The organism is Myxococcus sp. NMCA1 (assembly GCF_026810205.1).
GTDB lineage: Bacteria > Myxococcota > Myxococcia > Myxococcales > Myxococcaceae > Myxococcus > Myxococcus xanthus_A.
Map to the genome: position 1 here is coordinate 5,977,501 of NZ_CP113950.1, position 112,891 is coordinate 6,090,391.

The 112,891-nt window shown below is 69.0% G+C and carries 111 protein-coding genes and 1 tRNA gene (1 of these 112 cut by a window edge); 38 read left to right on the forward strand and 74 right to left on the reverse strand.

The annotated features are described in order from the left end of the window. Positions 1-279: 279 nt before the first annotated feature. Both gmk and OZ403_RS24330 read right to left on the reverse strand, forming a co-directional pair. The gene (gene gmk / locus OZ403_RS24325; protein WP_140793497.1) at positions 280-909 is read right to left on the reverse strand and encodes a guanylate kinase; all 630 of its coding nucleotides are present in this window, start codon (positions 907-909) and stop codon (positions 280-282) included. After that, positions 906-1,784 (reverse strand): YicC/YloC family endoribonuclease, encoded by an 879-nt coding sequence (locus tag OZ403_RS24330; protein ID WP_140793499.1) that lies wholly within the window; start codon positions 1,782-1,784, stop codon positions 906-908. The genes gmk and OZ403_RS24330 overlap by 4 nt, the downstream gene beginning before the upstream one ends. An 84-nt stretch (positions 1,785-1,868) precedes the next feature. Between OZ403_RS24330 and OZ403_RS24335 the strand changes: the two genes are divergently transcribed. Further along, positions 1,869-2,963, forward strand: coding sequence for a glycosyltransferase family 9 protein (locus OZ403_RS24335; protein WP_140799132.1), 1,095 nt, complete (start codon positions 1,869-1,871; stop codon positions 2,961-2,963). Between the two features lie 196 nt (positions 2,964-3,159). Here OZ403_RS24335 and OZ403_RS24340 read toward each other — a convergent pair whose 3' ends face one another. The 9 genes from OZ403_RS24340 to OZ403_RS24380 are packed head-to-tail and all read right to left on the reverse strand — an operon-like array spanning position 3,160 to position 14,037. Next, on the reverse strand, positions 3,160-3,648 hold the full coding sequence (locus tag OZ403_RS24340) for an adenylyltransferase/cytidyltransferase family protein (protein ID WP_140793505.1): 489 nt from the start codon (positions 3,646-3,648) through the stop codon (positions 3,160-3,162). After that, the gene (locus OZ403_RS24345; RefSeq protein WP_237077377.1) at positions 3,645-4,658 is read right to left on the reverse strand and encodes a bifunctional heptose 7-phosphate kinase/heptose 1-phosphate adenyltransferase; all 1,014 of its coding nucleotides are present in this window, start codon (positions 4,656-4,658) and stop codon (positions 3,645-3,647) included. The genes OZ403_RS24340 and OZ403_RS24345 overlap by 4 nt, the downstream gene beginning before the upstream one ends. A gap of 31 nt (positions 4,659-4,689) precedes the next feature. After that, the gene (gene lpxK / locus OZ403_RS24350) at positions 4,690-5,853 is read right to left on the reverse strand and encodes a tetraacyldisaccharide 4'-kinase (protein WP_268781847.1); all 1,164 of its coding nucleotides are present in this window, start codon (positions 5,851-5,853) and stop codon (positions 4,690-4,692) included. Beyond that, entirely contained in the window at positions 5,850-6,878 is a 1,029-nt protein-coding gene (locus tag OZ403_RS24355; protein WP_268781848.1) for a glycosyltransferase, read from the reverse strand. Before OZ403_RS24355 ends, lpxK begins: the two co-directional genes overlap by 4 nt. Positions 6,879-6,882: 4 nt before the next feature. Continuing rightward, a complete protein-coding gene (locus tag OZ403_RS24360; protein ID WP_140793510.1) occupies positions 6,883-7,890 on the reverse strand; it encodes a glycosyltransferase family 4 protein in 1,008 nt (335 codons plus the stop codon). After that, a complete protein-coding gene (locus OZ403_RS24365; RefSeq protein ID WP_140855859.1) occupies positions 7,887-9,170 on the reverse strand; it encodes a 3-deoxy-D-manno-octulosonic acid transferase in 1,284 nt (427 codons plus the stop codon). The genes OZ403_RS24360 and OZ403_RS24365 overlap by 4 nt, the downstream gene beginning before the upstream one ends. A 21-nt stretch (positions 9,171-9,191) precedes the next feature. Continuing rightward, entirely contained in the window at positions 9,192-10,340 is a 1,149-nt protein-coding gene (locus tag OZ403_RS24370; protein WP_268784902.1) for a PHP domain-containing protein, read from the reverse strand. Positions 10,341-10,357: 17 nt separating this feature from the next. Continuing rightward, positions 10,358-12,142, reverse strand: coding sequence for an ABC transporter ATP-binding protein (locus OZ403_RS24375; protein WP_140799144.1), 1,785 nt, complete (start codon positions 12,140-12,142; stop codon positions 10,358-10,360). Positions 12,143-12,144: 2 nt separating this feature from the next. After that, the gene (locus OZ403_RS24380; protein ID WP_174258876.1) at positions 12,145-14,037 is read right to left on the reverse strand and encodes a DUF4388 domain-containing protein; all 1,893 of its coding nucleotides are present in this window, start codon (positions 14,035-14,037) and stop codon (positions 12,145-12,147) included. 50 nt (positions 14,038-14,087) lie between these two features. On the opposite strand from OZ403_RS24380, the gene lpxB reads away from it, so the two are divergent. From lpxB to OZ403_RS24395, 3 genes are read left to right on the forward strand one after another with little or no spacing between them, the layout of a single operon-like run. Continuing rightward, complete coding sequence (lpxB, locus tag OZ403_RS24385) at positions 14,088-15,239, forward strand: lipid-A-disaccharide synthase (protein ID WP_140799146.1); 1,152 nt, start codon at positions 14,088-14,090, stop codon at positions 15,237-15,239. A 17-nt stretch (positions 15,240-15,256) separates the two neighbouring features. Next, positions 15,257-15,961: a polyprenol monophosphomannose synthase gene (locus tag OZ403_RS24390; protein ID WP_140793520.1), complete on the forward strand. Its 705-nt coding sequence runs from the start codon at positions 15,257-15,259 to the stop codon at positions 15,959-15,961. A gap of 12 nt (positions 15,962-15,973) precedes the next feature. Beyond that, positions 15,974-16,600, forward strand: coding sequence for a MarC family protein (locus OZ403_RS24395; RefSeq protein ID WP_140793522.1), 627 nt, complete (start codon positions 15,974-15,976; stop codon positions 16,598-16,600). Here the strand turns inward: OZ403_RS24395 and OZ403_RS24400 are convergent. The 21 genes from OZ403_RS24400 to OZ403_RS24500 form a co-directional block, all read right to left on the reverse strand. Then, the gene (locus OZ403_RS24400; RefSeq protein WP_140876189.1) at positions 16,593-17,060 is read right to left on the reverse strand and encodes a hypothetical protein; all 468 of its coding nucleotides are present in this window, start codon (positions 17,058-17,060) and stop codon (positions 16,593-16,595) included. The two genes, OZ403_RS24395 and OZ403_RS24400, sit on opposite strands and share 8 nt — an antisense overlap. Before the next feature lie 29 nt (positions 17,061-17,089). Beyond that, complete coding sequence (locus OZ403_RS24405; RefSeq protein ID WP_268781849.1) at positions 17,090-18,112, reverse strand: OmpA family protein; 1,023 nt, start codon at positions 18,110-18,112, stop codon at positions 17,090-17,092. A gap of 256 nt (positions 18,113-18,368) precedes the next feature. After that, entirely contained in the window at positions 18,369-19,175 is an 807-nt protein-coding gene (locus OZ403_RS24410; RefSeq protein WP_140796572.1) for an LpxI family protein, read from the reverse strand. A 28-nt stretch (positions 19,176-19,203) separates the two neighbouring features. Further along, the gene (gene lpxA / locus OZ403_RS24415) at positions 19,204-19,980 is read right to left on the reverse strand and encodes an acyl-ACP--UDP-N-acetylglucosamine O-acyltransferase (RefSeq protein ID WP_011554711.1); all 777 of its coding nucleotides are present in this window, start codon (positions 19,978-19,980) and stop codon (positions 19,204-19,206) included. A gap of 29 nt (positions 19,981-20,009) precedes the next feature. Continuing rightward, complete coding sequence (fabZ, locus tag OZ403_RS24420) at positions 20,010-20,471, reverse strand: 3-hydroxyacyl-ACP dehydratase FabZ (RefSeq protein WP_140796573.1); 462 nt, start codon at positions 20,469-20,471, stop codon at positions 20,010-20,012. After that, positions 20,471-21,520 (reverse strand): UDP-3-O-(3-hydroxymyristoyl)glucosamine N-acyltransferase, encoded by a 1,050-nt coding sequence (gene lpxD, locus OZ403_RS24425; RefSeq protein WP_174258877.1) that lies wholly within the window; start codon positions 21,518-21,520, stop codon positions 20,471-20,473. The genes fabZ and lpxD overlap by 1 nt, the downstream gene beginning before the upstream one ends. A gap of 31 nt (positions 21,521-21,551) precedes the next feature. Further along, positions 21,552-22,106: an OmpH family outer membrane protein gene (locus OZ403_RS24430; protein ID WP_140793530.1), complete on the reverse strand. Its 555-nt coding sequence runs from the start codon at positions 22,104-22,106 to the stop codon at positions 21,552-21,554. Positions 22,107-22,213: 107 nt separating this feature from the next. After that, positions 22,214-24,616, reverse strand: a complete 2,403-nt coding sequence (gene bamA / locus OZ403_RS24435) for an outer membrane protein assembly factor BamA (RefSeq protein WP_237078449.1) — start codon at positions 24,614-24,616, stop codon at positions 22,214-22,216. A 130-nt stretch (positions 24,617-24,746) separates the two neighbouring features. Beyond that, the gene (locus tag OZ403_RS24440; RefSeq protein ID WP_268781851.1) at positions 24,747-25,421 is read right to left on the reverse strand and encodes an ABC transporter ATP-binding protein; all 675 of its coding nucleotides are present in this window, start codon (positions 25,419-25,421) and stop codon (positions 24,747-24,749) included. Positions 25,422-25,423: 2 nt separating this feature from the next. Beyond that, positions 25,424-27,793, reverse strand: coding sequence for an ABC transporter permease (locus OZ403_RS24445; protein WP_268781852.1), 2,370 nt, complete (start codon positions 27,791-27,793; stop codon positions 25,424-25,426). A gap of 12 nt (positions 27,794-27,805) precedes the next feature. Next, a complete protein-coding gene (gene lysS, locus OZ403_RS24450) occupies positions 27,806-29,359 on the reverse strand; it encodes a lysine--tRNA ligase (protein WP_268781853.1) in 1,554 nt (517 codons plus the stop codon). Between the two features lie 74 nt (positions 29,360-29,433). Beyond that, positions 29,434-29,775: an anti-sigma factor family protein gene (locus OZ403_RS24455; protein WP_140793541.1), complete on the reverse strand. Its 342-nt coding sequence runs from the start codon at positions 29,773-29,775 to the stop codon at positions 29,434-29,436. 38 nt (positions 29,776-29,813) lie between these two features. After that, entirely contained in the window at positions 29,814-30,443 is a 630-nt protein-coding gene (locus OZ403_RS24460) for an RNA polymerase sigma factor (RefSeq protein WP_140793543.1), read from the reverse strand. Between the two features lie 139 nt (positions 30,444-30,582). After that, positions 30,583-31,699 (reverse strand): peptide chain release factor 2 gene (gene prfB, locus OZ403_RS24465; RefSeq protein WP_268781854.1). Its coding sequence is split into 2 segments (ribosomal slippage): positions 30,583-31,629 and positions 31,631-31,699, totalling 1,116 coding nucleotides; the frame shifts between segments, so codons are not numbered across the junction. A gap of 18 nt (positions 31,700-31,717) precedes the next feature. Further along, complete coding sequence (locus OZ403_RS24470) at positions 31,718-33,040, reverse strand: Lnb N-terminal periplasmic domain-containing protein (protein WP_268781855.1); 1,323 nt, start codon at positions 33,038-33,040, stop codon at positions 31,718-31,720. 99 nt (positions 33,041-33,139) lie between these two features. Continuing rightward, positions 33,140-34,024, reverse strand: coding sequence for an rRNA maturation RNase YbeY (gene ybeY, locus OZ403_RS24475; RefSeq protein ID WP_268781856.1), 885 nt, complete (start codon positions 34,022-34,024; stop codon positions 33,140-33,142). Next, positions 34,021-36,522: an HD family phosphohydrolase gene (locus OZ403_RS24480; protein ID WP_174258880.1), complete on the reverse strand. Its 2,502-nt coding sequence runs from the start codon at positions 36,520-36,522 to the stop codon at positions 34,021-34,023. Before OZ403_RS24480 ends, ybeY begins: the two co-directional genes overlap by 4 nt. Positions 36,523-36,655: 133 nt before the next feature. Further along, positions 36,656-37,741 (reverse strand): PhoH family protein, encoded by a 1,086-nt coding sequence (locus OZ403_RS24485; RefSeq protein ID WP_140793553.1) that lies wholly within the window; start codon positions 37,739-37,741, stop codon positions 36,656-36,658. A gap of 87 nt (positions 37,742-37,828) precedes the next feature. Further along, positions 37,829-38,944, reverse strand: a complete 1,116-nt coding sequence (locus tag OZ403_RS24490; protein WP_140793555.1) for a DUF4388 domain-containing protein — start codon at positions 38,942-38,944, stop codon at positions 37,829-37,831. A gap of 6 nt (positions 38,945-38,950) precedes the next feature. Continuing rightward, a complete protein-coding gene (locus OZ403_RS24495) occupies positions 38,951-40,234 on the reverse strand; it encodes a hypothetical protein (RefSeq protein ID WP_268781857.1) in 1,284 nt (427 codons plus the stop codon). Next, positions 40,231-41,157 carry a hypothetical protein gene (locus tag OZ403_RS24500; protein WP_268781858.1) on the reverse strand — a complete coding sequence of 309 codons (927 nt, stop codon included), beginning with the start codon at positions 41,155-41,157 and terminating at the stop codon, positions 40,231-40,233. The genes OZ403_RS24495 and OZ403_RS24500 overlap by 4 nt, the downstream gene beginning before the upstream one ends. 116 nt (positions 41,158-41,273) lie before the next feature. Here OZ403_RS24500 and mazG point away from each other — a divergent pair, with 116 nt between their 5' ends. After that, positions 41,274-42,464: a nucleoside triphosphate pyrophosphohydrolase gene (gene mazG / locus OZ403_RS24505; RefSeq protein WP_268781859.1), complete on the forward strand. Its 1,191-nt coding sequence runs from the start codon at positions 41,274-41,276 to the stop codon at positions 42,462-42,464. Between the two features lie 139 nt (positions 42,465-42,603). Continuing rightward, entirely contained in the window at positions 42,604-42,879 is a 276-nt protein-coding gene (gene rpsT / locus OZ403_RS24510) for a 30S ribosomal protein S20 (protein WP_140793561.1), read from the forward strand. A gap of 72 nt (positions 42,880-42,951) precedes the next feature. On the opposite strand, the gene lptE is transcribed toward rpsT, so the two are convergent. From lptE to leuS, 3 genes are all read right to left on the reverse strand, one after another. After that, positions 42,952-43,425: an LPS assembly lipoprotein LptE gene (lptE, locus tag OZ403_RS24515; RefSeq protein ID WP_237078450.1), complete on the reverse strand. Its 474-nt coding sequence runs from the start codon at positions 43,423-43,425 to the stop codon at positions 42,952-42,954. A gap of 88 nt (positions 43,426-43,513) precedes the next feature. After that, positions 43,514-43,951 carry a hypothetical protein gene (locus OZ403_RS24520; RefSeq protein WP_237077382.1) on the reverse strand — a complete coding sequence of 146 codons (438 nt, stop codon included), beginning with the start codon at positions 43,949-43,951 and terminating at the stop codon, positions 43,514-43,516. Between the two features lie 174 nt (positions 43,952-44,125). After that, positions 44,126-46,627 (reverse strand): leucine--tRNA ligase, encoded by a 2,502-nt coding sequence (leuS, locus tag OZ403_RS24525; RefSeq protein ID WP_140799158.1) that lies wholly within the window; start codon positions 46,625-46,627, stop codon positions 44,126-44,128. A gap of 366 nt (positions 46,628-46,993) precedes the next feature. Here leuS and OZ403_RS24530 point away from each other — a divergent pair, with 366 nt between their 5' ends. Together OZ403_RS24530 and OZ403_RS24535 are read left to right on the forward strand one after the other, a co-directional pair. Next, positions 46,994-50,041: a SusC/RagA family TonB-linked outer membrane protein gene (locus OZ403_RS24530; RefSeq protein WP_328285462.1), complete on the forward strand. Its 3,048-nt coding sequence runs from the start codon at positions 46,994-46,996 to the stop codon at positions 50,039-50,041. Positions 50,042-50,044: 3 nt separating this feature from the next. Then, positions 50,045-51,388, forward strand: a complete 1,344-nt coding sequence (locus OZ403_RS24535; protein WP_140793568.1) for a RagB/SusD family nutrient uptake outer membrane protein — start codon at positions 50,045-50,047, stop codon at positions 51,386-51,388. Positions 51,389-51,454: 66 nt separating this feature from the next. Here OZ403_RS24535 and OZ403_RS24540 read toward each other — a convergent pair whose 3' ends face one another. From OZ403_RS24540 to plsX, 25 genes are all read right to left on the reverse strand, one after another. Continuing rightward, positions 51,455-52,345 carry an NAD(P)-dependent oxidoreductase gene (locus tag OZ403_RS24540; RefSeq protein ID WP_140793570.1) on the reverse strand — a complete coding sequence of 297 codons (891 nt, stop codon included), beginning with the start codon at positions 52,343-52,345 and terminating at the stop codon, positions 51,455-51,457. Positions 52,346-52,439: 94 nt separating this feature from the next. Beyond that, positions 52,440-54,170 carry a putative ABC exporter domain-containing protein gene (locus tag OZ403_RS24545; protein WP_268781860.1) on the reverse strand — a complete coding sequence of 577 codons (1,731 nt, stop codon included), beginning with the start codon at positions 54,168-54,170 and terminating at the stop codon, positions 52,440-52,442. Beyond that, positions 54,167-54,916 (reverse strand): ABC transporter ATP-binding protein, encoded by a 750-nt coding sequence (locus OZ403_RS24550; protein WP_140876203.1) that lies wholly within the window; start codon positions 54,914-54,916, stop codon positions 54,167-54,169. Before OZ403_RS24550 ends, OZ403_RS24545 begins: the two co-directional genes overlap by 4 nt. Positions 54,917-54,932: 16 nt before the next feature. Beyond that, positions 54,933-55,313 (reverse strand): response regulator, encoded by a 381-nt coding sequence (locus OZ403_RS24555; protein WP_011554738.1) that lies wholly within the window; start codon positions 55,311-55,313, stop codon positions 54,933-54,935. 41 nt (positions 55,314-55,354) lie between these two features. Further along, positions 55,355-56,392: a protein-glutamate methylesterase/protein-glutamine glutaminase gene (locus OZ403_RS24560; protein ID WP_268781861.1), complete on the reverse strand. Its 1,038-nt coding sequence runs from the start codon at positions 56,390-56,392 to the stop codon at positions 55,355-55,357. After that, positions 56,389-57,261, reverse strand: coding sequence for a CheR family methyltransferase (locus OZ403_RS24565; RefSeq protein ID WP_268781862.1), 873 nt, complete (start codon positions 57,259-57,261; stop codon positions 56,389-56,391). Before OZ403_RS24565 ends, OZ403_RS24560 begins: the two co-directional genes overlap by 4 nt. Positions 57,262-57,270: 9 nt before the next feature. Then, complete coding sequence (locus OZ403_RS24570; RefSeq protein WP_268781864.1) at positions 57,271-59,250, reverse strand: HEAT repeat domain-containing protein; 1,980 nt, start codon at positions 59,248-59,250, stop codon at positions 57,271-57,273. Further along, complete coding sequence (locus OZ403_RS24575; protein WP_140793581.1) at positions 59,247-59,624, reverse strand: hypothetical protein; 378 nt, start codon at positions 59,622-59,624, stop codon at positions 59,247-59,249. Before OZ403_RS24575 ends, OZ403_RS24570 begins: the two co-directional genes overlap by 4 nt. Positions 59,625-59,645: 21 nt before the next feature. Next, positions 59,646-60,170 carry a chemotaxis protein CheW gene (locus OZ403_RS24580; protein ID WP_140799170.1) on the reverse strand — a complete coding sequence of 175 codons (525 nt, stop codon included), beginning with the start codon at positions 60,168-60,170 and terminating at the stop codon, positions 59,646-59,648. Then, complete coding sequence (locus OZ403_RS24585; RefSeq protein WP_140793585.1) at positions 60,167-60,733, reverse strand: chemotaxis protein CheW; 567 nt, start codon at positions 60,731-60,733, stop codon at positions 60,167-60,169. Before OZ403_RS24585 ends, OZ403_RS24580 begins: the two co-directional genes overlap by 4 nt. A gap of 43 nt (positions 60,734-60,776) precedes the next feature. Beyond that, positions 60,777-63,365 carry a chemotaxis protein CheA gene (locus OZ403_RS24590; protein WP_268781865.1) on the reverse strand — a complete coding sequence of 863 codons (2,589 nt, stop codon included), beginning with the start codon at positions 63,363-63,365 and terminating at the stop codon, positions 60,777-60,779. Then, positions 63,362-63,736: a response regulator gene (locus OZ403_RS24595; protein WP_140793589.1), complete on the reverse strand. Its 375-nt coding sequence runs from the start codon at positions 63,734-63,736 to the stop codon at positions 63,362-63,364. Before OZ403_RS24595 ends, OZ403_RS24590 begins: the two co-directional genes overlap by 4 nt. 51 nt (positions 63,737-63,787) lie before the next feature. Beyond that, positions 63,788-64,279, reverse strand: a complete 492-nt coding sequence (locus OZ403_RS24600) for a M17 family peptidase N-terminal domain-containing protein (protein ID WP_140793591.1) — start codon at positions 64,277-64,279, stop codon at positions 63,788-63,790. Between the two features lie 30 nt (positions 64,280-64,309). Beyond that, positions 64,310-64,732 (reverse strand): transcription antitermination factor NusB, encoded by a 423-nt coding sequence (gene nusB / locus OZ403_RS24605; protein ID WP_011554748.1) that lies wholly within the window; start codon positions 64,730-64,732, stop codon positions 64,310-64,312. A 3-nt stretch (positions 64,733-64,735) separates the two neighbouring features. Beyond that, positions 64,736-65,239 carry a 6,7-dimethyl-8-ribityllumazine synthase gene (gene ribH, locus OZ403_RS24610; RefSeq protein WP_020478482.1) on the reverse strand — a complete coding sequence of 168 codons (504 nt, stop codon included), beginning with the start codon at positions 65,237-65,239 and terminating at the stop codon, positions 64,736-64,738. Between the two features lie 40 nt (positions 65,240-65,279). After that, positions 65,280-65,942 carry a riboflavin synthase gene (locus tag OZ403_RS24615; RefSeq protein WP_268781866.1) on the reverse strand — a complete coding sequence of 221 codons (663 nt, stop codon included), beginning with the start codon at positions 65,940-65,942 and terminating at the stop codon, positions 65,280-65,282. A 51-nt stretch (positions 65,943-65,993) separates the two neighbouring features. Next, the gene (gene ribD, locus OZ403_RS24620) at positions 65,994-67,157 is read right to left on the reverse strand and encodes a bifunctional diaminohydroxyphosphoribosylaminopyrimidine deaminase/5-amino-6-(5-phosphoribosylamino)uracil reductase RibD (RefSeq protein WP_140799176.1); all 1,164 of its coding nucleotides are present in this window, start codon (positions 67,155-67,157) and stop codon (positions 65,994-65,996) included. A gap of 9 nt (positions 67,158-67,166) precedes the next feature. Further along, a complete protein-coding gene (gene nrdR / locus OZ403_RS24625; RefSeq protein ID WP_140793595.1) occupies positions 67,167-67,673 on the reverse strand; it encodes a transcriptional regulator NrdR in 507 nt (168 codons plus the stop codon). Between the two features lie 21 nt (positions 67,674-67,694). Beyond that, entirely contained in the window at positions 67,695-68,951 is a 1,257-nt protein-coding gene (glyA, locus tag OZ403_RS24630; RefSeq protein WP_268781867.1) for a serine hydroxymethyltransferase, read from the reverse strand. A 36-nt stretch (positions 68,952-68,987) separates the two neighbouring features. Continuing rightward, positions 68,988-69,431 (reverse strand): ribose 5-phosphate isomerase B, encoded by a 444-nt coding sequence (rpiB, locus tag OZ403_RS24635; RefSeq protein WP_090495521.1) that lies wholly within the window; start codon positions 69,429-69,431, stop codon positions 68,988-68,990. Between the two features lie 20 nt (positions 69,432-69,451). Continuing rightward, positions 69,452-70,705 carry a beta-ketoacyl-ACP synthase II gene (fabF, locus tag OZ403_RS24640; RefSeq protein ID WP_140793597.1) on the reverse strand — a complete coding sequence of 418 codons (1,254 nt, stop codon included), beginning with the start codon at positions 70,703-70,705 and terminating at the stop codon, positions 69,452-69,454. Positions 70,706-70,789: 84 nt separating this feature from the next. Next, positions 70,790-71,032 (reverse strand): acyl carrier protein, encoded by a 243-nt coding sequence (gene acpP, locus OZ403_RS24645; RefSeq protein ID WP_090495523.1) that lies wholly within the window; start codon positions 71,030-71,032, stop codon positions 70,790-70,792. Positions 71,033-71,136: 104 nt separating this feature from the next. Continuing rightward, positions 71,137-71,886 carry a 3-oxoacyl-[acyl-carrier-protein] reductase gene (gene fabG / locus OZ403_RS24650; RefSeq protein WP_140799184.1) on the reverse strand — a complete coding sequence of 250 codons (750 nt, stop codon included), beginning with the start codon at positions 71,884-71,886 and terminating at the stop codon, positions 71,137-71,139. Continuing rightward, entirely contained in the window at positions 71,883-72,824 is a 942-nt protein-coding gene (gene fabD / locus OZ403_RS24655) for an ACP S-malonyltransferase (protein WP_140793600.1), read from the reverse strand. The genes fabG and fabD overlap by 4 nt, the downstream gene beginning before the upstream one ends. A 138-nt stretch (positions 72,825-72,962) precedes the next feature. Next, complete coding sequence (gene plsX, locus OZ403_RS24660) at positions 72,963-74,024, reverse strand: phosphate acyltransferase PlsX (protein ID WP_140793602.1); 1,062 nt, start codon at positions 74,022-74,024, stop codon at positions 72,963-72,965. A gap of 443 nt (positions 74,025-74,467) precedes the next feature. On the opposite strand from plsX, the gene rpmF reads away from it, so the two are divergent. After that, positions 74,468-74,656, forward strand: a complete 189-nt coding sequence (rpmF, locus tag OZ403_RS24665; RefSeq protein ID WP_011554760.1) for a 50S ribosomal protein L32 — start codon at positions 74,468-74,470, stop codon at positions 74,654-74,656. A 131-nt stretch (positions 74,657-74,787) separates the two neighbouring features. Here rpmF and OZ403_RS24670 read toward each other — a convergent pair whose 3' ends face one another. Then, complete coding sequence (locus tag OZ403_RS24670) at positions 74,788-75,390, reverse strand: YceD family protein (protein WP_268781868.1); 603 nt, start codon at positions 75,388-75,390, stop codon at positions 74,788-74,790. A 163-nt stretch (positions 75,391-75,553) separates the two neighbouring features. Between OZ403_RS24670 and OZ403_RS24675 the strand changes: the two genes are divergently transcribed. From OZ403_RS24675 to OZ403_RS24700, 6 genes are read left to right on the forward strand one after another with little or no spacing between them, the layout of a single operon-like run. Then, positions 75,554-76,489, forward strand: coding sequence for a tetratricopeptide repeat protein (locus tag OZ403_RS24675; protein WP_140793606.1), 936 nt, complete (start codon positions 75,554-75,556; stop codon positions 76,487-76,489). Further along, entirely contained in the window at positions 76,486-76,989 is a 504-nt protein-coding gene (locus tag OZ403_RS24680; protein WP_140793608.1) for a hypothetical protein, read from the forward strand. Before OZ403_RS24675 ends, OZ403_RS24680 begins: the two co-directional genes overlap by 4 nt. A 25-nt stretch (positions 76,990-77,014) precedes the next feature. Beyond that, positions 77,015-77,695, forward strand: coding sequence for a response regulator (locus OZ403_RS24685; RefSeq protein ID WP_140793610.1), 681 nt, complete (start codon positions 77,015-77,017; stop codon positions 77,693-77,695). A 13-nt stretch (positions 77,696-77,708) separates the two neighbouring features. Then, positions 77,709-79,073: a sensor histidine kinase gene (locus OZ403_RS24690; RefSeq protein ID WP_268781869.1), complete on the forward strand. Its 1,365-nt coding sequence runs from the start codon at positions 77,709-77,711 to the stop codon at positions 79,071-79,073. A gap of 12 nt (positions 79,074-79,085) precedes the next feature. After that, a complete protein-coding gene (locus tag OZ403_RS24695; protein ID WP_268781870.1) occupies positions 79,086-80,030 on the forward strand; it encodes a metallophosphoesterase family protein in 945 nt (314 codons plus the stop codon). Between the two features lie 59 nt (positions 80,031-80,089). After that, the gene (locus tag OZ403_RS24700; protein ID WP_140793616.1) at positions 80,090-80,584 is read left to right on the forward strand and encodes a SixA phosphatase family protein; all 495 of its coding nucleotides are present in this window, start codon (positions 80,090-80,092) and stop codon (positions 80,582-80,584) included. A 6-nt stretch (positions 80,585-80,590) separates the two neighbouring features. Here OZ403_RS24700 and OZ403_RS24705 read toward each other — a convergent pair whose 3' ends face one another. The 6 genes from OZ403_RS24705 to OZ403_RS24730 all read right to left on the reverse strand — a co-directional run bounded on the left by OZ403_RS24705 (position 80,591) and on the right by OZ403_RS24730 (position 87,458). After that, the gene (locus OZ403_RS24705; RefSeq protein ID WP_268781871.1) at positions 80,591-81,043 is read right to left on the reverse strand and encodes a DUF1634 domain-containing protein; all 453 of its coding nucleotides are present in this window, start codon (positions 81,041-81,043) and stop codon (positions 80,591-80,593) included. Beyond that, complete coding sequence (locus tag OZ403_RS24710) at positions 81,040-81,882, reverse strand: sulfite exporter TauE/SafE family protein (RefSeq protein WP_140793620.1); 843 nt, start codon at positions 81,880-81,882, stop codon at positions 81,040-81,042. Before OZ403_RS24710 ends, OZ403_RS24705 begins: the two co-directional genes overlap by 4 nt. 96 nt (positions 81,883-81,978) lie before the next feature. Beyond that, positions 81,979-82,719, reverse strand: a complete 741-nt coding sequence (locus OZ403_RS24715) for a carbonic anhydrase (RefSeq protein ID WP_140793622.1) — start codon at positions 82,717-82,719, stop codon at positions 81,979-81,981. Beyond that, positions 82,716-84,263 carry a SulP family inorganic anion transporter gene (locus OZ403_RS24720; protein WP_140799192.1) on the reverse strand — a complete coding sequence of 516 codons (1,548 nt, stop codon included), beginning with the start codon at positions 84,261-84,263 and terminating at the stop codon, positions 82,716-82,718. Before OZ403_RS24720 ends, OZ403_RS24715 begins: the two co-directional genes overlap by 4 nt. A gap of 205 nt (positions 84,264-84,468) precedes the next feature. Further along, a complete protein-coding gene (locus tag OZ403_RS24725) occupies positions 84,469-85,812 on the reverse strand; it encodes a sigma-54-dependent transcriptional regulator (protein WP_140793626.1) in 1,344 nt (447 codons plus the stop codon). Beyond that, the gene (locus OZ403_RS24730; protein ID WP_140793628.1) at positions 85,809-87,458 is read right to left on the reverse strand and encodes a sensor histidine kinase; all 1,650 of its coding nucleotides are present in this window, start codon (positions 87,456-87,458) and stop codon (positions 85,809-85,811) included. Before OZ403_RS24730 ends, OZ403_RS24725 begins: the two co-directional genes overlap by 4 nt. 195 nt (positions 87,459-87,653) lie before the next feature. Between OZ403_RS24730 and OZ403_RS24735 the strand changes: the two genes are divergently transcribed. From OZ403_RS24735 to OZ403_RS24775, 9 genes are all read left to right on the forward strand, one after another. Further along, positions 87,654-88,343 (forward strand): response regulator, encoded by a 690-nt coding sequence (locus tag OZ403_RS24735; protein WP_140793630.1) that lies wholly within the window; start codon positions 87,654-87,656, stop codon positions 88,341-88,343. A 132-nt stretch (positions 88,344-88,475) separates the two neighbouring features. Next, complete coding sequence (locus OZ403_RS24740; protein WP_140793632.1) at positions 88,476-89,297, forward strand: phosphate ABC transporter substrate-binding protein; 822 nt, start codon at positions 88,476-88,478, stop codon at positions 89,295-89,297. A 61-nt stretch (positions 89,298-89,358) separates the two neighbouring features. Continuing rightward, complete coding sequence (gene pstC, locus OZ403_RS24745) at positions 89,359-90,339, forward strand: phosphate ABC transporter permease subunit PstC (RefSeq protein WP_237077384.1); 981 nt, start codon at positions 89,359-89,361, stop codon at positions 90,337-90,339. Further along, positions 90,336-91,247, forward strand: a complete 912-nt coding sequence (gene pstA / locus OZ403_RS24750) for a phosphate ABC transporter permease PstA (RefSeq protein WP_140864480.1) — start codon at positions 90,336-90,338, stop codon at positions 91,245-91,247. The genes pstC and pstA overlap by 4 nt, the downstream gene beginning before the upstream one ends. A gap of 46 nt (positions 91,248-91,293) precedes the next feature. Beyond that, a complete protein-coding gene (gene pstB, locus OZ403_RS24755) occupies positions 91,294-92,037 on the forward strand; it encodes a phosphate ABC transporter ATP-binding protein PstB (RefSeq protein WP_216619774.1) in 744 nt (247 codons plus the stop codon). Positions 92,038-92,062: 25 nt separating this feature from the next. Further along, complete coding sequence (gene phoU, locus OZ403_RS24760) at positions 92,063-92,749, forward strand: phosphate signaling complex protein PhoU (RefSeq protein ID WP_141253097.1); 687 nt, start codon at positions 92,063-92,065, stop codon at positions 92,747-92,749. A 143-nt stretch (positions 92,750-92,892) separates the two neighbouring features. Continuing rightward, complete coding sequence (locus OZ403_RS24765) at positions 92,893-94,101, forward strand: ceramide glucosyltransferase (RefSeq protein ID WP_268781873.1); 1,209 nt, start codon at positions 92,893-92,895, stop codon at positions 94,099-94,101. 158 nt (positions 94,102-94,259) lie between these two features. Further along, positions 94,260-94,601: a response regulator gene (locus tag OZ403_RS24770; protein WP_370527156.1), complete on the forward strand. Its 342-nt coding sequence runs from the start codon at positions 94,260-94,262 to the stop codon at positions 94,599-94,601. Positions 94,602-94,679: 78 nt separating this feature from the next. After that, positions 94,680-95,963 (forward strand): hemolysin family protein, encoded by a 1,284-nt coding sequence (locus tag OZ403_RS24775; protein WP_140793646.1) that lies wholly within the window; start codon positions 94,680-94,682, stop codon positions 95,961-95,963. Between the two features lie 61 nt (positions 95,964-96,024). Here OZ403_RS24775 and OZ403_RS24780 read toward each other — a convergent pair whose 3' ends face one another. Continuing rightward, entirely contained in the window at positions 96,025-97,251 is a 1,227-nt protein-coding gene (locus tag OZ403_RS24780; RefSeq protein ID WP_268781876.1) for a fibronectin type III domain-containing protein, read from the reverse strand. Positions 97,252-97,801: 550 nt separating this feature from the next. On the opposite strand from OZ403_RS24780, the gene OZ403_RS24785 reads away from it, so the two are divergent. Together OZ403_RS24785 and OZ403_RS39805 are read left to right on the forward strand one after the other, a co-directional pair. Next, on the forward strand, positions 97,802-98,260 hold the full coding sequence (locus OZ403_RS24785) for a hypothetical protein (protein WP_268781877.1): 459 nt from the start codon (positions 97,802-97,804) through the stop codon (positions 98,258-98,260). Positions 98,261-98,631: 371 nt separating this feature from the next. Next, complete coding sequence (locus tag OZ403_RS39805) at positions 98,632-99,159, forward strand: hypothetical protein (RefSeq protein ID WP_442929823.1); 528 nt, start codon at positions 98,632-98,634, stop codon at positions 99,157-99,159. On the opposite strand, the gene OZ403_RS24795 is transcribed toward OZ403_RS39805, so the two are convergent. From OZ403_RS24795 to OZ403_RS24820, 6 genes are all read right to left on the reverse strand, one after another. Further along, positions 99,078-100,445: a fibronectin type III domain-containing protein gene (locus OZ403_RS24795; protein ID WP_268781878.1), complete on the reverse strand. Its 1,368-nt coding sequence runs from the start codon at positions 100,443-100,445 to the stop codon at positions 99,078-99,080. The two genes, OZ403_RS39805 and OZ403_RS24795, sit on opposite strands and share 82 nt — an antisense overlap. Positions 100,446-100,791: 346 nt before the next feature. After that, positions 100,792-100,852: transfer RNA gene (locus OZ403_RS24800), tRNA-Arg, on the reverse strand. 136 nt (positions 100,853-100,988) lie between these two features. Continuing rightward, positions 100,989-102,143 (reverse strand): tyrosine-type recombinase/integrase, encoded by a 1,155-nt coding sequence (locus OZ403_RS24805; RefSeq protein ID WP_268781879.1) that lies wholly within the window; start codon positions 102,141-102,143, stop codon positions 100,989-100,991. Positions 102,144-102,193: 50 nt separating this feature from the next. After that, entirely contained in the window at positions 102,194-102,487 is a 294-nt protein-coding gene (locus OZ403_RS24810) for a helix-turn-helix domain-containing protein (protein WP_268781880.1), read from the reverse strand. A 638-nt stretch (positions 102,488-103,125) separates the two neighbouring features. Beyond that, positions 103,126-104,019 carry a hypothetical protein gene (locus OZ403_RS24815; protein WP_268781881.1) on the reverse strand — a complete coding sequence of 298 codons (894 nt, stop codon included), beginning with the start codon at positions 104,017-104,019 and terminating at the stop codon, positions 103,126-103,128. A gap of 70 nt (positions 104,020-104,089) precedes the next feature. Continuing rightward, positions 104,090-104,401 (reverse strand): hypothetical protein, encoded by a 312-nt coding sequence (locus OZ403_RS24820; RefSeq protein ID WP_268781882.1) that lies wholly within the window; start codon positions 104,399-104,401, stop codon positions 104,090-104,092. 232 nt (positions 104,402-104,633) lie between these two features. Here OZ403_RS24820 and OZ403_RS24825 point away from each other — a divergent pair, with 232 nt between their 5' ends. From OZ403_RS24825 to OZ403_RS24880, 12 genes are all read left to right on the forward strand, one after another. Then, positions 104,634-104,840 carry a hypothetical protein gene (locus tag OZ403_RS24825; RefSeq protein WP_268781883.1) on the forward strand — a complete coding sequence of 69 codons (207 nt, stop codon included), beginning with the start codon at positions 104,634-104,636 and terminating at the stop codon, positions 104,838-104,840. Between the two features lie 85 nt (positions 104,841-104,925). Further along, positions 104,926-105,438: a hypothetical protein gene (locus OZ403_RS24830; protein WP_268781884.1), complete on the forward strand. Its 513-nt coding sequence runs from the start codon at positions 104,926-104,928 to the stop codon at positions 105,436-105,438. Further along, positions 105,435-105,626: a hypothetical protein gene (locus OZ403_RS24835; protein WP_268781885.1), complete on the forward strand. Its 192-nt coding sequence runs from the start codon at positions 105,435-105,437 to the stop codon at positions 105,624-105,626. The genes OZ403_RS24830 and OZ403_RS24835 overlap by 4 nt, the downstream gene beginning before the upstream one ends. Continuing rightward, on the forward strand, positions 105,623-106,006 hold the full coding sequence (locus OZ403_RS24840) for a hypothetical protein (protein ID WP_268781886.1): 384 nt from the start codon (positions 105,623-105,625) through the stop codon (positions 106,004-106,006). The genes OZ403_RS24835 and OZ403_RS24840 overlap by 4 nt, the downstream gene beginning before the upstream one ends. Before the next feature lie 48 nt (positions 106,007-106,054). Further along, positions 106,055-106,252, forward strand: coding sequence for a hypothetical protein (locus tag OZ403_RS24845; RefSeq protein WP_268781887.1), 198 nt, complete (start codon positions 106,055-106,057; stop codon positions 106,250-106,252). Positions 106,253-106,352: 100 nt separating this feature from the next. Next, on the forward strand, positions 106,353-107,483 hold the full coding sequence (locus OZ403_RS24850) for an ERF family protein (protein WP_268784903.1): 1,131 nt from the start codon (positions 106,353-106,355) through the stop codon (positions 107,481-107,483). Positions 107,484-107,769: 286 nt separating this feature from the next. Next, entirely contained in the window at positions 107,770-108,132 is a 363-nt protein-coding gene (locus OZ403_RS24855; RefSeq protein ID WP_268781888.1) for a hypothetical protein, read from the forward strand. A 315-nt stretch (positions 108,133-108,447) separates the two neighbouring features. Then, positions 108,448-108,717, forward strand: a complete 270-nt coding sequence (locus OZ403_RS24860) for a hypothetical protein (protein WP_268781889.1) — start codon at positions 108,448-108,450, stop codon at positions 108,715-108,717. Between the two features lie 158 nt (positions 108,718-108,875). Beyond that, positions 108,876-110,576, forward strand: coding sequence for an amidohydrolase (locus OZ403_RS24865; protein WP_268781890.1), 1,701 nt, complete (start codon positions 108,876-108,878; stop codon positions 110,574-110,576). Between the two features lie 91 nt (positions 110,577-110,667). Continuing rightward, entirely contained in the window at positions 110,668-111,006 is a 339-nt protein-coding gene (locus OZ403_RS24870; RefSeq protein WP_268781891.1) for a hypothetical protein, read from the forward strand. A gap of 181 nt (positions 111,007-111,187) precedes the next feature. Continuing rightward, on the forward strand, positions 111,188-111,640 hold the full coding sequence (locus tag OZ403_RS24875; protein ID WP_268781892.1) for a hypothetical protein: 453 nt from the start codon (positions 111,188-111,190) through the stop codon (positions 111,638-111,640). Beyond that, positions 111,637-112,891 carry the beginning of a hypothetical protein gene (locus OZ403_RS24880; protein WP_268781893.1) on the forward strand. 1,994 nt of this gene lie beyond the right edge of the window, so 1,255 of the gene's 3,249 nt are visible here — the first part of the coding sequence; the start codon lies at positions 111,637-111,639; its stop codon lies off the right edge, out of view. Before OZ403_RS24875 ends, OZ403_RS24880 begins: the two co-directional genes overlap by 4 nt.

A 112,891-nucleotide genomic window follows, 5' to 3' on the forward strand; every position in this document is an offset into this window, starting at 1 on the left:
GTCGACCTATCATGGAGCTTTTCCAAACGCTCCGGACCTGGCGAGCTTCCTCATTCAGGAGGGACTCGGACCAGGTCCGCGGTCTTATCTGAATGCCATTCAGAGAACCAAAACACCCACGCGCCTGATTCCGCTCCCGATGGAGACGGGACATGTGAGTGAGCGCCACCCGACGGACGCCTGTGTGACGCCCGCGCAACGCGGCGAGGTGTGGCCGCTTATCCACCAAGAGATCGGACTGCGCAAGAAGTTTGATTTCGAACACTTCCGCCGCGGTGGTCAGCCGCCGATTCCCAGGCCCAGCTTGGACACATCCACACGTCCGCGCCGGCAACGCTCCGCCACCACCACCGAGCGCAGCTCACTATAGGCACGCTCGAAGTCGTCATTCACGACGACGTAGTCGTAGGACGCGATGCCCCGCTCGATCTCCGAGCGAGCCGCCAGCATCCGGCGCCGGATGGTTTCGTCCGAATCCGTCTGACGATCCCTCAGGCGCCGCTCCAGCTCCTCCATAGAGGGGGGCAGCACGAAGATGGTCACCGCATCCGCGTGCTTGCGCTTTATGGCCTGCCCGCCCTGCACGTCGATGTCGAAGATGGCCGCGCTCTTGCGAGCACGCGCCTCATCCACCACCGACTGGGGGCTTCCATAGAAGTGGCCATGGACCTCCGCCCACTCCACGAACTCACCGCGCTCGATCTTCGACTGGAAGGTCGCGACGTCGACGAAGTTGTAGTCCACCCCCTCGCGCTCCTTCCCCCGAGGCCTCCGGGTGGTGACGCTGATGGAGAACACCGCATCCGGCGTCTCCTTGAGGAGCCGGTGCGCAAGGGTGGTCTTTCCCGCCCCGGAAGGAGCGGAGAGCACGAGCAACAAGCCAGGCGGGAGTACGGTATTCGCGTTCATTCGACGTTCTGCACCTGTTCGCGGATGCGCTCGACCTCGGCCTTCATCGCCACCACACGCACGGAAATCTCGGCGTGCTGGCTCTTGGAGCCGGTCGTGTTCACCTCGCGGTGCATCTCCTGCACGAGGAAATCCATTCGGCGGCCAGCGGGCTCGTTGCTGGCCATGAGGGCACGGAACTGCTCCAGGTGGCTCGCCAGGCGGGTGACCTCCTCGGCGATGTCCGTGCGCTCGGCGAAGAGCGCCACTTCCTGGGCCAGCCGCTGCGGGTCCACCGCGACGCCACTGGCGAGCTCGGCAATCCGGTCGGTCAGCCGCTGCTGGTATTCCTGCACGGCCTTCGGAGCGAGTTGAGCCACCTCCTTACTCCACCCTTCCAGCAGCTTCACCCGGGCATCCAGGTCCGCGTAGATGGCCTCACCTTCGACCTGGCGCATCTTCTCCAGCGCCGTGAGCGCCTGGTCCAGGGCCGCCTGGAGCGCCTGGGTGGCGGAGTCCAGCTCCACGCCCTTCTCTTCCAGGCGCACCACGCCGGGCTGGTTCGCCACCTGCGACCAGGCGACGTCTCCCGGGAGTCCCAGCTCGCTGGCCAGCTCCCGGAACGCGCGCACGTACTCCCGCGCCAGACCGAGGTCCACGGTGGGGACCGTCCCCGACGAGGTGGGGGCCTGCCGCTTCACCAGCAGTTCCACCGAGCCTCGGGCAAGCCGGTCCTTCACCTGCTTGGACACCAGCGGTTCCTGGGACGACAGCTCCCGGGGAAGGCGAACCTTCACTTCACAGAACTTGTGGTTGAGCGAGCGCAGTTCCACGGAGACTTCTTCGTCCCCCACGCGCGCGCGGCCCGCGCCAAACCCCGTCATGCTCTTCAACATTGGGCGGTTGCTAGGGGCTTTCGGGGCCGAGGTCAAGCCGCGCGCTTGCACCGCCCCCAGTTCTGTGTAGGGTCCCGCCGCGAGATGTCCTGGCACAAGCGGCTCGAATTATGGGCGAAGCTGGCACTGGCGCTCGTGGCGTCCGCCCTCCTGTGGCGCCCGGGCCGCCGGCGGCGTCCTGGCACCCCACTTCCTGGTCCTCGCAAGGTGCTGCTCGTGCGGCCCGACAACCGCGTGGGCGAGGCGCTCCTCACCACCCCGCTGATGAGGACCCTCAAGGCGCACCTCCCTTCCGCGCCAGAGGTCCACGTCCTAGTGCACGCGAAGGTCGCTCGAGTCCTGAACGGCCACCCGGACGCGGACGTCATCATTCCCTTCGACCGGCGCAGAATCTGGATGGGCCCCCTGGCCCCCGGCATCGCCGCGCTGCGACGTGCCCGGTACGACGTCGTGGTCGACTGCGCCAACTGGGAGTCGCCCTCGGTCACGAGCGCGCTCGTGTCCCGGCTCGCGGGCCCCGAGGCCGTCGTCATCGGGCCCGACCTCTGGCCTGTGTCCCGTCTACACTCGCTGCCTGTCCCCGCTCGCACGGACACGCGGAACGAAGCCGTTCAACGGACGCACCTGCTGACCCCGCTCACGAACGGCGAGGTGGCGCGTGGATTGTCCTTCCGCGAGCCCTCCGTGGGCCCGGCCATCCGCGCCTATCTGGACGCCCTGGCCGGGAAGTCCTTCGCGGTCATCAATCCCGGTGGGCGGTTGGGACCTCGGCGGATTCCACCCGCGGCCTTCGCCGCCGCGGCTCGGGCACTGGTGGCGCTGGGGCGTACCCCCATCGTCACCTGGGGCCCCGGGGAAGAAGCGCTCGCGCGCGGGGTGGTGGAGGCCGCCCCTGGCGCCGAGCTCGCGCCCGCGAGCAATCTAGACGAACTGGCCGCCCTGATGCGCGCGGCCGGCTTCACCCTCTGCAACAACACCGGCCCCATGCACCTGTCCGTCGCGGTGGGTGCCCCCACACTGGCCTTCTTCCTGCGGATGGACATGGAGCGCTGGGGCCATGCGTACGCCCCCCACCGCATGGTGGACCTCACCCCCCTGGTCGATGGTGCAGGGGGTCAGGGGTTGGAGGAGCGGGCCGCCGAAGAGGTCCGGGCGTTCGCGGCGAGCCTCTCCTCCTGAGGATTCACGTCCCGGACACGGGAGGCTCAGCCACCGCCTGTTCGGGCGTCAGCCTGGGGATTCCCTCTTCCACGGGCCAGCTCAGGCGGCACGGCTCGCAGGAGACTCGAGATTGAGCCTCCTGCTCCCGAAGTGGTGCCTTGCAGTGAGGGCAGCCCAGGACGGCCCGCACCTCTGCTGCCATGAATGACACCGGCTAACCCGTGCCCTCGCGGCCCAGCCGCCGGGCCAGGTCCGTGGTGCTGTGGTCCTTCGGGTCTCCGGAGACGGCTGTCCGCCCACCATAGGCGCGGACCTCATCTGCCTCAGGGATGCTGTCCGGGGTGTAGTCCGTCCCCTTCACGTGCACGTCCGGCTTCAACGCCCGGATGATGACGCGAACGTTGGACTCGTCGAAGACGATGACCCGGTCCGTGCAGGTCAGCGCCGCGACGAGCTCCGCCCGCTCTCCCTCGGGAATGTAGGGCCGGCCGGGCCCCTTGTAGGCCCGGGTGGAAGCGTCCGAGTTCACCGCCACCACGAGGACATCCGCCAGGGCACGCGCCCCTTCCAGGTAGCGGACGTGCCCCACGTGCAGCAGGTCGAAGACGCCATTGGCCAGCGCCACCGTGCGCCCTTCGGCCCGCCAGCGCTCACGCTCCGCCGCCACCTTCGCGAGCGATTGGATTTTCTCGAGGGTGCTCATCTCGCGCTCCGAAGCTCTTCGAGCAGTTCATCGCGGGACACCGTCGCGGTGCCCGGCTTCTGCACCACCAACGAGCCCGCCACGTTCGCCAGCCGCGCCGCATCGCCGAGCGAGGCCTTCGCGGCCAGCGCCAGGGCGAACGTCGCAATCACCGTGTCTCCCGCGCCCGTCACATCCACCGCCGCCTTCGCACCATGGACGGGAATGAGGTCCACGCCCCCGTCCGCATCGAAGAGCGCCATGCCATGGCGGCCTCGCGTCACCAGGAGTGCGCGGCACGCCAGTCGCTTCAACGCGGCGTGCCCCGCTTCCAGCATGTCCTCCTGGGTCCGAACGGGCCGCCCCGCGAGCGCCTCCAGCTCCGGCTCGTTGGGCTTGCAGACCGTGAGTCCCGAGAAGGAAGACAGGGCATAGCGGCTGTCCACACACACGGGCATGCCATCCGCGGCCAGGCGACGCAGCACATCGCGCACCTCGTCCCCCAGCACACCCGCGCCGTAGTCGGACACCACCACCGCGTCCGCGTCCTGGGCAGAGGCTTCCACCTGCCGCGCCAGCGCCTTGCGCATCTTCGGGGGAAGCGTGCCTCGCTGCCCCCGGTCCAGCCGCAACATCTGCTGCCGCGTGGTGCTCACCCCACCGGCCAGGATGCGCGTCTTCGTCTCAGTCTCGATGCCGCGGCCGCTCACCGCGTCCAGTTGGATGCCGGACTCGGTGCACAGGCGGCGCAGCTCCTTGCCCATCTCGTCCTGGCCCAGCGCGCCGACCGCGGAGACCTGACCGGACAGGGCTCGCACGTTGGCCGCCACGTTGGCGCCACCTCCGAGCTTCACCTCCGCGGACTCGTAGCGGACGATGAGCACGGGTGCTTCCCGGCTCACCCGGTCCGTCTGTCCGTAGATGTAGTGGTCGGCAACGAGGTCGCCCACCAGCAACACCTTGCGGCGGGCAAACGCGTGCGGCAGGCGGGCGAGCGACGGCATCGAACGAGCGGGCGAGACTGCGGCCATGGCGGCGGTTTGTCCCACAGGCGCCCCCACCTCACAAGCCGCGCGGTGCATCCTCCAGCCCGAGCGCCCGCCGCAGATGGCTCTCGCCGTCCAGGACCTCGACCCCCAGGCGGACCATCCAGGCCTCGAAGCCCGGAGGCAGACGCACCGCGTCCTTTTCCGTCGTCACCACCCGGGCCCCCTGCCGCGCCGCTCGCGCCTGGACGTCACGCAGCTCGTCCGCGGTGAAGCGATGGTGGTCCGGGAACAACGCGGCGTCGCGCACCTCCGTCCCGAGCCCCTGCAAGGTCTTCAGGAAGGCCCCCGGCCGGGCAAGACCCGCCAGAGCGAATACCGGCTGTCCCGTGAGCGCTGTCACGGGATGAAGGTTGCCCTCCGGGTCCACCCAGGCCGTGGGTCGATAGCGTGTCCTCACCCTGGGAATCCCCGGGCTGGAGGGCAACCACCCGTCGAGCGCGTCGGAGAAGCGCTCCGACGTCTCGGCCGTCGGCACCAGTGGGTGCGTGGTGGTGAGCGGGAGCGCAGCGGAATCTGGCGCCGTGGCGGACGCCCTCAGCCAGAACAGCGTTGCGCGACGAAGCGACGCAGGGGGCTCACGCAGCGGCCCCCGGGGGAGCAGTTGGCCGTTGCCCAGCCCCACGGACTCATCCACGACCACGAAGTCCTCGTCTCGCGCGAGGCGGCGGTGCTGGAACCCATCGTCCAGCAGCACCGTGTCCAGGCCGAACTCGTCCCGCGCGCGGTAGGCACTCGCGACCCGGTCCGAGCCCACGAAGAGCCGGACCTGAGGGCAGCGACGCGCCAGCAGGAGCGGCTCATCGCCCGCGAGCTCCGAGGAAGGAAGCGGCTCCGTCCCGATGAAGGTCAGCGGCGCACGTGAGGCGCGGCCATACCCACGCGTCAGGATGCCCACCTTGCGGCCCGCTTGGACCAACTGCTCCGCCAGATGGAGCACCGCGGGCGTCTTGCCCGTGCCCCCCACGTTGACGTTGCCCACGGAGATGACCTTGAGCCCCTCCACCCGCTCCGCGCGCAGCAGTCCCGCGTCGTAGAGCGCCCCCCGCACGTGCACGGCGGCCGCATACGTCCACGACAGCAACGTGAGCGGCGACAGCAGGGCACGGCGGCCCCAGGGCTCCGGCGACGACGGGTAGAACACCCGCTCGATGGCGGTGGGGGCATCTGGAGATGTCACGCGGTGCGCCTCGCTCGCGCGTAGAGCGCGAGGACCTCCGCGGCAATCTGCTCGTTCGTCGGATGCCGCACGGGCGCTCGCTGGTCGGACAGCGCCGCGGCGACCACGGCTTCCGGCGTCGGTGTCTCCACCCGTGCGTCCGCCAGGTCTGGCAAGGCGCCTTCGTCCACCGCCACCACGCGGACGCCGCACGCACGGGCCTGGGCCGCCGCGCGGGCGCTCCAGTCATTGCCCAGGCCGAGCAGCCAGACCTCATCCAGCGCTCGCAGCCACCGCGCGAAGGCGTCCCCCTGTTGGTAGCCCGCGAACGTAACGGCATCCGCCAGTCCCAGGTCCTGGACCTGTTTGCGCGTCTGCTCCAGCAGGCCGCCGTCCCCCACCAGCACCAAACGCGCTCCGGGCCGCTGCTTCCGATACAGGGCAAAGGCGTCCACCCCCACCGCGTGCCGTCGTGAAGGCTGGAACGTGGAGACCATTCCGATGACAGGTGTGCCTTCGAGTCCGAGCTCTGCTCGCAGGGACCGCGCGTCTGGCACCGGATGGAACCGGGCGTCCACCAGGGCTGGCAGTAGCTGGGCTGTCGCGCCCTTCTCCAGCAGGCGGGGAAGCAGGGCGCTCGCGGGGACCGTGTAGGCGTCCGCGGCCGGGAGCGAGGAGCGCAATGAGCGCGGGGCGTGCAGCGAGCGCACCAGGATGGCGCCCGAAGGCCGTCCCCACCTCGCCAGCAGGTGGTCATGACTGAAGTGCGAGTGCACCACGTCCACCGTCCGCGCCTTCAAGCGGCGCAGGTCGCGCCACATCCGCCACGGCGGGGACTTCACGGACAGCTCCAAGCCCCCTTCGTCCAGAAGACCGAGTTTCGCGAAGCGCGGAGCCGCGGGTTCCTCGGCCAGCACCTCCTTGCGTCGGCGGTCCACCGCCACCGTGACGTCGTGTCCCGCGGCGCGCTGCGCCTGGGCCAGGAGCGCCACGTTCTCGGCCGGGCCGCTGAAGAAGGGACTCGCGAGCAGGTGGAGGATTCGCATCCAGTCAGCGCTCCCCGGTGACCCGGTACACGTCGGCCAGGGCTCGCGCCTCGTGCTCCACGCCACACCGCCGCCGGGCCTCCTCGGCCGCGTTACGACCTATCTCCCTGGCGCGCTCGGGCTCTCGCATCAGCATGTCCAGCAGCTCGCGCAGTCCCTGGACGTCTCCGGGTTCGAAGAAGAAGCCCGTGCGGCCGTGTTCGATGAGCGTGTCCAGGTACGGCAGCTTCGAGGCCACCACGCAGCAACCCGAGGCCATGGCCTCCACGTGCACCAGCGAATAGCCCTCCGCGTACGAGGGGTGCACCAAGATGCTCAGCCCCTGGTACCAGGGCTCGATGACGGACTGCTCGCCGGGCAATGCGATGCGGTCCTCGATGCCCGCCATCTGCTGATTCAGCCAGTCCAGGTCCGGCCCCTTCGCGAGCCCGACCAGCACGGGTTGCCAGTCGGGATGCGCGGGAAGGAGCGGCCGGATGGCCTGCACGAAGTCTCCCTGCCCCTTCTCCTTCCGGATGCGTCCGATGACACCGATGCCGTAGCGCCCGCCCAGGCCGAGCTTGCGCCATGCCGCGTCCCGGTCCTCGGGCGGGTGGAAGCGCGTGAGGTCGATGCCATGTGAGACCACCGTGGACGGCAGCGCGATGACGTCCGCGACCTGCTTCGTCAACGAGACGAGCGCATCCGCGCCCCTCGCGATGAAGCGGGTGAAGCCGCTGGGCGCTATCGAGGTGTGCCGGGTGAAGACGAGGCGGACCTCCCGGCCCAGCAGCTTCAGCAGCATGCCCACCAGGAGCTCGTTGTTCCGATGCGCATGCCACACCACGGGCTCGCGGCGCAGGCGACGGAGCAGCTCCGGCCAGGTGATTCTGGGCAGCCCCTCACTCAGGCCCGAGCCGATGACGCGCGTCTCCGAGCCCGAATCCCGGACGAGCGCGGGCACCACCGTCTCCACGTGGCGCGTCACGCCCGTGTAGCGGTGATGGAAATGCGGATGGACGATGAGCGTCATCGCGGGTCCGGCCTCCCGTGCGGAAACAACGTCGTCATCGCCTCCGCGTTCCTTTCACTGGCACCTGAAATCCGGCCCACCGTCTCCAGCGCCTGGGCGCCCAGGCTCGCGAGCCGCTCCGGTGACTCGAGCAGCGACACGAGGGCCTGCTCCAAGGCCGCGGCGTCCTGAACCTGGAGCCCGCCCTTCCCCGTCAGCAACGCCACGCTGTCCCGGAAGTTGTCCATGTGCGGCCCGTAGAGCACCGGCTTCCCCTGCCCCGCGGGCTCCAGGATGTTCTGCCCGCCGCGCATCGTGAACGAGCCGCCGACGAACACCACCGTCGCCAGCCGGTAGGCCCTCGACAGCTCGCCGATGGTGTCCAACACCACGACCTGGCCCCGCTCTGGATTGCCCTGCGAGCGCAGCCCCACGCTCAGCCCCGCCTCGCGCGCGAGCGTCACGATTCGCGCCGCCCGGTCCACGTATCTGGGGGCAATCACCAGCCGCAGGTCCGGCCACCGCTCGCGCAGCCGGGCGTAGACGGCCAGGAGCTGGGCTTCCTCGCCATCGTGCGTGCTGCCGGCAATCCACACCCGCTCGCCCGGCGTCAGGCCCAGCGCCGCGCGAAGGTTCTCGTCCTCGGGCACCGGCCCCGCGGCGAGCGCGTCGAACTTCGTGTTTCCCGTCACCTTCACCCAGTCCGGCCTGGCACCGAGCTGCCGCGCACGGACGGCCTCGTCCTCCTCGCGCATCAGGAGGAGGTCCAAATCCCGCAGTGGGTTGCCGATGAGGCGGAACAGCGTCTGGTACTTCCCGACGTTCGCGGGCGAGAAGCGCCCGTTCGTCATCACCACCCGCGCCCCACCCCGCTTCGCCGCGCGGATGAGGTTGGGCCAGATTTCGGTGTACTCCAGCACCAGTACGTCCGGGCGGATGGCCCGGACCGCTCGCCGCGTCGCGCCCCAGAGGTCGTAGGGGACGTAGACGACCCCGTCGATGTCGTTGGCCAGCCGGCCCTTCGCCATCGCATAGCCGCTGTCCGTCATGGTCGACAGCAACAGACGGCAGCCCGGGAAGCGAGCCCGCAGCGGGCCGAACATCGGCGAGAGGGCCAGCAGGTCCCCGGCGCTCGCGCCATGCAGCCAGAGGATGGGCCCGTCCCCGGGAGGCAGGTGGCTGTCCGGGCCATAGAAGCCCAGGCGCTCCATCAGCCCATGGCGCGTCTTCCGGTGCAGTGCGAGCACCGGGAACAGGACTGCGAAGAGCAGGTAGGTGGCGAGGACGTAGAGGACGCGCATGGGCGGCTTTCGCGCCGTCTATCAGATGCCCGGCCCGCGGGGCAGCACGCGCACGGGGCTGGGCACCAACCAGGGTCGCCATTCCGTCCCGAAGAAGCGCCCGGGCGCCCGCACCCACACTTCCACCTGCGCCACACCCGGCTCGGTCAGCTCGACGGACCGGCCGTCCGCCCCCAGGCGGGCGCTTCCCCACACCCGCACCTGCACCGACTCCGCGTCGGGCAGCCCCGGGAGCCGGACGGTCAGCGTGTCGCCCACATGCGCTTCACGCCGCACAGCGTCCAGGCCCTCCAACGCGAAGCCCCCAGGCTCCCCCAGGGCGCGGAAGGCACACAGGGACTGACCACCGCCCAGGGCCCGGCTGACCTGCTCCGCCGCTTCCTTCGCGTCCGGGGACAACGGGAAGGGCACCTGCTCCGGTGGCAGGTACATGGCCAGGGATTCGAATACGGCCCGGTACGGCGGCAGGCCGTGTGCGTCATGTGCGCAGAACGCCACGCGCGGCCGCTCACTCGACAACTCCAGGAAGCGGGCCGTGGGCTCCGGCTCCGGCGCGACGAGCACCATCACGCCATGCACCGGGTTGGCCAGCGAGGCCCCCACCGCGGGCACCAAGCGGCTCACCGGATTGCGCACCGCGTGCCGGAAGAAGGTGTCCGCTGAGTACAGCTCGAAGCCGGGCACCTCCTTCGCACTCGCCTCGTCCTTCCAGGGGTTGCGCTTCTGGACGGGGTGGGCCAGCACCGCCGTGCCTCCCGCCGCCGCCACGGCGCGCACCGCGTCGCCCGGCGGCATCCACGCGCGCATGCCCTCCAGCGGGCGCGACATGCCGAAGGCCACGAGGTGCCCGTCCGACGTCGAAATCTCCACGCCGGGCACCAACAGCACGCCCTGGACGTAGGCCGGCGCTCGGAGCACGAAGTCGTTGTGGTCGGTGAGCACCACGAAGTCCAGGCCCGCCGCCTTCGCCGCCGCCGCCACCTCTTCCGGCGTGCCTCGTCCGTCCGAACGCGTGGTGTGGACGTGGAAGGCCCCTCGCGCCCACCGGGGCGCATCGTCCTTCGGGAGCACCACCGGGTAGCGCGCCATGGACGCCGAGAGCGCGAAGAAGCCCGCGTAGCCCAGGACCAGCAGCACCAGTCCCAGGACGGCCCGAAGTCCCTTCCCCACCACTGCCGTCAGTCGGCTCACGCCGCGCCTCGCTCCGAGGAGCCCTCCGTCTGCATCCTCCACAGCGCCGCATACCGCCCGCCCCGCTGCAGCAGCTCCGCGTGCGAGCCACTCTCGACGACGCGGCCCGCCTCCATCACGTTGAGGACGTCCGCGTTCACCACCGTGGACAACCGGTGCGCAATCACCAGGGCCGTGCGGCCCGGAAGGACCGCCGCCAGCGCCGCCTGCACTTCACGCTCGCTCTCCGGGTCGAGGCTGCTCGTCGCCTCGTCCAGCACCAGCACGGGCGCCTGCGCCAGCACCGCGCGGGCGATGCACAACCGCTGACGCTGGCCGCCGCTAAGCGTCACGCCCCGCTCGCCGATGCGCGTGTCATAGCCTTCGGGCAGTGCCCGGATGAAGCCGTCCGCGTGCGCCACCTTCGCCGCCGCCTCCACCTCTTCCCGCGTGGCGTCCGGCCTCGCGTAGCGCAGGTTGTCCAGCACCGTGCCGTGGAACAGCAGCGGCTCCTGCGTCACCAGCGCGAACTGGGCCCGGACGCTCGTGGCCGTGTACCGGTCCGCGTCCACGCCATCCAGGAAGAGCTGGCCCTTCTGTGGCCGCTCGAAGCGCAGCAGCAGCGATGTCACCGTGCTCTTGCCTCCGCCGCTGCCACCCACCAGCGCCGTCACCTGCCCCGCCTTCAGCTCCAGCGTCAGGCCGTCCAGCGCGGGCCGGTCTCCATAGGAGAATCGCACGCCCTCGAACTGGATGCCCCGGGACAAAGGCGGCGCGGGCACCGCGTCCGGCGCGTCCTCCACCGGGTGCTTCATGTCGAGCAGCGCGAAGAGCCGCTCGCCCGCCGCGCCCGCCTGCACCGCGAACTGCGTCACCCGGCCCAGGTCCTTCACCGGCTGGTACACCAGGATGACCGCCGTCAGCAGCGAGAGCAGCGCCTCCGGCTCCATCAGCCGCGCGCTCGCCGCATACGCCAGCGCGCCCGCCAACGCCGCCGCGGCCAGCACCTCCATCAGCCCCGGCACCGCGCCGCGCGCCCACGCCGCGCTCACCACCGCCTTCTCGTGCGCCTGCGCGAAGGCGGAGAAGCGAGCCAGCTCCGCGTCCTGCCCGTTGAAGGCCTGGATGGTGCGCAGACCGCCCAGCCCTTCGTGGAGCTGTCCCGCCAGGTTGCCGAGCTGCGTCTGGCCTTCCCGCGTGCGCTTGAGCACCTTGCGCGTCAGCTTCGAGGCCGGCAGCGCCGCCAGCGGAATCACCAGCAACATGAGGCCGCCCAGCATCGGGCTCATCGCCAGCGCCACGCCCGCCAGGATGATGACCTGGAGGCTGTCACGCAGGTACGAGCCCACCGTGTACATGGCCGCCGCTTCCACGGCGCTGACGTCCGAGGAGAAGCGGCTGAGCAAGTCGCCCATCCGCTCGCGCGCGAGCTGGGCGGGCGACAGCGCGGTGAGGCGCTGGAACAGGTCGCGCCGCAGGTCCTTCACCACGCGCTGCGCGAACAGGCCCATGAAATAGAACTGAGCCAGGTACCCCACGCCCTTCGCCGCGCCGACGATGACCATCACCAGCGGGAAGCCCCACAGGGCCGCCTCGCGAGGCAGGTCCGCCAGCCAGGGCACGCGCTGCGCACTGGCGAAGCCTTCTTCACCGCCCGACAGCAGGAAGCGCAGCGCCGGGCCCGTGAGATACGCGTACGCGCCCGTCGTCAGTCCCACCGCCGCCATGCCGACGAAGGCCAGCAGGAGCACACCGAAATGCGGGCGCGCATAGCGCAACAACCGCCAGAGAACCGTCTGCATCGCTAGCGCCCTACCTTGCGCAACGCCGCCTTCGCGAGCTGGGAGTACGGGTTGTACTCCAGCACCCGCTGCAGCTTCTTCCGCGCCAGCGGCGCGTCTCCCAGGTCCATGTCGATGATGGCCGAGATGATGTGCAACCGCTCCACGTACGGGCCCAGCGACAGCGCCTTCTTCAGCACCTGCTGCGCCTTCTTGGCCCGCACCACCGGCGCCCCCGTGGGCATCCGGTACGTGGCCCACGCGAGGAAGGGGTAGTACTCCGGCTCGTCCGGATTGAGCGACACCGCTTCCTCGAAGGCCTTCGCTGCCTGGGGGAAGTCACGACGCTTCAAGGCGGACTCGCCCCGGCGCAGCGCGATTTCCGCGTCCACGACCACCGCCGTGTTCCGCCCCACGTCCATCCGGCTGAAGAGGTACTGGAGGTAGGCCTTGCGCTTCTCCTCCACGCTCAGCACCCGGTACGACGCGGACAGCCGGTCCTGCACCGACTCCAGCAGGTCCTTCAAGTCGGAGATGTCGAACTCGGCGTAGGTGTCCGGGTGAAAGCGCATCGCCGTCTCGTGGTAGGCGCGCTCCACCGCCTCCGCGTCCGCCGCGATGTCCAGGCCCAGCCCTCCGAAGTAGCTGCGGGTGATGATGCGCAGCGCTTCCTCACGCAGCGAGGCCGCCGTCTCGGGCGGCAGGGCCTTGCGCTTGCGCGGAGCAATCCGGTCCGGCAGCACCGCCGCGGACAACACATCCGTCCCCGTGGCCACGGGCGTGGAGGAGAACGTCACCCCACCCGTCAGCTTCAGGAACCACAGCAGCGAGTACGCCATGCGCAGCTCGCCGCGCCCGTGCGCCAGCAGGTCCTTCAGCGCGATGCGGCCGTTGACCTGCATGGCGATCTTCAGGTCGTCCGTGTCCAGCCCCATGGCGTGCAGGTCGCGCCCGAACTCCTGTGAGCGCACCGGGTAGTCGCCCATGTGCGCCCGCAGCGAGGCCGCCATCACCTTCATGGTGAAGCAGCGGCGCGCGCCATCCAGCACCGGCGCCAGCGGCGGAACCTCCACCGACGCGACCTCCGACGTGAAGTCGTCTCCCGCGTAGAAGGCGTAGCGGCCCTCGCGCATCCCCAGCACCCGCTCCACCCGGTCCCGGTTGTAATCGCGCAGGAGCTGCAACAGTTCCTCGCCCGCTGCTTCCACACCCGCATCCGCGAGCGCCGCGCCGATGCGCAGACCGGAGTCCAGCGCCTCCGTCACCCGCTGCGCCTGTTGCGGGTTGAGCACGTTCCGGGCGAGCAGGTAGCTGGGAAGCGAGTCCGCGTTCGCCGTGGAGTCGTAGCTCACGGGCCCGCCGCGCAAAAAGTACACGCGCCGGCTCAAGCCCCGGTGCGCCACCACGAGCACGCCATCCCGGCGCAACCGGTAGATGGAGTGGAACAGCGCGGGCAGCGGGTGGCCCTTCAGCTCGCCCGAATTGACGGCGGGCCGGGACAACGTGGCTGCCAGCCCGGTGAGTTGCACCGCCTGCGCCGCGCGCACCAACGACTCCAGCCGGGGCACCAGCTCGCCCGGTTTGAGCGGGTCCGCCACGTAGGCGTTCACCTTGAGGTCCAGCACCGAGCTCACGCCCCGCGCACGCCCCAGGTGTCCCTTGTCGATGGCGACGATAGGCACCCTGCCGCCCTGCCCGTGGCCTCGAATGAGGTGCACCACGTGCGCACCTTCCACGCGCGGAAGGTCCACCGACAGCACCACCACGTCCGGGTTGTCCGCCGCGAAGTGCTCCAACGCCGTCACCGGATCGTTCACCGCGCGAACGGTGTACCCAGCCTGGGAGAGCAGGCCTTTGAGGTGCTCGAGCGTGGGGGGATGGCTCTCGGCGAGCAGAAGCGTCTTCAAGGGGGCCACAGTCTACACCTTCACCCGCTCCCGCATCAGGTACGATGCGTGCCCCTCACATGACGAATCCACCCCGCATCCTCGTCGTCGCCGGCGAGGCGTCAGGCGATACCCACGCCGCCGAGCTCGTCGCCGCCCTCCGGGCCCGCCGTCCCGACCTCACCTTCTTTGGCATGGGCGGTGCCCGCCTGGCCGCCCAGGGAGTGGAGCTGCTCTTCGATGCCCGGGAGGTGTCCGTCATGGGCATCACCGAGGTCCTGCCCCGGATTCCCCGCATCCTTCAGATTCTGAAGGGTTTGGCCGAGGCCGCCGCAGAGCGTCGCCCGGACGTCGCCATCCTGGTGGACATCCCTGACTTCAACCTGCGCCTGGCCAAGAAGCTCAAGGCGTTGGGGATACCCGTCGCCTACTACGTGTCGCCCATGATCTGGGCCTGGCGCCGGGGCCGGGTGCGCACCATCAAACGGTTGGTGGACCGGATGCTCTGCATCCTCCCGTTCGAGGAGGACTTCTACCGGGAGGCTGGCGTCAGCGCCCGCTATGTCGGCAGCCCGGTGGTAGAGCAGGTCCCCTCGCCGGATACGGCCACGGCCTTCCGCGAGCGGCTGGGGTTGGCGAAGGACGCCCCCACGCTCGCGCTGCTGCCTGGCAGCCGGATGGGCGAAATCCGCCGTCTGCTCCCCGACATGGTGGGGGCGGCGAAACGCCTCTCCGCCGAGCGGCCCGGACTCCAGGTCGTCGTCCCCGTCGCGCCCACCATCGACCGGGAGGAGATCACGTCCCGCTTCGAAGGCAGTGGTGTGACCCCCATCCTGGTGGAGGGCCGGGCACCCGAGGTCGTGGGCGCCAGTGACGCCGCGGTGGTGGCCTCCGGTACCGCCGTCCTGGAAGCCGGACTGATGCAGCGCCCCCTGGTGGTCGTCTACCGCGTGTCCCTCATCACGTACTGGGTGGGCCGGTTGATGCTGAAGGTGGCCTTCGTGTCCCTCATCAACCTGCTGGCGGGCCGGCGCGTCGTCCCTGAGCTGCTCCAAGGGGAGATGACGCCCGAGCGCATCGCCGAGGAGGTCCGCCGCGTCTGGATACCCGGTGCTCCCCGGGAAGAGATGATCCAAGGGCTGGCGGAGATGCGCGGCCGCCTGGGCGAGACGGGCGCGGCCACCCGGGCGGCGGAGTCCGTACTGGAGCTGCTGCCCCCGGGCCGCGTTTAGGGTATGTCGGCCGGGTCATGAACCCAGCCCTGGTCTGCATCCCCACGTACAACGAGCGGGAAAACATCGAGGCCATCGTCCAGGCGGTGCTGGAGGCCGACCCCCGGGTCGACATCCTCATCGTGGACGACAATTCGCCCGATGGAACAGGGCAGCTCGCGGACGGGCTCGCCGCGCAGGATTCGCGCGTGCGCGTCCTTCACCGCGAGAAGAAGGAAGGCCTGGGCCGCGCGTACCTCGCCGCGTTCCGCTGGGCCCTGGCCGAGCAGTACACGTACATCCTGGAGATGGACGCGGACTTCAGCCACGACCCGCGCTATCTGCCCGGCATCCTGGATGCGGCAGAGGCTGGCGCGGACCTGGTGCTCGGCTCGCGCTACGTCACGGGTGGCGGCACGGTGAACTGGGGCGTGGGGCGGCAAATCATCAGCCGCGGCGGCAGCCTCTACGCCCGGTCGATTCTGGGCGTGGGCATCCAGGACCTCACTGGCGGCTTCAAGTGCTTCCACCGCCGGGTGCTGGAGGCCATCGATTTGGACTCTGTGAAGAGCACCGGCTACGCGTTTCAAATCGAGCTGACCTACCGCACGCTGCGCAAGGGCTTCACCGTGCGCGAAGTGCCCATCGTCTTCGAGGACCGGCGCGTGGGTCACTCCAAGATGAGCAAGAAAATCTTCGCCGAGGCTCTCACCATGGTGTGGAAGCTGCGGCTCACGGTGTAAGCCCAGGCTGTCATGCCGGAATACGCGTCGCTGTTCCTCGTCTCGCTGTCGGCCATCTTCTTCGTGGTGGACCCCATTGGCGTCGTCCCGCTGTTCCTGGCGATGACGGCCGGGGACACGCAGGAGAAGGTGCGCCGCACCGCCATGCGCGCCTGCCTGGTGGCCTGCGGGATGATGCTGTTCTTCGCCCTCTTCGGCGGCGTCATCTTCAAGGTGTTCGGCGTGTCGCTGGGCGCCTTCCGGGTGGCCGGCGGCATCCTGCTGCTCATCACCGCGCTGGACATGCTTCGCGCCCGCCCGTCGGAGACGCGCACCACGCCGTCCGAGGAACAGGAAGGCGTAGTGAAGGAGGACGTGGCCATCGTCCCCCTCGCCATTCCGCTGCTGGCGGGCCCGGGCGCCATCGCCACCTCCATGGTGCTGATGGCCAAGGGCGACACGCTCGTCTCCGCCATTCCCGTGCTGGCCGCCGTCGTGCTGACGTTCGTGGCCAGCTACTTCATCCTCCGCGCCTCCGGGTTCATCCAGCGCGTGCTGCGCCAGTCCGGCGTGGCCATCGTCGAGCGGGTGATGGGACTCATCCTGGCCGCCATCGCGGTGCAGTTCATCGCGGACGGCGGCAAGGAGCTGTTCAGGTAGGTCCGGGGATGGCCACCCACTCCGGGCCCTTGCGCTTCAACAAGCCCTGCGGCTTGCCCTCCAGTGACAGCTCGTCGTGGCTGGCGCGGCGCGCGTCGTACGCGTAGCCGTCCTGGATTTCCTGCAGGTACACCACCACCGCGTCGAGCACGTTCTCCTGCACCACCTTGAAGGTGGCGTCGCCGCAACTGGGCGCGTCACCGGAGAAGAAGCGCTCCAGCATCGCCTCCTCCGGACGGCGCACGTACACCACCACCGGCGCGGGCTCATCGCGACCGGCCGCGACGACTTCGCGGACGACCTGGGACGGCACCGGCTCCCGCAGCAGCCGGTGCACGAGCTCACACTTCTCCGCCTCCACGCCCTGACGCTCCGCGAGACGCGCCTGGTGCGCGCATCCCGTGCTCCCCAGCACCCCCAGCCCGAGCAACGCCCACGCCTTCTGGTGGAATCGGTCCATGCGTCCTTTCCTCTCCCTCGATGACTGCTCTACAGCTTCCGCCACCGCGGAGGGCGCGGCGCGTGCTGCAGCACCGGCTCCTCCACCGCGATGATGTATTCCGCGCGGCGGTTGCCCGCCTCCGCTGTCTCGTCGGGCGTCGCGACGGCCGGGGCCTCTTCTCCCAGCCCTTCGTAGAACACGGGCACCCGCAGCCCCTTCTTCCGGAAATAGGCCGCCAGACTCTTCGCCCGCCGCACCGACAGGTCCAGGTTCTCCGCCGCGGCCCCCACGGTGTCCGTGTGGCCCATCACGTAGAGCCGCAGCGACGCGAAGCGACCGTACTTCGTCAGCGCGTCCACGATGAGGGCGTGGCTCTTGTCCAGCTTGCCCCGCTCCGCCGCCGGAATGTCCGCGCGGCCCGAGGCGAAGTTCACCTCCTCGTGCGGAATGTCCACCTGCCACGGATACAGGTCGACGCCCGTGTAGAACTCCGCCGTGTCGAACGCACGGAGGGAGATCTTCATCACCCGCCCCTCCGCCGCCGGCCACGTCAGCTCCAGTGGCGTCCCCCCCGCCTCCCCCTTGAATGGCACCTCGCCCTCAAAGGCCTTCTTCCCGGTGTCCATCAACACCGTCAACTCCGCGCGCTTCGCGGGCCGGGACAGGACGAAGCGCAGCCGGCGCGCCGCCACGTCCACGTCCTCCTTGCGCACGTCCAGCGTCAGCGAGCCGTAGAGCTCCGTGTCGAAAGACAACGGCATCACGCCGGATTCCGCATCCGGGAAGCGCACCGTGAGCTCTCCCTCGTAGTGGAAGCGGCCTTCCGGCTGCTTCAGCTCGATGCGGCGCGTGAGGCCCGGACTCCCGCCTCCCTTCACCTCCACGTCCTGGCCATCGCTGCGCTTCAGCTTCACCTCGAAGCCCGCGATGGGCTCCTCGATGTGGACCAGCAGCGCCGGGAGCTTCTCCCCCAGCACGGCGCGCCCCTCCAGGGAGACTCGAACGGCGTCCGCGAGCACCGGCATCGGCGAAGAGAGGACAATGGTGAGGAGCAGCAGACGGGCGTGCATGGCGCGGTGTAGGCCTCTGGCGTCACGGACCGCGACCAACCGCGGCACGTGTGGATGGACTGCTCCGCGAGGGTAGGACGAGGTGGCGTGCAGGGAAACGCTCCCCGTGGGGGACGTTGGAGGTGCAACGGTATTCAATCGCCCCCTGTCCCAGGGGAGCCCGGCCAGGGGAACGAGGCCCTGCTGGTCGCAGGCCGTCCCACACCTGAACGGGTAGGCCTCGTACCGGGGCGAATCCGTCACCCGTCGCCGGGGCTCAGGGCACGCCGACGATGGTGATGCCCTTGGACTCGGCGCCCGCGAAGAGGGCCGGGGCGTCCAGCAGCACCGTGCGCCCCACCTCGAGCGCCAGCACGCGCGCGCCCACCTCCTGCATGACTTCCAGCGTGCGAGGGCCCACGGCCGGCAGGTCGAAGCGGAGGTCCTGCTGCGGCTTGCAGCGCTTCACCACCACGGCGCCTGAATTGCCACCCAGACTGCCGCCCCGGCGAATGGCCTCGTCCGTGCCCTCCACCGCTTCCAGCGCCAGGACGTGGCCGTTGTGCACGACCACCGTCTGCCCCACGTCCGCCTGGCCCAGCAGCACGGCGACCTCGCGGCCCAGGGCCACGTCCTTCTCCTGCGCCGGGTGCAGCCGGGGCCCTGCGAGGTGGCCCTCCGGGCACAGCACCTCACCCAGGAAATCCGTGGGGGCGATGATGGTGACGCCGCGCGACTCGAAGTCCGAGGCCACCGCGCGCAGCAGCGCATCATCCCGGAAGCTTCGCAGCCGGGAGATGATGCGCACCGCGCCCAGGTCCGGCCGGGCTTCCGCCAGCGCCCGCACACGGCCGATGCCACCCGCCATGGCCGCCTGCTTCACGCCCGCTTCCCGCAAGGCCTTCTGGATGCGGTCCACCTGACCGACGCGCACCCACGTCAGCCGGTCCACCTCCGCGGCCAACGCCGGGTCCGTCTCTCCACGATGGGCCACGGCCACGACTTCCAGGCCCTTCTTCCTCGCGGCGCGCGCGAAGAGAAAGGGCAACCGGCCGTTGCCCGCGATGAGGCCAATCCGCTCCACCGCCGATTCTCCTCCGTCACTCACGGCGTCAGCGCGTGAGGCCGCGCTTGCTCTGCTGGATGAACTGGATGAGGTGGTCCACCTCGGAGTGGCCCGCCAGCTCCGCGCGCAACCGCACCATGGCCTCCTGGAGCGTCAGCTTCGAGCGGAACAGGATGCGGTGCGCTTCCTTCACCCGCTCAATCTGCTCCTTGGAGAAGCCACTGCGCTCCAGGCCCACCGTGTTGAGGCCCACCAGCTCCGCCCGGTCTCCCTGAGCGGTGGCATACGGCGGGATGTCCATGGTCACCATGGCGCCGCCGGAGATGAAGGCGTGCTTGCCCAGGCGGGTGAACTGATGCACCGCCGCAAGGCCGCTGATGATGACGTGGTCCTCCATCGTCACGTGGCCCGCCAGCGCGGAGCCATTGCCGATGCGGCAGCCATTGCCCACCACGCAGTCATGCGCGACGTGACAGTTGGCCATGAAGAGGTTGCCACTGCCAACACGGGTCGCGCCGCCACCACCGGCGGTACCCTTGTGCAGCGACACGAACTCGCGAATCTGGTTGTCGTCGCCGAGCACCAGCTCCGTGTCCTCGCCCGCATACTTGAGGTCCTGCGGGTCGGCGCCAACGGAGGCGAACTGGAAGATGCGATTGCGCTCGCCCAGCGTCGTGCGGCCTTCGATGACGACGTGGGGCCCCACGCGGGAGCCCGCACCGATCGTCACTTGGGGACCGATGATGGAATAGGGGCCGACCTCGACGGTTTCGTGAAGGCGGGCGTCGGGATGAACCACCGCGGTGGGATGAACCTGAGCCATGAAGTTTCCTCGTGCTCGCGGGGCGCGAATCAGGATGCCGCGCTCTCAGCCGCGTTGGCGTCCTTGTCCACGACGGTTGCCAGGAACTCGCCTTCGGCGACACGCGCGCCGTCGACTGTTGCCAGGCCCTTCGTCTTCCAGACAGCGCCCTTGTGACGCACCACCTCGATCTCCAACTGGAGGCGATCCCCCGGCAACACCGGCTTGCGGAAGCGCGCGCCGTCCACGCCCATCAGGTACGTGAGCTTGCGCGACGGGTCCATGTTCTCGCTCTTGTAGGCGAGGATGGCCGTCGCCTGCGCCAGCGCCTCCAGGATGAGCACACCCGGCATCACCGGGTGACCGGGGAAGTGCCCATTGAAGAAGGGCTCGTTGATGGTGACGTTCTTGTAGGCCGTCAGCTTCTGGCCCGGGACGATCTCCACCACCCGGTCCACCAGCAGGAACGGGTACCGATGCGGCAGCAGATTGAGAATCTCTCCGATGTCCATCACGGCCCCTTTTCCTTCTCCAGCGTCTCCACCCGGCGCCGCAGGGCGCGCACTTCCTTGAGCAGGTCCGCCATCTGGCCGGCCGCGGCGCTGGCCCGCAGCCACTCCCGGTGGGGAACGGCGGGGCTACCGCTCACCACCTGGCCGTCCGGCACGTCGTGCGCGACGCCGGACTGCGCGCCCACCTTGGCCAGGTCACCCACGCGGATGTGCCCCACCACGCCCACCTGCCCCGCGAGCACCACGCCCGTCCCAATCTCCGCCGAGCCGGACACACCGGCCTGAGCGCAGATGAGGGACAACGGGCCCACTCGCACGTTGTGGGCAATCTGCACCAGGTTGTCGAGCTTCGCGCCGCGCCCCACCACTGTCTCGCCCACCGTCGCGCGGTCGATGCAGGTGCACGCCCCTACCTCGACGTCGTCCTCGATGCGGACGATGCCGACCTGGGGAATCTTGAAGTGCTCCGGCCCCGCCTCGCCTTCCGGGTTGAAGGCGAAGCCGAAGCCGTCCGCGCCCACCACGCTGGAGGCGTGGAGGATGACGCGCGCGCCCACGATGCAGCGCTCCCGCACCGTGACGTTGGGGTACAGGACGCAGTCCTCCCCCACCTCGGCCTGTTCACCCACGTAGGCGCCCGGATACAGCACCGTGCGCGCGCCCACCCGTCCGCCCCGGTCCACCGACGCGCCGGGCAGCAGCACGGCCTCCGGATGGACGGTGGCCTCGGGATGGACCCAGGCGCCGGGCCTCACGCCCGCGGCGGGACGCTCTGGCGTGTGGAACAGGCGCAGCAGCTTCGCGTACGCCAGATGCGGGTTGGCCACCCGGACCAGCGCCACGCCTTCGCGGGGGGGCACGTCGGCGCCCACCAGCACCGCCGAGGCACGGGTGGCCTCGAACTGGCGCCGGTAGCGCGGGTTTCCGTAGAAAGACACGTCTCCCGGGCCGGCTTCTTCAAGCCCGTTGAGTCCGTGAATGAGCTGTGAGGGATCACCGAGAAGCTCTCCACCCACGTGGGCGGCGAGCTCCCCGAGCTGGCGGGGCATGGGAGCGGTCTGCACGAGTTGGGAGTGACGGCTACTTCTTCGTCGGGGCGTCCTTCGCCGCCGTCTTCTTCGAGCTGTTGTACGCCCGGATGACTTCGTTCGAGATGTCGTGCAGCGACCGGGCGTAGACGATGCCGGAGTCGCGGCGCTCGAGGACGAAGCCCAGGTCATCGCGCTCGGCGATGGTGTTGATGATGGAGTCGATCTTGTCGATGATCGGCTTCATCTCCTGCTGCTCCTTGTTGGCGGCCTCGGCGCGGCTCTTCTCCCACTTCTGGGCGAGCAGCATCACCTTGCGCTGGAGCTCGGCCTCCTTCTGGGCCTTGATCTCCGCGCTCATGGCGCTGGCCTGCTTGTCGAGCGTCTCCTTCTCGGCGCGGAGCGCGTTCTGCTCCTTGTCGATTTCCTTCTGGCGGTCGTCGAGCCACTTCTGGAGACGGGACTTGGCGGCCTTTCCGTCATCCACCTCCAGCATGACTTTCTGGAGGTCCACGTAGGCGACCTTCAGCTCGGCGGCCGAGGCGGCCACCGGGAGGGCGAGCGACAGAGCGGCGGCCGTGGCCGCGATGGTGGTGCGAAGCGACATGTTCAGCAACTCCTCAGGAAGGGTACAAGCTCCGACGTACGCCTATCGGGCATCTTCAATTCCCTCCGCCCGTGGGGGCGGACGCCGGACGACGGGCCAAGGGCTTATCAGAAGAAGTTGCCGATAGTGAACTCGAACAGGATGTTGTCGTCCTCCGGCCGCCTGGTGAGCGGGATGCCCCACTCGAAGCGCAGGGGGCCAATGGGCGAGAACCAGCGGAATCCAAAGCCGGCGGCATGGAAGAGACCGAGCGGCAGCCGGTCCTGACGGTCCTCGAAGAAGCGCTCATTCGCCGCGAAGGCGTTACCCGCGTCGTAGAAGACGACGCCACGCAGGCCGGCCTTCTCGAAGATGGGGAACTCCAGCTCGAAGTTGAAGATGAGCTGCTTGTTACCGCCCACCCGGAAATCGGTGATGGTCGCGTCCGGACTGCCGGAGCGGGGAACCTTCACGGACGGGCTGATGCTGCGCAGGAAGTACCCGCGGACGCTGTTGATGCCGCCCACGTAGTAGAGCTCGGAGATGGGCAGCGGCTTGTTCTGGTCCAGCTGCTGGATGTAGCCAATGGTGGCGTTCGTCTTGAAGACGAAGCCCAGCGGCATGGGGAAGTACAACCGAGAGTAGGCCGTGTACCGGTTGTAGAGGAACGTGCCGCCCAGGAAGTCCGGGGCGAGCTCCACCGAGCCGTAGTGGATGAAGCCGCGCGACGGGAACAGGCGGTTGTCGCGCCGGTCGAACGACAGCGACAGGCGGGCCGCGCTGGTCGTTCCGGACAGGAACTGGTTGGCCAGCAGCACCGCGCCCAGGTTCTGCCCGGCCTCCACGTTGACCCACTCACGCGAGTAACCAATGGTGCCCAGCAGGTCGTCGATGAACTGGTAGCCGATGGACACCGTGCCACCGGTCGAATTGCGGATGAAGCCTTCGTAGTCCGCCTGGATGCGGAAGAACTCCGCCGACAGCAGGTAGCGCGTGTCCAGGAAGTACGGGTCGTAGAAGGACAGCTGCACCAGGGAGCGCAGACCGGAAATCTGAGCGGACGCGGAGATGCTCTGGCCCCAGCCCAGGAAGTTGTTCTGGGCGATCTGCGCCGTGAAGATGAAGTTCTCCACGTTGGAGAAGCCCAGACCGACCTGGAACGTACCGGTGGCCTTCTCCTTCACCTCCACCTGGAGGACGATGGTGTCGTCCGCCGAGCCGGGGCGCTGGGTGATTTCCACCGTCTCGAAGAAGCCCAGCGCGGTGACGCGCTCGCGGCTGCGGCGCACGCCGGTGCCGCTGTAGAGCTCGCCTTCGTAGACGCGCAACTCGCGGCGGATGACCTTGTCACGCGTCTTGCTGTTGCCCACCACGTCGATGCGCTCGATGGTGACCTGGGGCCCCTTCTGCACGTCGAAGGTCAGGTCCACCGTGCGGTTGTCCGCGTTGACGCTGGTGATGGGGTTGATGTTCGCGTAGGCGTAGCCGCGGTCGTAGTAGACGTCCGAGACGGAGAGGATGTCCTGCGACAACTGCGAGCGGTTGAAGCGCCCGCCGGTGGCGGACTTCATCATCGACGCCATCTGCTCCTTGGTGACGTCGTCGAGCAGGTCACCGGAGAAGTCGATCTTCCCGATGTCGTACGGCTCGCCCTCCGTCACGCGGAGGGTGATGAAGATGAAGCGCTTGTCCGCGGAGAGCTGGACGGTGGGCTTGTCCACCCGGACGTTGATGAAGCCCTTGTCGTAGTAGGCGATCTGGATGACGGCCAGGTCGCGCTGGAAAGCCTCCTCGCGGTAGGTGCCCTCACCGGTGAAGAAGGAGAGGAACCCGCCCTCGCGGGTGATCATCGTCTCCTTCAGCTCCGCGGCGGGCAGCTTCTCCGCCCCGAGGATGGTGATCTGCTTCACCATCACCTTGGCGCGCTCGTTGATGTTGAACACCACATCCACGTTGGCGCCGCCCTCGACGGGCTTGAGCTGGTGGCTGACCTCGGCGAGGAAGTAGCCCTTCTCCACGTACTTCGCCTGGATCTTCTGCACGCTGGAGCGCACCAGCTCCATGTCCAGGATGGTGGAGGGCTTGACGTCAATCTCCTCCTTCAGGTCGTCCTTGTTCAGCTCCTCGTTGCCTACGAGTTGGACGAGCCGGACGGTGGGGCGCTCCTCCACGCGCACCACATAGGCGACGCCGCGGGCCAGCCGCTGGACGAGCAGCTCCACGTCTTGGAAGTAGCCCAGCGCCCACACCGCCCGGAGGTCCTGGGCGGTGCGCGTGGGGCTCAGTTCGTCCCCCACACGGGTGCGGAGGGCGCGGCGGATGGCTTCGGCCTCGACGCGCCGGTTGCCTTCGACGCGGACCTCCACCACCCGGCGGGCGTCCTCCGGAGACACCGGGGCATCGTCGGGGAGCGCGGGCTCGGAGGCCGCGTCGGCAGGAGCAGCGGGAGCGGACACCTCGGGCACGGCTGAAGACGCGGCGGCGCCCTCATCCTCTTGCGCCAGCACGGAGCCGGGCACGAGGGACCACATGGCGACCGCCAGCAGCGGGAGCAGTGACTTGCGCGACAGAACGGGGTGCCTCAAGGGGAGACCGGCCAGGAAAAGGCGGGGCAATCTACGGGAAGGCCCCCAAGGGCCTCAATGCAAAATTGCCGGGACATCACGCCTCCGACACCTCGCCCCCGGCCAACCTGAGGCGGCGGGGCATGGAGCGGGCAAGCGTCTCGTTGTGGGTGACGACCACGGCGGTGATTCCCTGTTCGCGGTTCACTTCCCGCAGGAGCTGGTGGATGCCCTCGCCCGTCGCCGGGTCCAGGTTGCCGGTGGGCTCGTCCGCCAGCAACACCGCGGGCTTGAGCACCAGGGCGCGCGCCAGGGCCACGCGCTGGGCCTCACCACCCGACAGTTCCCCTGGACGGTGGTCCACGCGGTGTCCCAGTCCCACCCGCTCCAGCAGTTCACGGGCATAGGCGTAGGCGCCAGTGCGGTCCTGTCGCCGGATGAGGGCGGGCATGGCTACGTTCTCCAGGGCGGTGAACTCCGGCAAGAGGAAGTGGCTCTGGAAGACGAAGCCGATGGTCTGGTTCCGGAACTCGGCGATCTCCGCGTCGTTCATGGAGAACACCGAGCGGTCCTCGAACATCACCTCGCCGGCGGCCGGGGCATCCAGCGTGCCCAGGACGTGCAGGAAGGTGCTCTTCCCCGCCCCGGACGCGCCCACCAGCGAGACGAGTTCTCCCCGCTGGATGTCCAGCGACACGCCTCGAAGGATGTCGATGCGCTTGCTGTGCAGGAAGTAGCTCTTGAAGACGTTGCGGATGGACAAGAGCGCCATGGCTACTCCGCCTTGAGGCCTTCCACCGGCTCCACACTGCTGGCCTTGAGGGCCGGGTAGATGGAGGCGAGGTAGGTGACGAGCACCGCGATGACGACGGCCAGCACGGTCTGCACCGGCTCGACGCGCACCGGCACCGCCGGGATGTAATAGACGTCCGGGTCCAGCTTGATGCCGACCTTCTCGATGAAGGCGCACCAGGACAGGCCGGAAATCAGTCCGAGGAAGCCGCCCGCGACGCCAATCTGCAGACCCTCCGCGAGGAATATCTTCACGATGCCGCCATCGGGGACGCCCAGTGCCTTGAGGACGGAAATCTCCTTCCGCTTCTCCAGCACCAGCATGATGACGGTGGCGACGATGAGACCCGCGGCCACGATGATGATGATGGAGAGGATGATGCCCATCACCAGCTTCTCCAGGCGCAGCGCGGAGAAGAGGTTCTTGTTCATCTCTCCCCAGTCGCGAGCCCGGTAGGGATAGCCGCCCAGCACCTTCACCACCTGCGCGGCGATGCGCCGCGCATCATCGATGTCCGCCACCTTCAGTTCGATGCCCGTGGCCCCCTTCACGCCGAAGAAGTCCTGGGCCTCATTAAGGAGGATGTAGACGAACTTGGAGTCGTACTCGTACATGCCCGAGTAGAAGATGGCCGCCACGCGGAAGGCGCGGCTCTTCGGAATCGGGCCGGAGGGGCTCAGCTCGGTGCCCAGCGGGGAGACGACGTTCACCCGGTCTCCCACCACCACGCGCAGCGACGCCGCCAGCTCACGGCCAATGACGATGCCCGGCAGCACCGGCGCCTTCTTGGGCGTCCCGGAGCGGCGGATGATGTCGTCCTCCTCTACCCCGCTCTCCTCCGCGGGCTCCTCGTCCGGCAGGCCGCGGTGGACGATCTTCTCCGGCGTGTAGAGGATGTCGAGCGAGCCGCCACCGAGGATGTTCTTGGGCAGGTCCGTCACCTCGCCCACCGTGCCCGGGTCGATGCCCTTGATGATGACGCCGTCCACGTTGCCCTCGGACGCAATCATCACCTGGTTGATGATGAAGGGCGTCTGTCCCACGACGCCGGGCACCTTGCGGACGGACTCCATGACCTTGGCGTACTCGGGCAGGTCGCCCGCGTACTTCGACACCACGGCGTGCGCGTTGGTGCCCAGGATCTTCTGCTGCAGGTCGGCCTCGAAGCCGCTCATCACCGACAGCACGATGATGAGCGCCATCACGCCCACGCCCACGCCGCCCACGGACAGGGCGGTCATCATCATGGTGGGCGACTGCTCCCGCAGCTTGAGGCGGTTGAGGTCGGAGGCGGCCGCCAACGGGTCCTTCAGGCCCAGTTCGCGGATGCGGGTGCGCTCCACGGCCGCTTCCGCCGAGCGGATGATGAAGTAGATGAGCAGCGGGGGGATGATGCCGAGCATCAGCACCGCCAGCGTCCCCAGCAGCAGCGACGGCCGGAACACCGCCACGTGCCGGCGCGCGACGAAGAGCTCGAACCCCAGCTTCAGGTCCACCCGGCCGCTGCCGGCGGCGATGAAGCCGGTGTTGATGCCCAGCACCAGCGCCAGCACCAGGAAGGTGAAGACGAGCCAGTATCCCAGCTCCGGGCGGCCAATCAGCCCCGCGACGTACGTCACCTCGCGCAGCCGGTAGCCCAGTGAGAGCTGCAGCCCGGGCAGCCGCTCCATCAACGTGAGGATGATGGGGATGGGCAGGCCCAGGTACAGCACGCCGATGGTGGCCTCGGGCAGCGACAGCCGCTGCGCGCGCGACGCGCCGATGAAGCCGGAGATGAAGGCCACCATGCCGCCCGCGAGCAACGCGATGGCGAAGGCCCCGGTGGGCGGCAGCGACAGGCCGCCGCTGGCGCCCTTCCCCGCCGCGCCCAGCTCCGTGGCGGACACGCCGCTGGACAGCACCGTCTGCAGGAGGACGAGGACCACCTCCGCCAGCAGCATGCCGCCGCCGTAGGCGCCCAGGGTGCTCCAGTAGAAGTCCCGGTAGCGCGCCAGGCGCGGGTACAGCGTGGCGCCCGCGGCCGGGCTGGGCCCTTCGGTGGGCTCCGGCGCGCGGCGGATGCCGGCGGCGATGAGCGCCCACCCCGCGAGCCAGACGACGGAGCCCGCGACGAGGAGGCCCGTGTTGGGCACCGGCGCGACGGGCTGCTCGGACACCAGCAGCAGCGCGTTGAGGGCCTGGACCAGCCCGCCCCACCCCAGCAGGGACAGCCCCAGGGAGGAGCTGGTCTCCAGCCAGGCTTGAGAGGACGTGAGCGCCACCCCGAGCAGGCTGAAGCCCACCAGGGCGACCAGCGCCCCAATCCAGATGAAGGTCCAGCGATGGACGGTCTGCCGTTCGGCGGAGTGCACGCGGCCTCCTGGCTACTTCGCCAGTGGCTTGAGGAGGGGAAACAGGATGACGTCCCGGATGCTCTGCGAATCCGTGAACAGCATGGCGAGCCGATCAATCCCGATGCCTTCACCGGCAGTGGGCGGCATGCCGTGCTCGAGGGCTCGGATGTAGTCCTCGTCGTAGTCCATGGTCTCCTGCTGGCCCCGCTGCTTCGCATCCAGTTGGGCCTGGAAGCGGCCCTTCTGGTCCAGCGGGTCGTTCAGCTCGGAGAAGGCGTTCGCGATTTCGCGGCCCGCCACGTACAGCTCGAAACGGTCCGTCACGTCCGGGTTCTGGTCATTGCGACGGGCCAGCGGCGAGACGGCGGTGGGGAAATGGGTGATGAAGGTGGGATGGATGAGCGTGTGCTCGACGTGGTGCTCGAAGAGCGCGCCCACCAGCTCACCGTGGTTCATGGTGTCGATGGCCCGGCGCTCGGCCTCCGAGTGGCTCGTCTTGAGCAGCTCGTGGCGCAGCCGGTCCGCGTCCGCCATGTCCTTGTCGGACAGCCCGCTTACCACCTCGCGGATGGCCTCCGTCATGGAGATGCGCTTCCAGCCCTTGCCGAAGTCGAGCACGTGGTCGCCGTACTTCACCTTCGTGTCGCCGGTGACGGCCTTGGCGGCCTCCGAAATCATCTCCTCGGAGAGGTCCATCAGGTCCTCGTACGTGGCGTACGCCTGATAGAACTCCAGCATCGTGAACTCGGGGTTGTGCCGGGTGCTGATGCCTTCGTTGCGGAAGTTGCGGTTGACCTCGTAGACGCGATCCAGGCCGCCTACCACCAGGCGCTTGAGATACAGCTCCGGGGCGATGCGCATGTACAGGTCGATGTCGAGCGCGTTGTGGTGCGTGGTGAAGGGCCGCGCCGCCGCGCCGGACACGAGCGGGTGCATCATCGGCGTTTCGACTTCGACGAAGTCACGCGTGTCGAGGAAGTCGCGGATGAAACGGATGAGCTTGTTGCGCCGCAGGAAGGTCTGCTTCACGTCCGGGTTGGACACGAGGTCCAGGTACCGCTGACGGTAGCGAATCTCCACATCCGTCAGGCCGTGCCACTTCTCCGGCAGGGGCCGCAGGGACTTGGTGAGCGGAGTGAACTTTGTGGCGGACAGCGTCAGCTCGCCCGTCTTCGAACGGAACACCGGGCCGGTGGCGGCCACGAAGTCGCCCAAGTCACAGAGCTTGAAGGTCTCATAGGAGTCCCCCAAGGCGTCCTTCTTCATGTGGACCTGGATTTCGCCCGAGCGGTCGCGCAGCTTGATGAAGGCGGCCTTGCCGAAGGAGCGCATGGCCACGACGCGACCGGCGACGTCATAGGGCGGAGGCGCGGCCTGCTCGATTTCCTCGGCGGACTGAGCGGCGTGCTTCTCGTGGATTTCGGCGGCCTGGTGCTGGGGACGGTAGCCGTTGCCGTACGGATTGAAGCCGGCCTCGCGCCACTTGGCGGCCTTCTCCAGCCGCTGGTCGTAGATTTCCTGTTCCTTCGTCCCGAGGTCGCCCTCGCCCGCACTCTTCTCGCTCTTGTTTTCGGTCTCGGCCATGACGCGCTTTCCCAAAGGCGCGGCACCGTAGCCAAGCCTCCCCCGGGAAGCAACGCAACACAGCGGAAGGCCGCTCAGGGAGCGACCAGCACCAGGAAGGCGGCCACGGCGGCCGCCAGCAGCAGCGGGATGAGGACCTCCACCGGGAGGCGGTGGTTCATGTGCACCGTGTGCAGGCCCCGCAGACCGAAGCGGCGCTTGCGACGCACACGGTTCATCACCAGGGAGGCGAGCGCGGGCGGGGCCTTCTCACGCTCCACGTGCTGGAGCCGCTGCACCGTGCTGGAATAGCGCTGCCAACCCTGGCGGCAGTCGTCGCAGCCGTCCAGGTGGGTGCGAACCTCCTCCGCCTTGGGGGCGGGAAGCTCGTCGTCGGCGAGCGCGAGGAACAGGGCCCTCGCCTCGCGATGGTTCATCCGCGGTTCCACGTCCCGCAGTCTGCGATGAATGCCGTTCATGGCTCAAGCCGCCCCAGGAGTTCCGCCAGCTTTTCCCGGGCCCGGTGGAGCCGGCTCTTCACCGTGCCCTCCGGTAGCTCGGTGATGTCGATGATTTCGTCGTAGCTGAGGCCTTCGATGTCGCGCAGCGCCACCAGCATGCGCGCGTCCGGCTCCAGCTGGGAGATGGCCCACTGCACCCGGGCGCGCTCGCGCGCGGACTCCAGGGCGGCATCCGGGCCGGGCGCGGTGCCCCCGCCCTCGGAGAGCAGGGCCGCGGCCTCGTCGAACACTTCGGAGCGGCCCCGGCCCCGGCGCTTCAGGTACTTGAGCCGGTTGATGCAGTGGTTGCGGGTGATGCGGAACAGCCAGGTGGACAGCTTCGAGTCCTCACGGAAGCGGCGGACGTTCTGGTGCACGCTGACGAAGATTTCCTGCACCAGGTCGTGGGCTTCCTCACGGTCTCCCACCATGCGGACGCAGAAGTCGTAGAGCCGGTCCTGGTGGGTGCGCACCAACAGCTCGAAGGCGTCCGGCTCCCCGCGGCGCAGCCGGGCCAAGAGCGCCGCGTCCTGACGGCGCGACTCGGACGCGTCCGCGGCGGCGGCCTCTTCCTGTCCGATTTCGAGCACGCCGCCCGATGACACCCGTGTCCTCCCGCGACAGCCCCTCCGCAGGAGGTGCCGCCGTCCCTCAGCCTACCCTGTCCCCTGCCCCGCGGCCCTCCGACAGCAGGGCCGCGGAAAAGGTTCCGGGCGAAGGCGAGGAAACGGTGAGGCGCGGCGCCTAGTCCGCGCTGCGGTTGGGGTTCTTCACGCCCAGGAGCTGGGCGGTGACGAACTCCTCCAGGTCCCCATCCAGCACGGCGTCCACGTTGCCCGTCTCGATGCCGGTGCGCAGGTCCTTGACCATGCGGTACGGCGCCAGCACGTAGGAGCGGATCTGCGAGCCGAAGGAGATGTCCTTCTTCTGCGCCTCGGCGGCATCACGCGCGGCCTCGCGCTTCTTCATCTCCAGCTCGTACAGGCGGCCCCGCAGAATCTTGAAGGCCATGTCCTTGTTGGCCGACTGCGAGCGCTCCGTCTGGCAGGTGATGATGATGCCGGTGGGCAGGTGGCGCAGCTGCGCGGTGGACGACGTCTTGTTCACTTTCTGGCCGCCCGCGCCGCCGCCGCGGATGAACTTCAGATCGATGTCCTTCTCCGGGATGTCGATCTGGATGGTGTCATCCACCTCCGGATAGACGTCCACGGACGCGAAGGCCGTCTGCCGGCGCGCGTTGGCGTCGAAGGGCGAAATCCGCACCAGCCGGTGCACGCCGACTTCCGCCTTCAGGTAGCCGTAGGCGAAGTCACCTTCGATGCGCAGGGAGACGTTCTTGAAGCCCGCCTCTTCCCCCGGCACCTCGTCGTTGATTTCGACCTTCCAGCCCTTGTTCTCGCCGTAGCGGGTGTACATGCGCAGGAGCATGGCCGCCCAGTCCATGGAGTCCGTGCCACCGGCGCCGGCGTTGATGTCCATGAAGCAGCTGCTGCGGTCCTGCTCGCCGGACAGCATGCGCGCCAACTCCAGCTTGGCGACGTCGCCCTCCAGCCCCGTGAGGGAGCCTTCCGCCTCCTGGGTGGTGGCTTCGTCGTTGGCCTCGGCGGCCAGCTCGAAGAGCACCTGCGCGTCATCCAGGCCGCGCATCACCTTGTCGTAGGCGCCGACGCTGGCCTCCAGCGTGGACTTCTCCTTCAGGAGCGCCTGCGCCTTGGTGTTGTCGTCCCAGAAGGTGGGCAGCGTGGACTCGCGTTCAATCAGCGCGATGCGGGACCGCTTGCGGTCGAGGTCAAAGATGCCCCCGGAGCGCCAACACACGCTCCCTGAGGCCGTTGATCTTCTCCATCGAATCGTTCGCCATGGCTTCTTTCCGTGTCCTTTAGGGAGTCTTCAGCGATGCGACGGCATCCCGCCGTCCGGCTGATGCGCGGTCCGCCCCGGGAAGGCGCGCCAGCACCCGGTCCAAACCAAATGCGCCCGCCATGCCCAGGGAGATGGGCAGGATGAGCGCGATGAGCCGCCAGTTGTCCTGGTCAAAGGGCGGCAACACCTTGAGCACCACGCCCAGCACGCCCAGGGCGGCCAGCAGCGTCCACACCTTGAACAGGCGCGCGCGGGCCTTCTGGCTGCCCCACGTCAGGGCCACGCCGAAGGGCAGCGCCAGCAACGTCAGCGGGTTGGCCAGGAAGAGGTTCTCGTTGCGGTAGGTCACCGTGTGGTCTGTCACCAGCCCCATGATGAACAGCGCGGTGCCCGGCAACCCGAGCGCCAGCCCCACCACGGCGTTCTCCAGCCCGAGCAGCAGGCGGGCCACGCGGCTGCCCCGCTGGCGCTCCCACACCGCCAGCCCGACCGCCAGGCCGCCCAGGGCCAGGCCCAGCGCGAGAATCCACGGGCCCCACGGGGGAGGCTCCGCCGGCGGACGCTGACGTCGGGAGGATTCGTATTGGTTCCAGCTCTTCGCCGCGAGCGACGCCAGCTGCCCGTCCGCGCCCTTCACCTGGAGCGCCGCGACCTGGGCCTCCAGTTCGTCCGGGAGGAAGGCCTCCTCCCACTTCGTGATGGGACGGTCGATCTCGTCGTTCATCATGAAGTCGAGCAGCACGCTCATGGGCGCGTTCACCGCGGTATAGCGCCGGGTGTGCTCGCGCAGCGTCATCCGCCCCGGCGCCCGGTCCGCCTCACGGAGCTGGCCGCCCGTGGCCACGTCAATCATGTCCCGCAGCCGCGTGACGCAGTTGTCGTTGTAGTGGTGGTACAAATACTCGCGGTTCTCCGGGAGCACGTTGTCCGCCAGCCGCTTCGCCACGACGACGCGCTGCTCGGGCGTGAGGTTGAGCTCCTGCACGCGGACGTCGCGGTCCTCGGCCTGGTAGTAGCGGAAGGTGCCGCCCACCGACGACTGGCCCACCCAGAACTCCAGCCGGCCCATGGCGAAGCGCGCGAGCATGGCCTCGTCGAAGGAGAACATGCCGTAGTTGTAGAGGCGCGACATCTGCCGCCGCCGGTCCTCCACCACCAGCGAGCCGTGGCCCCACCAGGACGGCACGTCATCCCCGGGACTGAACGTCACCAGGAGGATGGCCAGGTCCTCGCCCTGGCTTTCGCCCGTGCCCCACGGCGGCATGGAGGCCGCGCGCGCGGGCGCCGCCAGGAGCAGCAGGCCGAGCAGGCAAGAGGCAATGAGTGATGGGCGGAGCATGGCTTGGTCCAACACGCGGGAGGCCGCCTACCTATCACGCACGCCGCCCGGCTCAACGGGATGGATACTGGATTGTCCAGCGGGGAGCCGGCGGAGGGCCTACATGAGGCTGCGGGCGCGGCGGGCCTTGGCATCCACCTGGAGCGAATCCGCCACCATGCCCCGCTCGCCCAGGAGCTGTTCCTCCAGGGCCGCCATGCGCTTGGCGTCCCGGGGGCGCTCGTGGTCGTGCCCCAGCAGGTGGAGCAGGCCGTGCGCCAGGTAGCGCGCCATCTCCGCCTCCAGCGTGCGGCCGTACTCCTTGGCCTGCCGCTTCGCCGTGTCCAGGGAGATGACCACATCCCCTAGCGGGCGCGGTCCGGGCGTGCCCTTGGGCAGGTCGCCCGCGGGGAAGCTCAGCACGTCCGTCGCCTTGTCCTTCTGGCGCCAGGTGCGGTTGAGCCTGCGGATGGCCCGGTCGTCCACCAGGGACAGGGACAACTCCACGCCGGACAGCTCGAGCTGCACCAGGTAGTCCTTGGCCCAGGTGGTCAACAGGCGCGCGAAGTCCCGGCCCTGGCCGTGCGCCACCTGGATGGTGACGTGGTTCGCCTGCACGCGGGGCTTGGGCGCCTCCATGTGCGCCAGCTCCGGGCGGAACGCGGGGGCGCACACCGACCAGTAGTCACACGCGCCCTGGCCGTCGTTGCGGTACACCACGCGCTTGCCGCGCGGCACCAGGCCGACCTCGCCCGCGGGGATGCGCTCGCGGCGGCCCTCCACCACGATGGTCAGCTCGCCCGTGAGGACGATGACGACCTCGTCGAACTCGGGGCGCTGCGCGGGTTCGGACCATCCGGGGGGCGCCAGCATCCGCGCGACGGACGCGGAGTCCGTGCTGGTGGTGGCCGCGCCCACGAACTCCTCGATGCGCTTGCCGTCGTCACGGGGAATCAGCTTCCCCTTGCGCAATCTCACGCCATTGCCCCTTCGTGCCCCGCTCATGCTCCCCCCGCGGTCCGCGCCTTGTCCTTGCCTTCCACGGGCCGAGGAACCGCGCCCGCCACCACCAACGGCGGCGCCTTGCCCCCTCCCACGGCGCCCGCCGGATAGGCCGGACGCGTGTGGTAGATGCCCTCGAGCGTGTGCAGGAAGGACTGCGAGATGAGGTTGAGGTCCTTCAGCGTCAGGTCACACTCGTCGAGCTGACCCTCGGAGAAGATGAGGTTGATGATTTTCTGCACCTGAGCGTGGAGCTTGGGCGTGGTGGGGTCCGTCATGGAGCGCGTGGAGGCCTCCACCGCGTCGGCGATCATCACCAGCGCCGCCTCGCGAAACTGAGGCTTCGGCCCCGGGTAGCGGTAGATGCTCTCGTCGATGGGCGGAGCACCTTCCTTGCCCTCCTGCTCCTTCAAGGCCTTGTGGTAGAAGTAACCCACCGTGCGCGTGCCGTGGTGCTGCGGAATCGCATCCGCCACCAGCTTGGGCAGCCGGTACTGACGGGCCATCTCCAGGCCCTCCGTCACGTGGCGCTTGATGATGACCGCGCTCATCGCCGGCGCGAGCGCGTCATGGCGGTTCTCACCCTTCTGGTTCTCCCCGAAGTAGAGCGGATTCCGGCCCTTGCCGATGTCGTGGTAGTACGCACACGAGCGCGCCAGCAGCGGGTTGGCCCCAATCGTCTCCGCCGCGTTCTCCACCAGCGAGCCGATGATGATGGAGTGGTGGTACGTGCCGGGCGCCTGGACGATGAGCTCCTTGAGCGCCGGGTGGTTCAGGTTGGCCAGCTCCAGCAGCTTGATGTCCGACGCGTAGCCGAAGGTGGCCTCGATGAGCGGCGTGAGCGCCATCACCATCACCGGCACCGCCAGCGAGGAGCCCGCGAAGGCGCTCACCGCGGTGATGAGGGTGTCGGCCGACAGGCCCTTGCCTTCCACGAGGAAGAGGAAGAGCACCGCCACCAGGTTCACCGCGCCCGTCACCAGACCCGCGCGGAAGATGCCCACGCGGTCCTTCGCCTTCACGATGCGGTCGGCCGCCACCAGCGAACCCACCAGCGTGAAGATGCCGAAGGCCAGCGAGTTGCCCAGCATCACTCCGGTGAGGCAGGCGAAGACGAGCGCGAAGAAGAGCGCCAGCTCCTGCGTGAGGATGAAGCGCACCAGCATGGCGCCGGCCGCCACCGGGAAGGCGTAATAGAAGGCCTCGATGGGCAGCGCGGTGTAGCGGTCCTGTACCGCGTCCGCGATGGACACCCAGATTTGCAGCAGGCCCAGCAGCCCCAACAGCAGCAGGCCCAGCAGCACGCCGTCCTTGCGCGTGGGGCGGAAGCGCCGGAACGCGGCGCGGCAGAAGAAGTACGTCGAGACGATGAGCAGGCCCACCAGGCCCGTGCCGCCCACCTGAAGCTGGACCAGGTCCAGCCGGTCCGTCTCCGCGCGCATGCCGCGCAGGATGACCAGGTGCGACTCATTGACCAGCTCACCGTCGCCAATGACGCGCTGGCCCTTCTTGATGGAGATGACGGCGTCCTTCACCGCCTGGGCCGCCTGGTTCCGGCGCGCGTCCGACTCCGCGATGTTGATGGTGAGGTTCGGCCGGACCAGCCGCTGGGCCAGCCGGAGGATGGCGCGGCGCTGAACGCCCGGCGCGTCCGGCATCAGGTTACCGGGCACCGAGGCGAAGCGCTCCATCTCCTGGTGCGCCTCGGGGACGTCCACCACCTGGGTGGAGCCCCCCGTCAGGGACTCCTCGGCCTTGTTCACCACGTCGCGGACGGTGAGGCCCTGATGCGCCTCCCGAGCCAGCTCCTCCCGGGAGCCCGCCACATGGACCGCGCCGCGCTCGGAGCGATACGCCCGCTCCAGCACCAGCAGCGTGGCCGTCTCCGCCTCCTGCGAGAAGCGGGTGGCATAGAGCGCCTGGAAGTCCTCGGCCTCCAGCACGGCGTCGCGCTTGCCGAAGAAGCGCTCCTGGAGCTCCGCCCGCATCTTCTCGCGGGTGCTGCGCTCCAGCTCCAGCATCTCCGGGGACGCGGCGGGCTTGCGTCGGCGGGTCGTCTCGCGCTCCTCGGGTTCCGAGTCGGACTGCGCCTCCGCGAGCTCGTCCAGATGCAGCCGCATGGACGAGAAGGCGGAGCTCACCGTCGACCGCAGCTGCCCCAGGACGGCGGGGTTCAGGTCGTATACCGGTTTGACGGCCGCGCGCGCGTCCTGGCGCCGCTGCTGCGTCATGGCGCGGTGGACGACCTCGTAGTCCCGCGCGGCCTTGAAGCCGGCGGGCGAGCTGGCTCGGAACGGCTTGCCGAGGTTCTCCTCCGCCAGCGCCGGAATCTGCTGACTGTAGAGGCCCGGCGAGATGACGAAGCCCGCGCCAATGGAGACGGCGAGCAGGAGAAGGACCTGGATGGCGCGCCGCCCCCAGACGCCGTTGTCCAGTCCGAGGCGTTCGGCGAGCGCATCCAGTGGACTGCGCCCGGGGGGCTGCGTTTCCGATTCGGCCATGGGGGTCCTCACCCTAGATAAGGCGTCGCGGATCCTTCAAGGACGCAGCGCCTGGGAATATTCGCAAGGGTGGGATGGAGTACGCCCGCCCGGCAGGGTACGCGCGGGTGGGCGCAGGTAGGTCTTGGCACCGTTACTCGACGGCAACGGGCTCGGCGGTGGTGACCCGCGTCGCGGTGGGCACCTGGGCGGCAGCGGTTGCTGCTTCCCGAGCCGCCTGGGCTTCGCGCTGGGCGACGTCCGCCCGGTCGTAGGCGCGGATGACTTCCTGGACCAGGGGGTGGCGGACGACGTCCACCTCCGAGAACTCCGCGAAGTGGATGCCGTCGATGTTCTTCAGCACCGCGCGCGCATGGTTCAACCCGGACATCTTCCCCGTGGGCAGGTCCACCTGCGTCACGTCACCGGTGATGACGGCCTTGCTGTTGTAGCCCAGGCGCGTGAGGAACATCTTCATCTGTTCCACCGTCGTGTTCTGGGCTTCGTCCAGGATGACGAACGCGTCGTTGAGCGTGCGGCCACGCATGAAGGCCAGCGGGGCCACTTCCACCACGCCCTGCTCCAGCAGGTGCGCGGCGCGCTCGGCCGCCATCATGTCGTGCAGCGCGTCGTAGAGCGGCCGCAGGTAGGGATTCACCTTCTCCTGCAGGTCTCCTGGCAGGAAGCCCAGCTTCTCACCCGCCTCCACCGCGGGGCGCGCCAGGATGATGCGCTTGACCTTGCGCTCCTGGAGGAAGGCGACCGCCATGGCCATGGCGAGGTACGTCTTGCCCGTGCCCGCGGGGCCGATGCCGAAGACGATGTCGTGGGAGCGGATGGCGTCCACGTAGCGCTTCTGGTTGATGCTCTTGGGGGAGATCTGCCGGTTGCCGGAGCTCTTGAGCACCGGGCCCAGCATGACCTCCTGCAAGGACTCCGCGCCGCGGCCGAGCACCTTGATACCCTGCTCCACGTCCTCCCGGTAGACGGGGCGGCCGGCGCGGATCATCTCCTCCAGGTTCTCCAGGAGGCGGACGGAGAAGGCGACGGCGTCGGATGGGCCGGAGAGATGGAACTCCGTGCCGCGTTGTCCCACCCGGACCCCGAGGCGCCGCTCCATCAACTTGAGGTTTTCGTTCTGGTTGCCGCAGAGGGCCAGGGCGGTCGCGTTGTCACGAACGTCCACCTTGGCGGAGGCGGTAAGCACTTCGGGCGCTTCCAACGTGGCGGGATTTCGCAATGCGGATTCTTCCTCGGTCTATGTCGCTACGGCTGACACCAACGTAACGCCGCCCCCAGGGCCGCGAAAGACGACTTTGTGTCAGGACTAGCGCAAGGGTGGCAGGAGAATGAACTGCCGAGCGGCCAACCGCCGGTAATAGTACTCTTCCCGCCACGGGTATTTCAGTTCGCCCGGTTTCAACAGTCCAGCCTGCACCAAAGAATCCAGACGCTCGGGCAGCTCACCGCGTTCCAGGCGAAACACCTCGAGCGCGGCCTCGATGCGGACGCGCTGGGCCTGGGAAACATGACGTTGGGCCGCTGAGTCCGCAAATACCGCGGCAACGCCCGCTTCGGGGCCCGGGCGCACGGCCCGGGGCACCACCAGCACCACCGCCGCCAGCACCCCCACGGTGGCGACGAGGCGTCCCACCGGCCCCGCCACGCGAGCAAGCAGGCGCTGGTCCCCAGGAACGGGGGCCGGGGCGCCCTCCGGAAGAATCGGCCGGACGTACTCGCCCTTCACCAGGTTGTAGAGCGCCTTGCAGGTCTCGAACTCGCCCAGGCAGGAGATGTCCACCAGCTTCCGCAAATCCCTCCCGGGCGAAAGTTCATCGTAGATGCGCCGCTCCGAAGGACCGATGGCGCCCAGCTCCCCACCCTCTTCTCCGCGCGGCTGAGGCAGGGCCTTGATGCGTTCGAAGATCAGGTCGTCGCGGTGGATTTTCTGCCGGATGACAGGCCACTCATCCACCATCCGGAAGCCCTCCATGAGCACCGTCTCGGCGCGCAACGGATGGATGGCTTCCGCGTCCGGCTCCACGGGCTCCTGGATGAATTCGTAGGTGCCCGACTTCCAGGTGAAGAGGCGGTAGAGGGTCTCCGTGGCCTGAAGCTGCATCATCGCCTGGAAGCGCTCGGCGGTGAGGGCCTGGCTGGAGACGAGCACGTCCCCCAGCCGCTTGAGCGTGCGGCGCTGCGTCTCCAGGGCCGCCTCGAGCTGCGTCTCGGTGATGAGCTCCGAGCGCACCAGCATGGCGCCGATGAGCTCCTTGCGCTTCCGGGTGACGCTCTCCGCCTTGATGATGTGGCCATCGTTGAAGCCGATGCGCACTTCCTGGTCCTTAGCGCGGACGTGGAGCGTGCCCGTCTTCTGCTGCTGCCCGATGAGCTGCAGGATGTCGCCAATACCAAAGTCCTTCAGGGTGCCTTGCAGGGACATCGCCGTTCACTCCCCCCGCCGCAGACGGCGCAGACCGCGCAACGACAGCAGGTGGACACCCAGCAGCAGCAACGCCGCGGGCGCGAGCTTGAGGTAGAGGGGGGCTTCACCATAGGGCCCCCTCACCAGGCCCTGGTGCAGGAGCACCGCGGCCAGCGCGAAGAGGAAGCCGAACGCATACAGCGCGCCGCGGACCGGCACACCCGAGGCCACGTGCCCCGCGCCGGACAGCACCGCGCCCAGGACGTACGCCACACGGCCCGTCCAGGCCTGATGCCGGTCCACCTGGAGCTGCTTGCGCGCCCGCAGCTGCTGCGGCACCAGCCCACGGCGGGAGAAGACGTTGACGCACTGGCCACACTGCTTGCTGCCCACACCCAGCTCCGGGTCGCAGCGCACGCACACCGCGCGGCCACAGCGCTCACATACCTTGGCCGCCTTCAAGCGGTCCCCCGCGAAGCCCCACAGGGCCAGCAGCACCGCCAGCGCCGCGGCCCCCGCGGAGGCCATGGGCCCGGGCGGAAGCCCCGGGAGCAGCCAGCGCGACAGCTGCGTCTCCACCTGGCGCCCCGCCCCCGTGCCATCCGCGAGCGGAAGCCAGTCGGACTCCCCCAGCTGCGGGGCCAGCAGCAGCAGGTTGAGGAGCAGCCGGTCCTCCGGCGGCGGGTCCCGGACCAGCAGCGCTCCATCCAGTGCCTGCGCCGAGGCCATGGCCGTGGCAGCGCGATCCAGCTCCTTGCCGACCTCCGAGTCCGGCAGCGTCTTCGCCCTGCGGCGGACCACCTGCGCCAGGTTGTAGTGCGGAGCCGCCAGGTCCGGCGCCGACTGCGAGGCCTGCACGTAGAGCAGCGCCGCACCATCCGCGTCTCCCAGCGCGACCAGGGTGTTGCCGAAGCGCGTGAGCAGGCGCGCATCCGAGTTCTTCAGCGCCGAAGCCGCCTTGAAGTGCGTCCTCGCCTCTTCCAGCAAGCCGCGCCGGGATTCGAAGTACGCCAGCGACAGCACCTCCGCGAACGTCGCCGAGCGGGACGCCATCCGCGCCAGCACGCGCGCCCGCGCCTCCTCGGCGGACAGGCCGCCCCGCTCCAGGAGGTACACGTCCTCGGCCGGCGTGCCCGCGAACGCCGTGACACGCGCGAGTTGCCCCGCCGCCAGCGGCAAGAGCCCCACGCCCGCCACCAGCACCGCCGCCACCACCCGCTCCGTGCGCGAGAGATAGAGGGACACGGTGGCCAGCATCACCAGCAGCGCGGGCAGCACACCCAGCCCCAGCACCCACGGCAGGCTCAAGAGAAGCAGCCCCAGGACCAGGGACTGCCACCGGAGACGACTCGCGGCAGCAGGTGGTGGAAGTCATGCAGCGCGTAACGGAGCTTCCGTAGGAAGAACAAGCCCATCAGCAGCACCGCGGTGGCCCCCCAGGCCAGCAGCACCAGGGCGCCCAGGTCCGCCAACACGGGCCGACGATAGCGAGCATCCTGCGCCAGTGTCGTCAGCGCCTGCCGAACCTGCCCCAACGAGCGGGACACCTCGCCCGGCTTCTCCAAGGCGTAGAGCTCCGCGAGCTCGAAGCGCGCGTAGGGCAGCCCCGGCGACAGCTCGACCGCCACCTCCGCCAGCCGCACCGCGCCGGCAATGTCCCCCGCGCGGCGGCGCACGGCCGCTTCACGGAGGAAGCCCACGCTCAGGGGCTCCAGGTCCGTGGCGGCCAGCTCGACGCGCAACGTCCGCAGTTCCTTGAGGGCCGCCGCCGCGGCGTCCCGATCATTCGTCGCGCGGGCCTGCCGCCACCGGTTCCAGATGGCTTCCAGGTCCGCATCCGTCACCCGTGGCGCCAGCACCGGACTCAGCGTCACCGGCCTGGGGGTGATGACCGTGGGTTCCTCGACCGGCGAAGGACTGGCCGCCGCGGGAGTCCGGCCATTGGCGGGGGCCGATTCAACGGCCCTGACATTGCGCGCGGGCGCCCTGGGCGCGTCGGCGGCGTCCTCGGTGGAGGCATCCTCCGCGGCGGGGACGTCTTCTTCCGGCGCGTCCTCCGCGTAGGCGGCGTCATCCACCGGATCCATGGACTCGTCCCGCAGGTCGGGCTCCATGGGGCCCGGATCCACCTCGGGAAGGCGCGTGGGGGCTTCCAGCTGCGCGGACGCCGCGACGGGCACCAGAAGCGTGAAGCCACTGAGAAGGAGGGCAAGAAGCGGCAGGCGGATCATCCAGGGGGTGGATTGTAGGCGACCCAGGGCCAAGCGCGAAAACGAACGCCAGCCCGGCTGCCCACCTGCCGCGTTTGCCGGACAGCACCAGACCCCTGCATGCTACAGGAACGTGCATGGCGGACACGACGCTGAACCCCGGGGCGGAGCTGGAGCGACTGGTCGACATCATGCGGCAGCTGCGCGCGGAAGGCGGCTGCCCGTGGGATCGCGAACAGGACCTGCGCTCGCTGCGGCCCTACCTCCTGGAAGAGGCCTTCGAGGTCCTGGAGGAGATGGACCGGGTCGCCTACGGCGGCTCCTGGCGGACCTTCTGTGAAGAACTGGGAGACCTGCTTTTCCAGATTGTCTTCCACGCCCAGCTCGCCTCGGAACTGGGGGAGTTCTCCCTGGCCGATGTGGCGAAGGCCATTGGCGACAAGCTGGTCAGCCGGCATCCCCATGTCTTCGGCAACGGCCAGCGCATGGAGGGCGCCGAGCAGGTCCTGGACAACTGGGCCAAGCTGAAGGCCGCGGAGAAGAAGCGCAAGACGGGCCGGGAGGGCTCGGTGCTGGACGGCGTCCCCGTCGCCGCCCCGGCGCTGATGCGTGCCGAGCGGCTCACGGAGAAGGCCAGCCGCATCGGCTTCGACTGGCCGGACGTCGCCAGCGTGCGCGCCAAGCTGACGGAGGAGCTGGGCGAGCTGGACGAGGCCATCGCCACGAATGATCGGGATGCCATCGAGCACGAGCTGGGGGACGTGCTGTTCTCGCTCGCCAACCTCGCGCGCTTCGTCGGGGCGCCAGCCGAGGACGCGCTGCGGATGGCCATCCGCCGCTTCACCGCCCGCTTCCAGCACATCGAGTCCGCCCTCCGCGCCGAGGGTGTCGCCCTGGGGGATGCCACCCTGGAGCACATGGAGCGCCACTGGCAGGAGGCCAAGGCGCGCGAAAAGGCGCTGCCTTCTCCGACCTGGGTTCCTCGCGCGCCCGTCACCACGCTGCGGCTGGGCGTGGCGGATCTTCCCGCGCAGCGCGCCTTCTGGGACGCCCTGGCGCCCCGGCTGGGGTGGACCTGCCGCAGGGCTCCGGAAGCGGATCAGGCCCTTTATGAAGACGGGGGCCTTCGGATCGCCTTCGAAGCGGTGGGGACGCCCACGACGGGCCTGAGGCTGACCCTGACGGCCCCCTCCCCGGCGGCGGTGGAGCGGCTCCCCGGCATCCTCGCGGAGATTCCGGGGAGTCGGCTGATCCAGCACCAGGCCGGCCGACTCTCCTTTCAGGATCCCGCGGGGCTGGTGTGGGAATATACGACTTCGGTAGAGTGATTTTCCTCGCAGGTGCCCTCGGCGGGGCGTCCAGAGCCCGGAAATCCCGGCTGGAGGCCCACACCCGCCTTGACGCCTGCGAGGCGTCGCAGTAAGGACGGCCCCTCTTTTAGCCTGCCATTACCGCTGGAGATTTCTCTTGGCCAACACCAAGTCCGCAGAGAAGCGTCACCGTCAGTCCCTGAAGCGCCGTGCGCGCAACGTCACCGTGCGCGGTGAGGTGAAGACCGCCGTCAAGTCCGCCCGCGAGGCGCTCGGCAGCAAGGATGGGGCGAAGCTGACGGACGCCATCAAGTCGGCCGCCAAGGCGCTGAACAAGGCCGCCACCAAGGGCGTGCTGCACAAGCGCACCGCTTCCCGCCGCATCTCGCGTCTCGCGAAGGCCGCCACCAAGGCCGCCCGCGCGCAGGCCTAGTCGAAGCCTCGGGGCCACCTCGCGTGGCCCTGCTTCATGCGTGCAGGCTGCCGGGAGGAGGCTCTTGCCTCCTCACCAGGCGCCCGCGAGCCGGTCGTACCCGTCCCGCATCAAGACCTCCGCGAGGCGCTCGAGCGCGACCTGCCGGTTCGCCTCCGCCTCCAGGATGTCTCCGCTTCCCAGCACATAGTCCTCGGACCCGAAGACCTCCGTCTGCTTGAGGACCTGTCCGTCCTTCACCACGCGGATCTGCGCCCGAGCAGAGACGCGGAAGAAGAAGCCCGGGCTCGCGCTCCTGCCCACAACGGTCGTGGGCGTGTTCGCCACCGACAGTACCGTGCCCTCCATGCGCCCGTCGCAGGACTCCGCGCTGCCCAGCCGACCCACGCGGATCAGCTCCTGCCGTAGGAAGCGCGTGAAGACGGTTTCCAGCGTGGGCTCGGGCGTCGCGTTGACGAAGACAGGCGCGCAGAGGGACGTCACGCTGGCCGGTAGACCGTCTCCGCGAGGCGCCAGGCGGTAGCCACAGCCCGCGGCTACCCACATTCCCACCACCACGCCAATTCGAAGGCGCCGGGGTCCGACAGCGCAGGGTCGCGACATGCGCGGCACCCTACCCGGCCCGATCGGCCCGTCAAGACAGAGGGCCACCGTCTTGTGTCGATGGAGGCGGCGGCGGTGACGACTCACCGTCGACAGCCACGCCGCGCACCCGCAGGGCCTCCGCCAACGACGTCCACGCCGCCAGCAGCCGCGTGTCCCGGGGAGAACCCCGCCGCGCCAACCCCAGGGGCCAGCGCACCTGCGCCCCCTGCCGAGGCACCAGGACGAGCCCGTGTGAACGGCACGTCAACGCCAGCAGGACGCCCAGCGCCGCCATGCCCAACCCCAGCACCTTCAGCGCGACGGGCTGCGCCCACAGGCCCAGCAAGGCGAAGACGGTCAACGCCAGCGCTTCCCGGAAGTAGCGCGACTCCAGCCGCGCCTCCCGCAGCGAGTCCAGCTCCACGGGAGGCACCATGACCGACGGGTGCGGTTGATAGAAGAGCCGCGTCCCCTGGCCGGAAAGCATGCGCCCTCCGCCCAGGTCCGCGACGAAGAACGGCTCCCCCGGTGCCGGGCCCCCGGGAAGGGGCGCTTCGGGAAGCACGGCCTCGCAGGCAATGCACCGCGGGCGGCCCGCCGGTTGGGGCCGCCCACATGCACCACACATGACGAGAACCTCGGCAGGCACCCGGGTCCCCGCTCAGGTGGCGACGAAGTTCACGAGGCGCTTGGGGACGAAGACGAACTTGCGCAGCGTCTTCCCCGCCAGGGCCGCCTGGATCTTCTCATCCGCTTCCGCCGCGGCGCGCACGTCCGCCTCCGCCGCGTCCGCGGCCACGCGAATCTCCGCGCGCAACTTGCCATTCACCTGCACGGCGTAGGGGATGACGTCATCCACCACCAGCGCCGGGTCGAACTCCGGCCAGGCCTGCGCGACGGTGAAGTCCTTGCTGCCGTAGGCCTCCGCGATTTCGTCCGCGATGTGCGGCGCGAACGGCGTGAGCACCGCCGCCAGCAACCGCACGGCCTCCGCCATGGCGGCCTTCTCCGCGGCCGTCTCAGGCGTCCCCTGTGCGGCGAGCGCGTTGACGCCTTCCATGATGCCGGCGATGGCCGTATTGAAGGACAGGCGCTCGATGGCCTCCCCCACCCGCTTCAGCGTCTTGTGGGCGGCGCGGCGGATCTCCAGCGCCTTGCCTTCGTAGGGCCCGTCATGGGTGGCACCCGCGGCCGCCGCCTGGTGTGTGGCGGCCAGCGTCCAGACGCGCTTGAGGAAGCGGAACACGCCTTCCACCTGCTCATCGGACCAGTCGAAGTCGCGCTCCGGCGGGCCCGCGAACAGCACGTAGGCCCGCGCCGTGTCCGCGCCGTACCGCTGGACGATGGAAGAAGGCGCCACCACGTTGCCCCACCGCTTGGACATCTTCCGGCCATCCGGACCGTTGACGATGCCCTGGGTGATGAGCCGCGTGACGGGCTCATCCACGGGGCTCAGCCCCAGCAGCTTCATCACCCGCGTCCAGAAGCGGAAGTAGAGCAGGTGCATCACCGCGTGCTCGGGGCCGCCCACGTAGATGTCCACGGGCAGGAAGCGCTGGGCCTCCTTCGGGTCGAACGGCGCCGCGTCGTAGTGCGGAGACAGGTAGCGCGCGAAGTACCAGCAGGAGTCGACGAAGGTGTCCATCGTCTCCGCCTCGCGCCGGGCAGGCCCGCCGCACTTCGGACACGTGGTGTTCACCCACGAGGTCACCTTCGCCAGCGGCGGCTCACCCTTGCCGGTGAGCACCGCCTGGGTGTCGATCTCCGGCAGACGCACGGGCAGTTGGTCCAGAGGCACCGGGATGCCGTTGCGATCCGGGTCGCACTTCTCGCAGTAGACGATGGGGATGGGCGTGCCCCAGTAGCGCTGGCGGCTGAAGCCCCAGTCCTTCTGGCGGTACGTCACCGTTGCCTTGCCCTTGCCGTCCTTCTCCAGCGACGCGGCCATGGCCTGACGCGCCTGCTCGGACGTCTGGCCCGTGTAGGCGCCGGAATCCTCCAGCACGCCGTACTCCGTATAGGCCGCCTCAAGCTCGTCACCCGGCGGGAGCTTGTCACCGGACGCGGGCTGGATGACGACCTTCACGGGCAGGCTGTACTTGCGCGCGAAGGCGAAGTCGCGCTCGTCATGCGCGGGCACGCTCATCACCGCACCGGTGCCGTAGTCGCTCAGCACGAAGTTGGCGATCCAGATGGGGACCGCCTGCCCGGTGAAGGGATTTTCCGCGTAGGCGCCGGTGAAGACCCCCTCCTTCTCCGTGCCCTCGCCCAGGCGCTCCGTCTTGGATTGGGCGGCCATGCGCTTGGCGAAAGCCTCCACCTCCGCGCGGCGCTCCGGCGTTGTCACCTGGGCCACCAGCTTGTGGTCCGGCGCCAGCACCACGTAGGTGCAGCCAAAGATGGTGTCGATACGGGTGGTGAACACGCGCAGCGCGGCGTCGTGCCCCTGCAGCCGGAAGTCGGCCTCGGCACCGTCCGAACGGCCAATCCAGTTCCGCTGCGCGGCGGTGATGCGGTGGGGCCACTCCTTGAGCGTGTCCAGCGCGTCCAGCAACTCCTGCGAGTACCGGGTGATGCGGAACGCCCACTCGGGCATCTCCTTGTCCACCACGGGGGAGTCGCAGCGCTCGCAGACGCCGTCCTTCACCTGCTCATTGGCGATGACGGTGTGGCAACCGGTACACCAGTTCACCCTGCTGAAGCGGCGATAGACGAGCCCACGCTCCAGCATCTGGATGAAGAACCACTGATTCCAGCGGTAGTACTCGGGCGCGCCGGTGTTGACCTCGCGTTCCCAGTCGTAGCAGTAGCCCAGACTCTTAACTTCCTTCTTGAAGGACGCGATGTTCTCGGCCGTGCGCACCGCCGGGTGCACGCCGTCCTTGATGGCCGCGTTCTCGGCCGGCAGGCCGAGCGCATCCCAGCCCATGGGATGCAGCACGTCGAAGCCCTTCATCCGGAAGTAACGCGCGTACACGTCCCCGAGCAGGTAGTTGCGGACATGCCCCATGTGCATCTTCCCGCTGGGGTACGGCAGCATCTCGAGCACGTACTTCTTGGGTGCCCCGGGGCGGCTGCCTGCCCGGAAGATGCCCGCGTCGTCCCAACGGGTCTGCCACTTACCTTCAATCGCCTGCGGCTCGTAACGCTCGTTCATCGCCATATCTATCGAGTCTCTTAGAGTGGGGACGTGCCCCAGGCAACTAGTCTCGCCGGGACAAATCCGTCCCGAGCGGACGACGGCCCCTGGGGCGACTGACGGGAGGGCCCCCGGGGCCCCGGCCGCCTTCCTCGGCCCTCCAAGGACCGCCCCGCTTCTTCAGCCGGTGACGCGCCGCGGCCTCGCTGATGACAGGCGCAAATCCCTCGGGCTCCAGCGGCGGGCAAACATTCTCGCCAACCTGGATTCAAAGATTAGCAATAAAAGTGAGGATATGCCGTTGACGGCCAATCGTTGAGCCAGTGACGATTCACCTCACCGGCATCCTGCCTTGGGGGGAGCCGTCCATCCGCAGCGAGTGAGGACCGAATGACGCTGAGAAGGGCGTTGATTCCGGGGTGCGTGTTTGCACTCTTCTCGTTGGAAACGCTGGCTCAGGACGCGAATATCGCGCCGCCTGCTCCCGAAACACAGACGCCGGGGACACCCGCGCCAGGGGTTGCGCCACAGCCGGCGCTCACGGCGCCCTCGCCCGCGCCCGCGCCCGCCAACGTGCGCACGGTGAAAGGCCGCGTCGCGGACCGGCTCACCAACGAGGGACTGCCGCTGGTGCGTGTCATCATCAAGGGCACCACCCAGGGCGTGGAGACGGAGCTGGACGGCACCTTCACCCTGCCCAACGTGCCCGCCCGCGCGGTGACGCTGCTCTTCTCCAGTCAGGACTACGGTGAGCGGGAGGTGCAGATTGGCGCCAACCAGCGCACCGTCGAGGTCGCGCTGGAGAACATCTTCGCAGAGGAGATGGTGGTGGTGGGCCGCGCCAGTGAAGTGGCGCGAAAGAACCTGGCCAACTCGGTGGCCTCGGTGAACTCCGAGGAGATCAACCGCGCCCCCGCCCAGACGGTGGACCAGGCGCTCCAGGGCAAGGTCGCCGGCGCCAACATCCAGAGCAACGGCGGCGCGCCCGGTGGCGGCCTCCAGCTCCGGCTGCGCGGCGTGTCCACCATCAACGGCTCCTCCGCCCCGCTCTACGTCATCGACGGGGTGCTCGTCAGTGACGTGGCCATCGCCTCCGGTGTGTTCGCCATCACCGAGTCCGTGGCCGGCGCCAACGCGAACCCCACCCAGGACAACCAGGTCAACCGCATCGCGGACATCAACCCCAACGACATCGAGAGCATCGAGGTCCTCAAGGGTGCGTCCGCCGCCGCCATCTACGGCTCCAAGGCCGCCAACGGCGTGGTCATCATCAACACCAAGCGGGGCCGCTCCAGCGAGCCGCAGTTCGAGGTGACCCAGCGCCTGGGCATGTACACGCTGGCCAACAAGCTCGGCACCCGCCGCTTCAACAGCGTGGACGAGGTGCGCGACACGTTCGGCGAGGCCGCGGCCCAGTACTACGTGGAGGGTCGCCGGTTCGACCACGAGTCCGCCCTGGCCGGCCGCCGCGACTTGTCCTCGGAGACGCTGGCCAGCGTCAGCGGCGTGACGGGCAATACGAAGTACTTCGCGTCGGCGATGATCAAGAACGACGAAGGCATCATCGCCAACACCGGGTACGAGAAGCAGTCGTTCCGGCTGAACCTGGGCCAGAAGCTGGGTGAGGCGGTGGAGGTCAACGTCGCCACCAACCTGGTTCACTCCCTGGGCCAGCGCGGTCTGACGAACAACGACAACGCGAGCATCAGCAACTACATGGTGCTGCCACACGCGCCGGAGTTCCTCCCGCTGGAGGCCAACTCGGACGGCGTGTACCCGCAGAACCCCTTCCTCTCCAACCGCGCCAACCCATTGCAGACGGCCGCGCTGGTGAAGAACGATGAGAATGTGTGGCGCTTCATCGGGTCCGGCGACCTGACGTGGCACCTGTGGAAGACGGAGGCCCACCACCTGCGCGTGCTGGCCAACGCGGGCGTGGACCGGTTCCAGCAGGAGAACTCGCTCTTCTTCCCGCCCGAGCTCAACTTCGAGCCGCTGGATGACGGTCTGCCGGGCTCGTCGCTCTTCGGAACCAGCCAGGTGCGCAACCTGAACTCCGGCCTGAACCTGGTGCACACCTACAAGCCCACGTCGGGCGGCATCGTGGCGACCACGTCAGGCGGTCTCCAGTTCGAAGAACGCAACATCGACTCCGTCTACATCGTCAGCAAGAACCTGAACGCGGGCCGGCAGAACGTGGACAGTGGCACCGTGGTCAACCTGCGGCAGAACCGCTCGCTGGTGAGGGACCGGGGCTACTACGTCCAGGAGGAGCTCCTCCTGCTGGACGAGCGGCTGACGCTGGTGGGCGCGCTGCGCGGCGAGCAGAGCAGCGCCAACGGCAACCCCAACGCGCTGTTCCTGTACCCGAAGCTGGCCACCGCCTACCGGATTCCCTCGTTCCACCCGAAGGTGAACGAGTTCAAGGTCCGCGCGGCCTACGGTGAGACGGGCAACCTGCCGCTGTACGGAATGAAGTTCACCGGCCTGCGCGCCACCGGCAACATCGCCGGCAGCCCGGGTCTGGTGGGCACCGGCATCGCGGGTGACCGGAACATCAAGCCAGAGCGGCAGCGTGAGATTGAGGCCGGCGTGGACGCCCTCCTCTTCGGCGGCGACGTGGTCGCGGAATTGTCCATCTACCAGCGCAACATCAGTGACCTGCTGCTGCAGCGCGCCCTGGCCCCGTCCGGTGGCTTCGCCACGCAGATCTTCAACGGCGGCTCGCTGCGCAACCGTGGCGTCGAGGCCATGCTCCAGGTGACGCCCGTGCGCGGCGGCTTCGAGTGGACCAGCGGCGCGACGTTCGCCCTCAACCGCAGCCGGGTGACGGACCTGCCCGTTCCCGCGTTCCTCGCTGGCGGATTCGGCACCAGCCTGGGCGCCTTCCGCATCGAGGAAGGCGCGACGGCGACGCAGATTGTCGGCAACGACGGCGTCGACGAGAACGGCCGCCCGATTGTGCGGAAGATTGGCGACACCGAGCCCACCTTCCGCATGTCCTTCACCAACAGCCTCAAGTACCGGGACTTCAGCCTGTCCTTCCTGTTCGACTGGCAGCAGGGCAGCGACATCATCAACCTGACGCGGTACATCTACGACGACGCCGGGACGTCACCGGACTTCACGACGGGGGGCCGCGAGCGACTCGTACGGCAACGTACGCACGCGAGCACGTACATCGAGGACGCCAGCTTCCTCAAGCTGCGTGAGGTGACCTTCATGTACCAGTTGCCCAAGGACTGGGTGTCCATGGTTCCCGCGGTGAAGTCCGCCCGGCTCAGTCTGAGCGGACGCAACCTCCTCATGTTCACCGGCTACTCCGGGTTGGATCCGGAGGTGAGCAACTTCGGCAACCAGGCCGTCGCCCGCAACGTGGACGTGGCCCCCTTCCCTCCCAGCCGCAGCTTCTGGACCTCCATCGACGTCGGGTTCTGAGCCATGACCATCCAACTGACCAAGAAGGCATTCGTGGGGCTCTTCACCGTCCTGGGCCTGAGCGGCTGCGGGAGCCTGGACGTCCCGGACCTGAACAACCCCAGCCTCGATGACTTCCGCGAGCGGCCCACGCGTCCCGCGGTGCTCACCGCCGCCACGGGCTTGCTCCTCGGCCACCGCGCTGGTGTCGCCGCTCCCAACGGCTACGTGGCCCAGCTCGGCATCATCGGGCGCGAGGCGTACGTCTTCGACCCCGCGGACCCGCGCGCCGTCGGCGAACTGCTGGGCCCCACCCTGGACCCCGGCGGCCCGGCGTTCGGCGGCAATCACTGGACCTCGCCCTACCTGAACATCCGCAACGCCAATGCGCTGCTGGACTCCCTGGACAAGGTCCCCAACACGCCCGACGCAGAGAAGGAGGGCCTCCGCGGCTTCGCGAAGACGATGCAGGCCCTGGACTTCCTCGTGGTCATCAACACGCGAGACACCGAAGGGGCCCCCATCGACGTCAACCTGCCCATTGGCCAACTGGCCCCCATCGTGGGCAAGGAGGCGGTGTTCGAGCGAATCGCCGCGCTGCTCGACGAGGGCCACACCCACCTGGAGAACGCGGGGGAGACCTTCCCCTTCCAGCTCAGCCCGGGCTTCGCCGGCTTCAACACGCCCACGACGTTCCGGCAGTTCAACCGCGCGCTCGCCGCACGGGTGGCGGTGTACCGGGGGCGCTACCCCGAGGCGCTCACCGCCCTGAGCCAGTCCTTCCTCAACCAGACTCAGCCGTTGGAGCTGGGCATCTATCACTCGTTCGGGACGAACTCCGGCGACACCGACAATGGCCTCATCAGCGTCAACGTCTTCGCGCACCCGTCGATCGTCACCGACGCGGAGCTCCAGGACGATGGCACCGTGGATGACCGCGTGGTCCGGAAGCTCACGCGCCTGCCCGCGGTCCGGACCGCGGCGGACGGGAAGCTGTCGACGGAGTGGCGCTTCCGCATCTACCCCACGAACAACTCGCCCGTGACCATCATCCGCAACGAGGAGCTCATCCTCCTGCGCGCCGAGGCCAACATCGGTGCTCGGAACTTCGGCCCAGCCGCGGACGACCTCAACTTCATCCGCACCACCTCCGGCCGGCTGCCGCCGCGCCTGGACATCGATGAGAACAATGCCCTGGATGAGCTGCTGAAGCAGAAGCGGTACTCACTCCTGTTCGAGGGCGGCCACCGGTGGATTGACCTTCGGCGCTACGGGCGGCTCGACTCGCTCCCCCGCGAGCTGGACCCGGACATCGCGCCCCACGAGCGCTTCCCCATCCCCGCGGCGGAGATGAACGCGCGGCAGTAAACGCTTCTCGCAGTCCTTGAAGCTCCAGGTGCACGGCAGTCGGGCGTGCACCTGGAGCGCGGGCGCTCAGCCGCCCTGCTTCAACCCGGCCCGTTCGGCGACGAGCGCCCCCAGCGCGGACCAGTCCAAATCGCCGTGGCCCTGCGCGACGCCTCCCAGGAACTGGTCCTTCACGAGGCTGGCCAGGGGCATGGGCACCTCGGCGGTGCGCGCCGCGCCCAGGACGAGCTCCACGTCCTTGAGCCCCAGTCGCATCTTGAAGCCCGCCGGGCTGTACTTCTCCTCGGCGATGAGCTGCGCGTACCCCTCGAAGATGGGCGAGCGCGCGAAGACGGACTGGAAGACCTCCAGGAACACCTTCGGCTCGATGCCGGACTTGCGCGTCAGGGCGAAGGACTCGGCGAGCGCCTCCATCATCGACGCGATGAGGAAGTTGCCCGACAGCTTCACGACGTTGGCCGCGGGGGCACTTTCGCCCAGCACGGTGAGGCCGCGCCCCAGCGCCTCCAGCAACGGGCGGCACCGGTCCACGTCCTGCTTCGGACCGGCGGCCACCACCCACAGCTGCTTCGATGCCGCCGCGGTGGGACGGCCGAACACCGGCGCGGAGAGATACCGCTGACCAGCGCTCGCATGCGTCTCCGCCAACCGTTCGGAAAGCGCCACGGAGAGCGTGCTCGACGAGACGTGCACGGCCCCCGGCGCCAGTCCTGCCTGGAGCCCGTCCTGGCCGAAGACCGCGGACGTCACGGCCGCATCATCCGACAGCATGCTGAAGACGACCTCCGCGCCGCGAGCCGCCTCCGCGGGGCTGCGGGCAACGCGCGCCCCCTTCTCCTTCAACGGCGCGGCCTTGGACTCGGTGCGATTCCACACCGTCAGCTCGTGCCCCGCGGCCACCAGGCTCGTCGCCATGGGCAGTCCCATGTTGCCCAGGCCAATGAATCCCACCTTCATGCGCGTCTCCTCCCGGAAGCGGCCCGGATAATCCGCGCCCAGGAGCTCCACCACCGCAAAGCACGCGCACGTCCAGGAGCGAACGCGGAGCGCCCTACTCCGGCCGGTCCTCGGAGACATCCAGGCGCTCGAAGGCGCGGCCCAGCGCCATGACACCCAGCCACACCTCCCCCACCAACACACCCGCCGCGACGAAGCCCGCCACGGGCAAGGCCCAGGGGCCCAGCAGCGTCGACACAGCGAGGCCCACCACGAGCGCCACCAGCCCCGCGGGAATCAACCCCACCAGCATCACCACCAGCGTGCCCACGACAGCCAGCAAGCGCTGGCCCATCGCCTCGATGCCGCGTGCCCGCTCGCCTGTATCCGCCGGTACCCACGAGGGGAAGAGGACCACCGCGGCGTTCTGCACGAAGAGGCCCGACAGCGACACGGCCGGAAGCAGGAACGCCAGCGCCAGCCCTCCTGGCCACCACCAGCCGCCCAGGCGCGAGGCCTCCACGCCGGGCCCCAGGACGAGCGCCACCGCCAACAGCGCGAGCTGGAACGAGGCCAGGGCCAGCGAGGATGCCGCCAACTGCGCGCGCACCACCTGCCGTCCTGTCAGTGGCATGGCGCGCAGCAGGTCCAGCTTGGGCAGGTCCATCCGCAGGTCCATGCGGAACGCGCTCGGCCCCACCACCGTCAGCATCATCGACAACGCCAGCGCCACCGGCCCGAGCACCCGCCGCGTGTCCGTGAACAGACGCGTGTCGCCCATCATCGCCGCGATGACACCGCCCAGGATGATGAAGGCGAGGAACACCGCGAACCCGCCGCCCATCCGCTTGCGCGCAATCAGGTTCTTCCAGATGAGCGCCACCTCCGGTCGGCCTCGAGGCAGCAGCCGGAATGGAGGGCGGCTCAACGTGAGTGAGCCCACACGCGTCATCCGCCCCGAGGCCCGCAGCATGCGCTCCCGTGAGCGGGACTCCGCGCGCACCACCGCCGTCTCCTCGAACGGGACTTCGGCCCAGAGCACCCAGCCGTAGTGCGCCGCCATCAGCGCCAACACCGGTGGCAGGGCCCACAGGAAGTCGCCCACGCTCTGCGCCAGCGCTGGCGCCACCAGCAGCCGGCCCGGCCACAACACGGCCGCCACGCCGGGTGACGCCATCAGCGCCTGCAACCACTCGCGAAGCGCGCGGCCTGATGACAGGTCCTCGGACACCGGGTGCTCTCGCAGCGAGGTGAACACCGCCAGCACCACGAGCGCCAGGACACCCCCCACCGCGCCCCAGCGGACCACCTGGCCCCAGAGGCCCCATGCCGACAGCCGCGTGCGCATGAAGGACGCCGCCGTCGAGTGCAGATAGAGCGTGCCCAAGGCCAGACACGCCCCCACGAAGAAGAGGACGGGATGCGGGCTGATGGTCCTCCCGAGGAACAGCGTGGCGAACAGCGCGCCCAGCGACGTTCCCAGGAGCCCGCGCACCAGCTTGTATTGCAGCAGGGCCCTGCGAGGGACGGGCGCGGGGAAGAGTTGCACCACGTCCGTCTCCGAGAAGGTCAGCGACGGCCGGTCCCGGCCCAGCGCCCACGCGGCGAACAACGTCCCCAGCGCGGAGCCGACCAGCGACAGCTCGGCGAACAACCGCACACCCTCGGACACCGTGCCCACCGACCCACGGAAGTCCAAACGCCGGAAGAAGACGGAGTAGAGATACGCCGCGCCCACCAGGGCGCCCAGGAGGTAGCGCGGCTTGCGAAGCCGCTCCAGCTGCCGCCGGACGCGATTGCGCCAGGTCGCGGCCCAGAGGAAGGCCACCGCGCGAGGGAAGCTCACGGCGCCTGCGTTCCCGCGCTGGTGATTCGGACGAAGAGCTCTTCCAGCGAGGCGTGCTCCCCTTCCGCGCCACTCAGTCGCGCGCGGATGTCTTCCAGGCTGCCCAGCGCCATGGCCTTGCCGCCCGCGATGACGAGCAGCCGGTGGCACAGCTCCTCCACCAGCGGCAGCAGATGCGAGGACAGCACCAGGGCCGCGCCCTCCTCCGCCCGGCGCCGCAGCGACGCCTTCATCCGCCGGATGCCGATGGGGTCCAGGCCGGTGAGTGGCTCGTCCAGGAGGATGAGCTTTGGCGAATGCAGGAAGCCACAGGCGATGGACAGCTTCTGCTTCATGCCTCGCGACAGCTCGCCCGGCAGGGACTTCTCCTTGCCCGTCAGCTCCATCTCCTCCAGCAGCGCGCGGCCCCGCTCCTCCCAGTCCTCCACGCCGTAGAGCCGCGCCGTGAAGTTCAGGTGCTCCCACACCGTGAGGTATTCGAAGAAGCGCGGCTCGTCCGGCAGGAAGGCCAGCGCGCGCTTCGCTTCCACCGGCGTCTGCGACAAGTCATGTCCCGCGACCAGGATGCGGCCCGAGCTGGGCGGCAGGATGCCCGCCAGACACCGCAGCGTGGAGGTCTTCCCCGCACCGTTGGGCCCCACCAACCCGAGCACCTCACCGGGCGCCACCTCGAAGGTGAGCCCCTGCACGGCCTTCACCTCGCCATACGCCTTCTCCAGGCCCTCCACCCGCAGGACAGAATCCATTCGTACGCGCTCGCCTTCAGTCCAGCTTCAGCAGGTCCCGAACGGTATCCAGCACGACCTTCGCCTGCACGGGTTTCACCAGGTACGCGCTCGCGCCCAGCTTCATCGCGCGCTCCCGGTCCGCCGCCGCGCCCTCCGTGGTGACGACGATGATGGGGACGTTCCGGTACTCGGTCGCCTGCCGGATGTGACTGATGAGCTTCAGCCCGTCCATCAGCGGCATGTTGATGTCCGTGAGCACCAGGTCGAAGCGGCCCTGCGTCAGCTTCTTCAAGCCCTCGGCGCCGTCCTGCGCCTCGGTGCACACCACGCCGGACAGGCGCTGCAGCGCGTACATGATGCTGCGCCGCATGGCCTGCGAGTCATCCACCACCAAGGCTCGAATCTGCTGCGTCATGGGCCGCGGACGTTAGCACCCGCGCGCCAAGGTCCGGAGTTTCAGCGCCGCCGCCGCGCCAGGGCCGCCAGCGCCGGGCCGATGTCACCCAGTGGAATCACCCGCTTCACCGCCCCGGTGGCGATGGCCTCGCCCGGCATGCCGAACACCACCGAGGTCTCCTCCGACTGCGCCCAGACCTCGCCGCCCGCGCGGTGCACCTCACGGGCTCCCTCCGCGCCGTCCGCGCCCATGCCCGTCAGCACCACGCCCAGGGCCTTGGCGCCCAGCACCTGCGCCATGCTGGCGAAGAGGCGGTCCACGCTGGGCGCATACTTGTCCACGTGCGTGGGCGGCGGCGTGTGCAGCTCCAGCCGGGAGCCCCGCTCGGCCACCACCATGTGCCGCCCGCCCGGAGCGATGTACACGTGCCCCGGCTGCACCAGGTCTCCGTCACGGGCCTCCGTCACGGTGAAGGGACCGATGCGGTCCAGCCGGTCCGCGAAGGCGCGGGTGAACTGCGGCGGCATGTGCTGGCAGACCAGCACGCACGGCGTGGGCTCCACGGCCAGTCCCTCCAACACCCGCTGCACCGCGGGGGGACCGCCCGTGGAGGCGCCCACGGCCACCACCAGCGGCGGCTCGCCCGCCACCGCCATGGCGCGGGCCCCTGGCGCCGCGTGCCGGTAACCGGGGCGCACGTGCCGCGCTGCCCGGACCTTCTCCAGCAGCTCCACGCGAAGCGCCTCCATGGCCTCGAACGTCGGGTGCTGCGGCTTGGCGATGAAGTCGAACGCCCCCAACTCCAGCGCCTTGAAGACATCCGACCGGTGCGAATAGCTGGAGATGACGATGACGGGCGTGGGCGCCGTGCGCATCAGCAGGCGGAGGAACGTGTAGCCCCCGAGCTTCGGCATCTCCAGGTCCAGCGTCACCACGTCGGGCTTCAGGTCCACGACCTTCTTCAGCCCCTCTTCGCCATCCGCCGCGCGGTCCACCACTCGCACGTCCGGCTCCGACTCCAGCATCGTGGAGAGGGTGCGCCGGTTGTGGGCCGAGTCGTCGATGACCAGTACGGAGATGACGTCCTTGCTGATCATCGACGCGCTCCTTCGTCCAGCTCCGGCCTCCGGTACACCAGGTCCCCGCGCAGGTGAACGAACTCGAAGTCCGAGCCCAGGTTCAGCAGGTTCTCTGAGTGTCCCAGCAGCAGGTGCCCCCCTGGCACCAACCGGTCCCGAACGATGCTCAGGAACTTCCGGCGTGCCGCCAGGTCGAAGTAGATGAGCACGTTGCGGCAGAACACCACGTCCATGCGTGGCACCAGTTGGCTACCCATCTCGTCCAGCAGGTTGTGGTGGCCAAAAGACACCCAGGCGCGCACTTCGTCCCGGACGCGCACGCGGTTGTTTCCCAGCGAAACGAAGTGGCGCTCCAGCAACTCCGGCGAGGTGGCGCGCAGCGCGGAGGGCCCGTACTCCGCTCGCCGCGCCATGGCCAGCACGCGCCGGGAGATGTCCGTGCCCAGGACCTCCACGTCCCAGTCGTCGAAGCGGCGGCTGTCCTTGAGGAGCATCGCCAGCGTGTAGGCCTCCTCCCCGGACGAGCAACCCGCGGACCACACCCGCAGCCGGCGCAGCCGCGCGTTGCGCTGCTCCACCACCGGGAGCAGTTCGTCCGTGAAGGACTTGAGCTGCGTGGGCTCGCGGAAGAAGTACGTCTCGTGGGTGGTGAGGGATTCGACGGCCGCCTCCAGTTCGGCGTGCCGGTTGGCGTCGTAGCGCAGGTAGCGGTGATACGCGCCGTAGTCCGGCAGCCCCAGCAACTCCAGCCGGGGCCACAGGCGGCGCTCCATCACGAACTTCATGTCCTCGTGCACCAGGATGCCGCAGTGCGAATACACGTGGTCCCGGAGGAGACGGAACTCCTCCGCTGACATCTCCGGACGTCCGTCGTCGAAGCGTGCCATGGAGCCCTCTCAGCGCCGGAGCAGGCGCTCCACGGCGTCGGAGAGGGCTCGCCGCGCCAGGGCGTCCGACTCCTCCTCCAGCGCCTCCTGGGCGGCGGACAGACACTCCGGCCCCGCCGAATCTCCCAGCACCCGCGCCGCCGCCGCGCGAACATCCCAGCGCGCATGACGCAGCAGTGACAGCGCCATCGTCACCCCGGCCGACGACTCCGCCCCCGCCACCAACGCCGCCTTCACCACCTCCACGTCCGGATGGCCCGCGGCCTCCCGCAACACTCCTGGGCCCGCCGCTCCCATCCGCGCCAGGGCCCGCACCGTGGCCACCGCCAGCGCGCCATCCGCGTCTCGCGTCAGGGCCACCAGGTCCGGTACCCGGTCCAACGCGCCGCAGTCCCCCGCCGCCTCCACCGCGGCCACCCGCACGGAGGGGTCCTCGTCCCTCAGTACCGGCGACAGCAGCGCGCCCGCGTCCGGCCCGCCCAGTCGCGCCAGGGCCCGCGTGCCCGCGATGCGCACCGGCACGGACTCATCCGCGAGCGCCGCGCGCACCAGCTCCCGACCGACGTCGCCATCCAGCTCACACGCCGCCACCACCGACGCCGCGCGCCACCGGGGGTCCTCGTCCCGCGCCAGCCGCTTTAACGAGGGCAGGGCCGGCACTCCGCCCACGCGGGCCAGGGCGGCGACCGCCGCGGGCGTGGCCCTGCGCGCCACAGCATCCTCCAACGCCTCCAGCACCGCCGGCCGACACGACTCCGCCAGTTCGGCCAGGGAACGCGTCGCCGCCCCCGCCAGGGATGGCTCTTCCAACAGGGCGACGAGCGGCGACACCGCCGAGGCCGCGCCCGTGCGCCCCAAGGCACGCACCACCACCGCGCGAAGCTCGTCCTCCACCCACTCCAGCAACGCGCACAGCGTTGCCACCGCCGAGGCGTCGACCAGGTCCACCAGCGCTTCGGCCGCGGCGGCCCGCGCCGGCAGAGACAGCTCCGGCAGGCGATGAAGCAAGGTGCGCCCGCCGGCCGGCCCCAGCCTTCCCAGCGTGTGCAGCACCTCGCGCAGCAGCCGCGCCTCGCGCGCGCACTCCGCCACAGGCACGGCCAGCGACGCATCGCCCAGCGAGGCCACCGCCACCAGCGTGCCCGCGCGCACCATGACGTCCTCGGACGCCAGCGCCTCGGTCAGTCGCGGCGTTACGCCGGGCAGGGGCAAGAGCGCCTTCCGCACCACCGCTTCGAGTTCCCCGCGCCGCGCACCGCCGGAACGCGCGGCCTGTGTCCCCAGGGCGGACAGCGCCGCCTCTCGCACCGAGCGCAACTCCGACGTGAGCCCCTGGCAGATGCGCACCGTCGCATCCGCCTCCGGAATGAGGCCCAGCATCCGGTAGGCGCTCCGCTGAAGCCGAGGGTCCTCCAGCAAGGCCTTCACCAGCGGAAGGGGCGCCGCATGCTGAAGCAGCGTCAACCCTTCCAGGGCGGACAGGCGAAGCAGCGGCTCCGGCTCGGCCAGCAGCGACTCCAGCGCGGTGACGGCTTGCGCGCCGCCGATGCGCCCCAGTGCCTCCGCCGCGGACACGCGCACGTTGAGGTCCGCGTCCGAGAGCGAACGCACCAGCGGAGCCTCCGCATCGCGATGCCCCAGTTGACCCAGGATGTCCGCGGCGAACTTCCGCTGGTCCGGGTCTGGATGGGCCAGCAGGCCCACCAACGGGCCCAACGCGGCACTGCCCAGCCCCGCGAGCGCCTCCGCCGCCGCGTTCCGAGCCCCCGTCTCCCCTCGCTCGCCCAGCACGGAGATGAGCCGGGCCGCGAGCTCGCTCGAGGCGGGCATCCGCTTGAGGGCCTCCGCCGCGACGTGGCGCACGCGCCAGCTCTCGTCATGCAAGCCGACGACGAGAATCTCCAGAACGCCCGCGGTGCACGGGTCCAGCGATTGGAGCGCGAGGTAGCGCGCCTCTTCCGCGACCGGGGGCTCGGAGTGGGGGCTCATGTGTCGAAGACCTGGTCAGACCCTGGTTGGAGGTAGAACCAGAGGGCGTAGGCCCCCAGGGCCGTGCCCAGTGGAACGTTGGGAATGGCGAGGATGCCCAGCACCAGCGTCAGCGTCCTCGACCACGCCTTGCGGTTCAGCAACCCGAAGCCGGTGATGACACCTGGCAGCCCCAGCAACGCGAGGCACCCGCCCACGCCCATGCCCACGGCCACAATCAGCGCCCGCTCCTCGGGCTTCGCGCCCGGCAACAGCCCGCCCATCGCCCCGATGAACAGCATCACTCCCACGGCGATGAGCACCGACAGCCCGTTGATGACGATGAAGAGGATGCCGAGAATTCTACGGTGCTGCTCCAGTCCTTGATGGCTCACCTCAATCCCCCATGTGTGCGCCTACGTCGTGTTCCTTGAAGACTCGCGCTCCAACTCCACGCGCAGCAATGCCTTGAGGTCCAGCAACAGCCGGAGCCGGTCCGGTGGCCCGCAGACACCGACGACAAAGGGCGTGTGTCCCGCCACCATCAGCGCGGGCGCGGGCTTGATGTCGCCGCGCCGCACGCGCAGCACCTCCGCCACCCGGTCCACCTTCACCGCCACGCGCCGCGTGCCCAGCTTGCAGACCAGCAGCCGCGTCTTCGGTGTCTCCGGCCCCGGCGCGCCCAGGAGCCGGAACCGCAGGTCCACCACCGGCAGGATGAGGCCGCGCAGATGGACCACGCCCTCCACGAACGCCGGCGCGTGCGGGATGGGGGTGATGCGCTGGAGCGGGAGGATTTCCTCCACCCGCATGATGTCCAACACGTACTCCTCCGCGCCGATGAAGAAGGCACAGAGCTGGACCACCAGGTCCGCGGCCGAGGCCACTTCATCCGTGACCGCGTGGGGACGCCGCGGCAGCAGGTTGACGGAGTCCTTCATGGGGCGAGCGCCTGTTCCGCGTCCAAGAGGATGTAGAGCATGGGGCCGCGCCGGCCCATGCCCACCACGCAATCCCTGTCACCCACGCGCAACCCTGGTGGCGGTGCCTCCAGCATGGACGGCTTGAGCTTCACCACGCCCACCACGCCATCCACCCACACCCCCGCGGGCCCCGTCTCCGTGCGCAGCACGAGGATGCGAGCACTCCGGGGCGGAGCCGGCGCGTCGGGCCCGGCGACCAGGGGCGCCCGTTCCGCCAGCCGCAACCGCACCTTGACGTCGTACACGGGCAGCAGCTCACCGCGCAGGTTCATCACGCCCAGGAGCTGGGGCTCGGCGCGGGGAATCTCCGTCAGCGGCGGAACCTTGGAGATTTCACGTACCCCCCGGATGGGGACCGCGTAGCACTCCCCTTCCAGGCGGAAGGCCAGGTACTCCTCGGGCACCTCCTCGGGGGCCGCGGGCAATACGCCGTCACTGCCCACCGCGAAATCATGGAGCCCGGAGACGTCCTCGTCAGGACGGTAGAAGAAGTCGTCGAGCAGCTCCGAGAACCGGGACACAGCGACGCAGGATAGCAGCCGGCGCGCCCGTCCGCAGCGAGGGTCAGGCGCGACGCCGCTCCACGGCCATGCCCTCTTCCAGGAGCGCCGCCACGTCCAGCACCAGGACGGTGCGCCGGTTGCCCAGGTCGGTGGCGCCGGAGATGCCCCGGACGGACTGGAGCCGGCCCCCCAGGGGCTTGGTGACGATGTCCTGCTGGCCGTGCAGTTCGTCCACGGCGATGCCCAGGCGCTCCTGGGCCAGCCCCACCACCACCACGAAGTGGCGGCTCACCGGACGCTCCGGCAGGGCGAACATGCGAGACAGCCGCACGAAGGGCAGCGTCTGCCCACGCAGGTCCAGGACCTCGCGCCGCTCCACGGTGCGGATTTCCTTGGGCTGGACGGAGATGATTTCGAGCACGCTGTTGAGCGGCACCGCGTAGGTGCGGCCACTAACGCCCACCAGCAGCGCGCGGATGATGGCCAGCGTGACGGGGAGCGTGAGGTGGAAGGCGGTGCCCTTTCCGCGCTCGCTCCACACGTCGATGATGCCCGACAGGTTGCCCAGGTTGTTCTTCACCACGTCCAGGCCGACGCCCCGGCCGGAGAGCTCGGACACGCTGCGGGCGGTGGAGAAGCCGGGCTGGAAGATGAGGTTGAGCAGTTCCCGCCGGCTCATCTCCTGGGCCTGCGCGAAGGTGATGAGGCCGCGGGTAATCGCCACCTCGCGCACGCGCACCTCGTCGATGCCGGCGCCGTCGTCACTCACCTCGATGGCGACGTGGTTGCCCTTCTGCTCGGCGCGCAGGCTCACCACCGCGCGGCGGGGCTTGCCCGCGGCCAGACGGGCGTCAGGGGATTCGACGCCGTGGTCGATGGCGTTGCGGATGAGGTGCATCAGCGGGTCGCTGAGCTCCTCGACGATGAGCTTGTCCAGCTCCACCTCGCCGCCGCTGATGGCGAGCTCGATTTCCTTCCCCGCCTCGCGGGTGATGCGGCGCACCAGCCGTGCCAGCTTGTCGAACACCTGGCCGACGGGGACCATCCGCGCTTCGAGGAGACCTTCCTGGAGGGCTTCCAGCTTGCGCTCCAGGCCCCGCGTCTCGCGCGCCAGCTCCTGGCCGAACAGCTTGGAGAGCGCCACCGCGCCGTCCTGCCTCGCGGACTCCGCGAGCCGCTGGAGGTTGGCCTTGATGAGCAGCAGCTCGCCCACCATGTTGATAAGGCCATCCAGGCGCCCGATGTCCACGCGCACGGTCTGCGTCAGGGAACGCAGCGACGTGTCCGCCGTCAGTGCCGATGGGGGACTCACGGGAGCGCCGGCCGGTGGCGCTGGGGCTACCGAGAGATTCTTGGATGATGCCTTGGCGGCGCCCTGGAGGTAGGCGACGACCGGCACGCTGGAGGGCCCAGGCACGGGAGTCGGTGAAGGCGAGCCGCTGGCATCGGCAGGCATGGCGGCGTCCGCCGTGGGCCATTCCAGGAGCCCGGGCTCCGTGTCTTCCGGTACGTGCGAAAGGAGCGGCTGCCGCGCCTCGGGAGGCATCGCGGCGGGCGTTGCGCGCACGCCCTTCTTCTTGCCGCCGCCCTTGGGCGACGTCGAATGCCCCGCCGCGGGCGCCTCCTTGGCGTCCGCGGACGTGCCTCGGATTGCGGAGCCTCGGGGGCCGCGCGAGGGTGTTGCTCCCTTCCGCGACGTCTCTGTGGTCGCATCAGTCACGCGGACGGGTGCATCAGGTGCCGCGAGGCCCCCTGCCTCTGCGTACTGAGCAGTGCCTGCGTCCCTATCGCGTGTCGCCGCGTCTCCTGGCCGCGTCTCCGACTTCGCTCCCCCGGACGCGCGAAGCGTCGCGGCGGGTTGCACGGCCTGAAGCAACGCGCTCGTCGCGGCCGCTGCGGCCGGGCGCACCGTCAGCGCGGCCAGCTCCGCGGGCGTCCCCTGCAGTCCCGTCTCCAGGGACACACGGTCGACCTGCGCACCAAAAATCAGGTCGAACGCGATGCCATGCGCGCCCCCCGGCTGCGCGGACGGCAGCGTGCTGATGACCTCGCCCAGCGGCTTGAGCCTCGCGTTGAGCTCCGCCAGGCCCTTGTCGAAGTCGGACAAATCAAAGGCGGCTCGCACGCGCCACAGCGACACTCCCCGCCGCACGTTCTCCCGCAGCCGGTGCTCCTCGTACTCCGTGAAGACGGAGCGGACCTGCGCCTCCAGTTCCAACCGGTCCAGCGGGTCGTCGTCAGCAACCTCCACCGGAGCACCCATCGACGCCATCCGCGCGGACATTGCCTCCACGCGGGCGGACAGGCTTTCGCTCTCCGTGCCACGAGCGGCCTCGCCCAGCAGTGCCTGGAACGCATCCAGGACTTCGATGAGCGCATCCAGGACCGCGCCATCCAGCAGCAGCTTCCCCAGCCGAAGCCTGTCGAGCAGGTCCTCTGTCCCGTGCGCCAGCCGGGAGATGCGCTCCTGGCCGAACAGCCCGGACAACCCCTTGAGCGAATGCGCCGCGCGGAAGATGCCGTTGACCAGGTCCGGGTCCGCCTCGTGGCCCCGGCGCTCGTCGAGCACGAGCAGGTCCCTGGCCAGGGCGTCGAGAATCTCCGTCGCCTCGGCCACGAACTCGGCCAGCGCCTTGCTTCCCGGACTCACGGCAGCTTCAGGTAGCGCCGCAGGAGCGCTTCGAGGCTCCCGGGGATGAAGGGCTTGACCAGATACTCCGCGGCGCCCAGCGCGAGCCCGCGCTCGCGGTCCAGGTCGCGCCCCTCCGTGGTGATGATGAAGAGCGGCACGTCGCGGTAGTTGGGGTTCTTCTTGACGAAGTTGATGAGCTCCAGCCCGTTGATGTCAGGCATGTTGATGTCGGTGATGATGAGCTCGAAGCGGTGACGCGGCAGCAGCTTCAGGGCCTCGAAGCCGCTCGAGGTCACCACCACCTCGACGCCCTCCACGGCCTCGACCATCGCGGCGATGTACTCGCGCGATGCTTTCGAGTCCTCGACAATCAACACCTTGACACGCATGTGCGCTCGCCCCGGGCGAGGCATGCTAGCAGAAGGCCCGCCCGCCGAGCGTCAGCCCTTGCGTGCAGGCAGCGACTTGACGAGTCCCTTGTCCGCCAGGACCGCCACCCGTCCGCCCTTGAACGCGGGCAGGAAGCCCTTCTGGAAAGCCTCCGCCCGCGCGGCGTCCTCTACCTGGCCACCGGCGGGCACTTCCAACGCCACGGACTCCACCCGGGCCTTGGACAGCACCCGTCCCGCTTCGGCCAACGCGGCGTTCAGCGTGCCCGCGTCCAGCCGCTGGCGCGCGCCCAGGCCCACCACGAAGATGCGGGGCACCGACAGCTTCCCGTCCGAGGGCAGCAGCAGCCAGTCATCCTTCGCGCCCGTGAAGAAGCCAGCCTTGAGCACCCGCGAGAGCGAGCCACACAGCCGCCAGTCCACGAAGCCCGCGGAGGACGGCAGGGGCCGGTCATCCTCGGCGATGAAGAGGCAGAGCGCGTCCACCCCGCCGAGCGTGTCCAGGCCCTCCAATCCGATGTCGTGCGTCGTCGTCTGGCTCACGGCGCGTCCCTCGCGGCTGGCGTCAGCGGCTCACGGCTTGTTCAAGGCGACCGCGACGCGGTCCAGGAGCCCGTTGACGAACGCGCTCGATTCTTCATTGCCGAAGTTCTTGCCCAGCTCCACCGCCTCGTTGATGGACACCTTGCGGGGGATGTCCGGGCGGTACTTCAGCTCGAAGATGCCCAGTCGCAGCACGTTCCGGTCGATGCGCGACATGCGGTCCAGGCGCCAGTTGTGGCTGTGGCGCTCGATGAGCTGGTCGATTTCGTCCCGGTGGGACTGCACACCTTCCACCAGTTCCCGGGCGAACTTAACCGCGTCCGGGTCCCGCTTGTTGCTCTCCTCGGCGGCCGACCAGGCCGACTCCAGCGCCTCCGCCGTCGTCGCGGTGGCCATCTCCAACTGGTAGAGCGCCTGCAGCGCACGCTCACGTCCCGTTCTTCGCGCGCCCATGGCCTACGCCTTCCTTCCGTCCGTCGCCGACATCTTCGCGTACAGATTGACCATCTCGATGCAGGCCAGTGTGGCCTCCGCTCCCTTGTTCCCCGCCTTCACGCCCGCCCGGTCGATGGCCTGTTCCACCGTGTCCGTCGTCAACACGCCGAAGGTGACCGTCGTGGCCGGAGTGGCCGCCGCGGCCTCGAAAGCCACCGCGCCAATGCCCTTGGCGCACTCGCCGGCCACGTAGTCGAAGTGCGGCGTCCCGCCCCGGATGACGGCGCCCAGGGTGATGACACCCACGTACTGCCGGGTCTCCGTCACGCGCCGGACCAGACCGGGCAGTTCATAGGTTCCGGGGCAGCGGTACACGTCGATGTCCGCGTCGGCCACGCCGTGGCGCACCAGCGTGTCCACGGCGCCCTTGGCCAGCTCCTCGGTGATGAAGCCGTTGAAGCGGGCCACGCAGATGGCGAAGCGGCCCTTGGGGGGTAGAAAGTCACCGTCGAAGTAGCGAGGCATGCCGCGCTTCCTACACCACCCCGGGGCCCGGCGTCGCCTGCTACGGCGTGCCGAACCCCGCAGCCGAGATGGCCGCCGCCGTCAGCCCGCCGCCGCCCCCAGGTGCCCCCTGGCCCCGCTGGAGCGCGAACAGCCGTGCCACGTACTTCCCAATCTGGTCCGCCTCCAGGTTCACCTTCGACCCCACGCCTCGCGCCTTCAAGGTGGTGCGCTCCTGCGTCTCCGGGATGAGCTGCACCCGGAACCGGTCCGCCTCCAGCGTGTTCACCGTGAGGCTGATGCCGTCGATGGCCACCGAGCCCTTCTCGATGAAGTACGGCGCCAGCGCTTCCGGCAGCCGGAAGCTCATCACCCAGGAGCCACCCTCCGGGTAGGTCTCCAGCACCTCGCTGACGGCGTCCACATGGCCAGAGACCAGGTGCCCGCCCAGCCGGTCCCCCAGCGCCAGGGCTCGCTCCAGATTCACCCGGTCTCCGGGCTTCACGGCGCCCAGCGTCGTCCGCCGCAGCGTCTCCGGCGCGGCCTGCACGCGGAAGGTGTCGCCGGTGCGCTCCACCACCGTGAGGCAGGCGCCGTTGACGGCAATCGACTCGCCCAGCTCGAAGGCCGCCGCGCCCAGCGAGGTGTGAATCCACAGGTCGGTCATCCCGCCGGGAATGACGCGCTCCACCCTGCCAAGGTCCTGAATGAGGCCGGTAAACATGGGGCCGTTTATAACGGACCGGCCCCGTCCACGCCCACGGCCGCGCGTGTCCTACAGCAGCGCCTGGAGCAGGATGTCGTCACCATGGCGTTCGAAGGCGAGGTCCTTCACCGCCAGGGCCTGGGCCATCTCCTTCACACCCAGGTCGCCGGCCCAGGACAGGCCCGGGCTGCCAATCAGCTTGGGCGCCAGGAACAGCGCCAGCGAATCCGCCAGGTGCCCGCGCAGGAAGGAGCCGTACATCTCCGCGCCGCCCTCCACCATGACGTGGTTGTGGCCGCCCTTCGCCAGCCGCCGCAGCAGGGCCTTGAGGTCCACCTGTCCCGCCTTCTCGCGGAGCTGCCAGACGTCCACGCCCTGAGCCAGGAAGCGCCGCGCCTTGCGCCCCTCCGGGTCCTCCAGCGTGGCCACCACGGTGCGCGCGGGGCTGCGCTGCGTGAAGACGGTGTAGCCCGGGGACAGGCGCAGGTGGCTGTCCACCACCACGCGCAGCGGGTCCTTCCCGCCGCCACCGGGCAGCCGCGTGGTCAGCTTCGGGTCGTCCTTCCGGACGGTGTTGGCGCCCACCAGGATGACGTCCACGGAGTCACGCAGCCGGTGGACCCAGGCGCGCGCCGGCGCCCCCGTCACCCAACGCGAGTCACCGGTGGCGGTGGCCAGCTTCCCGTCCAGCGTCACCGCCGCCTTGAGCGTCACCCAAGGCAGGCCGGTGCGAATCATCTTGAAGAAGGGCCGGTTGAGGCGGTCCGCGTCCTCCGCGAGCACGCCCGTGAGGACCTTGAGGCCGGCGCGCCGCATCCGCGCCACGCCCTTGCCACTCACCTTCGGGTTGGGGTCCGCCGACGCGCAGATGACGCGCCGGACGCCCGCCTCGATGATGGCCATGCTGCACGGCGGGGTACGCCCATAGTGGTCGCACGGCTCCAGCGTGGTGTAGAGGTCCGCGCCCTTCGCGCGCGCACCGGCGGCCTCCAGCGCGACGACCTCCGCGTGCGCGCTGCCCGCCTTCTTGTGGTAGCCGCGGGCGATGATGCGCCCGCCCTTCACCAGCACCGCGCCCACGACGGGGTTGGGGCTGGTGCGGCCCAGGCCCTTGGCGGCTTCCTCCAGCGCGATGCGCATGAAGAACTCAGCCACCGCCCGGTCGAAATCCGCCGCTCGCTTCGCCCGGGGCGCCCGTGTCGCTTCCAACCTTGCCCGTGTCAGCAGCCGCATGTGCTTACTCTAACCGCCCTTGTCCACCGGTGCCGTGGGAGGCACCTGGCGCTGCTCGCGCGCCTCCGCCTCGCGCAAGGCCTTCAGCTCGTCCATGAACTCCGCGATGTCGCGGAAGCTGCGGTACACGGACGCGAAGCGGACATAGGCCACCTCGTCCAGTTGCCGCAGCCGGCGCATGATCTCCTCGCCGATGACGGACGAGGGCACTTCCTTCTCGCCCATGCCCTGCAGCTGCCGCTCGATGGCGACCACCGTCTCCTCGAGCTGATCCGCGGACACGGGCCGCTTCTCGCACGCCTTCTTCAGCCCGTTGACGATCTTCTCCCGGTCGAACGCCTCGCGCCGCCCGTCCTTCTTCACGATGAGCGGATAGAGCTCCTCCACCCGCTCATACGTGGTGAAGCGGCGCTTGCAGGCCAGGCACTCGCGGCGCCGCCGGATGACGGAGCCCTCGTGTGACTCGCGGGAGTCGATGACCTTGTTCTCGGCGTCCTGACAGAAGGGGCAGCGCATGGAAGGGTACGACCCGCCAGTCTACTTCAACCGCGAGGCGTAGAGCGGGAATCCCTGCGCAAGCTCCTTCACCTGCCCCTTGATGCGGGCCAGCGCGGCGTCGTCCTGCGCGGCGTCCAGCGCCTCGCCGATGAGCCGCCCCACCACCGCCATCTCCGCCTCGCGCATGCCGCGCGTGGTGATGGCCGGCGTGCCCACCCGGATGCCGGACGTGGTCATCGGCTTCTCCGGGTCGAACGGAATCATGTTCTTGTTCACGGTGATGCCGGCCTTGTCCAGCACCGCTTCGGCCACCTTGCCCGTGAGCTTCTTGGGGCGCAGGTCCACCAGCATCAGGTGGTTGTCCGTGCCACCGGACGTCAGCCGCAGGCCCGCGCGCTGGAGCGCCTCCGCCAGCGCCTTCGCGTTGGCGACAGTCTGCTGCTGGTACGCCTTGAACTCCGGCGACAGCGCCTCCTTGAAGGCCACCGCCTTGCCGGCGATGACGTGCATCAGCGGGCCGCCCTGGATGCCGGGGAAGATCTGGCTGTTGATGGTCTTCGCATATTGCTCGCGGCTCAGCACCAGGCCGCCGCGCGGACCGCGCAGCGTCTTGTGCGTGGTGCTGGTGACGATGTCCGCCACCGGCACCGGCGAGGGGTGCACACCCGCGGCCACCAGGCCAGCGATGTGCGCCATGTCCACCAGCATGGCCGCGCCCACCGCGTCGGCGATCTCGCGGAACTTCGCGAAGTCCAGCGTGCGCGGGTACGCGCTGGCGCCCACGACGATGACCTTCGGCTTGTGCTCCCTGGCCAGCGACTCCACCTGCGCGAAGTCGATGGTCTCCGTGTCACGCGTCAGGCCGTAGTGGACGACCTTGTAGAGCTTGCCGGAGAAGTTGAACGTGGCGCCGTGGGTGAGGTGGCCGCCGGAGTTGAGGTCCAGCGACAGCATGGTGTCGCCCGGCTTCATCAGCGCCATGAAGGCGCCCATGTTGGCCTGGCTGCCGGAGTGCGCCTGCACGTTGACCGCGTCCGCGCCGAACAGGTCCTTGGCGCGGGCGATGGCCAGACTCTCCGCGACGTCCACCACCTCGCAGCCGCCGTAGTAGCGCTTGCCGGGGTAGCCTTCCGCGTACTTGTTGGTGAGCACCGAGCCCACCGCCTCCATCACCGCTGGAGAGACGAAGTTCTCCGAAGCGATGAGCTCCAGCCCTTCCTCCTGGCGATGGGTCTCCTCGCGGAGGACGCGGGCAATCTCCGGGTCCACTTCGGCCAGCGTACGGATGTTCTCCATGGCGGATTCCCTCGAACGACGGGTACGGCGGGGCCGTTAGCCCTGGGACTCGGCCTCGCGAATCATCTGGACGCGCCGCTCGTGGCGGCCGCCTTCGAAAGCAGTGCTGAGGAACGCCTCCAGGATGGCGCGGCCCACGCCGGCCCCCACCACGCGCTGGCCCAGGCACAGCACGTTGGCGTCATTGTGGGCCCGGGCCATACGGGCCTCGAACTCCGTGGTGCACAGGGCCGCCCGGATGCCCTTGTGCTTGTTGGCGACGATGCTCATGCCGATGCCGGTGCCACACACCAGCACGCCCAGGGTGGCTTCCCCGGACGCCACGGCGCGGGACACCCGCGCGGCGAAGTCCGGATAGTCCACCGAGTCCCGCGTGACGGGGCCCACGTCCTCGTGGGCCACGCCCCGCGCGGTGAGCGCCGCCACCAGCTCCTGCCGGAGCTCCAGGCCCGCGTGGTCTGAAGCGAGGATGACTTTCACGCGGGTTTCTCCTGGGACGGCTAGAAGCGCTTGAACACCAGCACGGCGTTGGTGCCGCCGAAGCCAAACGAGTTGCTCATCACCGCGTCCACCCGGGCCTCACGCGCCTGGTTGGGCACGTAGTCCAGGTCGCAGTCCGGGTCGGGCGACGTCTGGTTGATGGTGGGCGGCAGGATGTTGCGCGCCAGCGCCAGCGCGCTGACCACGCCCTCGAAGCCGCCCGCCGCGCCGAGCATGTGGCCCGTCATCGACTTGGTCGACGACACGGCGACCTTGCGCGCGTGGTCGCCGAACACCGCCTTGATGGCCTTCGTCTCGTTCGCGTCGTTGAACGGCGTCGAGGTGCCGTGGGCGTTGATGTAGCCCACGTCCTCCGGGTTCATCCCCGCGGACTGGAGCGCCAGCCGCATGCAGCGCGCCGCGCCCTCGCCTTCCGGCGCCGGCTGGGTGACGTGGTAGGCGTCCGAGTTGGCGCCGTACCCCACCACCTCCGCCAGGATGTTGGCGCCGCGCTTCTTCGCGGCCTCCATCTCCTCCAGCACCAGGATGCCCGCGCCCTCGCCCATGACGAAGCCGTCTCGGTCCTTGTCGAAGGGACGGCTGGCACCGGCCGGATCATCATTGCGCGTGGACAGCGCCTTCATCACCGAGAAGCCACCCAGCCCCAGCGGGGTGATGGCCGCCTCGGCACCGCCGGCGATGACCGCGTCCGTCTCACCCAGGCGGATGGACTTCCAGGCCTCGCCAATGGCGTGAGCACTGGTGGCGCACGCCGACACCGGCGCCCAGTTCGGCCCCTTGCAGTTGTACCGCATGGAGATGAGGCCCGGCGCCATGTTAATGATCATCTGGATGATGAAGAAGGGCGACAACCGGTCGAACCCCTTCTCCAACCCCTTGCGGTGCTGCTCTTCCAGCGAAGAGATACCGCCGATGCCCGAGCCGACGATGACGCCGACCTTCTCCGGGATGTAGCCGTGCGGCTGGTCCGGGCCAATGGGAATGCCCGACTCCGTCACGGCCATCTGCGCGGCGGCCAACGCGAACTGCGCATACAGGTCCATCCGGCGCACTTCGCGCTTTTCGATGAACGCCTCGGGCTCGAAGTCCTTCACCTCACCCGCGATGCGCGTGTCGATCTTCCCAACGTCAAAGCGCGTGACCTGGGCAATACCCGACTTGCCGGCGATCAACGCCTGCCAGTTCTTCTCGGTTCCGGTTCCCAGAGCCGAAACAAGTCCGGTTCCGGTGACGACGACTCGACGTTGTGACACGGTCCTCTCCGGTGGCGCCTGGGACACCGGGGACGCCGCGCATCACGCGGCGCCGCCCCGCACCCCGGCACGCCGTGGTGCTACCTACTTCTTGTGGGTGTTGATGTAGTTGGTGGCGTCGGCGACGGTCTTGATGTTCTCCGCCTCTTCGTCGGGAATCTCGACCTCGAACTCCTCTTCCATCGCCATGACGAGCTCCACGATGTCGAGGCTGTCCGCGCCCAGGTCCTCGATGAAGGAGGACTCCGGCTTGATCTCATCCTCTCCGACACCGAGCTGGTCGGCGATGATGGACTTGACCTTGGCCTCAATGGTTGACGTCGACATAAGTGTAGAACCCTCCAGGAACCAGATGTGGCCCGGCTGGCTTCCCGGACCATGTCGAAAGCGGGCGCGGTATATCCCACGCCCGGCGGCAATCCAACCGTGGGTTACATGTACATGCCGCCGTTGACCTTCAGGACCTCGCCGGTGATGTAGGACGCGGCGTCCCCCGCCAGGAAGAGCACGGCACCGGCGACCTCCTCCGGATTCCCCAGCCGACCCAGGGGGATGCCCTCCAGCATCTTCTGGCGCATCTCGTCATTGATCTGATGCGTCATATCTGTCCCGATGAAGCCGGGGGACACGGCGTTGACGCGGATGTTCCGGCTGGACAGCTCGCGCGCCACGGACTTGGTCAGGCCGATGAGCCCCGCCTTGGACGCCGAGTAGGCCGCCTGACCGCCGTTGCCCATCTCCCCCACCACGGAGGTGATGTTGATGATGGCGCCGCCCTTCTGCTTCATCATGGGCCGGCTGACGGCGCGAATGAGCGAGAAGGCGCCCTTGAGGTTGGTGTCCAGCTGCTTGTCCCAGTCCTCGTCCTTCACCCGCATCACCAGGCCGTCCACCGCGACGCCCGCGTTGTTGACGAGCACGTCCAGCCGGCCGTGGGCCTTGACGATGCCATCCACGGCGCTCGCGCAGGCGGCGCTGTCGGACACGTCGAACCGGATGGCCTCCGCCTTGGCGCCTTCCGCCTGGAGCAGGGCCACCGTCTCCTGGGCCGCCGCTTCATTGCCCGCATAGCTGATGACCACGGTGGAGGCCCCCGCCTTGGCGAAGGCCACCGCGCACGCCCGGCCGATGCCGCGCGAACCACCCGTCACGAGCACGACCTTGTCCTTGAAGCCGCTCATGGTGCCACCCCCAGTGCCGCGAGCGCCTTGTCCAGGCTCGCGGAGTCCTCGACGTTGAACAGCTCGATGTCCTTGGTGATGCGCTTGACCAGGCCCACCAGCACCTTGCCCGGCCCCAGCTCGATGATGCGGGTGACGCCTTCGGCCTTCAGCGCCTCCACGCACTCAATCCAGCGCACCGGCGAGCTCACCTGCTCCAGGAGCAGCGGCACCACCCGCGACGCGTCCGCGTTGGGACGGGCCTCCACGTTGGTCACCACCGGCACGGACGGCGCGGACACCTGGATGCGGCCCAGCACCTCCGCCAGCCGGGGCTGCACCGGCGACATCAGCGCGCAGTGGAAGGGGGCGGACACCGGCAGGGGCATCACGCGCTTGGCGCCGGCCTCCTTGCACTTCACCCCGGCGCGCTCCACCGCCGCGGCGTCACCGGCGATGACTGTCTGCTCGGGCGAGTTGTAGTTCGCCGGCGACACCACCTGCCCCTCGGCCGCCGCGTCGCAGGCCGCCTTCACTTTCTCCGGAACAAGGCCCAGCACCGCGGCCATGGCGCCCACGCCCGCGGGCACCGCCTCCTGCATGAAGGTGCCGCGCGCGCGCACCGCCCGGGCCGCGTCGCCCAGGTCCAAGGCGCCCGCCGCCACCAGCGCCGAGTACTCGCCCAGCGAGTGCCCCGCCACGAAGGACGGCGCCGGCCCCCGCTTCGCGAACACCGCGTGCGCCGCCAGCGACACCGTGAGGATGGCCGGCTGGGTGTTGGCCGTGAGCTTCAGCGCCTCGTCCGGGCCCTCGAAACAGAGGGTGGAGAGCTTCTCCCCCAGGGCGGCGTCGACCGCGTCGAACACGGCCCGGGCCTCGGGGAAGTTCTCATACAGGTCCTTGCCCATCCCCACGGCCTGGCTGCCTTGCCCGGGGAACACGAACGCGACCTTCGACATGCGGACTCTGCCTCCTCTTCAGCGGCCGGGGCCGCAGGCTGGACGCCCTGTTGCCGTACCTGAACAGGTTCAGCCAGCAATTTCCGCGAGGCGCCCCGCCACCAGCCCGAGGCGGCCTGCACGCTCCGGGCGAAGGCTCTAATCGGAAACGCCCGCGTCTGTCGCTCTTTTTCCCTTCGGGTGGGTCGGAAGCCACGCTCCCGCGCGCCCGATGCAACGCGTCAACTCCGCCTGCACGCCCCCCTCCGCCATGGCCAGCGCCGCGCCCAGCGCGTTGAAGAGGGCCCGGGGCGTGGAGCGCCCATGCGCGACGATGCCCACCCCCTGGATGCCCAGCAGGGGTGCCCCGCCGTACTCGGCGTAGTCCACCACCCGGCGCAGCCCGGCCAGCGCGGGCTGGAGCAGCATCGCCCCCACCTTCTCCGCCAGCCCTCCGCGCCGCTCAATGGCCTGACGCAGCATGCCAATGACGCCCATGCCCACGCCCTCGGATGTCTTCAGGACGACGTTTCCGGTGAACCCGTCCGTCACCACCACCTGCACCTCGCCGGAGAAGAGGTCCTTGCCCTCCACATAACCCACGAAGTCCAGATCCGAGCGCCGCAGCAGCTCACTGGCCTCCCGGGTGAGCGGCGTCCCCTTGGAGGACTCCTCTCCATTGGAGAGCACGGCCACCCGGGGCCGGGCCACGCCCATGCGCGCGCGCACGTAGGCCTCCCCCATGACGGCGAACTGGGCCAGGTGCGACGGCTTGCAGTCCACGTTGGCGCCCGCATCCAGGAGCAGGCACCGGCCGCCGCCCTTGAGCGCGGGGAAGAGCGCGGCAATGGCGGGACGCTCCACGCCCGGCAGCCGTCCCAGCGTGAGCAGGCCCCCGGCCATGACGGCGCCGGAGTTGCCCGCCGAGACGAGCGCCTCCGCCCGGCCGTCCCGCACCAGCTCGAAGCCCACCCGGAGGGAGGAGTCCCGCTTGCGGCGGAAGGCGGACGAGGCGTGCTCGTCCATCTCCACGACTTCAGAGGCGTGGTGGACCTGGAGGTTGGACGGAGGCCGCAGCTTGCCCAGCAGGGGCGCCACCTTCGCCTCGTCCCCCACCAGGAACACCTCATGGCCGGGGTGGGCCCGCGCGAAGAGCACCCCACCCTCCACGGGGGCGGAGGGCGCGTGATCGCCGCCCATGGCATCCAGCACCAGCCTCATCCCCACCCTCTCCTTGCCCGCCAGGCGTCCCGGCGGCTGTCGGTGTCGGTATCCCACCCGCCGGGGGGCGGGCGGCGCGCAGCACAGCAGGAACCCTCCAGGGGGGCAACGACTGGCTGACACCCCCCTGGGGCACAGCCGAAGAATGGCGCCCGCGCCATGGGCGTTGTCACCGGGCACCGTCCAGGATAGACGGTGCCCGGGAGATAACGGGCCCTCCCGCGTTGCCACATTGACTCGGGGGCTTCGAGCCGCTAGGGTCCGCCGCCTTCCGAAGCCGGACATGGAGTACGGGAGCCTTCGTGCGACCGCCCCAGACCGGTTTCGAGCAGAGAGTGTTGCGCACGGAGCCGGGGACCCCGGCACAGCGCGAAAGACATTGGACTCAACCGGTCCGGACCGGCGCGAACGCTCCGGGTCGGGGTCGAATATAGAGGTGAGCCGTGGGTGTCCCCAAGAAGCGTACTTCGAAGATGCGTCGCGACCGCCGCCGTGCGGCCAACAACAACCTGCGGAGCGCCGTGCAGGTGACCAAGTGCCCGAACTGCAAGGAGCCGGTGATGCCTCACCGCGCCTGCACGTCCTGTGGCCAGTACAAGGGCCGTGAAGTGGTCGCTCAGGCCGAGGCCTGACACACAGCCGCATACAGCGCCCTTCCCGGGCGCTGCGAAACACGACGGGCCGCGTCTCCATTCTGTGGAGGCCGCGGCCCTTGTCGTTTCAGGGCCCCCCTCACGAGGCGGCCCTGCACTCCAGGCTCACTTCAGTTGCTGAGCTTGATGTTCTTCAGCGGCGCCAGCCGCGGGTCCGCAGGCCGGGTGTCACAGGTGCAGGCGACGTCGTTGCGGTTCGCACCGCACTGCGAGCACAGGCCCTTGCAGTCGTCCCGGCACACGGCGTTCATCGGCAGGGCCAGCAGGAGCTGCTCCCGGACGATGGGGTCCAGGTTGATGGTCTTCCCGTCGAAGACTTCCTGATCCGCGTCGCCCATCTCGAAGGAGCCGCCAGACTCTCCCTGGCTGCGCTCCTTCTTCTCCATGGCCTTCTCGTCGTCATCCTTGAAGTCGTCGCCCCGGGCCAGCGACTCCGGCACCAGGTTGAGCGTGAACTCCACGGGGACCTTCGTGGCCACGTCGGTGAGGCAGCGCTTGCAGGGGCTGGTGACGTCTACCGTGAAGCGGCCCTCCAGCAGCACGCCGCCGCTCAGCTTGCGCAGCGACGCCTTCAACGTCGCCGGGGCCGTTGCCCGGAATCCGGTATCCTCGCCGGAGGCAGCGCCTCCCAGCGTCTCACCGAGCAGCTCGAGATTGACGGGCTCCTCGAGCTTCAGCCCTGCGTCCTTGATTTGATCAACCTTTACGAGCATTTACGCTACTTCCAGGCGAAAAGGGGCGCGCAACATAGAGGGCGGCCCCTCCAGCGTCAACACGCCGTCATGCAACACCGCCACGAAGATGTCACCGCGCCGTCACCCCCGATGGGCCGGCCTTCGTGGATTCTCTCGATAACGTTTGGATAGGTTCGAATCGATGCACGCACACGGCTGGCGGTTGCGCGGGTGGGCCCTGCTCCTGGTGCTGGGCCTGGGTGCCCAACCGGGCTGGAGCCGGCCCCTCTTCCCTGAGCCTGTTCTCTCGCAGCTCGGCCCGGCCAGTCCGGCCATCACCGAGGCCCGCGAGCAGTTCGACCAGGGCGAATTCGAAGACGCACGTCGCACCCTCCTGGAAGGCCTGGATGCGCCGGACCTGACGGATGATCAGCTGGTGGAGATGTACCGCCTGCTGGGCCTCACGGCCCTCTACCTGGGGGACGAGCCCCAGGCGCGCGACGCCTATGAGAAGCTGCTCCAGGCCCGGCCGGACTACGAGCTCCCCCGCAGCTCCCCGCCCAAGCTGCGCGCCCTCTACGCGCGCATCCGCGAGGACATCAAGAGCCGGCGCGTCCGCCCCGTCACCCTGGACGCGGACCCCATCCCTGATCCGCCGGGTGGCGAGCCCGTCGTCGTGGAGGCCACCATCCAGGACCTGGCGCTGGGCGCCCGCGCGCGCCTCTTCTACCGGCGCGCCGGTGACGAGGCCTACAACTCGGTGGACTTCGCGCGTGAGCGAGGCCCCGACGGCCGCCCCCGCGAGCGCTACCGCGCGGTGCTGCCGGCCTACGAGGTACCCACCGAGGCCGAGGCCTACGAGATGGAGTACTACTTCGAGGTCGCGGACGCGGCGCAGCGCCGGCTTGCGGGCCGGGGAGACTCCTTCCAGCCGCTCATCTTCCAGGTGGCGCCCCGGGCCGTGCGCGCCGGCGCCGCCGCCGACCCGTCCTCCCGCCCCTGGTACAAGAGCCCCTGGCTCTGGGTGGGCGTGGGCGCGGTGGCCATTGGCGCCACCGCCGGCATCGTGGCGCTGACCTCCGGCGAAGAGCGGGGCCGCGTTCCCATCACCATCCGCGTGGAGCCCCCCGCCCCATGAGCCTGCGCCTCCTGTTTCCCCTGCTGTTGCTCGGCCTTGGAGCGTGCGGCCCTGACGCCGAGCCTGCGGGCCGCTTTCCGCTCGCCCTGACGCTGGAGCGCGCGGTGGCCAACGACGTCCAGGCCCTGCAGGTGGCCGTGGTGACGCGGGGCTCCAGCCGCAGCTGCACCGAGATTCAGCGCACGTGCCTGGGCACCCAGGTGCGGCGTGACGACCTGGTGGTGCTGAAGGACGCCCAGGGCCGCGAGGGCCGGGCCCTCCGCTTCCCGGTGGACCTGGCGGCCCTCCAGTCGGGTGGAAGCCTGGAGCTGGCGGTGGACGTGCCGGTGGGCCGAGATTACGCGCTCGTCATCGAGGCGATCACCACGGGGACCCCGCCCGGCTTCCTGGGGAGTTCGTGCAACTACCTCCGAGAGGTCAACGCGGGCGACAACGCCCCGGTGATTGCCGCGCCCCTGACGCTGACCGGTGGAGATTGCAACCCGTCCATCGCGCCCTGAGCGCGGAGGGACTCAAGAGGACTTCATGTCGCGCATCCTGATTATCGAGGACGAGCAGGACCTGGCTGGCCTCGTCGACTACAACCTGCGGGCCGCGGGCTTCGAAACGGAGACGGCCAACACCGGCGCGAGCGGGCTCGCCAAGGCGCGCGCGCATCCGCCAGACCTGGTGCTGCTGGACCTGATGCTGCCGGACGTGGCGGGCAGCGAGGTGCTGCGCATGCTCAAGGCGGACACCGAGCTGCGCAAGGCGTCCGTCATCATCGTCAGCGCGAAGGGCCAGGAGTCCGACCGGGTGCAGGGCCTGGAGCTGGGCGCCGACGACTACGTGGTGAAGCCCTTCTCCGTCCGCGAACTCCTCCTGCGCGTCAAGGCCGTGCTGCGCCGCGCGGACGCGGAGGACGGGCCCGCCGCGGTGCTCGCCTCCGGTGACATCAGCCTGGACACCACCCGCCACCAGGTGCGCGTGAAGGGCGAAGAGGTGCTCCTCACCGCGCTGGAGTTCCGCCTGCTGCGCACGCTGCTGGAGCGCTCGGACCGGGTGCAGACGCGCGAGGTGCTGCTGTCGGACGTCTGGGGCATCCAGGCGGAGATCCACACCCGCACCGTGGACACGCACATCAAGCGGCTGCGCGAGAAGCTGGGCCCCGCTGGGGACATCATCGAGACGGTGCGCGGCGTGGGCTACAAGCTCAGCCCTCCGTGAGGCCGCCCCGCCCATGCCCCTGCGCGCCACACTCCTCCCGCTCCTGCTGCCCGCCGTCGTCGTCGCGACGCTCGTCGCCATCCTCGACGGGCCGAAGGAGGTCGTCGCCGCGGCGCTCGTCGCGCTCGCCGGCTCCCTCATGTCCCTGGGCATGAGCCGCGGAACGCTGCAGCGGCAGCTCGACCTGCTTGCCCGCCACACGCGGGACCGCGCCGAGGGAGGCCCCTCTACCGCGCCCTCCGTTGTCCCCGAGCGGCTGGACGAGGTGGCCGGGCTCGAAGGCGCCATCGACTCGCTGCACGCCCAGCTGTCCGCGCGCAACACGGCGCTCACCCAGGAGGCGCGCACCCTCACCGCCGTGATGGACGGCATGACGGAAAGCATCTGGGTGACGGACGAAGAAGGCACGGTGGTGCGCCACAACGACGCCCTCCGGGCCATGCTGGCATCCACGGGCAGCCCGCTCACCGGCCAGCGCCCCCTGGCCCTCATCCGGAACGAGGCGCTGCACGACGCCGTGATGCGCGCCTGCCGTGAGAGCGCGTCCAGCAACCTGGAGCTCACGCTGGACGGCCTCTTCCCGCGCACGCTCTCCATCCGGGTGACGCCGCTGGCCAAGGACTTGCCGGGCAGCGCCGCCGTCTTCCACGACGTCACCGAGCTGCGCCGGTTGGAGAAGGTGCGCAAGGACTTCGTGGCCAACGTGTCGCACGAGCTGCGCACGCCGATTACCGCCGTCCGCGGCTACGCGGAGACGCTCCAGGGCGGCGCCCTCAATGACCCCGTCATGGCGCCGAAGATGGTGGAAATCATCCACCGCCAGTCCGAACGCCTGTCCGAGCTGGTGGAGGACCTGCTGGAGCTGTCCCGCCTGGAGTCGCGCGAGGTGAGCCTGAAGCTCGCCCGCGTCACCCTGGCCGACGCCGCCGCCCGCGCCGCCGACACCGTGCGCCCCAAGGCCGAGGGCAAGGGCCAGGTCATTTCACTCCATGTCCCCCAAAATCTACTCGCGGTGGGGGATACCCGGGCCGTGGAGCAGGTGCTGCTCAACCTGCTGGACAACGCGGTGAAGTACACGCCCGCTGGTGGCCGTGTGGATGTTTACGGTGCGTGCGAGGGAGGCCGCTGCGTGGTGCGGGTGAAGGACACGGGGGTGGGCATCGAGGCCAAGCACCTGTCGCGCATCTTCGAGCGCTTCTACCGGGTGGACAAGGGCCGCAGCCGGGACATGGGCGGTACCGGCCTGGGGCTCGCCATCGTCAAGCACCTGCTTCAGGCCATGGATGGCGAGGTCAAGGTGGAGAGTCAACCCAACGAGGGGAGCACCTTCACCATTTTTCTGCCCCTGGCGGCTTCATCGAGCGCGGCGACAGGGTAGGATGGGGTGACCATGCGGGTCGCCATCCTCGCGGACATCCACGGGAATCTTCCTGCCTGCGAGGCCGTCCTCGAGGACATCGCGCGCTCTGTGGCGCCCGACTACATCGTCGCGGCCGGTGACCTGGCGCTGCGTGGCGCCCATCCCCGGGAGACGGTGGACCTGCTCTTCGACCGGTGTGACTCCGTCCTGATGGGCAACACCGACTGCTACCTGGCGGGCAACTACCTGGGCGGCGCCTACCGGGAGAAGGACCACTGGAAGACGGAGCTGCTGCGCTGGACGCGGGACCAGTTGGGCGGCGCGCTGCTGGAGAAGCTGGGCGCCCTGCCCTTCTCCGTGCGCTACACGCCGCGCAAGGGCCAGGACCTCTTCGTCTGCCACGCCAACCCGCGCAACCTCGAGGAGTCGCTGGACCCCACGTTGGATGACGTCGCGGTCCGCCGCTTCTTCAGCCACCTGGACGCGGCGGCCTGCGCCTTCGGGCACCTGCACTTCCCCTACCGCCGCCGCGTGGGCCGCATGCTCATCGCGGACGTGGCCAGCGCGGGCATCCCCCGGGATGGCGATTTGCGCCCCGCCTACGGCGTCTTCACCTTCACGCCCAAGGGCTGGCGGGTGCAGATTCGCCGGGTGCGCTACCCGGTGCGCAAGGCCACCCAGGCCCTCACCGCGCGCCGCGTCCCTGGTGGGCCGCTGCTGGTCCACAAGCTGGTGGAGGCGCGCTACCGCCACCACAACGCGCTGATGGAGGCCGCGCGGCGCCACTCCGGCCTGCCGCCACCGGGCCCGGTGCTCCGCCCGCCGCCGGGGGCCGCCTCGCGCGCCGCGGCCACGCCCATGGACAGTCGCCCCTCCCCGGAGGTCGACCCCGCCTCGTTGCCCACGGACATGGACGGCACCGTGACGGGCGCGGCGCCGCTGCCCCTGGACGCGCTCAACGATTTTGAAGGGTAGACGTTGTCGCCAGTCCGTTGCTTGCGCGGGGACGCCGGGAGTGATTCACGGCGTTCACCATGTCCGCACGCGAGCTGCCGCTGCTGTTCATCCGCCACGCCGTCGCGGAGGACTCTCACGTCTTGGGCGATGAGGCGCGCGCCCTCACCCCGGAAGGCCGTGCCGCCTTCCGCCACCACGCACGCAAGCTGGCACGCCTCACGCCACTGCGCGGCATCATCACCAGTCCGCTGGTGCGCGCCGTCCAGACGGCGGAGCTGCTCGCCGAGGCCTTCGGCGTGTCCGGCGTGGAGGTCCACCCCGCCCTGCTGCCCCAGCGCGGCGCGCACAAGCGCATCGTCGACCTGGGCCGCGAGCGCGGCGCGGGCTGGGCCCTGGTGGGCCACAACCCCTCGCTGGAGCGCGCGGCCATTCGCGCCCTGGAGCAGGAGCTGCCGGACAAGCTGCGCAAGGGCGCGGCGCTGGCGCTCCATCCCCTGAAGAACGGCGGCTTCACGCTCGCGTGGTGGGCCACGCCGGGCAAGCCCGTGAAGCGCCCTGGCGACCTGCGCTGACGCGCCTCAGTGCGCCGCGCCCAGCAGGAAGGACAGGACGAGCATGGCCAGCACCGTGGCGGTGATGCCCACGTAGAGCCGGTCCTTCTGCTGGCGGAAGATGAGCAGCGACAGGGCCACCCGCATCACCGGCACGGCCATCATCACCAGCAGTCCCGCCATGACGAACGCCTGGCCCCGGGCGGCCAGCGCCCCCGCCACGACGTCCCCCAGCGTGTGCGGCACCGGGTGCGGTGAGGTGAGGCGCTGCAACGCCTCGGACGAGACGAGGTAGTCCGGGTGTCGGAAGAACGTCACGACGGTGCCCAGCGTCACCAGCGACAGGCTGGCGGCCACGCCGTACCGCAGCAAGTCACTGATGAGCAGCTCCGGCTGGAGCAGCGAGGCGTCCTCGCCGTCCTGCACCGCCGCGGTGGCGGCCTCGGGGCTTCGCGGCTCCGGCGTCGGTGCCTCGCTCATGGCGCCCACCCCTTGCGCAGCATCTCGAAGGCCACCCATAGCAGCACGCCCACGAAGAGCGCGCGCAGCCACGTGCTGTTCACCCGGGCCATCAGGTGGCGCGAGCCCAGCCACGCGCCCAGCGTGACGCCCACGCACACCGGCCCCGCGATGAACGGGTCGATGTTGCCGCGCGCGAAGTACACGCCCGCGCTGGCCGCCGCCGTCACGCCAATCATGAAGTTGCTGGTGGCCGTGGACACCTTCAGCGGCAGCCGCATGGCCAGGTCCATGGCCGGCACCTTGAGCGCGCCCGAGCCGATGCCCAGCATGCCGCTCACCGTTCCCGCCACGTACATCAGTCCCAGGCCCACCAGCGGCCGCGTGACGCGGTAGGACACCTCACGGCCCTGCGACTCGTCCCAGTAGCTGCCGTGCAGCGCCAGCCGGTCCGCCAGCGCGTCCGCGGGCACCGGTGCCTCGGCGCTCGACCGCATCCGCCGCAGCATCACCAGCGCCGACCACGCCATGACGCCGCCAAAGACGAGGTACACGCCGCGCCCACCCACCAGCCCGGACATGAACGCGCCGCTGAGCGCGCCCGCCGTGGTCGCCAGCTCCAGGAACATGGCCACGCGGGTGTTGGCCATCCGGTCGCGGACGTAGGCCGCCGCCGCGCCGCTGGACGTGGCGATGACGGAGACGATGGACGCCCCCACCGCGTACTGGATGTCCACCTTCAGGAGCAGCGTGAGCACGGGAATCAGGATGAGTCCACCGCCGATACCCAGCAGTGAACCCAGCAGTCCCGCGCCCACGGAAAACCCCAGGACGACGAGCATGAAGAGGAAGGGAGTCATCGAAGCTGCTCCCCATCCTCTCCCCCTCACCGGCCTTTGGCCACCAGGAGAATGGCTCGATTCGAGCCGCTCCCCTGGTCGCCTGCTTCCACCGGGCTACTGGGCGCTGGCCGCTACCGACAGGCGCTGAGCACCGTTGCCGTTGGCGAACGCGCCGTGGACGTGGGTGTCCGTGCCCAGTTCGCGCAGCAGGGCCTCGCCCACCAGTTCGTCCATGGGGATGAAGCGGCCCAGCGACGGGCGCCAGGCCTGGACCTGCGCGTTGGCGATGTCGAACCACCAGCCGTGCAGCCGCAGCGTGCCCGCGTCGAGACGCGCCTTCACCCACGGATAGCTGGAGATGTGCTCCATCTGCAGCAGCACGTTGTTCTGGGACAGGCGGTCGTAATCCGACAGGCCCTCCCCCAGCTTCGGGTTCGTCTCCATCCGCTGGAGCGCGGCCTTGCCGTGCTCGAGCCAGCCATTGAGGTTCGGGTTCTCAAGACCCACGCCGCCAGCGAGGACGGCCTTCATCGCGCCGCAGCTCGAGTGGCCGCACACGACGATGTCCTCCACCGGCAGGTTGCGGAGCGAGAACTCCAGCGCGGCCGCCTCGGACTGGTCTCCCGTGGACTGCCCCTTCGAATCCGACGGCGGCACCATGTTGCCGACGTTGCGGACCACGAACAGGTCACCCGGGTCCGTGGACACGAGCAGGTTGGGCACCACGCGGCTGTCCGCGCAGGCGATGAAGAGGCAATCCGGCTTCTGCCCCTGCGCCAGCAACGCGAACTTCTCCCGGTAGGTGGAACGGGCGTTGAGCTGAAAATCCAACAGACCGCGGATGAGCTTCCTCATTGCGCACCTCCAGAGACAAGCGAGTTGTGGTTGGGACCGTCGATGACCTCGGGGCTGCTCGGCTTCACCGTGCCCTTGCGGCTCCAGACGTCTTCAAGCGACTCGGTGAACACCTTGCCGCCCGTCTTGCGATGCGTGTCGCACCAGCTCTCCAGGGCTTCGTGCCCGGAGTGGTCCAGCGTCTGCACGGCCAGGTCCAGCTCCACCTTGGAGCCAGACGGAACCTGCGCCAGCGCGGTGGACAGCTTGGGTACGCCGACGAACGTCAGCGCACCCGAGATTCGCACCAGATAGGACGCATGCGCCTGCTGGTGCACGTCCACCTTGACGCTGCCCAGGTGCCACAGCAGGCGCAGCACGGCGAACGCCAGACCCATGCCGATACCGGCCAGCAGGTTGACGCCCACCACGCCGGCCACCGTCACCAGGTACACGGCCAGCTCCCCGCGCTTCTGGAGCTCACGGATGTGGTGCACGTTCACCAGCTTCGCGCCGACGAAGACGAGCAGACCCGCCAGCACGGTGAGGGGAACGAGCCCCGCCACCGAGCCGAGCAAGGTGACGAACAGGAGCAGCCACACGCCGTGCAGCGTGCCCGACAGCCGCGTCTTCGCGCCGGCGGTGATGTTGGTGGCGCTGCGGACGATGACGCCGGTGATGGGCAAGCCACCCGCCAGACCCGAAATCGTGTTCGCCAGGCCCTGACCGAAGAGCTCCCGGTCCAGGTTCGCCCGGGGGCCCGTGTGCATCTTGTCCGTGGCCACCGCGCTCAAGAGCGACTCCGCGCTCGCGACCAGCGCCAGCGACAGCACCGCCGTGCCGAAGGCGACCCAGTCACCCTTGGGGAAGGTGGGCAACTGGATGCTGGAGAAGATGTTCTCCGGCAGGTCCACCCGGGCCACGTCCGCGCCCATGAAGGTCGCCGCCGCGGTGGCGCCCACCACGGCCACGAGCGGACCGGGGACCTTCTTCAACTTTCCGGGAACGAACTGCCACGCCACCATCAGGCCAATGGTCAGCAGGCCCAGCAGCGTCGCGGCGCCATGAAGGTCCGCGATCTGCCCCGGCAGCTCCTTCACGTTCTGCCACGCGCTCGACTGCGGCGCGCCGCCCATCACGATGTGGACCTGCCCCAGGACGATGAGGATGCCGATGCCGGCCATCATCCCGTGGATGACGGCGGGAGAGATGGCCAGCGCGCCGCGCGCCACCTTCAACCCACCGAGAATCATCTGCACCACGCCCGCGACGGCCACCGCCGCGCACGTCATCGCCAGGCCCATCTGCTGGATGAAGCCAAACACCATGACCGCGAGGCCGGCCGCGGGACCGCTCACCTGGAGGGGCACGCCTCCAAAGAGCCCCACCACGATGCCGCCAATCACACCCGCGATGAGCCCGCTGACGATGGGCGCGCCTGAAGCCAGCGCGATACCCATGCACAACGGCAACGCCACCAGGAACACCACCAGGGAAGCAGGCAGGTCCGTGGCCAGCGCCTTCCAGGGGGAAGCAGCGCCCTCAGGACTCTTCAAAGTCGACATCACACCTCCACACAAGTCGCCGCGACTGCCGCGTGCGCTGGTTCACGTGGAGGCCCTCCGCAAAGAGCGTGCCGTCCGCCTTTCGACAGGCTCAGAGGGAACGCAAATTGATTGCGGTTGGGAATATGAAAGCGATTTTAAGTCCCGGAGCCGGACTTAAAAATCCTTGAGGCCGCCGGCCTCAAGAATCTTGAAGCGCCCTCGCCTACTCCTCCTCGAGCCGGCGGAGGAAGGTGGGATAGGAGAGCCCCAGCACCCTGGCAGCCTCCATCCGGCGCCCATCCAAGCGGGCGAGGACATGCCGGACGTACAACCGCTCGACGTCCTGCAAGGGGCGCGGAGCCCCGGGGACGATGAACGCGTCGGGGTCCACGTCGGGCGGGCCGCTGGTGCCCTGCGGCTCCAGGGAGGCGAGCTCCAGTTCGGGGCCGGCCTCCAGCACCAGGGCCCGTTCGAGCACGTTGCGCAGCTCACGGACGTTGCCGGGGAACGGGTAGCGCTCCAGCCGGGCGCGCGCGGCGCTGGAGAAGCCCACGGGCCGGCGCCCCAGCTCTGCGCACAGCTCCGCCACCAGGGACTGCGCCAGGGGCAACAGGTCCTCGCGGCGCTCGCGCAGCGGCGGAATGTCCACCCGGAAGACGCTCAGGCGGAAGTAGAGGTCCTCGCGGAAGCGGCCCTCGGCCACCTCCTCCGTCAGGTCGCGGTTGGTGGCCGTCACCACGCGCGCGCTGCTGCTCAGCTCGGCGGTGCCGCCCAGGCGGCGGAAGGCGCCCTTGTCCAGGAAGGTGAGCAGCTTCGCCTGGAGCTGCAGCGGCAACTCGCCCACCTCGTCCAGGAAGAGCACGCCGCCCGCGGCCACCTCCACCAGGCCGCGGCGGGCGGTGCGCGCGTCAGTGAAGGCGCCGCGCTCGTGGCCGAAGAGCTCGCTCTCCACCATGGTGGCGGGCAGCGCGGCGCAGTTGACGTGAACGAACGAGCCCTGCCCGCCTTGCAGTGCGTGCAGGTGGCGCGCAATCACCTCCTTGCCCACGCCCGTCTCGCCCAGCAGCAGCACCGAGCTGCGCGGCGCCTTGGCGATGCGCTCCAACATCTGCAACGCGGCGAGCATCTTCGGCGAGTGCGGACGCGACAGGCGCCGCCGTCCGCCCAGCTCGCTCTCCGCCAGACGCAGCCGCTCCTGGAGCTGCAGGTCCGCGGCGGCGCGGCGGGCGCGCAGCACCAGGTCATCCAGCTCCACCGGCTTGGACAGGTAGTCGCGTGCGCCCGCCTGGATGGCCTCCACCGCGCTGGCGATGTCGCCGTGCGCCGTCACCATCAACACGGGCGTGTCCGGAAGCTGGGCGCGCAGCTCCGGCAGGAAGTCGATGCCGTCCCCGTCCGGAAGGCGCCGGTCCAACACCACCAGGTCCGGCGCCTCGCGGGACATGGCCCCACGCGCGTCGTGGAGTGAATGCGCCAGCGTGACGCGGAAGCCCTCGTGGCGCAGCACGGAGGCCGCCAGCGAGGCGAAGGTCCGGTCGTCATCCACCAACAGCAGATAGGTGCTCATCGGGCCACCTCCAACGGAAGGCGCAGCGTGAAGCGGCTTCCCAGCGGACTCCGGACATAGTTCAGACTGCCACCATGGGCCTCCACGGAGGCACGCGCCATGGGCAGCCCCAGCCCCACGCCCTTGGCCCGCCCGGTGGCGAAAGGTTCCCACAACCTGGGCTCGAGACGCGGATCCACGCCGCCCGCATTGTCCTCCACCACGAGCACGGCGTCATGGTCGTCCCGCGTCAGACGCACGCTTACCCACGGAGCCAACTGCATCCCTGTGTCCTTCGCCACCGCACCCGCCTCCACCGCGTTGCGCAACACGTTGTCGATGGCGGACACCAGCAGCGCGGCATCCCCCTGGACCCACAGAGACTCCTCCAGGGAGGTGGTCAGGGCCACGGCCTCTGACTCCGGCAGCAGCTTCACGCCCTGGAGCGCGTCCTGCACCAGCAGGTGCACCTCGCAGCTGCGGCGCAGCGCGGCACGAGGCGCCCCGAAGGACAGCAGCGAGCGCGCCAGATGGCTCAGGCGCTCCACCTGCGAGCGCAGCGCGCCCACGGGCAGCTCGCTGCCCGCGGGGGTATGCCGGAGCACGGACAGCGCGGCCTGGATGCCGTTGAGGGCGTTCTTCACCTCATGCGCAATGAGCGAGGCCGCGGTCCCCAGCGCGGCCATGGTCTCCTGGCGTCGCAGCCGCTCCTCGGCCGCCAGCAGCGAACGGTAGGAGTGCCGCAGCAGGAGGATGAAGATGATGAGCGTGCTGCTCAGCAGGGCGATGTGGAACGCCAACTGCCGCAGGAAGCGCGCCCGGAGACCCGCGGTGGCCGTCTCCTCCTCCAGGACGACCAACAGCAGGTCGCTCTTCCCCACCCACGCGCCCGCGCCCATCATGTGCTTGTCATCCAGCGTCAGCGGCCCCGGCATGTTCGCCAGCGCGCGCAGACGCCCCGTGGTGTCCCCGGCGCCCAGCTTGAGCCCCACCGGCATCAGGAGCTGACCGTGGTCATCCATCAGCACCAGTGACGTCTGCGCAGTGGGCCGCGTGGGCAGCGCGCTGGCGCGGAGCTCTCCCAGCAGCACGCCCTTGAAGCGGCCCTCCTGGAACATGGGGACGGCGACCACGATGGGGCCCCCCTCCCCTTCCAGCAGGTCGATTTCCGGCTGGCGTCCCTCCACCATCCGGCGGAACCAGGGCCGCAGCGGCAGCGGCGAGCGCCCCAGCGGCATGTCCGGAGGGTCGCTCCAGACGCGCTCGCCCTCGGGCGTCAGCAGGGCCACGCCCTCCGAGAAGAGGGACGAATGGTAGAAGGCGCTCTCCAGCAGGGCCAGCTCCGCCGGGGAGACGCCGTCGTCGGGAGACAGCGCGGGGTGCCCGGCCACGCGGGCCAGCTCCGCCTCCAACAGCCCCAGGTGGACGCCCAGCGCCTCCGACTGCACCTGCGCCTGGTTGAGCAGCCGGCTCAGCAGCTCCTCGCGCGCGTTGCGCACGTCCTCCACGTAGCCCAGCACGGGGCTCGTCAGCGCCACCAGCCCCACCAGCCCCAGACCGACGAGCGCGGAGCGCCCCCCGCGCCGCTGCGCGTGGGCCAGCTCGCCCGGCGTGGGGGTCAGCGTAGGAAGCGGAGGTGGGGTCGGCGGCAGGTGGGCGGAAGTCATGACAGGGCGTCTTGGGGTTTACCCCGGCACGGCAGCACCTTCACGCGCAATCAGGCCACCCGGCCGGGGGCCCGCCCGCTGGAGGGCCGGCCACCGCCCCGTGTCACCCGCTCCCGCGCATGTCCCCGCCATGACGAAGTTGTTGCACATGAGTCACACGTTCGGAAAAGGGGGCGCGCAGAGTGACGGCCCGCCATGCCCCATGTCCTCATCATCGACGACGAACGCGACCTCGCGGAGCTCATTGATTTCAACCTGCGGGGTTCCGGCCTCACCACGCACGTGGCCCACACTGGCGAAGAAGCGCTGGTGGCCGCGCGGGAGCAGAACCCCGACCTCGTGCTGCTGGACCTGATGCTGCCGGACATGTCCGGCATCGATGTCTGCCGGCAGCTGCGGGCCAACCCCCAGTCCCGGGGCGTCCTCATCGTCATGCTTACCGCCAAGGGCGAGGAGTCCGACCGCATCCGCGGCTTCGAGGTGGGCGCGGACGACTACGTGGTGAAGCCCTTCAGCGTGCGGGAGCTCGTGCTGCGACTGAAGGCCATCCTCCGCCGCGGCGCGCCCACGGCCGGCAGCTCGGCGCCGCTGGCGCTGGGGCCCCTGCGCCTGGACGTGGCGTCCCACCGCTTCTTCGTGGAGGAGCGCGAGGTGGCCCTCACCGCGCTGGAGTTCCGGTTGCTGGAGCACCTGCTCGCCCGCCTGGGCCGGGTGCAGACACGTGAGCAGTTGCTGGAAGAGGTGTGGGGCCTGTCCTCCTCCCTGGAGACGCGCACCATCGACACCCACGTCATGCGCCTGCGCGACAAGCTGGGCCCGGCGCGCGCGCTGCTGGAGACGGTCCGCGGTGTCGGCTACCGGATGCTGGACCCAGCCGCGGGCTGAGCGTCGTGACGGCGATGTCACGTGGCGGACGCGAAACGGACACCCACGTCACGTAGAAGCGCGGCGTCTTCGCGCAAGCCTCACACAGCGTCCAGATTCCGATCCGCATCATCCAGCCAGGAGAAGTCCCCCATGAAATCGCTCCTCAAGCCCCTGCTCGCGGTGTTCCTCCTGGCGCTCCCCGCCGCTGCCCAGGCGGGCACCGTCACCATCAAGGGCTCCGACACCATGGTCATCCTCGGCCAGCGCTGGGCCGAGGCGTTCATGAAGAAGAACCCCACCATCAAGGTCCAGGTCACCGGCGGCGGCTCCGGCGTGGGCCTGGCGGCGCTCCAGAACGGCACCACGGACATCGCCATGTCCAGCCGGGAGATGAAGAAGGCGGAGGCTGACAAGCTCCGCGCGCGCTTCAAGGTGCCGCCCGTGCAGCGCTCGGTGGCCAAGGACGGCGTCACCTTCTACGTCCACCAGGGCAACCCCGTGAGCGCGCTCACCACCGAGCAGCTGATGAAGATCTACGTGGGTGACATCACCACCTGGAAGCAGGTGGGCGGCGCGGACGCGCCCATCGTCGCGTACTCCCGGGAGAACTCCTCCGGCACCTACGTCTTCGTGAAGGACATGGTGCTGGACGGCGAGGACTTCGCGCCCGCCATCCAGACGCTGCCCGGCACCGCCGCGGTGGTGAACGCCGTCTCCAAGGAGAAGAACAGCCTGGGCTACGGCGGCGCCGCGTACGCCGAGGGCATCAAGGAGCTGAAGGTGAAGAAGGGCAACGAGGAGATCGCCCCCAGCGCGGACAACATCAAGAGCGGCAAGTACCCGCTGGCGCGCGACCTCTTCTTCTACCTGCGCGCCGAGCCGACCGGCGACATCAAGGCCTTCATCGACTTCGCGCTCTCCCCCGAAGGTCAGGCCATCGTCACCCAGGTCGGCTACTTCCCCGTGAAGTAGCCGCGGAGCGTCACACGAATGTCACAAGAGGCGCTGAATCCCTATGGATAGACAGGCGACCATGGAGCAAGGTCTCACGCGGGTCGTGGCCGCGCCGCGCCTGTCCGCGGCGGCGCGGAGGCGTCAACTGCGGGAGAAGGCCGTCGCGGGCTTCATCACGCTGATGGCGTTCACCGGCATCGCCGCGCTCATCCTCATCATCGTCTTCGTGGCCAAGGAGGCGCTGACGCTCTTCACCGACGCGGACGCCCGCCACGAAGCCAGCTTCTCCAAGATGTTCCTGCCGCAGGAGGGCCGCTACCCGTTCCGGTGGCAGCCCGTGTCGGACACGCCCAAGGTCAGCATGATTCCGCTGTTCGTGGGCACGCTGAAAATCACCCTGGTCTCCATGTTGGTGGCGGTGCCCATGGGCGTCTTCAGCGCGCTCTTCGTCGCGGAGTTCGCCCCGCGCCGCCTGCGCGAGCTGCTCAAGCCCGTCATCGAACTGCTGGCCGGCATCCCCTCCGTGGTACTGGGCTTCTTCGCGCTGATGGTGCTGTCGCCGATGGTGAAGGACCTGTTCCACCTGGACCGGCCGCTCAACGGCACGCTGGCGGGACTGGCGCTGGCGCTGGCCATCGTCCCAGTCATCTTCACCGTGTCCGAGGACGCGCTCACCGCGGTGCCCCGCAGCTACCGCGAGGCCTCGCTGGCGCTGGGCGCCACGCTCTGGGAGACGGCGTGGAAGGTGGTGCTTCCCGCGGCGGCCCCCGGCATCCTCGCCGCGTGCGTGCTGGGCTTCGGCAGGGCCATTGGCGAGACGATGATTGTCCTCATGGCGTCAGGCAACGCGGACATCGTGTCCTGGAACCTGGGGGACTCGGCGCGCTCGCTGTCGGCCACCATCGCGGCGGAGATGGGTGAAGTGGTCGTGGGCAGCCCGCACTACTCCCTTCTCTTCTTCATCGGCGTGGAGCTGTTCATCTTCACCTTCGTCCTCAACATGGTCGCCTCCACGTGGACGAAGAAGGTCCTCCAGCGGCTGACCGGGAGCGCCTCGTGAAGTACACCACGCGCCGGGCGGTGGGGCTGGGCCTCACCGGACTGACGGCCCTCGCGGCCTTCTTCATCGTGGGCATGCTGGCCCTCATCCTGCTGAACGTCGCGCGCAACGGCGCCCGTCACCTCTCCTGGACATTCCTCACCCAGCCCCCCAGCGACGGCATGATGGGCGGCGGCATCTTCCCCGCCATCTTCGGCACCGCCGCGCTCACGCTCCTGATGACGCTGGCGGTGATGCCGGTGGGTGTGCTCACCGCCGTGTACCTCCACGAATACGCGCCGCCGGAGTCACGCTTCGCCCGCTGGGTGCGCGTGGCGGTGGTCAACCTCGCGGGCGTGCCCTCCATCGTCTTCGGCCTCTTCGGGCTCGGCTTCTTCATCCTCTTCGTCGGCGGCAACCTGGACCGGATGCTGGGCTACGAGGAGATGCACTGGGCCCAGCCGGGCATCCTCTGGGCCTCGCTGACGCTGGCGGTGCTGACGCTGCCAGTGGTCATCGTCTCCACGGAGGAGGCGCTGCGCGCGGTGCCACTGGAGCAGCGCACCGCCAGCCTGGCACTGGGCGCCACCCAGTCGCAGACGCTGGCGCGGGTGGTGCTGCCCGGCGCCCTGCCCGGCATCCTCACCGGCGCGGTGCTGGCCATCTCCCGCGGCGCGGGCGAAGTCGCCCCCATCCTCTTCACCGGCGCCGCCTACTTCCTGCCGGACCTGCCCACGCACCTGGACTCCCAGTTCATGCACCTGGGCTACCACACGTATGTCATGGCCACCCAGTCACCGAACGTGACGGAGGCCAGTGGTCCGCTGTATGCGACGGTGCTGGTGCTGCTGGCGCTCACCTTCGCCCTCAACCTCGTCGCGGTCATCATCCGGACGCGCACGCGCCGCAAGGCCGCCAGCGCCCACTGACGGTACGCCTGCCATGTCCCTCCAACCCCAGAATCCCCGCGCGAAGATGGAAGCGCGGGAGCTCACCCTTCGCTACGGCCCCAAGACGGCCATCCACAAGGTGTCCCTGGCCATCCTCGACCGGCGGGTGACGGCGCTCATCGGCCCCTCCGGCTGTGGGAAGTCCACCTTCCTGCGCTCGCTCAACCGGATGAACGACCTCATCTCCGGCACCTCGCATTCGGGCACCATCCTGCTGGACGGCACGGACATTCATGACCGCGGCGTGGACGTGGTGGACCTGCGCCGGCGCGTGGGCATGGTCTTCCAGAAATCCAACCCCTTCCCCAAGAGCATCTTCGAGAACGTGGCCTATGGCCTGCGCGTGGGCGGGATGAAGGACAAGGCGGAGCTGGCCACGCGCGTGGAGAAGTCACTGCGCGGCGCCGCGCTCTGGGACGAGGTGAAGGACCGGCTGGACGAAAGCGCCCTGGGCCTGTCCGGCGGCCAGCAGCAGCGTCTGTGCATCGCCCGGGCGATGGCGGTGGAGCCGGAGGTGCTGCTGATGGACGAGCCCGCCAGCGCGCTGGACCCCATCGCCACCGCGAAAATCGAGGAGCTCATCCACGAGCTCAAGGCGACGTACACCATCGCCATCGTCACCCACAACATGCAGCAGGCCGCGCGCGTCAGCGACCGCACCGCTTTCTTCTACATGGGCGAGCTGGTGGAATGCGGCCCCACCGAGCAGATCTTCACCAACCCGCGAGAGAAGCGCACCGAGGACTACGTCACCGGCAAGTTCGGGTGAGCGGAAGAAAAAGGGGACCGGACACATGCCGTCGACGCATACGGACAAGGCCTTCGAGGCGGACCTGAGGGATTTGCGGGAGAAGCTGCTCGCGATGGGCGCGAAGGTGGAGAACCTCATCGTCCAGAGCATGAAGGCGCTCACCGACCGCGACAGCGCCCTGGCCGAGAAGGTCGTCGCCGCCGACAAGGACGTCAACCGCCTGGAGGTGGACATCGACGAGCTGTGCCGGAAGATTCTGGCGCTGCGCCAGCCCGCCGCCAGCGACCTGCGCCTCATCACCACGGCGCTGAAGATCGTCACCGACCTGGAGCGCATCGGCGACCTGGCGGTGAACATCGCCGAGCGCTCCATGGACCTGAACCAGGCCCCCCCGCTGGCGCCCTACGTGGACACGCCCCGGCTGGCGGAGCTGGCCCAGCGGCAGGTCCGCATGTCGCTGGACGCCTTCGTCTCCGGCGACGTCGCCAAGGCGGAGGAGGTGCTCCGGGGCGACGATCTGCTGGATGCCCTCTTCCTCAAAATCTTCAACGAGCTCCTCGCCTACATGATGGAGGACTCGCGCAACATCCGCCGCGCCACGGCGCTGATGTTCATCGCGAAGCACCTGGAGCGCATTGGCGACCACGCGCTGAACGTGGCGGAGATGGTCGTCTACATGGTGCGCGGCAAGGACATCCGCCACCCGCGGAGCCGCAATCTGGCGGAGTAACCCGCGGGCGCGGGCTTCACCGCCCTGTCACCGCGAATTGCCCGGCCCGCCCCGGGCGCTTCGCGGGGCTGACGTGGAGGGCCTCTAGCGTGGCAACCGTGGTCGCGCCATGACGGCGCACCGGCCCCGGGGATTGCCCGCGAATGTTGCTCGCCTCCACCGTCCTGCTGCTTGCCGCCTGCCTCGGACTGTTCGTCCTCACCGTCCAGTTCGCGCTCGTGCTGCGCCACCGGCGTGAGCCGTCCCCCACCGCGCAACCGGGCACGCCCCGCCCGGGCATCTCCATCCTCAAGCCGCTGTGCGGCGTGGATGACGACCTGGAAGCCAACCTGGCGCAGTTCGCGGGGCTGGGCTACGCGGGCGCGTATGAGGTGGTGCTCGGCGTCAAGGATGCCAGGGATCCGGCCTTCGCCGTGGCCCGCGCGGCGGTCGCCCGTTGGCCCCACGTCATGCGCCTGGAGGTCCAGGAGGGCGAGCCGGGCCGCAACCCGAAGGTGAATCAACTCATCACCCTGGCGGACCGGGCGCGCTACGACGTGCTGGTCATCAGCGACAGCAACACGCGGGTGGCGCCGGGATACCTGGAGGAGATTGCCCAGGCCTTCGAGGACCCGGAGGTGGGCTGTGTCACCCACCCGGTGGCGGGCATGGGTGAGCGCACCTTCGGCTCGCTCCTGGACAACCTGCACCTGGGCGCCAGCGCGGCAGCGGGGATGATTGCCGCCAAGCGGCTGGCAGGCCGGGACATCGTGGTGGGCAAGTCCATGGCGCTGCGCCGCGAGGACGTGGACGCGCTGGGCGGCTTCTTCTCCGTGAAGGACGTGCTGGCGGAGGACTACGTCATCGGCCAGTGGGTGGCGCGGAAGCTGGGCCGGCGCGTGGTGATGGCGCACACGCCCGTGTTCAACGTGTCGCTGCGCAAGAGCGTCCTGTCCTTCTTCCAGCGCTATCTGCGCTGGAGCGTGATTCACCGGACCGCGGTGTCTCCGGGCACGTACCTGGCCCAGGCCCTGCTGAACCCCACGCCGCTGGCCCTGCTGGGCGCGATGCTGGCCCCCTCTTCCGACACCGCGGCGCTCTGCCTGGTGGTGGCCCTGGGCAAGGTCGCGGTGGACCTCTCCACCGTGCGCGCCCTGCGGCCACAAGCCCTGTCGTGGGACGCGGTGCCCGCCGTCTTCGCCAAGGACGCCCTGCTCTTCGCGGCATGGAGCTACGCGCTCTTCTCCCGCACCGTGAACTGGCGCGGCACCCGGCTGCGCGTGGGCCGGGGCACCCGGCTGATGCCAGTGCACACGGCATCCCTGACGTCCGAGCCCGCGCTGCCCCAGGGCGACCGCATCCTCGCGGGCTGACCTGGCGACGCGCCCTTCCAGGGCCTGCCTGCCCGCATGCCGCGGCGAGCACCATGTCACCGCTCGCGGAGAATGATGGCGCCCTTCAGCAGCGTTCATCTCAGGTCGAGGGAGGACGATTGGCGCGACTGGCAACGGACAACGGCGCAAGAAGGATCTTGGTCGTCGATGACGACGCGGACTGGAGGGAATTCCTCCGGCTCAGCCTGGAGGACCTTGGCTACGAGACGACCGAGGCCTCGGATGGGCAAGAGGCCCTGGAGACGCTGAGGCGCGGCGGACGCTATGGAGTGATGCTGCTGGACCTCAACATGCCGGGCATGTCCGGGCTGGAGGTCGTGGAGCATCTGCCACGCGGGCCGCATCCCCGCATCGTCTTCCTGACGTCCGCGGCGGCGCAGGATGTAGGCAGTGCCCTGCTCTCAGGGCCACACTACTACCTGCCAAAAGGTGCGAGCCGCGACCAATTGTCACTCCTCTTGCAATCACTTGGTGAGTGAGCAGCCCGCCTCTGGCGTATAGGGTAGAGGGCCCCTGAGAGGAGGGCCATTATCGTCACCGAGCTTCTCATCATCCTGTTGCTGGTCCTGGCAAACGGCATCTTCGCCGGCGCGGAGCTGGCCATCATCTCTGTCCGCCGGACGCGGCTGCGGGAACTGATTGAAGAAGGCAGCACCTCCGCGAAAGCGGTGGAGGCCCTGCGCGGCAACCCTGAGCGCTTCCTGGCCACGGTGCAGATTGGCATCACCGTCATCGGAGCCACGGCGGCCGCGTTCGGTGGCGCGAGCATCGCCACGCGTCTGGGTGACTTCCTCACGAGACTGGGAGTGCCCGAGCAGCAAGCCGACGAAGTCGCCCTGGCGGGCGTGGTGGCCTTCGTTTCGTACCTCTCCTTGGTGCTGGGCGAACTGGTGCCCAAGTCACTCGCGCTGCGTGCCGGCGAGCGCTACGCGCTGCTCATCGGCCGGCCTCTGCGCGGCCTGGCGTGGCTGATGCAACCGGTGGTGTGGTTCCTCACCGCCAGCTCCAACGTGGTGCTGCGCCTGTTCGGCGACCGGACGAACTTCACCGAAGGCCGCCTGTCCGCGGAGGAGCTCCAACAGCTGGTGGAGGAGGCGGCGAAGCAGGGCACGTTGGATCCGCACGCCGGCGAAATTGCATCACGCGCCTTCGAGATGGGCGACGTGACGGTGGGCGAGCTGTCGGTGGCGCGGGACGAGATGGTGGCCCTGCGTCGGCACTCCAGCCCGGAGGAGATTCGCCGAGTCCTGCTGGAGGGCGGCCATTCGCGCATGCCGGTGTACGAGGGCACGCTGGACAACATCGTCGGCTACGTCATCGCCAAGGACCTGCTGGGGGTGGCCTGGGAGGGCAACCTCATCATCCTGGAGGACGTGATGCGTCCGCCCTTCTTCGTCGTGGAGACGATGCGGGCCATGGACGCGCTCAAGGAACTGCAGAAGCGGCGCATGCAGTTGGCGGTGGTGGTGGACGAGCGCGGCGGCGTGGTGGGGCTCGTTACCGTGGAAGACCTCGTGGAGGAGCTGGTGGGCGACATCCTCAGCGAGTCCGAAGTGCCGGAGGAGTACGTCAAGCGCGAGGGTCCGAACACCGCCCTGGTGCTCGGCACCGCGAGCATCCGCGACGTCAACCGGGAGCTGTCCCTGGACCTGGACGAGGACCAGGACTACGCCACCGTGGCGGGTCTGTGCATCGCCCTGTCCGGCGGCGCCATCCCCGGGCCGGGCACGAAGGTTCAGACGGAGGGAGGACTCGTGCTGGAGGTCGTCGCGTCCTCGCCCCGCCGTGTGGACACCGTGCGCTTCCACCTGCCGCAGCGCGAAGAGCCCGTGGAGGCGTGAAGCCTGCCCCCCCCGGCCTTTGGCTCAGGAGGCCAAAGGCGTCGGGAGGTGCGGCGCGGCCTCAGGGGCGCAGCGAGTCAAAGTAGCAGTAGATCTCCACGGAATTTCCAAACCCATACGCATTCTGGGCGACGAGAGAGAACCGCATGGGGTTCCCTTCGCGAGGAATCTCCGGGAGGACGTAGCGCAGCTTGGTGGTGTACCACGCGGTGTAATAGCCGCGGAGCATTGTCGCGATACGGTATTCCACTACCGGGTACCCGTAGTCGAACTCAGGCGGCTCCCAGGCGAACGTGACGTTCCCGCTAGAGGTATCGCAGGTGGCGTTGAGCGGCACTGACGGGCTCCGGGCGAGCGTGCTCGCGATGCGCTCCGAGATCGTGCCCCACCCGGCCTCGTTCCGTGCGACGACCGTGAAGTGATAGGTCGTCGAGTAGAGCAACCCCGTCACGTTCAACGTCAACTCGGTCGTCTCCACGGTCCGTAGGACCTCGTCGTTCAGGTACACCGTCACCAGATAGCCGGTGATGGGACGGCCTCCCGTGTCTTCGGTGGTCCAGCGCAAGGACACGCGAGTCGAATACCCTCTGGCCGTCAACGCGGGAGCGCCCGGCGTCGTGAAGGGGGTGGCCGAAACGGAGCTCCCAGGCCCCTGCGCATGGCCGTTGTCCGCGACGACGGTGAAGGAGTACGCCGTCCCGTTCGTCAACGCGACCAGCGTGGCCCGCGTCTCCGTCACGGTGACCGTCACCGGCTGAGACTCGGCTCCCGCATCCTCGGCCTGCACTGTGATGGAATAGCCGGTCAGGGCCATGCCCTTGCCATCGGCGGCCTCCCACGTCAGCACGACCTCCTGGTTCCCAGGCACGGCCACCAGGTTGCTCACCGCGCCGGGCGTCACGTGCGGCGTGACGAGGGCCGTGCGCGTGGACGCGGCACCACGGCCCCGGTCGTTCACCGCGACCACGCTGAACGCGTAGGCCGTGCCATTGGTCAGGTCAGAGATGAGAGCCTGGTTCGCGAACGCGGGCGACGGCACCACCCGGACCTCGCGCTCACCGGAGAAGACATGCACCGCGTATTCGAGAATGGCGCTGCCACCGTTGTTCGCGGGCGCCGCCCACGCCACCGTGACCTGTGAGTCCCCCGCCACTGCCGCCACCTGGGTCGGCGCCCCGGGTACTGTCACCTGCGGTCCCTGGGGAGGCGGGTCATCCGAACCGCCACATCCCATCCCGCCAAACAGCCCCAGCAGCACCGCAGCCAAAAGACAGATTCGTCCGTTCATCACGACAGTCCTCCCCTCTCACTGGGAAACGCAGGCCTACAGCATCACGCCCGCCTCCGGAAAGAGAGGCTGCATGGACCCTGCCCTTCAGAAGGAAGTGCTCGCACAACCCTGGAGCAGGACAACCGCCCACCTGAACAAGCCCATGGGAAGAGCGAGCTCCCAGCCCTTACAAACGCTCAGGATTTTGGAGATTCGGAATCAGGGACCATCCAATCCTCCACCAGCTTGTCACGAGTGTCCACGCGCCCCTGGAAATGTCGACTATCGGACCAGGACCTCGGAAGCAACCTTGCGATACCAAACACTATTGACGGGAGTCGACAAGTTGACTGACTGTGTTTGCGGCATATCTGGCCATGCCCGATTGGCGCCGCAGAAGGGCGCGATGCACATGTGGTCGCAGGTCAGGCGGTGGCGCATTCTCTGTTGACTGAGGGGTACGCAATGAAAATCAAGTGCTCGTTTCGACTAGGATTTCTGTTGGCGCTCGCTCACTGAAGCGCAACTGTCACTCCAGCGCATCGACAAACCATGCGAATCCAATCCGGTGGCCGCACTGGAAGCCAAGCAGAAGTTGCGTCCAAGGCTCGACGAAATCAATCATCTGATTGCGCGTGTCGATCTGGCACCTGAGCACCATGTTGAATTTTACGACTCGGGGGCCGGTGGCCTACTCATCATGGAACGCGGGCCCGTTGAAAATGGACATATCTTGCGTGACGAGGATGTTGCAGGTCGCTCCGCCGTCGACCTCTATCGTCGGCTTACGGGAGGCTCGACACCGCCAGAAGCATTGGTCAGGGCAGAATCGCTCAGTGGGGCGCATGATGGCTCCCATGTCATGCCTGCGCGAGATGAGGTTGTTGGCAACCCAGAATCTTCAGAGGGCTTTGCCCCGGATGTCACCCAGTCGTGGACGGGGGCCGATGGCCAACAATGGTGGCGCATGGGGATCCTGGGTCTTTTTTGCAGGAGAATCGGTGCAGTACTGGCAGCACAGTGCTAGCTATTGGGCATGCCCTTGGTACGAGGCATGCGGCGTTCAGGAGTACTACATTCGACGACATCGATTGGATGTCTTGGATGCGGACGGAGACGGGTATCACTTCAGTCGCGCCTTCAAGAGCAATTGCAACTGAATATCGTGTGACAATGCCCCCTGACGTCCGCAACTGCTGATCCCATTGAGGCTGCGTTCCTTGATGCCAGATTGGCTCTCGTAGCGTTGCTACGTTGCCCCTGAGCAAGGCCACGTGAAACTCCAGCGCGCCGCATGCTCGACTGGGACTACCCCGGTTCCGTGGGGTCCGCCCCGAAAGCAGCGGCGCGCGATGTCCCTCCTGCAAGACGCCCAGCGATACGCCGCATCGTACCTATATCCGGCGCCCAGCCGAACTGCCATCGGCCGGGCGCTCCGTTCAGCTCCAACTGCGCGTGCGTCGCTTCTCCTGTCCAAACACGAAGTGCACTCATCGCACTTTCGCGGAGCGTCTGCCCGGTCTGCTCGCCCCACGTGCCCGGCGCACGTCACGAAGCTCAAACTCCAGAAGCGCCAGATGTACGGCCTCGCCCGCTTCGACTTGCTGCGCCGTCGCGTGCTGCTCGCCGCTTAATCCGACGCCTCACATCAAGTGCGGGAGAGCCACGAAATCGGGGCAACCCCAGGTTCAAGCAAGTGGCGCGAAGCGCTCTTCCTGCAAGGTCCGTCCAGAAAAGCGAAGGGCCCGAAATCGGTGGAGAATCTCCACAACGTTCCGGGCCCTTGTCTCTGCTCACAGCGATAGCTTCGAACCTGCGGCCTTTGGCTCCGGAGGCCACCGGCCTCACGGGGCCATGGGTGTGGCCTGCGTCGTCGCCGTCGGCCCCTGCCCCGCGCGGTTGTCCGCACGAATGGTGAACGTGTAGGTCGTCCCGTTCACCAAGCCCTCCATGAGCCGCGACAGGTCGTTCGGGCTCACATAGAAGGTGTCCGTTTCGCCCACTGCGGGATCGACCGTCACCACGTACCGCGAGATACGCCCCCCATTCAATGGAGGCTCCGTCCACGACAGAAGCACCGTGCCGTCGCCTGGCGTGGCGGTGAAGTTCCCCGGCATCCCCGGCGCGGGATATGGCGTGGCCTGATCCTGAGTCGAATAATCACTCATCCCAGCCTCATTCCGGCTGTGGACCACGAGCAAATAGAGCACTCCGTTCCGAAGCCCCGTCGCAACGAAGCGCGTATCCGTGTTCGTTTCAGTCCGGGTCGAGGCGCCGCCAACCACACCCATGATCTCGACGCGGTAACCGATGAGGGGGCAGCCCCCGGTCTCCACCGGCGCGAGCCAGGTGAGGGTGAGCTGCCCATCCCCGGGCGCGGCCATCAACGTCGTCGGCGCTCCTGGCAGGCCACAGGGCCGCTGCGCCTCGAACTCCGCGGGCGCCCCCTCTCCCTGCGCATTGATCGCGATGACGACGACGCGATACGGCGTGCCCGTGGACAGGTTCCTGAACCAGTGCAAGGTCTCCGTCGTATCGGCGGTCTGGACCACCGAGTCCCCCTCCCGCAGGACCAGCCGGTACCCGGTAATGGGGCTGCCGCCCGTGTCCCCTGGCTCCCAGCCGAACGCCAGCGCGGTCGCGGTCCGGTTGTGCACCCACAACCGGGGCGCGCCAGGGACGGACACCGGCGTCACCGCGACCGGCGCGGACTCCGGCCCCGCAACCACCGCGTTGGCAGCCGCCACGGTGACTTGATAGTCGGTGCCGTTGATGAGTCCTGAAACGGCGGCGTGCAGCTCCGTTGATGCCTGTGTCGCTACCACCGTCTCTCCCTGCCGGACGGTGACGGTGTAGCCGGTGATGGGCATGTCCGTCGCCTCGGGAGGGCTCCAGGCCACATTGGCACTGCGGTCTCCCGGCGTCGCGGTGACCTCGCGCGGTGCTCCCGGAATCACGCGGGGCGTGACGGCCTCGGAAGGCGCGGACGCGGGCCCTTCGCCCTGCGCATTGATGGCCACGACGACCAGCGTGTACGTCTCACCGTTGGTCAGCCCCGTGAGCGTGAGCGAGGTGCTCGTCCCTTCCAGGGTGTGGGCGACAACGCCGTTGCGCAGGGCACGAACCTCGTAGCGCTGAATGGGGCTGTCGCCCGCATCTTCTGGCGCCGACCAGGTCGCGGTGACCAGGGAGTCACCTGGTGTGGCCGACACGGAGCGAGGCGCTCCTGGCACACCCGAAGGCGTTGGTTCACTCTCTCCCCCACACGCCGCCAACCCCACCAGGAGCAGCAGACACCAGGATTTCAACGGGATACGGCGCATCACACTCACCTCGCTCCATGACTCCAGCAACGAGTCCCCCCGGGGACTTCGCCACCTGACGAATGAGCGCGGACTCTAGTAGAGCCCATGCGCCATGAAGATTGGGTGAAGCCGGACACCGCGTGTAGCCCGCAGGACGGGTGCAGCGTGCCTGGAAGTCTCCGCCCCTCGCGGGAAAGACAAAGGCCCGGAACCGGCGGGATGAATCCCTCGGTTCCGGGCCCTGTCCCTGCGCGCGATGCAGGATTCGAACCTGCGGCCTTTGGCTCCGGAGGCCAAACGTACCAGACTGGTCTGTTAGGGTGCGGTTGGGTTTCATTGGTATCCGCTGTGTTTGTTTGGGTTTGCTACGGGGCCCGCTGGGGAACTTTTGGGTTCTGCTGGTTCGCTTCGGGTGCTTCCTGCTGCGTCAGGTGGGCAATAGGTGGGCGCTTACGGAGCGCGCTCCACCCCGTTGGCGCCCCGTCCGGCATTAGAACCGCTATCGAATGCGCGGTTGATGTGGCGCTGCTGCACGTCCATGTCAGTCGCGTGGTAGTGGTTCGACGTGGTCTTGAGGTCGGCGTGGTCGACCTGGAGCTGCGCCGCCCGCACGTTGCCCGTCGTGTCGATGATTCGAGTGATGAGGCTGGACCGCAGAATCTTGAAGCTGATGGGCATCGCAATGGGATGGACCCACAACATGAAGCTGCACCGCGGGCACTCCACGGACCTGCCGCTCTTCGACGTCTCTTCGTAGCGACACGTCGTCCGTCGGCAGGTCCGCGTGTATCCGCTGACGAGCCCAGCTGCTCGCACCGCAGCCTTGAACCGTGCGTCAGGGCTCGACTTGGGCAGCGGGCCGCCATGGTCGTAGGAGAAGACGAAGTCGCCACGCCTCCGCGCCCACATCTTCTTGAGATATGGCACCAGCACGTCAGGGATCGCGGCAGGCCTGGGAGGCGTCCGGCGCTGACGCGCGCCAATTCGCTTCGCGCGCGGAGCCTCGACGATGCCCCGCTTCCAGTTGATGTGTGGCCACTGCAACTTCCGCAGCTCGCAGTAGCGGAGCCCCAGGTGAGCGCCCACCCAAATGAGGTCAGCCAGCCACTGCACCTTCGCAGAGTCCCGGAGCTTCTCAATCTGTGGCCACGAGAGCGCTTGGGGAGCTGGTGTCGGAACAGCAATGGACTCCACCTCCTCCACCGGGTTCCGGCCGACCAGCCTTTCCCTGAGGGCCCATTTAAAGAACGCAGACAGCGTCATCCGGAGATGCCGGCGAGTCTGCTGCGAATAACCCTCTGTCCGCTTCGCCGCGATGAGCGCCTCAATCATCGACGCGGACACCTGGCTGACTGATGTCTGCCCGAATTCCGGGAGGATGTGGAGCCGCCACCGAGACTCCGTGGCGGCGTAGCCTTCCTGGTGACAGAGCGTCACCAAATAGCGAGGCCCACAGGACCCCATCAGCTCCTCCGACGGCTCGACTTCAAGGTTCCGCCGGATACGCCAGTTGCGCGACTCAAGGTCCTCCGCGTTGCGCCGCGCCTCCGTGCGGGTCCGGCCGGGGACAGGGACTTCGCGCTTCACGCCCGAGGCGTCTTTCACGAGGGCAGTGAATTTCTTCCTGCCCTTCTTTTTGCGGATGCCGGCCACGCTTAGTGCCCTCGCCCCTTCACGGGCACGGCAACCGGCTTGCCCACAAGCCACTTCGCGACGGTGTCCGGGTCGAAATACAGGCAGCCGCCCCGCTTGGTGTGCGGCAATGCGCCGGAGGCGACGTGAGTGTAGACCCAATCCTTGGAGCGCCCGCAGTACGCCGCGACGTGCTCAACATTCCAGTGGTCAGGGGGCAGCTCGGAACGCGGCACCGCCTCGCGCTTTGTGCGCTTGGCGCGCGAGGCAGGCGCCACCTGCTCGTTGCTCAATCCCTGGTTTTCGCTATCGCTCAAGATGACCCTCCCCCGCTACAGCACTGAACATAACATCAGATACGCCGGCAAGCTGGCGCATGGCACCTCGTGCACGGGCCGATGCACGAGCGCTGCCAATGTCTTGAAGGAAGCCGCGCCAGGAGCGTCCCGCAGCGCCGCCATCTGTCACCCTAATGAAACACACGTTATGTTTCAATACGGCGACGCTGATTTTCCTTGACGCCCCAGCGACACGAAACATGCCTGTCGCCGGATACATGATTCCGGCTTCTGTCCCGAGTGACGCGATTTCACTCTGAGACACCGCAACGCACTCACTACGATTGCCATTTAATGGCAACGAATGTCCGGCGTTTGGGATTACCGTCCGACAACAGGACGGCGCAGTGCCGTCTCCGGCGCTCTCAACGTCACAGCCTGTTGTCGGTCGGCGGTCCACGCAACGCCCCAGAGAAAGACGGTGGGCACGCGCACGTCGACTAGGTCCGTGCGCGCGCCACCGGAGCGTCCGCCCCCAGCATCTGCCTGGGTTGCCCAACGCTCTAAGGTCGTGCCGCCGAGGCGGCTTGTGGGAGTCTCGCTGCTAGTCGTCAGCGAGGCACTGCGATGCTGCAAGTTGCACTATGGGTCCGACCTGTGGCGGCCGTCAAGTCCTGCTACCGCCAGATGCTGGTCGGAATCACGGCTTCGCTCGGGTCCTTCGCCACGGGGACCCAGCACTTCCCTGTGCCCGGCTTCTCGGCGGCCTTTGGGGGGCAGGGCGGACGGTCCTCAAGTGCGTACCAGCACCCCCCGTTGAGGTTAACGCTCCTGCCAGTGCAGGGCGCAGTGGCCTGATTCGGGTACGGGTCCTTTGGTACCACCAGGCGCTTCTCGATACGCAGCGGAGCAGGCGTTGAGGCGCCGTGGACCACGTCAGCCCATGCAAGGTCATCGGGCTGAGCAGCCACGTAGACGATGTCCTCGTTCCGAGGCACGCGCGCCCCGTCGATCTCGGACGGCAAGAGCCACGCAGCGAGTCCGGCAACAGCTGCGGCGGCAGCCATCGAGCGGAGTCCGTGCCGGCGGACGAACCGCGCTGCCGGTGCAGTGGTGGCGACAACCGGCGGCACCTCGACGGTAACGTGTGCAGGGGCCGCAGATTCCGCGGCAGCCGCCGGCATCACGTGCCCCGCCTGCCCCAGCGGCACCGGGGACAGCAAATCCTCGAGCACGCCGGGCTGCTGCCCCGCCACCTCCAGTGTCTCCCGCGCATCCCGCATCGCCATCAGCACATCTCTCCTGACGGCCGCCAGGTCTGCAGGGACTGAGGGCAGCGCGAGCCGGAGCCCGATGTAGCCCGGCTCAATGCGCAGGCGGAGCCGGCTCGCGAATCGGCCACGCCGCTTGCGCATGAGCACGAGCTCCGGCTGCTCCGTCTCGCTGTGCCGGGCCCGGTAGACTTCGCCGAGGTACCGACTCAGCCATTTCAGTGCCTTCAGCCGTTGGCCGAAACGGTACGGCCCAGCGCCGTCCGCGCGTACCGACGTACCACGCGCTGCTCCATTCATTGCACGGGCCTCCCCGGCCAACTCGCCCAGCACACGGCCGGGCTTGCGGACTGTACCGCTATTACACGACCTAGCGTCCGGCCTTCTTCGGCGACGGCTTCTTCGTCTTCGCGGGCGGGTCGTCCTCGTCGTCCTCTCGCGCCAGGTCGGCGGCCGAGACGGGGATTTCTCCGTGCTCCTTCTCGAAGTTCTCGACGAGCCGCACTGCCCCCGAGATGGCAACGTCGTTCATCGCCACCTTCCGCTTCGTGTAAGGGGACTTCGCGCCCCGCGCCCGCTCCACCCTGGCGATGTGCTTCAGCTTCAGCAGAAGCCACGCGGGGAAGCGGAAGTTGTGGGGCTTCATCTCATCCAGCGGGTTCTCGGCCTCAAAAACAGGCATCGCCCTCTCCCTTGTCTTCTGCGCAGCGACACGCATGTCCGCCACCTCCATATGTGGGACGACGTGCGAAGGCAACAGTGCCGGCGCGCCATCCCGCCACCACCTACGCGCCACCCATAGCACACCATTTATAGATGCGCATTCATCGCCACTTGATTTCGCTACAGTTCACCGCTACTGTGCATCTCGTAGGACGGCGGACGGTACGGGGCTCCCGGGAGGGAGAGGGGCGATGGGCTGGTGCGACCCCGCAGTGAAGGGGAAGGACGCCGAGGCACGCAGGACACAGGGGGCAGCGATGACGGCGGACGAGACGGAGCAGGTGGTGGAAGAAGCGCTGGAGCGGTGGCGGAACCCGCCCCCGCTCACCGCGGACGAGAAGCGGCAGGCTCGAGCTGCCGAGGAACTGCTGGAGCTCATCGGCGACGACGACGACTGAGTGGCCCGGCCCCGCGCACACCGCGGGGCCCGCCCGCCGGAGCGCATCCGGACTCTCACCCCACTTCGAGTTGCAGGAGGCGTCCATGACGCTGCTGGCGGAGCTTCGCCTTGTCGTAGACAACCAAGAGGACCCGGGCCCCTGGGCGAGGCGTGCGCTGCTGACGCTCGAGTCCCGCGCCGAGGCAGCCGGCGTGCGCACCTGGATGGTGGAGCGCGCGGTGTACGGCACGCTCCTCCTGGTCGCCACGGTGGCCCAGCACCACGCGACGCTGGGCGCGGCCCCCCTGCCCTCGGCGCTGGCCCAGGTGGCCGGCCTGTCCGTGTCCCTGGTGGCGCTGCTGGTGGGTGACGAGCTGGACTCGATTTCCGACCGCGAGCGGGAGCGGGCCGAGGCTGAGGGCCGCGAGCCAGTACGCGTCGAGTGCTCCCCGCGCGCCGCCCAGCTCCGGGCGCTCCTCCCCTGGCTGGGACTCGCCGGCCTGGCCCTGGCCTTCGGGTGGATGGGCCTCCTCGGCTTCGGCTGGCGCGTCGTCAAGCCCGTGTGGCGCCGCTGGTACCGCACGCACCGCCCGCTGGGCCGTGAGGTGGCGCGATGAGCACCACGCCGACGCCCACGGACTCGTCGCTGCAGGCCGCCTACGCCCGGGTGCGTAACTCCATCGAGGACCAAGGCCACGGGCGCTGGTGCGGCAAGCGCGAGCGGAAGGACTGCGACTGCGATCTCGCCCCCATCCTCGCGGCGCTCGACCACCTCAACGCAGTCGCACAAGGTGGTGCGCGATGACGGCCGTGGGCGAGTTGGGCACCGTGGCCAAAAAGCTGCGGCGGTTGGAGAAGTGGTGGAGGCCGTCCGAAGTGGGCGGCATTCAGCAGTGCCTGGAGGAGTCCGACGCCCTCCCCGAGCGCAAAGCCCAGGCCCGCGAGGCTCTGCGCGCGGCGCAAGACGAGCTGGCGATGCTTCGCCCCAACGGCACGCCCAGCACGCAGTCTCGCTGGCGGGAGTTGCAGGGCACGGTGACGGCGCAGGCCAAAGTGCTGCGCGAGCTGGACACCGAGGAGAGCGCGCTGCTGACGGCGCTCTCCGCCGAGTTGTGGCACGCGCGGACGCGCGGGTGGAACGAGGGCGTGGAGCGCATTAACGCGATGGAGCATGGGCCCCACTGACGTCAGACCCCCGAAGTACAGTGATTGTCATTGGACCTTGGGGGTTCATTGCGATTCATCGACGCCTGTCACGCATTCACGGAGGACCCGGAGCGCGCGTGGGTGTTGTGCGAACTGCGCCACGGACACGAGGGGCGCCACCGCGCCGGTGACATCGAGTGGGACGACGAGGCCGACGACGTAGAGGCTGAGTTGAGGGAGCTACTTCGCCGCGCCGAACAGGCAGCCGGTGAGACATACGAGTGAGAGGGTTTTACCAATGACGTCAGTAACGGCAGGACTCGTTTATCACCCCCCGGCTGAGCCTCTGCGAAAGCTGAGCCTCGTGCGGAAGCTTGCAGAGGTGATGGGGTCAGTCGGCCATGTTCCGAAGTCCGGGCGTAACAACTTCCACAAATACGACTACGCCACGGAGGCGGACATCGTCGCGGCTGTTCGCACGGGGATGGCGGACCGCGCCCTCATGCTCATCCCCACCGTCGTGGACACGAAGTGGTCCCCTCCGGAGCGTCAGAAGGACCGCCTCGTCACGCTGACCGTCCGCTTCACGCTGCATGACGGAGAGAGTGGGGAGGCGCTGTCCTTCGAGGTGTTGGGCGAGGGCCAGGACCCGGGCGACAAGGCGACGTACAAGGCCCTCACGGGCGCGACGAAGTACGCCCTGCTCAAGCTCTTCTTGATTCCCACGGGAGACGACCCAGAGCAGGACGACGCGAACCCGCGCGGCGGGCAGCAGAACCAGCAGCGGACCGGCCAGCAGGGGCAACAACGTGGCGCGCAACAGAGCCAGTCGCGCAACCGGCAGCAGCCCGAGCAAGCCCCCCAGGGGCAACAGCGAGGCGGGCAGCAGAGCCAGCCACGGAACGACCAGCAGCCCCAGCAGCCCCCCCAGGAGAAGCAGGGTTCCGCGCAGCAGGGCAAGCCGACCCTGGTTGCGGAGCAGGGCGAGCGCCGCGCCACCTCCCCTACCCCTCGCGACTCACGCCCGCCTGAACAGGCGAGCCGCACTGAGCCACCCGCCGGGACCGCGCCCACGGATGCCATCGGCTTCGGCAAACACAAGGCAGTGCGGCGCACGGAGGCCGCTACCGAAGTCCTCGTCGAGGCCGCGGCAGAGGGCGAGGCCATGCTCAAGCGGCAGCCCAACATCTTCAATGCTCCGGCGCTGAGAGCCTCGCTTGATGCCATTCGCGACGAGTTGGCGCTCCGTCAGAAGGGGCCGGTTGGGACGAGCGCACCGCAGACGGCCACAGCGGCAAAGTGCGGTTTTGGTCCGTGGAAGGGGAAGGCCATCTCCTTGATGTCGGACGAGGAGCTGGGTGCGGCCGTGGACATGGCCAACGAGAAGCTGCTGGAGGAGCCCAAGGCGCAGTGGGCGTCGGCGATGGAGGCCAACCGGGAGTTGCTGCTCGCAGAGATTTCCCGGCGCGGAATGCTTGCGGTCCAGAACGGACGCGAGCCGGGCTCTGACGGTTGAGCATCACCGCGCGGACGGAGTTGCGGCCCCAACTCCCCGCGCACACGCCGCCCCCATCAGGCGGCATCCCGCGCCCACACGGGCGGGACCTTCTCGTGGTGACGGGCGGGCCAACGCCTCTCGGCGGTGGGCCGATCTACCCCGCCCTCCACCACACCCGCCGCGGATAGGCCGCGGCGGTGCAGTCCTCACGGCGTGACGTAGACGCCCGCGGTGCCCGGCCGGGAACCACCCCCTGCCTGGCCGGTCCACCGCACCTTTTCCATGCAGCACCAGGAGGCAGCACATGAAGGCAGGCCAGTGGTGTGTCACGAAGGACAACGACGACTGGATGGAAGCGCCCGCGTTCGACACGCGCGAGGAGGCTGTCGCTGGCGCGGCACAGGCGCTGGAGCTTGGCCCCGGGAGCACGTTCTGGGTGGGGTGCGCGTACCCGGCCGCGTCCGCCCTGAGCGCGGAGCTTGTCGTGGACGCGCTCGACTCGCACGCGGTGGACGAAGCGCCGGACGGCGCCGACGGATACGACATCTCCGATGAGTCCAGGCACGAGTTGGACACGCTGCTCAAGGCATGGGCGGAGAAGCACGGCGTCCGGCCGCTCTGGTTCGACATCCTAGACACGGAAGAGCGCACGGTCGCCCCCGCGTAGAACCCAGAGCACCCGCCCGGGAGTCCCCTCCTGGGCCGCGTGACGGGCACGACACGCCCGTCCCAAGCCGCACCCCACGCAGCAATCACAACCACGGAGCAACCAATGCGACTCCACATCGCAACGCTACTCGTCTGTCTGCTAGGCCCCCTTGCTGTCGTCGGCTGCTCGTCGTCCCCAAAGCTCTGGCGCCCACATGGCTTCGCCAGTCCGCCGGGTGTCCCCTCGGATGTGTGGGACGTGTGCGCCAATTCGATGTTGAGCGACACGAGCCGAATCATCACCGGCCCCTCGCACGAGGCGGGCTTTCAATCCATGAAGCCGTTCGAGCAGGACTGCGTGCGCGCCGAGTACCTGCGCTCGTGCCTCGCCGAGGCATACCAGTTGGAGCGCGCGCAGGGCCCAAGGCTGCGCCCCAACGCCGTGAGCTGGAGCGCGGACTGGAAGGACACCTTGGATGACGCCGTTGACAAGTACTGCGACGACGAAGGCGGCGGCACGCCCGGCGTCCGCGGCCTGGTCCGAGTACTCAACGAGAAGGCCGAGGGAAGCGGTCGCCGCTGCGTCCCCTGCACCGTCCACTGACGCGCCGCTCTGACTCCACTGCTCGGGCGGGTGACGCCCCGAGCTCCGCCGCGGAGCAGCAGCGCACTCCCCTCGACCTGCCGGCGCACCTCCGGCCCGCGGCCTCGGCTCACGCCGACGCAGCAGCACACCCGCAGTCCAAGGAGCACCCCACACGTATGTTTCCCCGATTCCTCGCAGTGCTCGCCGTAGCTCTCGCCAGCGTTCCCGCGTTGGCCCAGCAGTCCACGCTGTACGAGGGCGGCAAGGTGTTCACCGCCCGCGACGACCGGCCCTTCGTTGAGGCGTTCGTGGTGCGTGGTGGCAAGGTGGCCGCCACCGGCAACTCGGCCGACCTGCGGATGCTGTTCCCCGCCGCGAGGCGGGTGGACCTGAAGGGGATGACGGTCGTCCCCACCTTGAGTGACTCGCACGCCCACGTGGCGCAGCTCACGGACGAGCGGTTCATTGTCGGTCCGCACCCCTCCACCTGGGCGCCCGACGGCGGCCCCACCGTTCAGCAGTGGGTGAGTTGGATTGCGGACCGTGCAGCGCAAGTGCCCGACGGAACGCCCATCGTCGGGTACTACGGCCGCCAGCTTTATTCGGACCTGAACGCCATGGGCGTCACGGCCCGCGACCTCCTGGATGGCATCACCACGCGCCACCCCGTTGTCCTGCTGGAGTGGAGCGGTCATGCGAGCGCATCCAATTCCGCAGCCCTCGAAGCCGCAGACATCCGCGACTACCAGCCCGACCCCTTTGGCGGGTGGAGTGGGCGCGATGACACCGGGCGGTTGACGGGCGTCCTTCAGGAGTACGCCATTCTCCCGCTGGTCCGGTACCTGAGCCGGATGGTCCCGGATGCGCACTACGTCTCGCAATATGGCGGCTGGGTCGCCGGCGGGGAGTCGGTCGGCGTGGGCGAGACGCACGACTACATCTTCGTCGACGAGGACGAGCGCTTCGCGCCGGTCATCCAGCAGCTCTCGCGGCCGGATGCCATCGTCCCGCACTGCATCATCACGCGGGCTGGGAAGCTGTGTGCGCCAGGTCCGGACGGCATCATCCGCAGGAAGGTCTTCAGCGACGGGACGCAGGTAGCGTGCAGCGCCTACGTCACCGCGGCCTACCTTCGCCCGGAGTGGTGCCCCACCAGCTTCGATGTGAACGCAGGCTACGGCATCAAGAACCTGACCGACGCCCAGATGGACTGGGCCATCGACGACACGCTCCAGCGCGGAGGCATGCTCAGCGTCCACGCCATCGGTGACGCGGGCATCAATCACATTCTCTCGCGGCTGGAGGCTCGGCCCGGCGTCGACTGGAGGGGCCGCATCAGCATCGAGCACTTCAACGTGACGGGCCCTGGGCAGGTGAAGCGCGCGAAGCGGCTCAAGGTGGCCATCAGCGGCATGGGCACCCACCAGTTCCTCATCCCCAGCATGATGCACGAGCAGCACCCGGGACACCTGCACACTCACGCGCTGAAGCTCCGGTCCCTGCTGACGCCGGAGATGGACGATGACGGGGTGACGGTGCTGGAGCCCCTGACGCTGGCTCTCGGCTCGGACGCCTTCGGCCCCCATGCCCCGACCCCGTGGCTGGACGCGATGTTCCTGGTGACGGCGCCGTTCAACCCCACCGAAGCCCTGACGATGGAGCAGGTGGTGCGGGCATACACCCGGGGCACCGCAGAGGCTCGGCTCCGCGAGGACATCGGTGTGCTCGCCGCTGGGAAGCGGGCCAACTTCGCCGTGCTCTCCCAGGACGTCTTCACCGTGACGCCGGACAAGCTCCCGATGACCGGCTCGGTTCTCACGGTGATTGACGGCGCCGTGCGGTGGAACACGGACGTGCTGGACCTGTCCGCGCCCTGAGCCCTCCCCCTCGCAGGTGACGTGAGCGCGGGCGGTGCTGCCCAGGCCGCCCGCGCTGTCTCCCCCAACCCGTAGTCTTGGAGTGCTGACGATGCGCTGGATGTTGTTGATGCTGGTTGTGATGGCCGGGTGCGCGAGCCCGAAGCCCAGCAGGTTCACCGACGCGCAGAACCGCCGGGCGCAGGCCTCGATGGACTGCTTCGACGCGTCCGAGGAGCAGGTCGCCCGCGGTGACTACGCCGGCTGGTCCTCCGGTGAGACGACGTGCCTCCAGCGCCTGGTGGCGGCCGACTGCGCCAGCAGGGAGTGGGCGAAGGACGGGGACCACCAGTCCTCTGAGGCGTCCGCGCGCTACCAGTCCCGCGTCCTCGATGACTGCGGCGCCGACCTCACCGAGCGGGTCCGCGCCGCCTTCGAGGCCGGGCTCTGAGCTTCACGGGGCTGGGTGCCTCGCCGCGCCCAGCCCCTGCTGTCCCTTCACCGCTGCACCCGAGGTGCCCTTGTCCACCGACCACGAGGTGACAACCAAGAGCTGGCGAGACGACCCGCGCTTCCGGAAAGAATGCGGCTGCATCCAACACACCGTGCCGTGTTGGCTCTGGATGGACCGGATGGACCGCGAGCGCGTGCGCGATCACCTCGTCCTCGTGCGGAAGGCAGAGGATGCGTTTCGCGCCTCGCCGTCGTACCTCACTCGTCAGCATTTGCTGACGGCTGTCGCCGGCATGGGCACCCTCGACCAGGCTCGCCTACGCGAGAAGCGCCAGCACATGCAGCGTCTGGGTATCACCGAGATTCCCCCAGACCTGCTGGCTCAGGTTGATCTGGAGTGGAGCACTCCGCGTCCCACTCCACCCCAGCCACCCTCAACGACTGCGCCGCCTACTGCGCCTGTCGACATGGAGCACCTGCGCAGCCGCATCCGCGAAACAGCCCTGGCGCTTGAGATGGCCCAGGGCCCGGCGGAGCGGGAACGCCTACGCAGCGAACTACTTGCACTCGACCAGCAGGCCCGCGCCCAGCGGCCTGCCCCTGACGATTCTAAGCCCCGAGGTGCCCGATGACGTGCGACCCGAAGCTGCTGACGAAGGAAGAACTGGACCAGGCGACGTACGAATCCACGAGCGGGGACAGCGCCCAGCACGACTGGCTGGAGACGTGGCGCGTCCCCATTTTCGGCCACATCGCCGCGCTGGAGCGTGAGGCGGACAAGGTGCCGGAGTTGGTGCGCGTGGCCGAGGCGCACGGGTGGAACGGGGTGGACAACGCAAAGCGCCTGGCCACGTTCCTCGACAACGAACTGAGCGCCCTCGCCAAGCTCCGCGCCCAGCAGCCCCCGCCCGAGGAGGTGGCGCGGCTGACAAAGGTTGAGCAGCAGGCGCACGCCGACAGGTACGCGATTCATGGCGTGTTGACGTGGAGCGGTCATTGGCCGCTTGGCATCGAGAAGGTGAAGCCAAGCCGTCACGTCAAGGCTGTATTGGAGCGACTGGAGAAGGCGGAGGCTGAGAATGCCCGCCTCGTCGCCCAGGCCGCGCGGGTGCCGGGGCTGGAGACGCGCATCACGGAATTGGAGGCGTCGGAAGCTGAGGCGAAGGCCGAGTTTGACCGGGGCGAATGGGTGGGAGCCGCTGGCTACCGGGAACTGCTGGAGCGATTCCAAACCGCCGAGTCCGAGCGCGACGCGGCCAAGAAGGAGGCGACAGCCGCGGCATCGCGCGAGCGCGAGTCACTGGCCCGTGCTTCGCTGGCGGAGTCAGATCGAGACATTGCCAAGGGCGAGGCAGAGGTTTTGCGCGAGCAACTCAAGGAGGCGCGGAAGGACGCAAAGGAAGCAATTGCCGAGTATCAACACCTCCACGAGCGCGTGGCCACGCTGGAGGACGAGCGGGTCGCGTCTGATGCGAGCCACCGAGATACCGAACGCGCGCTGGCGGCCCAGCGTGACACCTTGGAAGGGTGTCTGGAGGGAGCGAAGGCCCGGGAGGATGCCGTCCGTGAGCGCGCCGACACCGCCGAGGCCCGCGTGCGGGACATGCGCGCGGCCCTCGCGGATGCGGAGCGCGACCTGCGCATCGCGGACCGGGACGACACCTGGGCCGGGGTGAGGGAGGTCCAGAAAGCGCTGGAGGCCATCCTGCTCCAGGGTCCGCTGCCCTCCCACCCCGCGCCCTCCACCGGGACGGATGGAACGTGGCTGCACCCGAGGCAGGTCTACGGGCTTCTCCGGAAGGGGCAGGCCGATTGGACAGGGATGCCCAACGACTACCAGCACGGCTACACGCACGGCGTACTGGACGAGCGTTGCGGGGACG

Excerpts from the sequence above, each read along its gene's own strand:
- OZ403_RS24490 (WP_140793555.1), bottom strand. The coding sequence starts at position 38,944 with ATGTCCCTGCAAGGCACCCTGAAGGACTTTGGTATTGGCGACATCCTG.
- OZ403_RS24500 (WP_268781858.1), bottom strand. The coding sequence starts at position 41,157 with ATGATCCGCCTGCCGCTTCTTGCCCTCCTTCTCAGTGGCTTCACGCTT.
- OZ403_RS24705 (WP_268781871.1), bottom strand. The coding sequence starts at position 81,043 with ATGAGCGAGGCACCGACGCCGGAGCCGCGAAGCCCCGAGGCCGCCACC.
- OZ403_RS24470 (WP_268781855.1), bottom strand. The coding sequence starts at position 33,040 with ATGCTCCGCCCATCACTCATTGCCTCTTGCCTGCTCGGCCTGCTGCTC.
- OZ403_RS24455 (WP_140793541.1), bottom strand. The coding sequence starts at position 29,775 with ATGAACCATCGCGAGGCGAGGGCCCTGTTCCTCGCGCTCGCCGACGAC.
- OZ403_RS24710 (WP_140793620.1), bottom strand. The coding sequence starts at position 81,882 with ATGACTCCCTTCCTCTTCATGCTCGTCGTCCTGGGGTTTTCCGTGGGC.
- OZ403_RS24520 (WP_237077382.1), bottom strand. The coding sequence starts at position 43,951 with ATGCTTTCCGGCCAGGGGACGCGGCTCTTCTATCAACCGCACCCGTCG.
- OZ403_RS24855 (WP_268781888.1), top strand. The coding sequence starts at position 107,770 with ATGAAGGCAGGCCAGTGGTGTGTCACGAAGGACAACGACGACTGGATG.
- gmk (WP_140793497.1), bottom strand. The coding sequence starts at position 909 with ATGAACGCGAATACCGTACTCCCGCCTGGCTTGTTGCTCGTGCTCTCC.
- OZ403_RS24340 (WP_140793505.1), bottom strand. The coding sequence starts at position 3,648 with ATGAGCACCCTCGAGAAAATCCAATCGCTCGCGAAGGTGGCGGCGGAG.
- ybeY (WP_268781856.1), bottom strand. The coding sequence starts at position 34,024 with ATGAGCGGGGCACGAAGGGGCAATGGCGTGAGATTGCGCAAGGGGAAG.
- fabD (WP_140793600.1), bottom strand. The coding sequence starts at position 72,824 with ATGTCGAAGGTCGCGTTCGTGTTCCCCGGGCAAGGCAGCCAGGCCGTG.
- pstB (WP_216619774.1), top strand. The coding sequence starts at position 91,294 with ATGGAAGCGCGGGAGCTCACCCTTCGCTACGGCCCCAAGACGGCCATC.
- OZ403_RS24765 (WP_268781873.1), top strand. The coding sequence starts at position 92,893 with ATGTTGCTCGCCTCCACCGTCCTGCTGCTTGCCGCCTGCCTCGGACTG.
- leuS (WP_140799158.1), bottom strand. The coding sequence starts at position 46,627 with ATGGCGATGAACGAGCGTTACGAGCCGCAGGCGATTGAAGGTAAGTGG.
- OZ403_RS24390 (WP_140793520.1), top strand. The coding sequence starts at position 15,257 with ATGAACCCAGCCCTGGTCTGCATCCCCACGTACAACGAGCGGGAAAAC.
- nrdR (WP_140793595.1), bottom strand. The coding sequence starts at position 67,673 with ATGCGCTGCCCCTTCTGTCAGGACGCCGAGAACAAGGTCATCGACTCC.
- OZ403_RS24700 (WP_140793616.1), top strand. The coding sequence starts at position 80,090 with ATGTCCGCACGCGAGCTGCCGCTGCTGTTCATCCGCCACGCCGTCGCG.
- OZ403_RS24365 (WP_140855859.1), bottom strand. The coding sequence starts at position 9,170 with ATGCGCGTCCTCTACGTCCTCGCCACCTACCTGCTCTTCGCAGTCCTG.
- OZ403_RS24715 (WP_140793622.1), bottom strand. The coding sequence starts at position 82,719 with ATGAGGAAGCTCATCCGCGGTCTGTTGGATTTTCAGCTCAACGCCCGT.
- OZ403_RS24725 (WP_140793626.1), bottom strand. The coding sequence starts at position 85,812 with ATGAGCACCTATCTGCTGTTGGTGGATGACGACCGGACCTTCGCCTCG.
- OZ403_RS24675 (WP_140793606.1), top strand. The coding sequence starts at position 75,554 with ATGCACGCACACGGCTGGCGGTTGCGCGGGTGGGCCCTGCTCCTGGTG.
- OZ403_RS24670 (WP_268781868.1), bottom strand. The coding sequence starts at position 75,390 with ATGCTCGTAAAGGTTGATCAAATCAAGGACGCAGGGCTGAAGCTCGAG.
- OZ403_RS24860 (WP_268781889.1), top strand. The coding sequence starts at position 108,448 with ATGAAGCCGTTCGAGCAGGACTGCGTGCGCGCCGAGTACCTGCGCTCG.
- mazG (WP_268781859.1), top strand. The coding sequence starts at position 41,274 with ATGGCGGACACGACGCTGAACCCCGGGGCGGAGCTGGAGCGACTGGTC.
- plsX (WP_140793602.1), bottom strand. The coding sequence starts at position 74,024 with ATGAGGCTGGTGCTGGATGCCATGGGCGGCGATCACGCGCCCTCCGCC.
- OZ403_RS24850 (WP_268784903.1), top strand. The coding sequence starts at position 106,353 with ATGGGGTCAGTCGGCCATGTTCCGAAGTCCGGGCGTAACAACTTCCAC.
- OZ403_RS24690 (WP_268781869.1), top strand. The coding sequence starts at position 77,709 with ATGCCCCTGCGCGCCACACTCCTCCCGCTCCTGCTGCCCGCCGTCGTC.
- lysS (WP_268781853.1), bottom strand. The coding sequence starts at position 29,359 with ATGGCCGAGACCGAAAACAAGAGCGAGAAGAGTGCGGGCGAGGGCGAC.
- OZ403_RS24335 (WP_140799132.1), top strand. The coding sequence starts at position 1,869 with ATGTCCTGGCACAAGCGGCTCGAATTATGGGCGAAGCTGGCACTGGCG.
- lpxB (WP_140799146.1), top strand. The coding sequence starts at position 14,088 with ATGACGAATCCACCCCGCATCCTCGTCGTCGCCGGCGAGGCGTCAGGC.
- ribH (WP_020478482.1), bottom strand. The coding sequence starts at position 65,239 with ATGCCTCGCTACTTCGACGGTGACTTTCTACCCCCCAAGGGCCGCTTC.
- nusB (WP_011554748.1), bottom strand. The coding sequence starts at position 64,732 with ATGGGCGCGCGAAGAACGGGACGTGAGCGTGCGCTGCAGGCGCTCTAC.
- OZ403_RS24815 (WP_268781881.1), bottom strand. The coding sequence starts at position 104,019 with ATGAATGGAGCAGCGCGTGGTACGTCGGTACGCGCGGACGGCGCTGGG.
- OZ403_RS24730 (WP_140793628.1), bottom strand. The coding sequence starts at position 87,458 with ATGACTTCCGCCCACCTGCCGCCGACCCCACCTCCGCTTCCTACGCTG.
- OZ403_RS24440 (WP_268781851.1), bottom strand. The coding sequence starts at position 25,421 with ATGGCGCTCTTGTCCATCCGCAACGTCTTCAAGAGCTACTTCCTGCAC.
- OZ403_RS24870 (WP_268781891.1), top strand. The coding sequence starts at position 110,668 with ATGCGCTGGATGTTGTTGATGCTGGTTGTGATGGCCGGGTGCGCGAGC.
- lpxA (WP_011554711.1), bottom strand. The coding sequence starts at position 19,980 with ATGGCTCAGGTTCATCCCACCGCGGTGGTTCATCCCGACGCCCGCCTT.
- fabZ (WP_140796573.1), bottom strand. The coding sequence starts at position 20,471 with ATGGACATCGGAGAGATTCTCAATCTGCTGCCGCATCGGTACCCGTTC.
- OZ403_RS24560 (WP_268781861.1), bottom strand. The coding sequence starts at position 56,392 with ATGATCAGCAAGGACGTCATCTCCGTACTGGTCATCGACGACTCGGCC.
- OZ403_RS24735 (WP_140793630.1), top strand. The coding sequence starts at position 87,654 with ATGCCCCATGTCCTCATCATCGACGACGAACGCGACCTCGCGGAGCTC.
- fabG (WP_140799184.1), bottom strand. The coding sequence starts at position 71,886 with ATGAGCGGCTTCAAGGACAAGGTCGTGCTCGTGACGGGTGGTTCGCGC.
- OZ403_RS24570 (WP_268781864.1), bottom strand. The coding sequence starts at position 59,250 with ATGAGCCCCCACTCCGAGCCCCCGGTCGCGGAAGAGGCGCGCTACCTC.
- OZ403_RS24540 (WP_140793570.1), bottom strand. The coding sequence starts at position 52,345 with ATGAAGGTGGGATTCATTGGCCTGGGCAACATGGGACTGCCCATGGCG.
- phoU (WP_141253097.1), top strand. The coding sequence starts at position 92,063 with ATGCCGTCGACGCATACGGACAAGGCCTTCGAGGCGGACCTGAGGGAT.
- OZ403_RS24840 (WP_268781886.1), top strand. The coding sequence starts at position 105,623 with ATGACGGCCGTGGGCGAGTTGGGCACCGTGGCCAAAAAGCTGCGGCGG.
- OZ403_RS24550 (WP_140876203.1), bottom strand. The coding sequence starts at position 54,916 with ATGGATTCTGTCCTGCGGGTGGAGGGCCTGGAGAAGGCGTATGGCGAG.
- OZ403_RS24480 (WP_174258880.1), bottom strand. The coding sequence starts at position 36,522 with ATGGCCGAATCGGAAACGCAGCCCCCCGGGCGCAGTCCACTGGATGCG.
- OZ403_RS24685 (WP_140793610.1), top strand. The coding sequence starts at position 77,015 with ATGTCGCGCATCCTGATTATCGAGGACGAGCAGGACCTGGCTGGCCTC.
- bamA (WP_237078449.1), bottom strand. The coding sequence starts at position 24,616 with ATGTGGTCCCTCGTGCCCGGCTCCGTGCTGGCGCAAGAGGATGAGGGC.
- OZ403_RS24680 (WP_140793608.1), top strand. The coding sequence starts at position 76,486 with ATGAGCCTGCGCCTCCTGTTTCCCCTGCTGTTGCTCGGCCTTGGAGCG.
- OZ403_RS24615 (WP_268781866.1), bottom strand. The coding sequence starts at position 65,942 with ATGTTTACCGGCCTCATTCAGGACCTTGGCAGGGTGGAGCGCGTCATT.
- OZ403_RS24720 (WP_140799192.1), bottom strand. The coding sequence starts at position 84,263 with ATGTCGACTTTGAAGAGTCCTGAGGGCGCTGCTTCCCCCTGGAAGGCG.
- OZ403_RS24375 (WP_140799144.1), bottom strand. The coding sequence starts at position 12,142 with ATGCAGACGGTTCTCTGGCGGTTGTTGCGCTATGCGCGCCCGCATTTC.
- OZ403_RS24430 (WP_140793530.1), bottom strand. The coding sequence starts at position 22,106 with ATGTCGCTTCGCACCACCATCGCGGCCACGGCCGCCGCTCTGTCGCTC.
- OZ403_RS24530 (WP_328285462.1), top strand. The coding sequence starts at position 46,994 with ATGACGCTGAGAAGGGCGTTGATTCCGGGGTGCGTGTTTGCACTCTTC.
- OZ403_RS24360 (WP_140793510.1), bottom strand. The coding sequence starts at position 7,890 with ATGACGCTCATCGTCCATCCGCATTTCCATCACCGCTACACGGGCGTG.
- ribD (WP_140799176.1), bottom strand. The coding sequence starts at position 67,157 with ATGCGGCTGCTGACACGGGCAAGGTTGGAAGCGACACGGGCGCCCCGG.
- OZ403_RS24355 (WP_268781848.1), bottom strand. The coding sequence starts at position 6,878 with ATGCGAATCCTCCACCTGCTCGCGAGTCCCTTCTTCAGCGGCCCGGCC.
- OZ403_RS24330 (WP_140793499.1), bottom strand. The coding sequence starts at position 1,784 with ATGTTGAAGAGCATGACGGGGTTTGGCGCGGGCCGCGCGCGCGTGGGG.
- glyA (WP_268781867.1), bottom strand. The coding sequence starts at position 68,951 with ATGGAGAACATCCGTACGCTGGCCGAAGTGGACCCGGAGATTGCCCGC.
- lptE (WP_237078450.1), bottom strand. The coding sequence starts at position 43,425 with ATGTGGGTAGCCGCGGGCTGTGGCTACCGCCTGGCGCCTCGCGGAGAC.
- OZ403_RS24695 (WP_268781870.1), top strand. The coding sequence starts at position 79,086 with ATGCGGGTCGCCATCCTCGCGGACATCCACGGGAATCTTCCTGCCTGC.
- pstC (WP_237077384.1), top strand. The coding sequence starts at position 89,359 with ATGGAGCAAGGTCTCACGCGGGTCGTGGCCGCGCCGCGCCTGTCCGCG.
- OZ403_RS24865 (WP_268781890.1), top strand. The coding sequence starts at position 108,876 with ATGTTTCCCCGATTCCTCGCAGTGCTCGCCGTAGCTCTCGCCAGCGTT.
- OZ403_RS24875 (WP_268781892.1), top strand. The coding sequence starts at position 111,188 with ATGGACCGCGAGCGCGTGCGCGATCACCTCGTCCTCGTGCGGAAGGCA.
- OZ403_RS24825 (WP_268781883.1), top strand. The coding sequence starts at position 104,634 with ATGGGCTGGTGCGACCCCGCAGTGAAGGGGAAGGACGCCGAGGCACGC.
- OZ403_RS24395 (WP_140793522.1), top strand. The coding sequence starts at position 15,974 with ATGCCGGAATACGCGTCGCTGTTCCTCGTCTCGCTGTCGGCCATCTTC.
- OZ403_RS24835 (WP_268781885.1), top strand. The coding sequence starts at position 105,435 with ATGAGCACCACGCCGACGCCCACGGACTCGTCGCTGCAGGCCGCCTAC.
- OZ403_RS24820 (WP_268781882.1), bottom strand. The coding sequence starts at position 104,401 with ATGCCTGTTTTTGAGGCCGAGAACCCGCTGGATGAGATGAAGCCCCAC.
- OZ403_RS24580 (WP_140799170.1), bottom strand. The coding sequence starts at position 60,170 with ATGAAGGACTCCGTCAACCTGCTGCCGCGGCGTCCCCACGCGGTCACG.
- OZ403_RS24740 (WP_140793632.1), top strand. The coding sequence starts at position 88,476 with ATGAAATCGCTCCTCAAGCCCCTGCTCGCGGTGTTCCTCCTGGCGCTC.
- OZ403_RS24555 (WP_011554738.1), bottom strand. The coding sequence starts at position 55,313 with ATGACGCAGCAGATTCGAGCCTTGGTGGTGGATGACTCGCAGGCCATG.
- OZ403_RS24565 (WP_268781862.1), bottom strand. The coding sequence starts at position 57,261 with ATGGCACGCTTCGACGACGGACGTCCGGAGATGTCAGCGGAGGAGTTC.
- OZ403_RS24535 (WP_140793568.1), top strand. The coding sequence starts at position 50,045 with ATGACCATCCAACTGACCAAGAAGGCATTCGTGGGGCTCTTCACCGTC.
- OZ403_RS24780 (WP_268781876.1), bottom strand. The coding sequence starts at position 97,251 with ATGAACGGACGAATCTGTCTTTTGGCTGCGGTGCTGCTGGGGCTGTTT.
- OZ403_RS24830 (WP_268781884.1), top strand. The coding sequence starts at position 104,926 with ATGACGCTGCTGGCGGAGCTTCGCCTTGTCGTAGACAACCAAGAGGAC.
- OZ403_RS24345 (WP_237077377.1), bottom strand. The coding sequence starts at position 4,658 with ATGGCCGCAGTCTCGCCCGCTCGTTCGATGCCGTCGCTCGCCCGCCTG.
- lpxD (WP_174258877.1), bottom strand. The coding sequence starts at position 21,520 with ATGCCCCGCCAGCTCGGGGAGCTCGCCGCCCACGTGGGTGGAGAGCTT.
- acpP (WP_090495523.1), bottom strand. The coding sequence starts at position 71,032 with ATGTCGACGTCAACCATTGAGGCCAAGGTCAAGTCCATCATCGCCGAC.
- OZ403_RS24400 (WP_140876189.1), bottom strand. The coding sequence starts at position 17,060 with ATGGACCGATTCCACCAGAAGGCGTGGGCGTTGCTCGGGCTGGGGGTG.
- OZ403_RS24595 (WP_140793589.1), bottom strand. The coding sequence starts at position 63,736 with ATGCGTGTCAAGGTGTTGATTGTCGAGGACTCGAAAGCATCGCGCGAG.
- OZ403_RS24405 (WP_268781849.1), bottom strand. The coding sequence starts at position 18,112 with ATGCACGCCCGTCTGCTGCTCCTCACCATTGTCCTCTCTTCGCCGATG.